This window comes from Streptomyces sp. KPB2, from assembly GCF_003950055.1.
Taxonomy (GTDB): Bacteria; Actinomycetota; Actinomycetes; order Streptomycetales; family Streptomycetaceae; genus Streptomyces; species Streptomyces salinarius.
The window spans coordinates 7,814,535-7,925,618 of the sequence record NZ_CP034353.1 but is presented as its reverse complement, the minus strand read 5'-3'; the positions used below and the strand labels follow the sequence as shown (position 1 = coordinate 7,925,618).

The window sequence follows — 111,084 nt, the reverse complement described above, 5'->3', positions numbered from 1 at the left end:
GCGCATCCACGTTCCGACGCTGTCGGCGCAGTCGCCGGCCGTGCTGCAGATGGAGTCGGGCACGCGACAGGGGCCACGTGTCCGGCAGTGCGGACAGCGCGGAGTCGTAGCGTTCCTCGGCGGTGTCGTCCGGGGCGAGGACTGCCGCACTGTAGGTGCGAGCGACGATCATCATTTCTGAGGGCAGCCGGTCCGCCAGCTCCGGCAGCTCGGCCAGCAGGTCTCGCGCCTGTTCGGTCCGGCCCGCGGCCGCGGCCGCGTCCACCAGGTCCGGGACGAGCAGCCAGCGACTGGTCGAGTGGTAGTGCGGGTCCGACTTGTCGAAGGCACGCGCGAGAGCGTCGTACGCCTCCGCGGCGCGGCTGTCGAACAGGGCGAGGAGACCGTCGACCTGCTGCGCCATGACGCTCGCGAAGGGCATGACGGGGAAGAGGCTGTGCGCTCTCAGCTCCCGAACGCTCCGAGCCGCTGCTTCGCGTTCTCCCCGCAGCACCGCCGCGAGCGCCGACGTGGCCTTGAGCCCGAGCCAGACGATCCACTCCCCGGTCTCCTCGGCGAGCGCGATCCCTTCTGCGGCCTCTTCCCGGGCCTGGGCCAACTGCCCGAGGTACAGACGCGGCCAGGATCCCGCCAGGGATCGCGCGAGCAGCCCGAGGCGGCCCTGCGACCGCCACACGGCAGCCGCCTGGGCCAGATGGCGAGTGGCGCGGCCGATGTCACCGATGACCATCGAACCGCTGCCGAGGTAGTGCAGCAGCCGGCCGTCCTCCCGGTCCGGCTCGAGCTTCTCGAGCCGTGCGATCAGGTCGGCTCCATGGCGGTACGGCTCCGTGTAGGCCCGTACCGTCAGGACGTGGGGGGCGTCCGGGTCTGGCTTCCACCGGTCCAGTTCGGAGGCGGCCTGGGCCCGCACGCGTGCGTCGCCGTCCTGGAAGAAGCATCGGGCGGCCGCACGCCACAGCAGGTTCTCCGCGACGTTCGTACTGCCGACGTCGAACGCCCCCGCTGCGGCGTCGATCATGTCCTGAATACGGCGTTGTGGCTCATCGGGCTCGAAGGCGGCCTTGTCGGAGACCAGCATGAGGCGGGCCCGCTCCGTGGGACCCAACTCCGCCAGGTCGGCTCTGTCCAGCAGGATCTGGGCCTGGACGCGGTCGTTGATCTCGCTGGCAAGCTCGGCCGCACGGACCAGAAGGCCGGTCTGGCGACGTGCGTCGTGCACCAGCTCGCCGGCCTGGCGCAGGGCCGGTACGGCCGCGGCCAGTTGCCCTCGTCTCAGTGCGTCGTCCGCGAAGCGCTCCAGCTGACCGGCCAGTTCGTCGTCCGGCCCGAGCGTGGCCGCGGCGAGGTGGACGAGCCGCCGCCCGGGTGATCCCCCCAGCGTCTCGGCCAGGGCCCGGTGGGTGGACAACCGGTCGGCGACGGTGGCCCGGGTGTAGATCGCGGAGCGCATCAGGGGATGCCGGAACTCGGGTGTGCGGCCGGTCAGAACCACCAGTCCGGCGTCGACGGCCTCCTGCAGGGCGTACACGGAGACTTCCGAGCCCGTGAGACGGCTTGCCACGTCGAGGAGCTGGCTCAGTGGCGCGGTGGGCTCCGCCGACAGGACCAGGAGGAACGTCCTGCACTCACGGGTGAGCGAGTCGGTGCGGGAGGCGAACGCGGTCTCCAGTCGCTGGGTCAGGGGCAGATCGTCGAGCGGGGGCGAGCTGCCCTGAGCCGCCCTCGGCAGTTCGACGAGGGCGAGGGGGTTGCCGGCGGCGCGCTCCAGGATGCGGGCCCGCACCGCGTCCGCCAGGCCCGGGGCGTCGGCGTCCAGCAGTTCGGCCGCCGCCGCCGGGGAGAGGGGTTCCAGAACGAGTTCGGCGTGGGTCCCCAGGCTGTACGTGCCCGGTGACGAGGTTCTTGCCGCACCGATCATGAGGATGGGGAGGTCCCGGGTACGCCGGGCCACGAAACCGAGCACGTCACGGCTTGACGAGTCGACCCACTGGAGATCATCGACGAGCAGCAGGAGGGGCTGGCGGTCGGCGGCGTCGGCGAGCAGCTCGAGCACCGCCATCCCGACCCGGTAGATCTCGGGTTCCCCCTCACTGGCCCCGAAGGCGCCACCGAGGGCCTTCTGGTAGGGGCCCGGCAAGGCGTCGGCTCCGCCGAGAACCGGTTGGAGCAGCAGGTGCAGCGCGGCGAACGGCAGCCACTGTTCGGTCTCGACGCCGGAGGTGCGAAGGACTCTGACCCCCTGGTCAGAGGCATGGGAACCGAACGTGCGCAGCAGAGAGGACTTTCCGACCCCGGGGTCTCCGCGGACCAGCAGAGCGTCGCCCTTGCCTGCCACCGTGCTCGAAAGCAGGCCGTGCAGGACCTCCAGTTCCTCGTCCCGACCGATCATGCCGCGAGCACCGATACCGGTCCGGACGATGCGCCCCTCAGGCGCATCGTGGTCGGCCGTTCAGCCGCCGTGTCTCTTCGTATCGGGCTCAGCGTCTGCTGCACACCTCTGATATCGGCCACGGTTCCGGATTTTACCTGCCTCTGACCTCTTCCGTTGGGACGGGTCCGGCTCGGTCAACAGTCGAATGACTGCCGGATGACTCTCTGTCCACGACTTCCGCGCGCTCCGACAGGGGTCGTACGCGAGGGACGCCGCCGGCCCACCGACCGGGTCGGTGGGCCGACATGCGAAACGGGCAAACCGGGGTCGTTCCTCTGGTAGGCGCCCCCTTCAGGACCCAGAGATGGCACGTGTGCCTTTACCTTTCCTCGACTGCGGCGCCGGTGACATCCGACTGCGCCCACGAACAATTTGTGACACCGTGTTACGTTGGTCATCCGATGACACCGTTGCACGGTGAAACGTAAGAGAGTGACGACAAGTGGATCTCAAACTGGAAGTTCTTGTACTGCCCGTCTCCGACGTCGACCGGGCGAAGGCCTTCTACGAGGCGGTCGGGTTCCGCCTGGACGCCGACCACGTCACGGACGAGACCTACCGTGTCGTCCACATGACACCCCCGGGTTCGCCCTGCTCGGTGCTCTTCGGCACCGGCGTCACCCTGGCCGCCCCCGGGTCGTCCAAGGGCCTCCACCTCATCGTCTCGGACATCTACGAGGCCCGCGACGAGCTGGTCGGCCGGGGTGTGGAGGTGGGCGAGATCTATCACGACACCAGCGACATCTTCCACCGCTGCACGGGCGAGAAGTGGATCGGCGGACCCGACCCTCAGCGCCGCAACTACCGCACGTACGCGGACTTCACCGACCCGGACGGCAATGGCTGGGTCCTTCAGGAGGTCCCGAACCCCTAGGGCTTCGTCGCAGGGCCCCTGTCGCACGGCAGGGGCCCTGGGGCAGCTTGCGGAGCGACCGGCCGCGGGTTGAGCGACCCGTGCACAACACACTGTATTACTGCTGCGTCTGACGCTGAACAGTGTGACCCCGTGAAGGCTCCGTCGCGGGACAGCGTCTTCCGCTCGCCGTGTCACAGACTCGCCGGGTACCCGGTCTCAATGATCACGCGGTCTCGACGACCGCAACGGCCCGTGACATGGGCTCAGTTGCCGTGCGGACACGGTCACCGATCCGGCGGCGAGGACGGTCCGAGCCGGACCCGCGCGGCGAAGATGCTTCAGGACACCTCGGTTACGTCATCAACGGCGCCGTCCGCACAGGGCCCGGTCGTCCCGATCCACGGCCGCCCCCGCGGTCGTACACGGAGAGGAAGAAGCCCATGTTCGAACGCATACTCGTTGCTGTCGACTCCAGCCCCAAGGAGTCATGGTCCACGCGCTCACCACTCAGATTCCCGGCGTGATCTCCGAAACCGCGGCCGATTGGCAAGCGGACCTCCTGGTCCTGACGCCGCACCACCGCGACGTGTTCGGCGCGCTGTTGGACCCTCGGGTGAGCGACGCCGTCGTCCACAAGGGGCGCACGTCAGTGCTCCTGGTGCCGGAGAACGACGAGTGCGATCCGGTCGAGCTGCCGGTGTCGGACCGCTGAGGCCGGTGGATTCCGTCTGGCTGTGACGGCCTTGACGAAGAGGCGGGGACGTTCGCCGGGCCCACGCCTCCCTGCCGCCACCGGCTGGACGCCGTCGGCCGCATCGGCCGCCCGCGTCGTCGCATCCGGGCGGTACGGAAGCGGATTGTGCGTCAGGACCGGTATTCGGGTGCCGCGTACTCGAACGTCGGGCCGGCGGCCTGGCCGTCCTCGTCCTGGAGGGCCATCAGCCCCTGCGCCTGTGCCTTGAGTGCGTACATGGTGCCGACGGACATCCCCAGCATCGCCGGGTTGCCGTTGAACGCCTGCTCCAGCATCTGAAGGATCTTGCAGTAGGTCTGGTTGAACACCTCCTGCGCGGCTCGGATCGCGCTGCCCTCGGGGTGGTCCGCGAGCCGCGGGTTGGGCCGAACGGGACGAATGCCGGCCTCGTCCAGGGTCACCGGCTCGCCGGTGGGGCCGGAGTCGGGCGTGTCACCGGTCCGGTAGCGCCGGCCCAGGGCGATTTCCTGGAAGCGGTAGTAGTGGGAGACCGCCTGGTTCCCCGGGTGGAACATGTCCTTGTCGCCGTCCCAGACCTCAACGCGGGAGGCACCCTCGCCCTGCTCGACGATCTCGTCGAGGGCGGCGAGCGCCGAGCTGAGGTCGGTGACCGGAGCGAGGTGCCCCGCCGTGTGGACGAACGGGCCGCCGGCGACCTGACGGGCCGGGTCCCCGACGAATACCTGGTCCTCGCCCAGTTCGGCGCACAGGTACCGCAGGCCCCTCTCGATCGCGGCGTAGAACTGGCCGATCGTCTCGTAGTGGTCGCCCTCGGCCGGGTCTCCGGGGTGGGCGGGCTGTTCCAGACGCAGAAACAGTCTGAGTGCCTCCTTGCCGAACGGCAGGAGGGACAACTCGATGGACGGGTCGGCGTGCGGCATGGTCCGTGGATGGGGTGGCAGCATGTGGGGCGCGTCCAGGACGGGGCGGCCACCGACCGCGTTGAGCAGGTTGGCTGCCAGCGCGAGGTGGATCATCTCCTCGACGAAGACGCCGCCGATGAGCTGCACGGCGTCCGCGTTCCGCTCCGCGTCCAGGGAATAGAGGGCGGTCAGATACGGAGGCAGCGTGGAGTGTTCGACTTCGATGGCCCACTGCAGGTGCCTGCGCAGGTCGTCCAGCGTCGTGATGCCGGTCGCCGATTCGTTGTCTGGCATGTCGGTCAGGTCCTCAGACATGGGGGGGGGCTCACTTCGGTCTCGTAGCGCAAGGGGACACCGGCCGCCGGGAGTCGCGGAACCGACGGATCGGGCGGCGGGCCCTTGGTGTCATCGCTCTGACCGCCGAAGTCGGGCATCTGTGACACGGACCAGGAACTTCCCAGGTACTTCACACTGTTGGCGAACGTCGCATAGTCACTTCGGCGCACTGAGCACGTGAGATAGTGTCATCTGCGTCGGCCGCCGGTCGGTTGTGCCACGGCTCCCGGCCCCGCTCCGCTGGTCGATTCCATGATCTGGTCCCGTCCGGGCCTGTTCCTCCGTCCCCACTCGGGAAGTTCTCCGAAAGGTATGTCTCATGGCCGAGTTGTTCTACGACACCGACGCCGACCTGTCCATCATCCAGGGCCGCAAGGTCGCGGTCATCGGGTACGGCAGCCAGGGCCACGCCCACGCCCTGTCGCTGCGCGACTCCGGTGTCGACGTGCGCGTCGGTCTGCACGAGGGCTCCAAGTCCAAGGCCAAGGCCCAGGAGCAGGGCCTGCGTGTCGTGTCGGTGGCCGAGGCTGCCGCCGAGGCCGACGTCATCATGGTGCTCATCCCGGATCCCATCCAGGGTGACGTCTACGACAAGGACATCAAGGACAACCTGAAGGACGGCGACGCGCTGTTCTTCGGCCACGGCCTGAACATCCGCTACGGCTTCATCAAGCCCCCGGCCGGCGTGGACGTCTGCATGGTTGCCCCCAAGGGCCCGGGTCACCTGGTGCGCCGTCAGTACGAGGAGGGCCGCGGCGTTCCCTGCCTCGTGGCCGTGGAGCAGGACGCGACCGGCAGGGGTCTGGAGTTGGCCCTGTCGTACGCGAAGGGCATCGGCGGCACCCGCGCCGGCGTCATCAGGACGACCTTCACCGAGGAGACCGAGACCGACCTCTTCGGCGAGCAGGCTGTCCTCGCCGGCGGTGTCACCGCGCTGGTGAAGGCGGGATTCGAGACCCTGACCGAGGCCGGCTACCAGCCGGAGATCGCCTACTTCGAGTGCCTGCACGAGCTGAAGCTGATCGTGGACCTCATGTACGAGGGCGGCCTGGAGAAGATGCGCTGGTCGATCTCCGAGACCGCCGAGTGGGGCGACTACGTCACCGGCCCGCGGATCATCACCGACGCCACCAAGGCCGAGATGAAGAAGGTCCTCGCCGAGATCCAGGACGGCACCTTCGCCAAGAACTGGATGGACGAGTACCACGGCGGCCTGAAGAAGTACAACGAGTACAAGAAGCAGGCCTCCGAGCACCTGCTGGAGACCACCGGCAAGGAGCTGCGCAAGCTCATGAGCTGGGTCGACGAAGAGGCGTGACATGCAGGGAGGCCGGTGGGCGCGCCGCCGTGGCGGGCCCACCGGCCTCCCGGTCAGCCCTTGTCAGCCCATTTCCTCCAGTGCCTTGCCCTTGGTCTCCTTCACGAACTTGAGCACGAAGGGGATGGAGAGGGCGGCGAAGACCGTGTAGATCACGTAGGTGGCGGAGAGGTTCCAGTCGGCCAGCGACGGGAAGCTCGCGGTGATGGCCCAGTTGGCGATCCACTGCGCGGAGGCGGCCACGCCCAGCGCGGCGGCGCGGATGCGGTTGGGGAACATCTCGCCGAGGAAGACCCAGACGACCACACCCCACGACAGGGCGAAGAAGAGGACGAAGACGTGGGCGGCGATCAGCGCGACCCAGCCCTGGGTGGCCGGGAGCTTGCCGTCGACCAGGTCGAAGGAGAAGGCCCACGCCTCCAGCGCCAGGCCGATCACCATGCCGACGGAGCCGATCAGGGCGAGCGGCTTGCGGCCGACGCGGTCCACGAAGATCATCGCGATCACGGTGCCGACGATGTTGATGATCGACGTCGTGAACGAGTAGAAGAACGACTGCGTCGGGTCGACGCCGACCGACTGCCACAGCGTCGAGGAGTAGTAGAACGCGACGTTGATGCCGACGAACTGCTGGAAGACGGAGAGGCCGATGCCGATCCAGACGATGGGCTTGAAGAAGAAGCTGCCGCCCAGCAGGTCCTTGAAGGAGGACTTCTCCTCGCGGTGCATCGCGTGCTCGATCTCGGCGACCCGGGCGTCGAAGTCGACGTCCTTGCCCTCGACCTCCCGCAGGATCTCCTTGGCCCGCTCGCGCTTGCCCACCGAGAGCAGGAAGCGGGGGGACTCGGGGATGGCGAAGGACAGCAGGCCGTAGAGGATGGCCGGGATCACCATGACGCCGAGCATGACCTGCCAGGCCTCCAGGCCCATCAGTTCACCGCGCTGGTCGCCGCCGGCAGCGTTCAGCAGACCCCAGTTGACCAGCTGGGAGACGGCGATGCCGATGACGATCGCGGCCTGCTGGAAGGAGCCGAGCCGGCCGCGGTAGGCGGGCGGGGAGACCTCGGCGATGTAGGCGGGGCCGATCACCGAGGCCATGCCGATGGCGAAACCGCCGATGATGCGCCACATCGCCAGGTCCCACAGCGCGAAGGGCAGCGCGGAGCCGACGGCGCTGACGGTGAAGAGGACCGCCGCGATCTGCATGCAGCGGATACGGCCGATGCGGTCGGCGATCCGGCCCGCCGTCGCGGCGCCGATGGCACAGCCGATCAGGGCGACGGCGATGACCTGGGCCAGTACCGCGGAGCCGACGTCGTAGCGGTCCCGGATGGCCTCGACGGCACCGTTGATCACGGAACTGTCGTAACCGAACAGGAAACCGCCCATCGCAGCCGCCGCCGCGATGAAGATGACGTGCCCGAGATGATCGGGATGAGCCGTCCTGGCTCCTGGACTGGGTGCCTGCGATGTGCTGGCCACGTGTACTCCTCGGGCTACCGGCAACGCTGCCGGGTCACGTATGGGCGAACTCTCGTCCGTAAAGACCGTCTTTACCCGACCGATGTGACACATATATCCCGTTTCAGGCGGAAGTACGCTCCAACTCCGCTCCATGCCTCGGCACTCCATGCCTCGGCAGCGGCTCAGCGCCAGTAGTCGCCCAGTCGGTCGGTGCGGGACAGTTCACGCTGCTCCCGCGGGGTCAACGGGCGTGGGACCGCGGCCGCTTCGACGGCCTTGACCGCGCCCTCGCCCAGTACTCCCCCGGCGCGCAGTTCCTCAAGGAGCCGGGACAGGGCGTCGGTGTGCGCCGCGACCTGTTCCAGGGCCCGGTCCAGCCGCGGCCGGGCTGCGAGGTCCAGCGCGGAGGGTGGCGCTTCGGGGCTGCCCTCGTCGCCGACGAGTTCCAGGAGGTGGCGCCGGCCCCCCTCCTCGGCCCGCTGCCACACGCAGCGTCCGAAGCGCATGCGCACCGGTGTGTCGCTGATGCCCCGGCGTGTGACGTCGTACCAGGCACCGGGCCTCCTGAGGAGTTCCTCCAGGTGCTCGTCGTCCTCGCCGTTCAGCTCCGCGACGACCGTCACCGTGATGGTGTCCTCGTCGGCCCGTTCCCTGTACATGCCCGGGACGATGCGCAATCCCTCGACGTCGAGAGCTTCGGCATACAGGATTTCGACCTCCTGAATCTCGATCCGGTAGACGTAGATCTCGGGCCGGCGGCCCTGGGAGGACGCGGTCCAGCCCTCCGAGACGCGCCAGGCCGCGTCGCTTCCTTGCAGGTGGTCTCCGTCCGGCGTGGCAGCCGCCTTGAGTTCGGCGTCCAGTTCCTGGTGCCGCTCGTCGGGTACGTGCAGTTGCAGGGCGTACCGGCGCAGGAGCCGACCGCTGTGGGCGGAGGTGACGGGAGGCAGTTCGGCGGCCGTGATCTCGCGGAACGCGCCGAGCAGCGTGAGGTTGAGGGTCGTCATCAGCGGTTCTCTCTCGTGCCGTTCGTGTCGTCGGGGTCAGGAGGTGCTGTCCGGCGCGGGCCGGCCGGCGAACCATTCCCGGTAGGTGGTTCGCGCGATGAAGGCGTCGGGGCCCGGCAGCAGGTCCCGGAGCCGCGCGCCGTAGAAGGGGCTGCGGACGTCAGTACGGACCTGCCGGTACTCCGCCTCCGTCAGCAGGGCCGTGCGCACGAACGCGTCCAGCCGGAACTGCTCGGGACCCGCGATCTCACGGACTCCGTTCAGAGGCCGTGTCACGGCGGTGTGCGCCAGCAGCGTCGCCACGTCGGTGAGGGAGACCGGTCGCACCTCGGCGGGTGGAACCCACACGATCCAGTCCTCGGTGGCCGCCGTCGCGATGTCCTCCGCCGCGTCGAAGGTCTGTGTGGCGCGAAGGATGGAGTAGGGGATCCCGGACCGCCGCACCATGGCCTCCCGGTTCCTCAGCGCCCGAAAGACACCCTCACTGCCGATGCGGTCCACGCCGACGACGGAGAGGCACACATGGTGACGGACGCCGGCGGCGGCTCCGGCCCTGAGGATTTCACCGGTGGATCGGGCCCAGGAGTCCACGAGGGCCGCCTCGTCCACGACCAGACCGTGATCCTCCGAGAGGGTGCCTATGTCGGCGGACGGCTGATGGGCGAGGTCGACGACCACGGAACAGCCCCGCAGTGCCTCCGCGACCTCGTCGCAGGTGAGGGCGTGCGGGCCGTCAGGGGCCTGGACGAGAGCGACCTCGTGTCCGTGGTCCCTGACCCAGAGCGCGGTCTCCACGCCCATGAGGCCTTCACCGTCGACCACCACGACCTTCATACGAGTGACCCTCCTGGCCTTGTGCCACCGACCGGACCGTGCGAGCAGCCGCGGGACGGTGTCGGTGCGTCCGCCGGCGATCGGCTGAGCGTTTGACCGGACGGGCGGCCGATGTGTGACACGGAATACGCCCCGGTCGGCGATGACTCACACTGAGTGGGACGACATCACGATGGGAAGGAACCAGTGTCAATGGTGGACTCGACCAGCGCGGCCGGTACGTCGCACGACACCGTGCGGATCCAGGAAGGCGGGGCGGGCTCCCCAGCCATGGGGTCCGTGTTCGCCAACTTCCGCCAGTACCTCATGGGATGGGGCGCCTCGGACCGCCCGGACCTCGGTGTCGACCGGTTTCGCAGCGGTCTGGCGGCCCCGCAGTTCAACGGCGTGGTGCGCGTACGGTCCGCGGCCGGGACGGACGTGGCGGCCGTCCGCAGGGAGCTGGCGGGGGTTCCCTGCTGGTGGTGGGTGGGACCGGACAGTCCCGAGGACACGCCGGATGTCCTGCGGCACCACGGTGGACGGCAGCTCACGGTCATGCCGGTGATGGTGAGGCCCCTCGGCGACCCGGTCGCCGGGAACGACCGGCCGGACGACGCACGTGTCCGGTCCGGCCTGCGCGTGGAGCCGGTGCGGGACGGCAGGCGGCTGCGGGAACTCGTACGGACGTACCGGACGTCCATGGGTATCGGCCCGGGGCCGGAGGCCGGAATGGTACGCGCCGAGTCGCAGCGTGGGGACAACGCGGACGTCGTCCGGCTGGCCGCGGTGCTGGACGGCCGGGTGGTCGGGACGACCGTCCTGATCACCGCGCATTCCGTGGCCGGGATCTTTCTCGTGCACGTGGCCGAGGAGCTTCGTCGACAGGGGATCGCGACTGCGTTGACGGCCGCCGCGCTCCGGGTGGGGCGGGAGCGCGGGATGCGCGTCGCCGCGCTCGTGGCCAGCCCCGCCGGAGAACCGTTGTACCGGCGGTTCGGCTTTGCTTCGGTGTACCGGTACCGCCTCTTCGACTTCCCGGCGTGAAGGTGAGCCCTCTCGTCCGTGCGGCTGACGACGACGTCGAGCCCGTGGACTGGGAACGCGGTGCCGGCCAGTGCCCTGAGCCCACCGGACCGGCCGCTCGTCAGATGAGTTCCAGCCCGCCGTCGACGGTGATCACCTGACCGGTCGCATGGCGTCCGGCCGGGTCCGCCATGCGCAGGATCCAGTGAGCCACCTCGTCCGCGTGCGCGATGTGGTGGGTCGGGATGCGGTCGCGCTCATAGGCGTACATGTCGTTGGCCGCCTCCGGTGTCAGACCGGCGTGCAGCATGACGTCGGTGCGGGTGGGGCCGGGAGCGACCGAGTTGACCCGGACACCTTCGTCGGCCAGTTCCAGTGCCCAGCTCCGCGTCATCTGCTCGATGGCGGCCTTGGTGGCCGAGTAGTGCGCGCCCCCCGCCATCGGGCGGTGCCCGTAGGTGCTGGAGAGGTTGATGATCGACCCCGAGGTCCGGCGCAGGTGCGGCAGGGCTTCGCGAGCCAGCAGACTCGGCGCGACGACGTTGAGCGCCAGCAGATCGACGATCGTCTGCTTGTCGGCCTCCGCCAGCGGCATGACCGCCGTCGCACCGGCGTTGTTGATGAGGTGGTCGAGTCGTCCCCACCGCTCCACGGCGGCGCCCACCACCGTGGCGGGCGCATCGTCGCCGCAGATGTCGATGGCCAGGACGTCGATGTTGGCGTGGGCCGCGGCGGTCTCCTTCAGGAGCGCCTCACGGCGGCCCACTCCGAGGACGTGCGCACCCGACTCGGCGAAGGCCACGGCGGTGGCTCGGCCGATGCCGGTTCCGGCGCCGGTGACGATCACAACGCGACCGGAGAACGTCTCATGGGAGTGATTCGGGGACATCAAGGCTCCTTGTTCGATGTTCGTTGTACATAAAACACTATGTGACAGCGTTGATGAGGTAGTCAAATGAGGAGGCATCGGCGGTCGGACGCGCGGAGGTTGCCATGACGCGATCGGCATCCCAGCCAGTGGCAATCATGCGCATGTCAATTACAAGGTGTGATTCGAACGGCTCCCGTTGGCAGGGAGTGCTCTACGCGGTCACCTCTGCTCGTCCCGCTCGGTCACGTGTCCTCCGACGTGGTCGATGTCGGCCGCGGACAGCAGCGCCGGCAGCAGGCCGGGGAAGCGGGTCTCCAGGGCGTCACCTCGCAGCTTCACGAAGCAGCGCGTGCCCTCCTGGCGAGTCTGCGTCACGCCCGCCTCACGCAGCATCTTGAGGTGATGGCTGAGCGTGGACTTGGCGACGGGAGCACTGAACTGCCCCCACCCTCTCTCGGCGCCGTCGGACAGGATCCGGACGATTCCCAGCCGCGTCGGATCGCTGAGCACCCCGAGGAGGCGGGGCAGGGAGATCTCAGTGTCCGCGGGTGACGCGTGGTGGTCCGGCATACGGCCATGCTACCGAACGTTCGACTCCTGTCGAACATGGGTGCCCGCACCGTCGTTCTCCCCTCCACACAGGTAGCGGAGCAGCTCCTTGTCCGTCTCCTCGACGTGGAGCTGGCGCACGACCTCCTCGACCGCCTGGCTCAGCAGGGGAGATCCCAGCCGCAGCACGTCGTGCGCGACGGCGGTGAGTTCGATCTCGATGCTCCGGCGGTCGTTGGACGCCGTGTGCGTGGTAATCAGGCCGCGTTCCTGCAAGCGTGTGACCAGGCGGCTGGTGGCGGACTGGCTCAGTCCCGTCCCGTTGGCCAGGTCACTCAGATAGAGCAGTCCCGTACCGGCCGCCACTCCCTCGCTCAACGTGCGAAGGGCGTAGAACTCGCTCACACCCAGGCCCAGCTGCCGGTGCAGGTGTCGCTCCATACGGGCTTCGATCCGGCGGTGGACCCGGGTCAGCCTGTTCCACTGTGTGATCAGCCTGGCGTCGTCGCTCATGGATGGTGGCCTCCCTGCTGTCCCCGGCGTCCGACTGCTCGGTGCCGGGCCGGTCTCCCGGCGCGAGGGCACGGCAGGTGAGCCGCACCCGCTTGCCCGCACAAGGGGAGACAGGACAGAGGCCGCGGATGTGACAGCAGGGGTCGCACGGGATCCGGTGGCGCCGTCTCGCCCGCCCCGGCCGGAGCGAGCCCCGCCCGCCGCTCGCCGTCACGCGGCCTGACGGGCCGGGACGTGCGCCGGGCGGGCCGGTCTGCGGGACGGCGGCGCCGTGCGGCGCACCCGCTCCTCGGGGATGAGCAGTCGTACGAGACCGTCGAGGTCGCCGGTGTCGGCGGCGGTCCGGAACGCGGTGACGAGACGACGGTGCGACTCGGTGGGGATCGGCCGCTCGCGCTCGCTGTCGAGACGGGCCTGGGCGCGGTGGACCACCACGCGTGCGTTCGGGGCGCTGATCCGCAGCAGCTTCGCGAGCTCCGTATAGGTGTAGTCGAAACCCTTGCGCAGCACATAGGCGGCCAGCCGGTCCGGCGTCAGCCTGGCCATGAGGAGGGCCAGGGCCGACTCGATCGCCGCGGTCCGCTCGGCGCGGAGCATGGGGTCGTCGGACGAGGCAAGGTCACCGAGGCCGGCGAAACGCGGTTCGGACGGCATCTCGTGCCGGCGCCGCCCCGACTGGATGACGTTGATGGCCAGGCGAGTCGTGGTCGTGGTCAGAAACGCGACCGGGTTCTTGACCTCCGCGCGGTCGGTCAGCTGCCAGCGCACCCACGCCTCCTGGACCACGTCCTCGGCCCCCGCGGCATCCCCGACGATCCGGTAGGCGATACGGAACAGTCGGTTGCGTTGGTCCAGGAAAACGTGGAGGGCGGTGTCCAGGTCGCCCTCGGCAGGCCGGGCGGCCAGGGTGCCGACCGGCGTGGTGGTCTCCGGACTGGGCGCGGACATCGGGACTCCTTCGGGTGAACGGCCGCCCCTTCAGGGGCGATGGGTCCACCCTCCGTCCGGGGCACCCCCCGTCGCGCCCTTGTTGTCCGTAGTCGAGTCCGTGGGGCCCCGGGGGCCAGGGCCTACGGACTCAGCCGGCACGCACCAAGCCCTCGTCGTCGCGGGGCGGGGTGCTCGCCAGGGCCCCGGGCAGCGCGCGGCGGGAATTGATCCCGAGCTTCGTGTACACCTTCCGCAGGTGCCACTCCACGGTGTGCGGGCTGATGAACAGCTCCGCGCCGATCTTCGCGTTCGTCATGCCGTCGGCGGCGAGCGTGGCCACCTGCGACTCCTGGGGGGTGAGCGCGCTGGTCACCGCGGCCTCCCGCACCCTGACGTGCTCCCCGGTGGCGAGCAGCTCGCGGCGGGCCCGCTCCGCGAAGGCCCGCGCCCGCATGCCGTCGAACATCTCGTGTGCCTTACGCAGGTGCTCGCGGGCCAGCGATCGCTGGTGGGTACGGCGCAGCCACTCGCCGTACAGCAGGTGACTGCGGGCCACCTCCACGGTGACGCCGCCGCGCTCGAACTCCACGATCGCCGTACGGTACAGGCGGTCGGCCTCGTCGCCGTCGGCGAGAAGGGCCTGACTACGCGCACCGGCGCCGCGGGCCCAGCCGGAGTCGGTCGCGCGGGTGAGATCCATGAGGCGCTCCAGCGAGGCCCTGGCCTGGTCCGGCTCACCGCACCGGATGGCGGCCTCGACGTGCTCGACCAAGGACAGACCGACGAAGTTGAACCCGTCGTGCTCGATGGCGGTGCGCGCGGCCTCCAGGGCCTCCTCGTACCGTGCCAGACCGTTGTACAGCACTCCCTGGATGTAGCCCATGGCGCCCAGCAGGGACACCTCGCCCCGCTGATCGGCCCGCTGCCTGGCCTCCTCGATGATTCCGGAGGCGACGTCCGCCTCGCCCCGCCAGGCGGCCAGGACCAGCGTCGCGTACTTGTGCGGCGCGTGTCCGGTGGCGGCGGCCAGGGCGTCGGCCTCGTCGATCATCCTGGCCGCCTCGGCGAAGTCGCCGTAGTGGATGTGCACTCCACCGGCGTAGATGAGGGCCGGCGGCAGTGCGCCGAGGGCGCCGATGTCACGGGCCAGGCGCACCGCGCGATTGGACAAGGTGTCCCACGCGTGCAGGTCCCAGGCGCAGTGGATGAACGCTTCCAGTGCCACTGGTACGAGCAGGAGCCAGCGCACGGTGGCCTCCCGTGTGCGCAGTTCTTCGGTGGCCAGCAGTTCCAGGGCGCCCCGCAGCGCCGGCACACCGGTCTCGTAACCGTCCGTCAGGAGCGCGGCCACACCGTCCAGGAGCAGGTCGGCGGCGCCGGAGCCGGAAGGGGGTGCGCCGGACGCACGGGCGGCGACAGCGGCGGCGCGCGCCCCGGCGGGGCCGTGTACGCGGCCCGCGAAGATGGTGGCGCCGATCGCCTCCAGGTACGTCTCCCGGGCCAGCGGCGAACCGGCGGCGGTGAACTGCGCGGCCGCGTCGAGGAGCAGGGGCGCCGCCTCGTCGCTGCGGCTGCGGGCGAAGAGGATCCTGGCCCGCAGCCGTGCCAGGCGAGCGCGGTCCAGCGGGCTCAGGGGGCACAGTTCGGCCACTGTGGCGAGCTCCGTGGCCCGGTCGGGCGCCGCGGCCGAGAAGTGTGCCTCCGCTGCCGCCAGGGCGCGGCGTCCACGTGGCCGGCGGTCCGGTGTCACCTCGGCCGCGCGCTCCAGCAGTACCGCCTCGGCCGCGATTCCGCCGCGCTGCCGGGCCCGGTCAGCCGCGCGTTCCAGTCCCGCGGCGACCTCCTCGTCCGGTCCGTCCGCGGCCTGGGCGGCGTGCCAGGCGCGCCGGTCGGGGTCCAGGACCGGGTCCGTGGCGGCGGCCAGGGCCCGGTGCACCGATCGGCGTGCTTCGGGTGCGGCTTGGTGGTAGGCCGCTGAACGGACCAGTGGGTGCCGGAACCGGATGGACTCGCCCAGTTCGATCAGACCGGCGACCTTGGCCGGAGCGGCGAAGGGGGTGATCTTGAGTATGGCGGCCGCCCGGGCGAGCAGCCCGGCGTCACCGACCGGTTCCGACGCGGCGATCAGCAGCAGCGTCCGCGTCGCCTCCGGCAGCGACCCGAGCCGCTGGGCGAAGTCCCGCTCGATCCGGTTCGCGACCGGGCCCTGGACGATCGGGTGACCGGACGAGTCCAGGCCGTAGGCCAGTTCGGCGGCACTGCGGCCTCGGGAGAACTCCAGCAGAGCGAGCGGATTGCCGTGCATCTCGGCCACGAACCGGTCCCGGATCCGCTTCTCCAGTCGCCCGCCGACGGCGGTTTCCAGGAGTTCCCCCGCGGCGGTGGCGTCGAGGCCGCCGATGCGCAGGGGCGGCAGACCGGTCAGTGCCTCCTGTCCTTCGGGGTCGCGCACCGCGAACACCATCGCGACCGCCTCGGCGAGCAGTCTCCTCGCGACGAACTCCAACGTCTGCAGGGAGACCTGGTCCAGCCACTGAGCGTCGTCGATCAGGACGAGCACCGGTCGCGCCTCCGAGGCCCGGGTGAGGAGCGTGAGCACGGCGAGACCGACCAGGAACCGGTCGGGCGGATCACCTGCTGCCATGCCGAACGCCACGCGCAGGGCTTCCCGTTGGGGTGCCGGCAGGTCGTGCAGCTCGTCGAGGAACGGCGCGCACAGTTGGTGCAGGCTCGCGTAGGGCAGTTCCATGTCCGCCTCGATGCCCTGCGCGCGCGTCACCTTCGTCCATGACGCCTGCGCGGCCAGGTACCGCAGGAGCACCGTCTTCCCGATGCCCGCTTCGCCGCGGATCACCAGCACGCGGGACCCACCTTCGCGCAGGCCTGCCAGGAGATCGTCGAGTGCCTCGCACTCGCGGTGCCGGCCGACCAGGTCCGGAAGCGGGCTGGCGATCATGCGCGTGGCTCCTCATGTGCTCCGGGGACGGCGAACTCCCGCATCGAATGCCGGGGAACAATCCCTTTCACGATACCCGGAGCACAGAGCACACCTTGTGTCTACACCTTGTGACACACTCCACATGTGAGATGGTGCCAAGGTTGTCACACAGGACCCCGCAAGCCGGTCCGTCCTCTCGTACGACCGAGGCGGCGAGGGTCTAGCCTCGGCCACCGCGCCGGGCGGCCGGCGTGTCCGGGAGGTGCCGGGACGCCCATCCGGCCAACTCGCTGAGGATGGGCATCAGAGCCGTCCCGTCCTCAGTGAGGCGGTAGCGCACCGTGACGGGCGGGCCGGGTTCCACCTCGCGATGCGCGAGACCGGCGGCGGACAGCTCGGAAAGCCGTTCCGAGAGGACCGAGTCACTGATGCCCTCCACCGCGCGCCGCAACTCGGCGAAGCCCAGGGGTCCGTGTTGGAGGGTGGCCAGGATGACGCCGTTCCACCGCTTGCCGAGAAAGCCGAACGCCTTGGTCAGCGCACCGTCACAAGCCGCCGGATGGTGCTGCCGCGCCTCCACGCCGTCCGCGTCGGCCGGTCGAGTGCCCTTCGCCTTCTCCATGCCCCCAGGGTAACCGGGTGCTACTCTGCCGAAGGTCGCTCTGTTTTTCCTAGCGACCTGGCTTATCGTAGCTACTCTCCCTTAACGAGCACCGAGCCAGGAGCATCCCCATGCTCACCAGCATCTGGGAGCTCGCCCGCTGGGCACCGACCGCCGCGAACACCCAGCCGCTGCGCGTCCTGTACGTCCGTACGGCCGAGGGCAAGGAGCGTCTGCTGCCGCACCTCGACGAAGGAAACCGGCCGAAGTCGGCCTCGGCGCCCGTCGTCGCGGTCCTCGCCGTGGACCACCGCTTCCACGAGCACCTCCCGCACGTCCTGCCCGTCCGCCCGGAGATGAAGGACTTCTTCGAGGGCGAGCCCGCCCGGCGTGAGGCCATCACCTCGTTCAACGGACCGCTTCAGGCCGGATACTTCATCCTCGCCGTCCGCGCCCTCGGCCTGGCCGCGGGTCCGATGGCGGGCTTCGACCCGGCCGGGATCGACAAGGAGTTCTTCGCCGACGGTGACTGGCACTCGATCCTGGTCGTCAACATCGGCCACCCGGCCGTACCTCCGGCGTTCGACCGCATGCCGCGGCTGGCCCACGAGCACGCCCTCGACTGGGCCTGATCCCCGGCAGACGCGAGAGCCGCACCGTCACAGGACCGGCAGGAGGGACAGCAGCCGGAGGTTGGTGTGGCTCTCCGTGCCGGGTGTCGCGGTGTAGACCACGAGCCGCTGGCCGTGGTCGGGATCGATCAGCGTCTGGCAGTGCAGTTCGAGTGTCCCGACCTGTGGGTGCACGAAGCGCTTGGCGGCGCAGTACGGTCCCAGCACGGGGCGTTGCCGCCACAGGCCCGCGAACTCGGGACTCTCCCGGTTCAGCGCGTCCACGAGCGCGGCGGCGCCGGAGTCGCCCCCGTCGCGGGAGTAGGCGCTGTGGAGGTCGGCCACCATGAGACGGCTCTGCTCGGCGTGATCGCTCTCGGGGTGGACCAGACGGGCGGCAGGGTCGGTGAACCAGCGGTAGTGGGCACTGCGGGCCAGTCCCGTGTGGGCCGTCTGGTCACCCAGCAGGGCCAGCGCGGGACGTGTCTGGCTCAGTGTCTCGCCCAGGTGGTTCATCACCTGGGCGGGAGTGTCCTCCAGCCGGTCCAGGATGCGCATCATCCCGGGGGCGACGTGATCGCCGCGTCGCACCCGGCTCGGCAGGGCGTGACCGGCGAGTTGGAAGAGGAGATCGCGTTCCTCCAGTGACAGGCGCAGGCCGCGGGCCATCGCCGTGAGCATCTGCTCCGAGGGGTGCGGGCCTCGCGGCTGCTCCAGCCGGCCGTAGTAGTCGACCGACATGTCGCACAGCGCCGCGACCTCCTCCCGGCGCAGCCCTCCGGTACGCCTGCGGCGGCCGCGGGGCAACCCGACGTCCTCGGGCTGGAGGGCCTCGCGGCGTGCTCGCAGGAAAGCGGCCAGCGCCGCGCGGTCTGCCATGGTCGTCCTCTCGCACGGGGCCGTGCCGCCCCGTCGGGGTGTTCTGCCGGGGCGGCACGGTGGATCAATGAGGTGAACGTGGTATCCGGGGCGTGCCATTCCCTGCGAACAGTGTGTTGCGCCCGGACACGTTGGTGCGGTGCGTCAGCGTGTGATCGCCTTGGTCTCCAGGAACTCCTCGAGGCCCGCACGGCCCATCTCCCGGCCGTTGCCGGACTGTTTGTAGCCGCCGAAGGGTGCCTGGAAGTTGTGCGGGCCGCCGTTGACGTCGACCTGGCCGACACGCAGGCGCATGGCGATCGCCATGGCCTGGTCCTCTGCTCCGGTCACCGCGGCGTTGAGCCCGTAGACCGTGCCGTTGGCGATCTCTACGGCGTGATTTTCGTCGGTGTAAGGGATGACGACGAGGACGGGGCCGAAGATCTCCTCCTGGGCGATGACCGACTCGGGTGCGACGTCGGAGAAGATCGTGGGCCTGACGTAGGCGCCGGTCTCGAATCCCTCGGGTCGGCCGGGGCCGCCCGTCACGAGGGTGGCGCCGTCGGCGATGCCGCGGCGGATGTAGTCGTCGACGCGTCGGCGCTGGGTCTCCGAGGCCAGGGGTCCGATCCGCGTGGCCTCGTCGGCGGGGTCACCGACCACGTACTCCTGGGCAGCGGTCCGGAGCCTGTCGACCACGGCCGTCTGAAGGTCCTCGGGCACGAGCATGCGTACGTAGGCACCGCAGGCCTGGCCGGCGTTGGACCAGGCGAAGGCGAGTCCGCGGGTGACGGCGGAGTCGAGGTCGGCCCCGGGAAGGATGATGTGGGCCGCCTTGCCCCCCAGTTCGAGTGCGACCCGCTTCACCGTAGCGGAGGCGGCGCTGGAGACGCTCTTGCCGGCACGGGTGGATCCGGTGAAGGAGATCATGTCGATCCTCGGATGGCGGGACAGGGCCTCACCGACGACCGGGCCGGTCCCCTGCACCACGTTGAACACACCGTTCGGCAGCCCGGCCTCCGTGGCGATCTCCGCGAACATCCGGGCGCTGAGGGGTGACATCTCCGAGGGCTTGAGGACGACACTGTTGCCCGCCAGCATCGCCGGGACCACCTTCGTCACCAACTGCTGCAGCGGGAAGTTCCACGGGGTGATGGCGCCCACCACTCCGATGGGCTCGCGGACGACGAGCGAGTTCTCGACCGTCTCGCTCCACTCGAACCGCTCGGCCGCGGCGATCGCGGCCATAGTGGACGCGACCGGGAATCCGACCTGCGCCTGCCGGGAGAAGGCGATGGGGGCGCCCATCTCCAGGGTGATGGTGGCCGCCAGTTCCTCGCTCCGTTTCCGAAGGCCCTCGGCCAGGCGTCGCATGACGTCCGCACGGTACCGCGGGGGCGTCGAGGACCACCCGGGGAAGGCGGCGACCGCGGCGTCGACTGCCGCGTCCACGTCGTCGGCGGTGGCCTCGTGGAGGTGGGCGATGACCGATTCGTCGGCGGGGTTCACCACGTCGATCAACGGTCCGGAACCGGTGACGGCACGGCCGTCGATCCAGTGGGAGGGAGTCGGAAAGGGCATCCTGGGGCTGTCGTTCATGTCGCCCAGCGAACACCGCGCGGTGCGGGACATCCATGCCCTCCCGGGCCCATGATCGGGGTCACAGGACCGTGCGCGCGTGGCACTGCCCCGGGACGACGCGGCTGCGGCGCCGGGCGCCGCCCTCCGCTCCCGGACCTCACCACGAGGGCGCGGCCGACCGGTCGCCGGGGCCGTCCAGACGCGTTTGCCCGAGGGCGTCCAGCGTGATCCTGCGGATCTCCAGGTCCTGGGCCGTGACGGACCCGCCGCCCCGCGCCCGCGTCTCCCGAGCACTGTTGGCGCGCGCCAGGGCGACGCGCACCGCTCGGGAGACGTCACCCGCCTCGCCCACCACGTAGTACATCCAGACCACGTGGGAAGAGGTGGATCGGAAGGGCACGCCGATCAGCCACTTGTCGGGCTGTGCGCACCCGTGGGCCCCTGTCTCCGTGGTGTCCCAAGGGCTGGAACGGTCCATCGCGGTCAGCATGTGAGGTCGTCTCCTCTCGGCTCGCGATGCCGGGCCGGACGGGGCCGGCACCGGAACACCGGCGCGAGCGGGCTGGAAAGCGTTCTGCTCTCTTGATGAGACGGCTCTGCGTTCTGTGACAGCCGCCGAAGACGGCCGCGGCAGCCGCCTCCTGCCCCGGCCGCACGCCGTGTTGTTATGCTCACCGCGTGTGGGGGGCTGCGTGAGCGGGGACGGTTCGGAGCGGCTGCGTGGCCGGGGCCGTGAGTACGAGGTGCTGGACGGGCTGGTCTCGGAGGTGGAGGCAGGTCGCAGCGCGGTACTGGTTCTGCGCGGCGATGCCGGCATCGGAAAGTCCGCCCTCCTGGATCATCTCGCGGCACGCGTCACCACGCACCGGGTCGCCCGGGGAGCGGGCGCCGAGTCGGAGATGGAGCTTCCGTTCGCGGGACTGCACCAGTTGTGCGCGCCCTTCCTCGGGCACGCCGGCTCCCTCCCGCCGCCGCAGGCGAAAGCGCTGGCCACGGCGTTCGGGATGAGCGCGGGGCCGCCCCCGGACAGGTTCCTGGTCGGTCTGGCCGTGCTCGGGCTGCTGACCGACGTGGCCGCCCGGCGACCGCTGTTCTGCCTCGTGGACGACGCCCAGTGGCTCGACCGGGTCTCCGCACAGACGCTGGCGTTCGTGGCGCGAAGGATGCTCGCCGAACCGCTGGCTCTGGTCTTCGCCACCCGTGAGCAGCGGGGGCGCGACGACCTGGCCGGCCTGCCCGAACTGACGCTGCGCGGGCTGGACGACGCCGACGCCCGCGCACTGCTGGACGCGAGCGCCGAAGGTCCGATGGACGAGCGGATCCGCGACCGCGTCCTCGCCGAGGCCCGCGGCAACCCCCTGGCGCTGCTGGAACTCCCCCACGGCCGCGTCGACGCGGAAGCGGTCGAGGGATCCGCTCCGCACAGTCCCGGAAGGGTGACCAGCCGTATCGAGCGGAGCTACCTCGCGCGGGTCCGCTCGCTCCCGGAGCCGACGCAGCGCCTGCTGCTGGCGGCCGCCGCCGAGCCGGTCGGTGACGTGTCGCTGCTCCGCAACGCCGTCGAGCGACTGGGCGTCGACCCGGACGCGGCGGAGCCGGCGGTGACGGCGGGGCTGCTCGACGTCGGCGCGCTGGTGCGTTTCCGGCATCCGCTGGTGCGCTCCGCGATCTACCGGTCGGCCGGGCTGGCGGAGCTGCGGGAGGTGCACCGCGTGCTGGCCGAAGCTACGGATCCGCACCTCGATCCCGACCGCCGTGCCTGGCACCTCGCGAGGGCCACGGTCCGGCCGGACGAGGACATCGCCGCGGAGCTGGAGGCGTCGGCCGGACGGGCGCGGGCGCGGGGCGGCACCGCCGCGGCGGCCGCGTTCCTCGCCCACGCGGCCGTACTGACGCCGCACCCGCGGCGCAAGGCGACGCGTGCCCTCGCCGCGGCTCAGGCGAAGCTGCGCGCCGGTGCGCCCGCCGCGGCCCGCGACCTGCTGGAGCTGGCACGGGCCGGCACGCTCGACGAACTCGGCCGGGCCCGCGCGGATCTCGTCGAGGCCCGGATCTCCTTCGCCTCCAGCCGCGTGGACGAAGTGCTCCCCAGGCTGCTGGCCACCGCGCGACGCCTGGTCCCGCTCGACGTGGGCCTGGCCCGCGAGACGTTCCTGGACGCCCTCTCGGCGGCCATGTTCGCCGGACGCCTCACGCCGGAGGCGCTCGTAGGCGAGGTGGCCGCGGCCGCGCGCGGGACGGCCCCGCCCCGCACAGGACCGCCGCGCAACGCCGATCTGCTGCTGGACGCGCTCACCACCCGTTTCCTCGACGGGTATCGCGACGCGGTCCCCGTCTCGCGCGACGCGGTACGCGCCTTCCGCCGGGAGACCGAGCCCGACGAGGTACTGCGCTGGTCGTGGGTGGCTTCGGCACTGGCGGCCGACATGTGGGACCACGACGCCTGGACGGAACTGGTCACCCGCCATGTGCGCACCGCCCGTGCCGTCGGCGCACTGACCGAGTTGCCACTCGCGCTCAACTCGCGGGTGGTCGTCCACACGACCGCCGGTGAACTGGACGCGGCGGCGCTGCTCATCGCGGAGACCGGCCGGGTCCAGGAGGCGGTCGGAAGCGGTTTCTCGCCGTACGGCACGATGACGCTCGCAGCCTGGCAGGGGCGCGCGAGCGAAGCCGCACCGTTGATCGAGGGCGGCACGGAGGATGCCCTCGGCCGCGGGGAGGGCATCGGGGTGGCCGTCGCGAGCCGGGCGGAGGCCGTGCTCCTCAACGGCCTGGGCCGGTACGAGGAGGCGCTGGAGGCCGCCCGTCGGGCGAGCGCGCACCCGCGGGACCTGGTCGCGGCCGGCTGGGGGCTGGTGGAGGTGGTGGAGGCCGGGGCGCGCAGCGGCCGGCTCGACGTGGCCGAGGCGGCGCTGGTGCGGCTGACCCGGGACACGGACGCCGCCGCCACGGACTGGGCACTGGGCGTCCAGCAGCGCTGCCGCGCCCTGCTCAGTGACGGAACCGCGGCCGACGAGCTGTACCGGGCGGCGATCGAGCGCCTCGGCCGTACCCGGGCCGCCATGGAGACGGCCCGGGCGCGACTGCTGTACGGAGAGTGGCTGCGGCGGGAGGGCCGCCGCGCCGACGCCCGGACGCAGTTGCGGATGGCCCACGCCCTGTTCGCCCGGTTCGGCGCGCAGGCGTTCGCCGAACGCGCCCTCCGCGAACTGCGGGCCACCGGCGAGACGGTGGCCCGCCGCGACGCCGCCACCGTGGCGCTCACGCCTCAGGAGAGCCAGATCGCGCGCCTGGCCCGGGACGGGCTCACCAACTCCGAGATCGGCGCCCAGTTGTTCCTGAGCCCGCACACCGTGGAATGGCATCTGCGGAAGGTGTACGCCAAGTTGGGCATCACCTCCCGGCGCCTCCTGAGCACCGTCCTGTGAGCGGCGCCGCCCGACCCGGTGTCAGGTCGCCCGGAGGGACGCGAGGTGGGCGTCGAAGGTCCGGCGGCCGCGCAGGTACTCCCCGCGTGGCAGCAGACCGCCCGTGGTCATGGCCTTGCCGACCTTGCCCGGGAGCGTCACCGGAACCACCAGGCGGCGTCGGCCCCGCGCCCGCGCGATGCGTCGCGCCATGTCCACCATGTCCAGCTGGTCGGGCCCCGCGATCACGGGTGCCAGGCCCGCCGGCCCCCCGACCGCGTACTCGACCAGCGTCTCGGCGACGTCCTGGGCGGCGACGGGCCGGGTCAGCATCCTGGGCACCATGACCACCGGTGACGCGCCGTTCAGCAGCGGTTCCGGGAACTCGAAGAACTGGGTGGCACGCACCACCGTCCACGGCACGCCTGAGGCGCGGACCAGTTGCTCCTGGGCGCGCTTGCCGAAGTAGTACCCGAAGTCGACCTCGTCACTGCCGACGATCGACAGGGTGACCAGATGCCCGACCCCGCCGGCGCGCGCGGCGGCGATCAGGTGGCCGGTCGTCCGGGAGAAGAAGTCGACGGCGGTCTTCCTTCTCGTGGTGACGATGTTCACCACGTCGATCACCGCGTCGCTGCCGGACAGTTTCTCGGCCAGGCCCGCCCCGGTGGTGAGGTCCACGCCGTGCGAACGGGCGAGGACCACGGGTTCGTGTCCGGTGGCCCGCAACTCCGCGACCACGTACTTGCCCACCAGACCGGTTCCTCCGGCCACGGCCACCCGCATGTGCTGCCTCTTCCCGCCGACATGGTTTGTGCTCCACACCCTGGTGACAGGACACGCGCTGCGGCTGTGACATCCCCTCACCGGCCGGAGTGTCACACACGCCCGTGCCACCCGGTCACTGCGGAAGAGGGACCTGCCGGCCCTCGCCCGGTCCCCGTACCTCGGCCGAGAGGAAGACCCATGATCACGCGCATCGTGACCGTCGCCGAAGGCGCACGGCTCACCCGTTCCGTCTCGATCGGCACGCACCACCTGACCGCCGACGAGCCCGAGCCCGTCGGCGCCGACGAGGGCCCCACCCCGGGCGAGCTGCTGCTGGCCGCCCTGGGGTCCTGCACCTCCATGGCCGTGCGGGCTCTGGCGGACCGTCACGACTGGCCACTGGAGCGGATCGACGTGGCCGTACGGTTCGGTGAGCAGGGTGACATCGTCAAGAACGTCGGGCTGAGCGGCGACCTGGAGCCCGCTCAGCGGGAGCAGTTGCTGGCGGCGGCCGGGCGCTGTCCGGTCCACCGCCTGCTGGCCCGGGAGGCGAAGATCGTCACCGTGCCCGCCCTGCTGGCGGAGCCGGAGGCGTCGCACGTCTGAGCCGGCCTTCGTCGGACGGGTCAGGGCGCGGTCGCCATCGCCTCCAGGCGCACCGAACCGATCTCCTTGCGGGAAGAGACGCCGAGTTTCACGAAGACCTTCCGCAAATGCCATTCGACCGTGTGCGGGCTGAGGAAGAGCCGCGCGCCGATCTCTGGATTGGTGAAGCCGCCCTGCACGAGCCGGGCGATCTCGACCTCCTTCGCGGTGAGGACCGCGTTCTCCGCCGTGGCGCCGACGCGCACCTTGACGCCGACGGCCTTCAACTCACGCCGGGCGCGTTCCGCGAACGCCTCGGCCCCGGCGGCGTCGAGCATCTCGTGTGCCTCGCTCAGCCGGGTTCGCGCCTGCGCCCGTCGCCGTTCCAGGCGCAGCCACTCCCCGTGCCGAAGCCGCGCGCGGGCGCTGTCCATCCGGACCCCGGCCGCGTCGAGCCGCTCGATCGCTTCGCGGTGCAGGGCGTCGGCCGTCTCTCCCTCGCTCACCAGGGCGCGCGCTGCGGCGGAGGTGCCGAGCGCCCAGGGGGTGCCGCTGACCCGGGCCATCTCCTCGATCGTGCGTACGGCCTCGGCGGCCCGCTCGGTTCGCCCGAGGCGCACGGCCGCTTCGACGAGTTCGACCCGGGACTGGAGGGACAGGCCAAGCTCCTGCGGGTTCTCACAGCCCCGCTCCGCCGCGGCGTAGGCCTCCTCGTACCTGCCGAGGCCGTTGCAGAGGACGGCGGCGGCCCATTGGGTGGCCGTCGTCACCTTGCCCTCGCCGCGCAGGAGTCGGTCCTCGGTAAGGGTCTCGATCGCCTGCCGGGTGGCCGACTCCCGCCCTCTGAAGGGCTCCAGGACGAGTGCGCCGTAGTGGGCGAAGAAGCTGCTGCCCGTGGCTTCGCCGATCGCGCTCGCCTCCACGGTCAGGGAGGCGGCGCCGCGCAGGTCACCGGCGAACACCCGGTTCGACAGGCGCAGCAGGAGGGCCGAGGGCAGTACGGCGAGCGCGCCGTTGCCGCGAGCGAGGTCGACCAGCCGCGCCGACAGCTCGGACCAGGCGGCGAAGTCCCAGGTGTTGTGCGCCATGCGGCAGGCAAAGGGCAGCCAGCCCAGGCCGTCCTCCGAAGAGAGTTCCCCCTCCCGGAACGCCGCCACGGCGTCCAGGAGGATCGGCGCGCCCACCGCGTAGCCCTCGGTCACCACCCGGGCGAGACCGGTCAGGAGGCGGGTCTCCCGGCTCTCGGTGCCGGTGTGACCCGGCGTGCTGAGCACCGCCTCGGCGACGTCTCGGACCCCTCCCGTGGCCAGTCGGCCCGCGGTCAGGGCCGCGTAGATCGCGTCCCGGTACGTCTGGTCGGCGAGTGCGGAGTCGAACGGCTGGAGCCGCTTCGCCGCTTCGAGCAGGAGCGGCAGTCCGGCGCCGGCGCTCTTGGCCGCCGACATGATCTGCCCGCGCAGCAAGGTCGCACGTCCCGCTTCGACCTCTTCCAGAGGGCTCAGCTCCGCCGCGTCGACCAGTTCACGCGCGGTGTCGAAGGCGCCCGCCTGGTACTTCGCCCGCGCCGCGGCCAGTGCTCTCGTTCCGCGGCGCACCGGATCGGGGGTCAGCGCGGTGGCTCGGTCCAGGAAGGCCGCCGCCGCGGCGACACCCCCGCGGGCGTGCGCTCGCCCGGCGGAGCCCTCCAGTTCGGCGGCGACGTTCTCGTCCGGGCCCGTCGCGGCACTGGCCAGGTGCCAGACACGGCGTTCCGGATAGAGCGTGGCGTCGATCGACTCGGCCAGGGCCGCGTGCACGCGCCGGCGCTCCTCGAACCCGGCGGCGCGGTACGCCGCGGAGCGCACCAGTGGGTGGCGGAAGCGGACCCAGGTGCCGAGGGTCATCAGACCCGACGCCTCGGCTTCGGTGGTGGCGCGGTCCACGTCGATGCCGAGGCGTTCGGCGGCACTGCGCAGCAGGGACACATCGCCGACCGGTTCGGTGGCGGCGATGAGCAGGAACTGCTGCGTCTGCGCGGAGAGGGACTCGATGCGGCGGAGAAAGCCCGCCTCGATCTGGCTGGACAGCGGACGCGTGTCCGGTACGCCGAATCCGCCGGCCATCTCGAGGAGGGTCAGGCCGCGCGGCAGCTCCACCAGGGCCAGCGGGTTGCCGCGCGTCTCGGCGACGATGCGGTCGCGTACCCGCTGGTCGAGCGGGCCGGTGACGACCGAGTCGAGGAGCCGGCGGGAATCGCGCTCGCCCAGTCCGCGTACGGCGAGCTCCGGGAGGTCGGCGAGCACCTCGCGGGCGCCGGACTCGCGGACGGCCAGGACCAGCAGGACGGGTTCGGCGAGCAGGCGTCGGGCGACGAACTCCAGCGTCTGGGCCGAGACTCGGTCCAGCCACTGTGCGTCGTCGACCAGGCACAGCAACGGCCCGTCGCCGACGGCGGCGGCGAGCAGGCTCAATGCGGCCAGGCCGACCAAAAACCGGTCGGGAGCGTCCCCGACCTGCATTCCGAATGCCGTGCGCAGGGCGTCGCGCTGCGGCTCGGGGATGCCGTCCAGGTGGGACAGCAGGGGCGCGCAGAGCTGGTGCAGCCCGGCGTAGGAGAGCTCCATCTCGGACTGCACGCCGACCGCTCTGACGACGCGGCACCCGGTGGCCCGGTCGAGCAGGTGGTTCAGCAGCTCGGTCTTGCCGATGCCCGCCTCACCGCGTACCACCAGCACGCCGCTGCGGCCCGCTCTGGCCTGTGCGAGGAGGTCGTCGAGGACCTTGCACTCGTCCTGCCGCCCGATGAGCTCGGTCCGTGCGCCGTCCCTCGCCATGGCAGCCTCCCGGCTGTCACGATACCCCGGCGTTTCACTTTCCGTAGACCTGTCTCAAACTGATTGCCAAGGCTCGCGCGCAGACGCTCGGGACCGGGGGCTCTGATGCCCTCGCCTGCGCCCTCTCTGCCTTCTGCCGCGTCCGCGTCTTCCCGGCATCGCGTTCCGACCAGAGCCCAGTGGCCGGAAGCCGCCGCTACGGATCCTGCGGTGACCTGGTACGGTGCCGGTCGATCAGGTCATCGAACCCACCACGACCGCCGTGCACACGAAGATCGCCAGGCCGATCGCGGTCATGGCTATCAGCGTGCCTCGCAGCCAGCGGCCGAACCGGAGGCGGTACGCCGCCTCGGCCGCGCCGATGCGCTCCGCGATGTGCTCGGTCACCATGCGGGCGACGTACTTCTGTTCCTCCAGATACCACCGCTCCAGGTCCATCCTCTGTCCGTGGGTCAGCCCCTCGGCCTTCGCCGTGAAGGCGGACACCCGCCGACGAGCGGCACTGAGGTGCGCCTCGCGGTACAGAAACGCCTGTATGTCGGCCAGCCCGCGAGCGGCCTGTCTGCTCGTGTTCATGAGGTACTCCCGTGTCACTCCGGTCGGGACGTGACGCGGCGCCGCGGTGGGCGCGGCGCCGGTGGGCCGCCGCCGGTCCTCCCGGGAGGGCGGCGGCCCACCCGCCGCTCAACCGGTCGCCTGCGCCGCCTCGTTGATCAGCCGGGCGACCTCGCCCGGACGCGACACGCTGACCGCGTGGGAAGCGGTGACGTGCACCACCGTGGCCTTCGCGCGCTCGGCCATGTACGTCTGTACCTGGGCCGGGATGTTGCGGTCCTCGGAAGCCACGAGGACCCAGGACGGGATGTCCCTCCACGCCGGCGCCGAGGCGCCCTCCGCGAGCGCGGCGTCGGCCACGGGCCGCTGAGTGGCCGCCATGACCGCCGTGGTCTCCTCCGGGACGTCGGCGGCGAACTGCTGGTGGAACCTGCTCTGCTCGATGTAGAGGTCAGCGGCCCGGCCGCCGCCGGGGAGCGTGACCGGCACCGGGCGGAGCGTCTCCCCCAGGGTGCTGCCCGGGAACCTGCCGGACAGGTCGACCGCGCTCTCGCCCTCGTCCGGCAGGAACGCCGCTACGAACACGAGAGCCTTGACGTGGTCGAGTCCCGTCGCGGCGTTGCTGATGACCGAGCCGCCGTAGGAGTGCCCGGCGAGGACCACGGGCCCGTCGATGGACTCCAGGAGTTGTCTGACGTACGCGCTGTCCTCGGTCAGCCCGCGCAGCGGATTGCTCGCGGCCACCACCGGATAGTCGTGCGACCGGAGCCTGGCGACCACTCCGTTCCAGCTGGACGAGTCCGCGAACGCGCCGTGCACGAGGACGATGGTCGGTTTCTGTGCGCTCATGAGAGTGGCCCTTCCGGATCAGTGGGTGCCGAGGGCCTTGCGCAGGACGTGGACCGCCTGCTCGATCGCCGCGGTGGAGGCCTGCGTTCCGCGGACCGGGTTCAGCATCATGAAGTCGTGCAGGCTGGCGTTGTAGCGGACACTCGTGGTCGGCACCCCGGCCTGGATCAGCTTGCGGGCGTACGCCTCGCCCTCGTCGCGCAGCACGTCGTTCTCGTCGACCACGACGAACGCCGGAGGCAGCCCCCGGAGGTCCTCCAGGGTGGCGCGCAACGGCGAGGCCGTGATCTGGCCCCGCTCCGCCGGATCGGGGGCGTAGGCGTTCCAGAACCACTCCATGGCCTTCGCGGTCAGGTGCGGCCCGTGCGCGAAGACGCGGTAGCTCTCCGTGTCCTGCCCGGCGTCGGTGACGGGGTAGTACAGGGACTGGTGCAGGAAGGTCACGTCGCCGCGCCGCTTGGCCATGTGGGTGAGGGCGGCGCTCATGTTGCCGCCGACGGAGTCGCCGGCGACGACCATGCGGGAGCCGTCCAGGCCCTCGTCGACGCCCTTGGTGGTGACCCACTGAGCGGTGGCGTAGGCCTGCTCGATGGCGACGGGGTACTTGGCCTCCGGGGAGCGGTCGTACTCGACGAAGACCACGGCCGCCTCCGCGCCCACGGCCAGCTCCCGCACGAGACGGTCGTGGGTCCCGGCGTTCCCGAGAATCCAGCCGCCGCCGTGCACGTAGAGGATGACGGGCAGCACGCCGGTGGTTCCGGCGGGCTTGAGGATGCGCACCCGCACGTCACCGACCTCGGCGGGCACGGTGATCCACTTCTCGTCCACGTCCGGCTTCTCCACCGGACCGGACTGGACGTCGTCGAGCAGCTTGCGGGCTCCCTCGACACCGAGTTCGTACAGCAACGGCGGCTTGGCGGTGGCGTTGGCGAAGTCCTGCGCGGCGGGCTCGAGAACGATGTCGCTCATGGTCACTCCTTGCGGTGATGAGGCTTTTGGATGCCTTTCCACCTCATGAGACCGTGTGAGGAGTCGATGTGTGACGCGTCGGGCCCGCACCAATGGTCCGGCTAGTCGGAGGCCACCCGGGTGGAGTCCACCGGCCTCGGCAGCAGGGAGCCGTCGACGTACAGGTCGACGTGCTCGTTGTAGAACGCGGTCAGTCCGGCGATGCGGTTGGCGTGGATGGTCGGGAAGTCGTACGTCCAGGCGATGTCCTCGTGGGCGCCGGTGTCGCCGTCGAACGACCAGTAGTCGCTCGTCGTTCCCTTGTAGGGGCACCGGGTCACCGTGTCGGAGTGCCGCAGCCGGGTCCAGTCGATGTTCATGGGGTCGAGGTAGTAGCGGGTCGGCAGACCGGTCTCGAACAGCTTCACGCAGCCGGAGGCTTCCGCCAGTACCACGCCGTCCACCTCGACCCGGACGGTGCTGCGCGAACGCAGCGCGTCCACGCGCGAGTACGGGCTCCGCGGATGGACGAAGACCGGCTCGTCCTCCTCGAACCAGGCGTCCAGCGCCTCCCATTCGAAGCGCACCGTGTCGCGCAGGGCTTCGGGGGAGCCCTCCCCCCAGACCCAGGCCGCTCCCGCACGGACCTCCGGGCCGACCCGCAGGGTGTGGCGGTGAGCGGGCCCGGCACCGAACTGCTCGGTGTGCTTGTCGTCGTCGAGCACGCCCTCCACCAAGTCCTCGATCGGGATGCTGAACTGCGGGTACGCCTGCCACTCCCACACGTACAGCGCGCGGCGGGTGTCGAAGGCGACACGGCCCCCGACCGTCCCCCGGATACGACGGGGAACGGGCTCGACGTGTCCGATCGGGACGATGAGGCTCGGGTGCAGGACGCTCTCGGTAGCCATGATGATCACCTTGGGTTCGCTGGAGGATGGTGCGCTCGCCGTACCCGGGGCCCGGGAGGGCGGCGCCGACTCGGGCCGACGGGCCTGGTCCACTCGTTCGATGCTATCGCCCGCCCCCGGCGACCACACCGATCGCGGCCCGCGATGCGCTCTTCTTCACACGGTGTGCCTTGAGGTGTCATGCGGAGCGGATTCCGTTGTCACAGAACGCGCGGGCGCCCGGTCAATGGTCCGTAACCGTTCCACCCTTGAGGAGATACGTCATGGACGCACGCATCAATTACTTCGGCAACGCCCTCGCGGGCAAGGTCATGAAGCACCTGAACTCGGCCGGAGCGGCGGTCCAGTCTGCTCTGCCGGTCGCCACCCAGGAGCTGGTGAAGATCCGGGCCAGCCAGATCAACGGCTGTGGCTTCTGCACGGACATGCACACCAAGGACGCCGCCGCGGCGGGCGAGGACCAGCAGCGACTGAACCTGGTCGCCGTGTGGCGCGAGGCCACGGTCTTCTCGGACGCCGAGCGCGCGGCCCTGGCGGTGACCGAGCAGGGGACCCGCATCGCGGACGCCTCCGGCGGTGTCTCGGACGAGGTGTGGGCCGAGGCCGCGAAGCACTACGACGAGGACCAGCTCGCCGCGCTGATCTCGCTGATCGCCGTCATCAACGCCTACAACCGCATCAACGTCATCAACCAGCAGCCCGCGGGCGGTTACAAGCCCGGCATGTTCGGCTGACGCGGCCTCTCCGGCCGCGCGGCGGCGCGGCCGGACGCGTGCCGTCCGTCGCCTGCTCACCCCGACCCCCGAGCAGGCGACGGACCGCTCGGGCCACGCCTCCACAGGACTCGACATGAACCCCTCCCCCGCTCCCGAGAGCATCGCTTCCCTTCGCATCGCCGGCGCGCGTGGGCGGTGGACCCTCCTGGCCACCGTCCTTGGCTCCGGCGTCGTGCTGCTCGGCTCGACGGTCACCAACATCGCGCTCCCGCGCATCGGCCAGGATTTCGACGCCGATCTCGGCGTCCTCCAGTGGACGGTGAACGCCTACATGCTGACCCTGGCGGGACTCATCCTGCTGGGCGGTTCCCTGGGCGATCGGTTCGGGCGACGTCGCGTCTTCGTCCTGGGCCTGGTGTGGTTCGCGGTCGCCTCCCTGCTGTGCTCCGTGGCGCCGGACACCACCACGCTCATCGCCGCCCGGGCCCTGCAGGGCGTGGGGGGCGCGCTGCTCACGCCCGGGTCACTGGCGATCATCGAGGCCTCCTTCCATCCGGACGACCGGCCGCGCGCGATCGGCCTGTGGTCGGGGTTCGGCGGCATCGGCGCCGCTCTGGGGCCGTTCGTGGGCGGGTGGTTGGTGGACGGGCCAGGCTGGCGCTGGACCTTCGTGCTGAGTGCCGTCCCGGCGCTGCTGTGCGTCCCCGTCGCCCTGCGCCATGTTCCGGAGTCCGTGGGCGCATCGCGCGCGGAAGCGGTTGCCAAGGCCGGCGCGATTGCCCGGCGCGGGGTCGGCTTCGACGTTCCCGGCGCCGTGCTGGGGGCCCTGGCCCTGGCGCTGGTCACCTACGCGCTGACGGAGGCGCGCGGCGGCGGGACCGTGGCCGTCGCCGCGGCCGTCGGAGGTGTCGTCGCGGGGGCCGTGTTCCTCCGCGTCGAACGACGCAGCGATGACCCCATGATGCCGTTGGCGATCTTCTCCTCCCGGCAGTTCACCGCCGTCAACGTGATCACCCTGTGCGTCTACGCGGGGACGGGCGGGTTCTTCTTCCTGACCGCGCTGCAGTTGCAGATCGCCGTCGGGTACTCGGCGTTGGCCGCCGGGGCGGCGATGCTGCCGAACACCGTGCTGATGCTGCTGTTCTCGTCCCACGCCGGGATGCTCGCCCAGCGGCTGGGGCCGCGGGCCCCGCTCACCGTCGGCCCGCTGGTGTGCGGAGCGGGGATGCTGCTGATGCTGCGGGTCGGTCCGGGTGCGTCCTACGTCCATGACATCCTCCCGGCCCTCCTGGTGATGGGCGCCGGCATGGTCGTCATGGTCGCCCCTCTGACCGTGACCCTGCTCGCCTCGGTGGACGCCTCGAACGCCGGGCTGGCGAGCGGCATCAACAACGCCGCGGCCCGGGCGGCGGGGCTGGTGTCCGTCGCGGCGCTCCCGCTGCTGGTCGGGATGGGTCCGGAGGCCTACCGGTCGGACGCGGCCTTCGATGCCTCGTTCGGCCGGGCCATGCCGCTGTGCGCGCTCCTGCTCGCCGTCGGCGCGGCGGTCGCTTTCGGCACGTTGCGGCGGTCCGCCACCGTCCCTCGTCCGGCGCACGGGCACACCCACGGCTGGCTGACGGAACCGCCGCTGGTGTCCCGCTTCGCCCATCGTCAAGCCGTCGAATGACAGCCGGCGCCGCGCGCGGCGCTTGCCGTACGAAAGGAACCAGACATGTCGTACCCGTACCCGGAGCAGAAGTACTGGGGTGAGGACGGGGAGGTCAGCGCCGTCTTCCGGCCGGCCGCCACGCCGCCGAACCTGGGTGAGAGCGGTGTCGGAAAGGACGCCACCCACCATCTGGCCACCACGGCCACCACACGGGGCGAGTTCGGGCTGTACCGGGTCGAGATGCGGCCCCGGGCGGGCGGCCCCAAAACCCATTTCCACAAGCGGATCTCGGAGTCCTTCTTCATTCTGGACGGCACCGTGCGCGTCTTCGACGGTGTGCAGTGGGTCGACGCCCGCAAAGGTGACTTCCTGCACGTCCCCCAGGGAGGGCTGCACGCCTTCCGCAACGACTCCGACGAACCGGCCGGCATGCTGCTGCTGTTCACCCCGGGCGCCCCGCGCGAGGAGTACTTCGAGCAGGTCTCCCAGCTGGGGCACGCTTCCGAGGAGGAGCGTGCAGCGTTCTTCGACCGGCACGACTCGTACTTCGTGGAGTAGGAGCAGGGGCAGGAGCGGGAGCCGTCGACCGCACGCGCGACAGGGCCCCGCATCCGTGACCTCCCGGCCTGGCCGGTGTCGCGGGTGCGGGGCCCTGTCGTACGTGCCCGACCGAGGGTCAGGCGGTGGGCCGGGGTGCGCGCAGGTGGGCGCGCTCCTTGAGTTCCTTCTCGTCGACCAGCTCCAGCATGGGCTTGCCGGGCGCGCACATCATCGTGACGACGAACTCCGTCTTCTGGTCGCTGAGCGCGTTGCCGTCCTGGTAGTGGATGGCGTCGCCGCCCGGCTCCCAGAACGTGCCGCCGGCCTCGACCACACGCTCGGGCTCACCCTCCAGCTCGAAGCGGACGGCGCCCTTGATGACGTATCCGAACGCCGGGCCGGAGTGGCGGTGCGGCGGGGTGCCGGGGTCGCCCGGCTCCCACTCGACGTGGACGGTCATCGCCGAGGCGCCCTCGGGGACGACGATCGGCGAGGCGTCCTGGATCATCTTCGCCGCACGGGTCCAGCTGGGGCCGTCCGCGTCGCCGGTTCCGTGTCCGTGGTGGGCGTGCTGTGCATTCTCCGACATCGAGTCGCACCTTCCGTGGTTCCGCCGTGACCGGGCGGCACTTCGTCCGCCGTCACGGGTCGTCTCCGGTCGTGATGACCGCTCGCCCTCCTGACCGGGGACCGAGCGGGTCTGTGACACCGCGCCGCGGCGGGGTGCGGCGGCCGCCCCCGCACGGTGTCACACGTAGGAGCCCCGACCTGTCTAGGAGAGACGGGCACGGTGGCACTGCGCATCCGCCACGATCCGCCCACGACACCCACCGGGGCCATCGGCCCCCGACGGAGGAGACGCAGATGAGAGTCGTCGTTGCAGGTGCCACCGGACTGATCGGTTCCCGGACCGTCGCACGGCTCCGGGACCACGGGGTGGAGGTCGTGCCCGTGTCGCGTGGGGAAGGAGTCGACGTCAGCACCGGCCAGGGCCTGGACCGGGCGCTGCGCGGCGCCGAGGTGATCGTGGACGTCACCGACGCGCCCTCCCGGCGGCAGCAGGCCAGCACGGCGTTCTTCACCACCGCGACGGGCAACCTCCTCCAGGCGGCGGCCGCGGCGAACGTCGAGCACTACGTCGCGCTGTCGGTGGTGGGCGCCGACCGGATCGGGTCGGGCTACTTCCGGGCCAAGGCGACGCAGGAGGACCTGGCCCGGCACACCACCGTGCCGTACTCCGTGGTGCGCGCCACGCCGTTCCACGAGTCCGTGGAGGCCGCCGCCGCGGCCGGCGCCCGGCCCGACGGCGTACATGTGCCGCCGCTGCTGCTGCGGCCCGTCTCGGCCGACGACGTCGCCGGGCTCCTCGCCCATGTCGCGGTGGGGCTGCCGGAGTTCGGGGTGGTCGAGACGGCCGGGCCCGAGGAGCTGCGGCTGGAGGACATGACGGCCGACGTACTCGCTCTCCTCGGCCGGTCCGACCCGGTGATCTCCGACGCGCGGGCCCCGTTCTTCGGTGCGGTGCTCGAGGAGCGCGCCCTGCTTCCGGGGCCGGACGCCCGGCTGGGCCACCACACGTTCACCCAGTGGCTCAAGAGCCGCTGACCCCGCCGGGCGGCGCTGCCCGGCGCCCGGATCTCCCCCTCAGACCTGTCGCCATGCGACACCCACCGTGTCCGCGGCCGGCGCCGCCGACACCCACGCCGTGACAAGAAGGCTGCCATGAGTGAACCCTCCCGGCCGACCGAGAACCCTGTGACGAGTGAGCTGGACCAGTTGCCCGACCGCGACCGCGAGGAGACCGCCGAGTGGCGGGCCTCCCTCGACGCCGTCGTGCGCAACGCGGGGCCGGAACGGGCCGTGTACCTGCTGCGACGGGTGCACGAGTTCGCCGCGAGCACGGGCATGTCCCTGCCGGGGCTGCTGCACTCGGACTACATCAACACCGTTCCCGCCGCCGCGCAGCCGGAGTTCGACGGTGACCTGGAGATGGAGTCCAGGATCACCGCGCTCAACCGGTGGAACGCTGCTGCGATGGTCACCCGCGGCGCGCCGCTCGGACTCGGCGGTCACATCTCGACCTACGCCTCGGCGGCCTGGCTCTACGAGATCGGCTTCAACCACTTCTTCCGGGGCAAGGACGGCGACGGCTCCGGCGACCAGCTCTTCGTCCAGGGACACGCTTCCCCCGGGATCTACGCCCGGGTCTTCCTGGAGGGGCGGCTGAGCGAGGACCAACTGGCCGCCTTCCGACGGGAGGCCGGCGGTCACGGCCTGCCGTCCTATCCGCACCCCCGGCGGCTGCCGTGGCTGTGGGAGTTCCCCACGGTGTCCATGGGGCTGGGCCCCATCGGCGCCGTCTACCAGGCCCACTTCAACCGCTATCTGCACGCCCGCGGCATCAAGGACACCTCCGCCTCACGAGTGTGGGCGTTCCTGGGCGACGGGGAGATGGACGAGCCGGAGTCGACGGCCGCCCTGACCCTGGCATCCCGCGAGAACCTGGACAACCTGACCTTCGTCATCAACTGCAATCTCCAGCGCCTCGACGGCCCGGTACGGTCCAACTCGAAGATCGTCCAGGAGCTGGAGGCCCGGTTCCGGGGCGCGGGCTGGAACGTGGTCAAGACGCTCTGGGGCGAGGCCTGGGACCCGCTGCTGGCCCAGGACACCACCGGCGACCTCGTCCGGCGCCTGGGCGAGGTGCCCGACGCCCAGATGCAGACGCTCGCCGCGCGGGACGCGGCCTACATACGCAAGCACTTCTTCACGGGTGACGCCCTTTCGGCGCTCTCCGCCTCCCTGAGCGACGCGCGGGTGGTCGAGCTGTTCGAGAACTCGCGGGGCGGACACGAGCCGTTGAAGGTGCACTCCGCCTACCGGGCCGCCGTGGAGCGCCGGGGCGCCCCGACGGTGGTCCTCGCCCAGACGGTGAAGGGCCACACGCTGGGCCCGGCGTTCGAGTCGCGCAACGCCAACCACCAGATGAAGAAGCTCACGATGGAGCAGTTCCGGGGCATGCGCGACCTGCTGGAGCTGCCCATCCCCGACAGCGCGCTCGCCGGTGACCAGGTGCCGTTCTGGCACCCGGGGGAGGACTCGCCCGAGGTGCGGTACCTGCGCGAGCGCCGGGCCGCGCTGGGCGGGCCCGCACCCGTGCGTCGAGTGGTCGCCAGGCCGCTGCCGGAGCCGCCCGCCAAGCCCTTCGAGGACCTGGAGAAGGGGTCCGGCCACCAGGAGATGGCCACCACGATGGCACTGGTCCGGCTGGTCAAGGACCTGATGCGCGACCCGGGGAGCGGGGCGCGCTGGGTGCCGATCGTCCCCGACGAGGCCCGCACCTTCGGCATGGAGTCGATGTTCCCCACCGCCGGCATCTACTCGCCGCAGGGCCAGACCTACGACCCGGTCGACGCTGACCAACTGCTCCACTACCTGGAGAGCACGACCGGGCAGCTGCTCATCGAGGGCATCACCGAGGCCGGTTCCGTCGCCGAGTTCGCCGCCGCCGCGACGTCGTACGCCACGCACGGCGAACCCATGATCCCCTTCTACATCTTCTACGCCATGTTCGGTTTCCAGCGGACCGGCGACCAGTTCTGGGCGCTCGGCGACCAGATGGGCCGCGGTTTCGTGGTCGGCGGCACGGCCGGGCGCACGACGATGACCGGCGAGGGCCTGCAGCACGGGGACGGCCACTCGCACCTGCTCGCCGCGACCAATCCGGCGGCCGTCAGCTACGACCCGGCGTTCGCCTACGAGATCGCGGTCATCGTCCGGGACGGTCTGCGCCGCATGTACGGCGAGCGGCCCGAGGACGTCTTCTACTACCTGACCGTGTACAACGAGCCCAAGCACCAGCCCGCCATGCCGCCGGTCCCCGGCATCGAGGAGGGCATCGTCCGGGGCATCTACCGGTTCCGGGCCGCCGAGGCACCGGCGGCCGGGCCCCGGCTCCAACTGCTCGCCTCCGGTACGGCGATCCACTGGGCCCTGCGCTCACAGGAACTGCTCGCCTCCGACTGGGGCGTGCACGCCGACGTGTGGTCGGTGACGTCCTGGACGGAACTGCGCCGGGACGCGATGCGTGCCGACGACGCCCGGATGCGGGGCGAGGAAGGCACCCCCTTCGTCACTCGGGCCCTGTCCGGGGCGCCGGGGCCGGTGCTGGCCGTCAGCGACTGGATGCGGCAGGTGCCCGACCAGATCAGCCAGTGGGTCGAGCAGGACTACTACTCCCTGGGCACCGACGGTTTCGGCCTGTCCGACACCCGTGAGGACGTGCGCCGCTACTTCCGGGTGGACGCCGAGTCGATCGTGGTGACCGCGCTGGACCGTCTGGCCCGGGTGGGGCAGGTGCCGCCGGAGACCGTCGCGCAGGCCCGAGCGCGCTACGGCCTCGACCGGTGAACCGCCCCGCCGGGCGCCCCCTACCGTCCGCGTCGCCCGACGCGGGCCCTGCACGACAGGTCCGGCGGGGCGACGCGCCCCGCCGGACCGTGAGGAGTTGAACGTCATCATGACCGTTTCCGTGACCCTGCCGGCTCTCGGCGAGTCCGTCACCGAGGGCACCGTGACCCGCTGGCTGAAGCAGGTCGGTGACCGCGTCGAGGCCGACGAGCCCTTGCTGGAGGTGTCGACCGACAAGGTGGACACCGAGATCCCCTCCCCCGCCGCCGGCGTCCTGCTGGAGATCCTCGCCGCCGAGGACGAGACCGTCGAGGTCGGTGCCGGCCTCGGCGTCATCGGCGCGCCGGACACGACCCCGGCGGCTCCGCCCGCGCCGGCGGCACCGGCACCGGCGGCCGAGTCCGGGCCCACGGCACCCGCTCCGGCACCGGCACCCGCTCCCGGTCCGGAGCCGACACCGGCTCCAGCACCCGCCCCGGCGCCGGCTGAGCCCGTCGTCCCATCTGCCGCGTCCGCCCCTCCGGCTTCCCCCGCGCCGGAGCCCGCGCCCGCGGCCCCGCAGGCCCCGGCGCCCGCGCCGGTGCCGGTGCAAACTGTACCCACGGCGCCCGCCGCCCCGGCGGCCGAGCCGTCCTCGCTCCGCGGCCGCACGGTCGCGGTGACCCGTATCCGCCGGGCCATCGGCAACAACCTCAAGAAGGCGCTGCTGGAGCAGGCGCAGCTCACTTCGACGGTCGAGGCCGACGTCACCCGGCTGATGCGCCTGCGGAACCGGGCGAAGGACGGCTTCCTGGCCCGCGAGGGCCTCAAGCTCTCCCCCATGCCCTTCTTCGTCAAGGCGGCCGCCCAGGCGCTGAAGGCACATCCGGTGGTCAACGCCCGCATCAACGAGGACGAGGGCACCATCACCTACTTCGACACCGAGAACATCGGGATCGCGGTCGACACGGAGGCCGGTCTGATGACCCCGGTCGTCAAGGCGGCCGGTGACCTCACCGTCGCCGGGATCGCCCGGGCCGTCCACGACCTCGCCGACCGGGCCCGCGGTGGTCACCTGACCCCGGACGACGTGTCGGGCGCGACCTTCACGATCTCCAACACCGGTTCGCGCGGCGCGCTGTTCGACACCGTCATCGTGCCGCCGAACCAGGCCGCGATCCTCGGCGTGGGCGCCACGGTCAGGAGGCCGGGGGTCGTGCGCGTCGGTGACGAGGACGTCATCGGCGTCCGGGACCTGGTGCACCTGTCGCTGTCGTACGACCACCGGCTGGTGGACGGGGCGGACGCGGCCCGCTACCTGACTGCGGTCAAGGGACTCCTGGAGGCGGCGGCGTTCGAGGACGACCTGTACCCCGACGCCGCTGCGTGAACGAGGAAAGCCGGTGCGGGCGATGCCCGCACCGGCTTTTCCCTTGGCGGCGGAGACCGCGGACGCGGTGTGTGAGGGTGCCCGCGCGTGTCACTGCCGGGGGACGGACGGGTGGGCCACCAGGTCGTGGACCTGGACCCGTGCGGTGACTGCGCCGCCCTCCTCCGTGCGCCGTACGGGAACGGGCGCGTGGCGCAGCATGGCGTCGATCCGCTCGTCGCCGGCCAGGAAGAGGCCGTAGAGCGTCGTCCAGCCGCCGGTCCGCGCGAGCTCGCCCAGGTGCCGGAGCAGGCGGGTCCCGAGTCCGCGGCCCTGCCAGGCGTCCTCGACCAGCAGCGCCGCCTCGACAGCGGTGTGATCCGGCATCAGGTGGCCCACGGCGACGATGCGGCCGGTGGCGCCCAGGGCCGCCAGGTGCACCGATCCGGGGCGGGACAGCAGAGTGGGCACATACGTCCGGGGGTCGGCCATCGCGCGGTGGTAGCGGCTCCACAGGGTCTGCGGGGAGCATCGGCGGTGCATCGCCACAGTGCGGGCGAGTTGGCCGGGGCCTATCGGGATGATCCGCGGTTCGCGGCGCATGAGTCCGTCCTTGGGCGGCCGGGAACCGTGCGCGACACGCACACGGCGCGGGGTCGGGAAAGGGCCGGTGGCGAACCACCGGCCCTTCGATCACCGGTGCGCTCTCAGCGCACCGAGCGGGCGGCGTCCTCGATGACGCCGGTGACCTTTCCCGGCTGCGAGACGCTGACCGCGTGGGACGACCGCACCTCCGTGGTGTGGGCACCGGCCCGCCGGGCCATGAACTCCTGGGCCGCGGCCGGGATGTTGCGGTCCTGGGTGGCGACCAGGACCCAGGAGGGAATGGTCTTCCAGGCCGGTTCGGCCGCTCCCTCGCCCAGGGCCGCCTCGGTGACCGGTCGCTGGGTGACGCTCATGAGGTCGGTCTTGTTGCGCGGCACGTCGGCCGCGAACTGATGGCGGAACTTGTCGTTCTGGATGTAGAGGTCGGTGCCGGGGGAACCGTCGGCGTTCGTCACCGGCACGGGGCGCAGCGCGTCACCGAGGGTGCTGCCGGGGAACCGTCCGGACAGGTCGACCGCGCTCTCCCCCTTCTCGGGGAGGAAGGCGGCGAGGTACACCAGCGCCCTGACGTTCTTGTTGCCGGTGGCGGCGTTGCTGATGACCGAACCGCCGTACGAGTGACCGGCGAGCACGACGGGGCCGTCGATTCCGGCCAGGACGTCCTTGAGGTAGGCGGAGTCGCCGCTCAGGGAGCGCAGCGGGTTGGCGACGGCGACGACCGGGTAACCGTCGTGCCTGAGCCTGTCGATGACGCCGTTCCAGCTGGTGGAGTCGGCGAACGCACCGTGCACCAGGACGACGGTGGGTTTGTCGCCGCGGTCGGCGGGGCTGCCCTTGCCGGCGGAGGCCGGGGCGATCGTGGTGGCGAGCAGGCCGACGGCGACGCCGGCGCCGGCCAGGACGGTCATCGTCGTGTGGGTCCGGCTTGCGCGGGAGGTGCGGTTCATGTCGCATGCCTTTCGGGCGGGATGGTGATCGGTGTGTGCGGCACGTTGTGTCGCCTTTTCACCTTTGAGACCGGAGACCCACCAAATGCGTGACATGGTGTGAAAATGGTCTCCGCCCGTCTGCGTCGCCTCGCGGTTCAGGACCTGTGCCGACCGGTGATCTCTTCGTGCTCGGTCGCCGTGGGCTTGGGAATCTGCGTGCCGGGGCCGTAGAGGAAGCCGCTGAGCCCGATGCGCAGGCGCTGTGTGCCGCGGGCCACGGGACCGTCCCCGTCGCGCGCGGGTACGGCGGCCAGGGGCCGGTGCTGCTCGTGCGAGGTCAGCGTGTGCAGCCGCGCCGGGTCGAGTGGTTCGTGTACCTCGACGTACTCGCCGTGCGGCAGGCGCTTGATGACGCCGGTCTCGCGGCCGTGCAGCACCAGGTCGCGGTCCCTGCGCTGCAGTGCCAGCGCCACGCGCTTGGTGACGACGAAGGCCAGGACCGGGACGACGAAGAGGCCGACGCGCACGGCCCAGGTCACGTCGTTGACGGACACGTGCAGGCGGGTGGCGATGATGTCGTTGGCGGCACCGATCAGGGCCACCGAGTAGACACTGAGCCAGGCCACGCCGAGGGCGGTGCGCACCGGGCGGTTGCGGGGACGGTCCAGCAGGTGATGTTCGCTGTCGTCGTCCGTCACCCAGGCCTCCAGGAACGGATAGGCCCCCATGGCCAGGAAGAGCAGCACCCCGACCAGCAGCGGCAGCAGGTTGTCCAGGGCCAGGGTGTGGCCCCAGAAGTCGATCTCCCAGCCGGGCATGACGCGCAGCAGTCCGTCGGCGACGCCCATGTACCAGTCGGGCTGGGATCCGGCGGAGACCTGGTCGGGACGGAAGGGACCGTAGTCCCAGACGGGGTTGATCTCGCCGACGGCGGCCATGAAGAAGAGCACGCCGGTCACGAGGAAGAAGTAGCCGGCGGCCTTCACGGCGTACACCTTGGCCGGAAGACCGACGACGTTGTCGCGGGTACGACCGGGTCCGGGGTACTGCGCGGGCCGGTGGCGCAGGGCCAGGACCACGTAGCCGACGACGAGGACGACGATGAGTGCGGGGATGACCAGGACGTGCAGCGTGTTGAAACGGGCGATCAGGTCGTCGCCGGGGAACTCACCGCCGAAGAGGAAGAACGACAGATAGGTCCCGACGACGGGGATCGACAGGATCGTGCCGTTCACGACCTGGAGGCCGGTGCCGGACAGCAGGTCGCCCGGCAGGTCGTAGCCGGTCAGCCCCGCGAACATCGCCAGGACGAGCACGCCGAACCCCAGCACCCAGTTCAGCTCCCGCGGCTTGCGGAACGCGCCGGTGAAGAAGAGCCGCAGCATGTGGGCGAGAACGGCGGCGACGAAGACCAGGGCCGCCCAGTGGTGGGCCTGGCGGACGAGCAGGCCGCCGCGGACGTCGAAGGAGATGTGCAGGGTCGAGTCGAAGGCCTGCGACACCAACTGTCCGCGCAAGGGGGCGTAGTCGCCCTGGTAGACGACGAGGTCGGAGGAGGGGTGGAAGTAGAAGCTCAGATAGACACCGGTGATCAGCAGGATCACGAAACTGTAGAGCGCGATCTCGCCGAGCATGAACGACCAGTGGTCGGGGAAGACCAGGCTCCGGACGGAGCGAGCGACAGGGCGGCGGCCCAGCCGGCTGTCCGCCCATCGGGCGAGCCTCTCCCCCGTGCGCTTCCGCTCCGGCTCCACCGGCCGGCTGTCGTGGCCCATCTCTTCACCCTTCGTTACTGCGTCACCCGCAGCTCACCGGCGCCGCGGTGGCGGGCTCGGCCATGGTTCGGCGGCACCGGCGCGGCGCGAGGGCTTCCGGCCGCGGTGCGGCCGTGGCGGGGGTGGGGGGCGCCCCGCGGATCGCCCGGCCGGGAAGTCCGTCCGGCACACGTGTGGCGCGACGAATCCGACTCGTCCGACACTGTGCTGTTCGATGTGATTCGCGTACTGCTGTCGTCAGCATGACCGGCGAGACGGTGCGCGTGTGACATTCGGCGGCGCCCCCGGGAGGGACAGCGACGGGACGGGCCGGCGCGGCTCCCGTCCCGGGGCCGGGCGTCATCGGGACACGATGTTCTCCAGCTCCTCGCCCGCGGCGAAACGGCTCAACTGGCGTCGGATGAGCTGTTCGAGGCGGGGCCACAGGGACGACGTGAACGCGCCGACGTGCGGCGTGATCAGCACGCCGGGTGTCTCCCGCAACGGATGCCCCGGCGGGAGCGGCTCGGGGTCGGTCACGTCGAGCGCGGCCCGCAGCCGGCCCTCGTGGGTCTCCTTGAGCAGGGCGTCGGTGTCGACCACGGCCCCGCGTGCCACGTTGACGAGCAGGGCGCCGTCCTTCATGCGGGCCAGCATGCCCGCGTCGAAGAGCTGACGGGTCTGCGGGGTGAGCGGCACGGACAGCACGACGACATCGGCGTCGGCCACGAGCCGGGGCAGGTGTGCGGCCGAGCGGACGGGCCCCCGGGGTGCGTCCCGGTCCGTGCCGGCGACACGGGTCACCGCACATCCGAAGGGCACCAGGAGTTCCTCCAGCGCGGAGCCGACGGCGCCGTAGCCGACGACGAGCACGGACCGCCCGTACAGGGACGGGAAGACCTCCGGTCGCCACGCCCCGCCGTCCTGGGCGCGGACCGACTCCGGTATGCCGCGCAGCGAGGCGAGGATGAGGGTCAGGGCGAGTTCGGCCGTGCTCGGAGCGGGGGCCGCACCCGCGTTGCACAGGGTCACCGGTCGAGGGAGCCGGTCCAGCTCCGCGCGCAGTTCGTCCGTGCCGGAACTCAGGGCCTGCACCGCACGCAGACGCGTCATGCGAAGCAGGGGTCTGCCGATGACATCGATGTCCTTGGTCAGCGGCGGGGCGTAGAAGTCCACCTCCGCCGGGTCCGACGGGAAGGCCGAACGACCGTCCCAGCGGGCGTACTCCAGGCCTGGTGGCAGGTCGGTGAGATCGGCGAACTGGGCGGGCAGCCATACCTGCGGGGTTCTCACGGTCATGACGGCGTGTTCTGCTTTCCCTCCGGGTTCCGCGAGGTCGGAACCAGAGAACTGACTGCGTGTACCACGCACTTGTGACAGTCCACCCCCGTGACAGGCATCACCTCGGGCCCTCTCGGGCCGGGCTCTCGCGGGGCACCCGCTGTCACAGGCCCCGCTCACGCGTGGTCTAGCTGGACATGCAACCCGTCATCACCGGAGCACCGGTGTCCCGACCGGACCCGGACTCCTACGCCGTCACCGCCGAGTTCTACGACATCCTTCAGGCCGACCGGGACGCGGCACGCGTCCGCGACCTGTACGGCCGGCACATCGCGCGGGCCCGTCTCGGTGTGCTGGACATCGGTGCCGGGACCGGCCGGGTCGCGCTGATGAGCCTGGCCGAGTCCGCGGTCGACGTGCACGCGGTGGAGCCCGCGCGAGCCATGCGCACGTCCCTGCTCACCCGCCTCGCCACCCTGCCCGCGCGTCAGCGCGAGCGCGTGACCGTGCACCCGTACGCCCTGGACGAGGCGGCGCTGTACGCGGCGGCGGACGTCGCCGTGTGCCACAACACGGTCGCCTGTCTCCCCCCGGCCGCGCGGGACGCGCTGTGGCCCGCGATCCACGTGGCCCTGACCCCGGGGGGCACGCTCCTCCTGGAGCCGCCGCCCGCCCTGCTGCCCTCTCGCGACGTCGTGCGCCGCCTGCCGGAGCAGCGGGTGGGCGCGCACGTGTACGGCGGACGCATGACGATGTCCGCGGCGGGACACCGCATCCGCACACGTGTCGACTACTGGGTGCGCAGCGGACGACACGTGCTGCGGGAGCACACGGAGTCGTTCTGGATGTGGCCGGCCTCGCGCACGCGGATCGTCGACGACCTGGCACGGCACGGCTTCGTCCCGCTGCCGGGGCACGACGATCCGCGTGTTCTGGCCGTGACGCGGCCGGCCCACCGGTGAAGCGGAGTACGGGGCCGGACGGACCCGTGCCACGGTGTCACAACGCGTGTAGTCGCCCGGTCTGAAGGGTGACCGGACCACTCGGTCCGTGTGCGCCTCACAGACTGGGACGGGGATCTCATGCCGCGTGCGAAGACGTTCGTGATCGTCGGGGGCGGCCTGGCCGCCGGCAAGGCCGCGGAGGAACTGCGCGAGCACGGCCACGACGGGCCGCTTCTCGTGATCGGGGACGAGCGGGAACGACCGTACATCCGGCCGCCGCTGTCCAAGGGCTACCTGCTGGGCAAGGAGGACCGCGAGTCCATCCACGTGCACCCCGAGAGCTGGTACCGGGAGCACGACGTCGATCTGCTCCTGGGCACGAGCGTGACGTCCGTCGACACGCGTGGCCGGGCGGTGACGCTGGACGACGGCCGCCGCGTGCCCTACGCGGGTCTGCTGCTGGCCACCGGTTCCTCGCCGCGGCGCCTGTCGGTGCCGGGCGCGGACCTGGAGGGCGTGCTGTACCTGCGGCGCGTGGGCGACAGCGAGCGCCTCAAGGAGGCGTTCACCGAAGGCGCCCGGATCGTGGTGGTCGGCGGTGGCTGGATCGGGCTGGAGACGGCGGCGGCGGCCCGGGCGGCCGGCGCCGAGGTCACCGTGCTGGAGCACGGTGAGCTGCCCCTGCTGAAGGTCCTGGGCCGGGAGGCGGCCGAGGTCTTCGCCGGTCTGCACCGGGACCACGGTGTGAACCTGCGGCCCCGTGCCGAGATCGAGGCCGTCACCGGAACCGGGGGCCGCGTGGACGGGGTCCGGCTCGCCGACGGAACCCGGCTGCCCGCGGACGCCGTGGTCGTGGGGGTGGGCATCACGCCCAACGTCCGCCTGGCCAAGGAGGCGGGCCTCGACGTGCGCAACGGCATCGTGACCGACGCCCACCTGCGGACCTCCGCCGACGGTGTGCACGCCGCCGGTGACGTCGCCAACGCCTACCACCCCCGGCTCGGCCGGCACCTGCGCGTGGAGCACTGGGCCAACGCGCTGCACCAGCCCCGTACCGCCGCGCTGAGCATGCTCGGCCAGGACTCGGTGTACGACCGGCTGCCGTACTTCTACACCGACCAGTACGACCTCGGCATGGAGTACACCGGGTACACCGAACCGGGCGGCTACGACCGCGTCGTCTTCCGCGGGTCGCGCGAGGAGCGGCGGTTCCTGGCGTTCTGGATGTCCGGCAACCGGGTGCTGGCGGGGATGAGCGTCAACCTGTGGGACGTCATCGGGACGATCCGCGCCCTGATCGAGTCGGGCGCGGAGCCGGACGACGCCGCCCTCGCCGACCCCTCGGTCCCGCTGGAGAGCCTGCTTCCCCCGCACGCGCGGCCGACGGGAGACCGGGCGTGACCGGCAGCCCTCCCGCACCACTGCGCCCGATGCCGGACGACTGGCGGCGGGCCCTGGCCGTGGTGGCCCACCCCGACGACCTCGAGTACGGGTGCTCGGCTGCCGTGGCCTCCTGGGTGGCCGACGGCAGACAGGTCACCTACGTGCTCGCCACCCGCGGTGAGGCCGGCATCGACACCCTGGATCCGGGACGGGCCGGCCCGCTGCGTGAGGCGGAACAGCGGGCCGCCGCCGCGGCGGTCGGTGTCCACACGGTGGAGTTCCTCGACCACCGGGACGGTGTCGTCGAATACGGCGTCTCCCTGCGCCGCGACATCGCCGCCGCCGTACGGCGTCACCGGCCGGAGCTGGTGATCACTCTGAACCACCGGGACACGTGGGCCGCCGGGGCCTGGAACACCCCGGACCACGTGGCCGTGGGGCGCGCGGTGCTGGACGCGGCGGCGGACGCGGGCAACCGCTGGATCTTCCCGGAACTGGCCGAACAGGGGCTGTCGCCCTGGAACGGCGTCCGCTGGGTGGCTGTCGCCAACTCACCGACGCCGACCCACGCCGTGTCCGCCGAGCCGGGCTTCGAACAGGGCGTCCAGTCCCTGCTGCGGCACCGGACCTACCTCGAAGCCCTGACCGAGCAGGACCCCGAGACGTACGCGCGCCGCTTCCTGGGCGAGAGCACCGGCGTCCACCGGGCACGGTTCGCCGGGACTCCCGCCGTCGCCTTCGAACTGTTCAGCCGATGACCGGGCGCCCGCGCGCCCTTCGTCGCCATTTCCGCCAGCCGCACGAGCCGCACGAGCCCGTGCCGAGGAAGGACCGATCATGACGTACGACTCCCCCTCCGTCCTGGACGCCGGACCGTCCGACGGCGTCGATCCGGACGAGTTCGTGCGCGCCGCCGTGCGCTGGCACTTCGACCCGGAAACCGGCTCCCGCTACTGGCTGGACCGGTCCGAACGGCTCGCCTTCGATCCGCGGCGGGATGTCAAGGGCGTGGACGACCTGACGCTCTTCCCCGACCTGAGCGACGAACTGCGCCACGTCCCGGTGGCGGACCTGATTCCCCGGGGTTACGGCGGCGACGCCCGGCTGCTCAACGTCTTCGACAGCGGCGGGACGACCGGGGCGCCCAAGCGGGTCGTCCAGCTCGACGACTGGATGAGGCACAGCACCGCACAGGTCGACATGCGTCTGCGGGAGCACGGGCTGCCCGTCGGCGCCCAGTGGCTGACCGTGGCGCCGACAGGGCCACATCTGGTGGGGGACGTGCTGCAACGGGCGGCGGCCTCGCTCGGCGGCCCGGGCCTGAGCATCGACATGGACCCCCGGTGGGTGCGGAAACTGATCGCCACGGGCCGCACCGACGAGGTCGAGTCCTACACCGACCACCTCGTCGAACAGTGCCGGCGGATCCTGCTGACCCAGGACATCGGCGTCCTGGCGGCCACCACACCCCTGCTGGAGCGCTTCGCCCGCGAGGACGACCTCCTGGAACGGATCAACGCTTCGGTCCGGGCGATCGTCTGGGGCGGCACCCACATGGACCCCGACACCCGTCACCTGCTGGCCACGGAGGTCTTCCCCGACGTGCCGCTGATCGGCATGTACGGCAACACCATGATGCTCACCGCGCTGCTCGAACGCGCCGGTCTCGACGCCTCGCAGCCCTGCGTCTTCGACCCGGTGTCGCCGTACGTGTTCCTGTCGGTCGTCGACCCCGCCACCGGGGAACCCGTCGCGGTCGGCGAGCGCGGCCAGGTGATCGTCAGCCACGTCAGCAAGTCGATGCTCATCCCCCACAACGCCGAGCGCGACACGGCCGTGCGCGTCCGGCCCGCGGGCGGTCACGCCGGCGACGCCGTGGCGGACGTGGCGCCGGTGCCCACGGTGAAGGGCGAGACCGTGATCGAGGGCGTGTACTGATGGCCCCCGTCGATGCCGCCGAGCCGGTGTACCTGGACGCCCTCGGCCCCCGCGGCCCCTACCGCACCCGTGTCCCGGACATCGTCACGGATGTGTCCGGTGCCGAGGTGGCGCGGCTGAGTCTGGTGCCGCCGGTGTACGTCGACCGGGCGCTGGCCGCGCTGCGCGGGGCCGGGCCGGTCCCGGCGGCCGACCTGGACACGCTGCTGGCGGCGGCCGCCGAGGAGTTCGCCACCGGCACCGTCGGCGGGCTGGGCGTGCGCGAGTACGAGTACCTGGTCAGCCGGACCTCCGGTACTCCGCTGGCCGTGGTGCGCGACGCGACCCGCGGCACGGCGAGGTTCGTCGGCCGCGCCCGTGCCTCGGCAGAGCAGGGCAGGCCGCGCGGAACGGTCCGGGAGCGCCCGGACCCCTCCCTCGGAGCCGGGCACGCCGTGTGGGCCCGCCGGGGCGAGGTGTTCGCCGTCAACGCGTCCGGCAATCATCCGGGGGTCCACCGGCTCTGGCTGGAGGCGCTGGCTCTCGGCTACCGCGTGGCCGTACGGCCGTCGCGGCGCGAGCCGTTCACCCCGCACCGTCTGGTCGGCGCGCTGCACCGGGCGGGCGTCGGCCAGGACCGGCTGGTGCTGCTCCCCACGGACCACCGGACCGCGCAGACGCTGATCCGCGGCGCCGACCGTGCGGTGGTGTACGGCGGTGACGAGGTCGTCGCCCGGTACGCCCACGACGCCCGCGTGCTGCCCCAGGGCCCCGGCCGGACGAAGATCCTCGTCACGGCGGACACGGACTGGCGGGAGCACCTGGACACGATCGTCGCCTCCGTCGCCGACGAGGCCGGCACCGCGTGCGTCAACGCCACCGCCGTCCTCGTCGAGGGCGACCCGGCACCGCTCGCGGAGGCCCTCGCGGCGCGCCTGTCCCAACTGCCCGGTCTGCCGCCCCAGGACACCCGGGCGGTTCTCCCGGTGTGCCCGCTGGACCGGGCCCTGGCCCTCGACTCCTATCTGAGGTCGGTGGCGGCGGGGACCCGCGCCTGGCTCGGCGGCGACGGCATCGTCGACGACCTCGGGGACGGAAGTGCCGTCCTGCGGCCCGCCGTCCATCAGGTCGCCGACGCCGGTGCCCCGCAGGTGGGGACCGAACTCCCTTTCCCCTGTGTGTGGGTGGCGCCCTGGAGCCGCTCGGACGGCATCGCCCCGTTGCGCGGGACACTCGTCCTCTCGGTCCTCTCCCGTGATCGCGCACTGCTAGACGTGCTGGTGGCGGAACCCTCCATCGCCAACGTGTACGCGGGTGACCAACCGACGTACTGGATGGCTCCGGGAGTGCCCCACGACGGCTACCTGTCGGACTTCCTGATGCGCGGCAAGGCGGTGGTCGGTTTCGGGGTCGGGTGACCACGGTCAGTGGGGCAGCAGCAGCATCACGGCCGTCCCCAGCGACATCGCGCCGTCGCGCACGTACCCGTACGGGTCCGTCGCGGCGGCGCGGTGCGCGGGGTCCGTGGCGGTCCGCAGCGCGGGCATGGGGCGCGTCAACGACCGCAGGGCACAGCCGAGGAGATACACCGTCAGTACGACGGTGACCAGGGTCGCCGTCGTCGAGGCGTCGGTGGCATGGCCGTGGGCCGCGGTGTGATGCGCGGCCGGGGCGCCCGCGGCGGCCACGGTTTCGGAGGCGTCGGCGCCGGGCGGGGTCCGCGACATCCAGGCCATCGCCGCCATGCCGACGGCGGGCGTCAGCCGGTCGGCGAACCCCGGCGCCTTATGGGCGGTCAGCAGGAACCACAGCGCGGCGGCGGTGAAGAACACCGTCGCGGCCCGGCCGGACAGGGGCGGGCCGTAACTCCAGGGCATCGCCGCCATGGCCGCCGCCATGCCACAGTGCAGGACGAGGTCCACGCGGTCACGGCGACCCGCACCCGGTGACCGGACGGCGTGCCACAGCACGTGCAGGGCCGCGACGGCGAACAACAGCGTCAGCATGCCGTGCACGGCGTCGAGAGCCGGCGTCCTGTCCGACACGGTGTGCCCCTTCTGGTCCCTGGCGGTTCGCTGTCCTGACCGGGTGCGCGATCGATCCGTGACAGGGCACGTCCGCGGGGCCGGGCGGGACGGCCGGACACAGGGTCCGCCGACGACGGTGCGTGTCCGGTGGTGACCCGTTGCCACGGTGTGCCACCTGTGGGATCCGTACGTACGCCTGCGCCCCTCCACCGGCGCGCCCGCCCGCGCCCGCTTGTAGCATGGGACGCACGAAGCCAGAAGGGATGTTCCATGCACGCTGGCGCCTCACCCGGCACCCTTGACCAGGCGACGAAGGACTTCCTCTCGGCGCGCCCGCAGCTCTTCGGTATCGCGTACCGGGTCCTGGGCAGTGCTGCGGAGGCCGAGGACATCGTGCAGGAGACCTGGCTGCGGTGGCAGAGCACCGACCGTTCTAAGGTGCACGAACCGGCCGCCTTCCTGACCACGGTCGCCACGAGGCTGGCGATCAACGTGGCCCAGTCCGCGCGGGTGCGCCGGGAGTCCTACGTCGGGCCCTGGCTCCCCGAGCCCGTCGACACCACGCAGGATCCGCACCTGGGCGCGGAGCGTGCCGAGGCTGTGGAGATGGCGGTCCTGCTGCTCCTGGAGAAGCTGAACCCCGTGGAGCGCGCCGCCTACGTGCTTCGGGAGGCGTTCGACTACCCCTACGGCCGGATCGCCGAGATCCTGGAGACCAGCGAGGCCAACACGCGCCAATTGGTGAGCCGCGGCCGCAAGCATCTGGCGGCTGAACGCAAGGAGGCCGTTACCCCGACAGCCCATCGACGGCTGCTGGAGGTCTTCCTCTCCGCGGCGCGGACGGGCGACCTGTCGGTCCTGGAGGACGTGCTCACCGCCGACGTCGTCAGCTACACGGACGGCAACGGTATGCGCGGCGCGTCGAGGATCCCGGTCGTCGGGCTGCCGCACGTCTCGCACTACCTCGTGGCCTTCGCCCCGCGCTTCTGGCCGCAGACGCAGGTCCGGTGGGTCGAGGCGAACGGACGGCCGGCCGTCCTGGTCCTCTCCGGCGAGAAGGCCGTCGCCCTGCTGGCCGCCGACATCTCGGCGGACGGCATCGACCGGCTCATGTGGGTGATGAACCCGGCCAAACTGGAGCCCTACGTGGCCTCCCTGCGGGACTGACCTGAGGTCGGGGGTCCTCCGGCGTCGTCGGGCAGGCGTCACAACAACGGTCGCTCGCCGGTCATCCAGTCGTCCCGGACGTCTGCCGGGACCGCGTACCACGACGACACCGGAGCCCTGCCGTGACCGAGCGGATCAAGTTGCCCACCCTGTCGACCGAGAGGGATTTCGACGGGGAGGAGTTCTCGCCCATCTACACCACCACGGTGACCGTCCACGGTGGTGCGGCCTCGCACGGGCGGGCCTCCGGCCACGCACGCTCGGCCGACGGGGCCTTGGACCTCGATCTGCGGATGCCGGCCGAGCTGGGCGGTGACGGCCGGGGAACCAACCCCGAGCAGCTCTTCGCGGCCGGTTTCGCCGCCTGCTTCCACGGCGCGCTCAGCCTGCTGGCCCGGCAAGAGGCGCTGGACCCCGCGGCGATCTCCGTCGTGGCGACCGTCGCCTTCGGCCGGGACCCGGAGGACGGCGGCTATCTGCTGCGCGTCGATCTGGTGGTGCGGTGGCCCGGTGTCGAGCCCGCGACGGCCGACGAGCTGATCGGGAGGGCCGACGCGTTGTGCCCCTACGCGCGCATGGCGTGGAGAGGGACGCCCACCACCATCACACTCGCCTCCTGACCGGGCACGCTCGGTGGCGGCGGCCGGTCAGGAGGGGAACCACAGATCCGCGTCGGCCGCTTCCTCCTTGCGGACGGTGAAGAAGGAGATCTCCTTCTTGTGCGGCCCGCTCTGCGGGGGCAGTGCCTCGACCGCCGGGTGGTCTCCGACCGTGTCACGTCCTGCGCGCGACGGGGAAGCCGCCTCGTCGAAGTACTCCGCGTTGACGGCGAGGTAGTGCGCCCAGTGCCCCGGCAGATCGTCCTCGTGGAAGATCGCCTCCACGGGGCATACGGGTTCGCACGCATGGCAGTCGACGCACTCCGCCGGGTTGATGTAGAGCGTGCGCGCGCCCTCGTAGATGCAGTCCACGGGGCATTCGGTGACACACGCCCGGTCCTTGATGTCGACGCAGGGCTGTGCGATGACGTACGTCATCCGTCTTCTCCTCTTCGGCCGTCGGACATCCCCCGGCGCCTTGCCGCACGGTCGTCAGGTTCGTGCAGATGACCGGGGACCTCGGCACGGTGTGACACGCGCGCGCTGCCGATGTCACAAACCGCCGCCCGACGTGGTCCTAGTCAGTGACCACCCAGAGCGACGGGAGCAAGCGTGCCTCTCACCGAACAACGTCTTTCCACCACGGTGCTGGTGATCGGTACCGGCGGTTCCGGCCTGCGGGCGGCGATCGAGCTGGCCGAGGCCGGCGTCGACGTCATCGCCGTCGGCAAGCGTCCCAAGGAGGACACCCACACGTCCCTGGCGGCCGGCGGCATCAACGCGGCCCTGGCCACGATGGACCCCGAGGACTCCTGGCAGCAGCACGCCGCGGACACCCTCAAGGAGAGCTATCTGCTCGGCGACCCCCGTACGGCGGAGATCGTCACCCAGGGCGCGGCCCTGGGCATCGACGACCTGGAGCGGTACGGCATGGCCTTCGCCCGTGAAGGGGACGGCCGCATCTCGCAGCGCTTCTTCGGCGCCCACAAGTACCGCCGTACCGCCTTCGCCGGCGACTACACCGGCCTGGAGATCCAGCGCACCCTGATCCGGCGCGCGGTCCAGCTGGACATCCCGATACTCGACAGCGTCTACATCACGCGTCTGCTGGTCCACGACGGTGCCGTCTTCGGGGCCTACGGTTTCGACCTGACCAACGGCACCCGCCACCTCGTCCACGCGGACGCCGTGATCCTCGCGGCCGGCGGGCACACGCGCATCTGGCGGCGCACCTCGTCACGCCGGGACGAGAACACCGGCGACTCCTTCCGCCTCGCCGTCGAGGCCGGGGCCCGCCTGCGCGACCCCGAGCTGGTGCAGTTCCACCCGTCCGGCATCATCGAACCGGAGAACGCCGCGGGCACGCTGGTCAGTGAGGCCGCGCGTGGTGAGGGCGGCATCCTGCGCAACGCCCTCGGCGAGCGGTACATGAGCCGCTACGACCCCGAGCGCATGGAACTGTCCACGCGCGACCGAGTGGCCCTCGCCTCGTACACCGAGATCAAGGAGGGCCGGGGCACCGCGAAGGGCGGGGTCTGGCTCGACGTCTCGCACCTGCCCCGCCGGACGATCATGAACCGGCTGCCCCGGGTCTACCAGACGCTCCTCGACCTGCAGATGCTCGACATCACCCGTGAACCCATCGAGGTGGCCCCGACGGCCCACTACTCGATGGGCGGCGTCTGGGTCCGTCCCGAGGACCACAGCACCGACGTCCGCGGTCTGTACGCCATCGGCGAGGCCGCCAGCGGTCTGCACGGCGCCAACCGCCTCGGCGGCAACAGCCTGATCGAACTCCTCGTCTACGGCCGTATCACCGGCCGGGCCGCGGCGGCCTACTCGGAGTCCCTCACCGCGCAGCCCCGGTCCGCGACCGCCGTGGCCGAGGCGCGAGCCGAGGTCGACGAGATGCTGGCCGCCGACGGACCCGAGAACGTCCGGGCACTGCAGCGCGCGATCCGCAACACCATGACCGAGCACGCCGGTGTCGTCCGGGACGAACAGGGTCTGCGCACCGGCCTGGAGGAGCTGGACGCCGTCGAGAAGCGCATGCAGAACGTCGGCGTCCATCCCGACATCGCCGGTTTCCAGGACCTGGCCCACGCCTTCGATCTCAAGTCGGCCGCCCTGGCGGCCCGCGCCACCCTCGAAGCGGCACTGGAACGCCGGGAGACCCGGGGTTGTCACAACCGCAGCGACTTCCCCGACATGGACCCCGCCTTCCGCGTGAACCTGGTCTGGTCTCCGGCGACGGGAATCACCCACGAGCACATTCCCGACGTCCCGGACGAGGTCGCCGCCCTCATGGCGGACGTGTCCACCGACGGAAAGCTCGTCGAGTAACAGGCTTCCGATCACCGGAATAGCCAGAGCACCTGAACTCCGGAAGCGCCGGATACGCCAGAACACCGAAAAGACAGTTCGCCCTGTCACAGAGCGGGTGAGCATTCGGTCTTGTCTGGTGCAGGCGACAACGCACATCTCGAAAGGACATTCACATGAAGGTCGTAGTCATCGGCGGTACCGGACTGATCGGTTCCAAGCTGGTCGCCAAGCTCAACGAGCACGGTCACGAGGCGGTGCCGGCCGCTCCCAACACCGGGGTCAACACGCTCACGGGCGAGGGCCTTGCCGAGGTCCTGACCGGGGCCTCCGTCGTGATCGACGTCTCCAACTCGCCCTCCTTCGAGGACGACGCCGTCATGGAGTTCTTCCGCACCTCCACCACCAACCTCCTCAAGGCGGAGGCGAACGCCGGGGTGAGCCACCACGTGGCGCTCTCCGTGGTCGGCACGGAACGACTCCAGGAGAGCGGCTACTTCCGCGCCAAGCAGGCGCAGGAGGCTCTGATCAAGGACTCGGGCATCCCGTACTCGATCGTGCACGCCACGCAGTTCTTCGAGTTCATGAAGGGCATCGCCGAGGCGGCGACCGACGGCGACACCGTCCGGCTGGCCCCGGTCAAGATCCGGCCCATCTTCTCCGACGACGTGGCCGCCGCCGTCGGCCGTACCGCGGTCGGCACTCCCGTCGGCGGGGTCGTGGAGGTCGCCGGCCCCGAGGAATTCCAGCTCGACGAGCTGATCCGCAAGGGGCTGGCCGCCAAGAAGGACCCGCGCCAGGTCGTGACCGACGTGCACGCCCCGTACTTCGGCGCGGAGCTGCAGGAGACCACGCTGCTCCCCGGTCCGGACGCGCACATCGCCGAGACCCGGTTCGCCGACTGGCTCGCGCAGCAGCGCTGAGTCGTCGGGTGGCGGGTCCCGTGCAAGGGGTCCGCACCCACCACAGGGGGCCTGTCGTCCGCACCGCGGCGCGGCAGGCCCCTCTCGTCCCAGAAAGCCGACCCACCATCATGATGCAACGCGACAACGCCGCCTCCCCGGCCCTCGGTGCGCACCCGGCCGTGACCGGCGTCTACACCATCGACCCGGTCCACAGCACGATCGGCTTCTCCGTCCGGCACGCCATGATCACCAATGTGCGCGGCCGGTTCGACCGCTTCGAAGGCCTGCTCGTGCTCGACGGCTCCGCCCCGGCCCGTTCCAAGGCTTACGTGAGCGTCCAGACCGACAGCATGGACACGGGCGCGGCGGACCGCGACGCCCACCTCGCGGGGCCCGACTTCTTCGACTCCGCGACGTTTCCCCTGATGACCTTCCACTCCACCGGCATCGTCCCGCTCGGCGACGACGAGTTCCGCCTCACGGGCAGCCTGCGCATCAAGGACATCGAACTGCCCCTGGACATCGACGTCGTCTTCGGCGGGGCCGGTGACGACGCCTTCGGCAACCACCGAGTCGGCTTCGCGGGCTCCGCCACGCTGCGACGTTCGGACTGGGGGCTGGCCTGGAACACACCGCTCGACACCGGGGGTGTGCTCATCAGCGACAAGGTGACGCTGACCCTGGACATCTCGGCCATCCGGACGGAGCAGGAGGCGGCGGCCTGACGGACACCGCATCGGAGTCCGGCCGCCGACCGCGCGTCGTCCTGCCGCTCAGGCGGCGCTCTGCGACGCGCGCGTCGCGCGCGACGCGCGCACCTCGCGCCGTCGCAGGGCGCGGCGCTCCCCTTCCGTGGTGCCTCCCCAGATCCCCTCGACCGGCCCGACATCGACGGCCCAGGCCAGGCACTGCCGGGTGACGGGGCAATGGCGGCAGACCGCCTTCGCCTCGTCCGTCTGAATCGCCGCCGGCCCGCTGTTGAGACCGCCGATCGGGAAGAAGAGATCCGGGTCCTCGGTCAGGCAGAGGCCCCTTGCACGCCAGTCCATGAATTGTCTCCTGTATGAGAAACGGATACCGGTTCGGGGGGTGGCTCGTCGAACAAGGTATTGCGGGATTGATTCGGTGTGCGCAGCGTCGCTTTTCCCTGGAAGACCGGGCGGTCGGCGCGAATGTGACATCCCGCCGTGCCGTGTGTCAGCGCGGCGAGACCGCCTCCGGGCAGGGCCGTGCGCCGGTCCGCAAGATCCGCAAAAGAGTCCACGCAAAGGTGTAACGAAACGCCTGCACCGCCGGTCGTCCGGAGCAAAGGTGAGCACCGCGCCCTGCCGATCCCTCAGTACGCCGGGCCAGCGCTCCGGCGGTCATGGCGAAGAGTCGTCCGACCGCCTCCGCACACACCGGCAACAGAGAACGGAGACCCGGGACCATGCATCCAGAGGCGACCCCCGTGGCAGGCGACCTGAGCGAGGCCGTTTCCGTCTTCGTCGAACTCCGGCCCCGCCTCTTCGGCATCGCCTACCGCGTGCTGGGCAGTGCGGTGGAGGCCGAGGACGTCGTCCAGGAAGTGTGGCTGCGCTGGCAGCGCACCGACCGCACCGTCGTGATCAGCCCCGTGGCGTTCCTGTCGAGCACCACCACCCGATTGGCCATCAACGTGGCCCAGTCCGCCCGCGTCCGCCGCGAGACCTACATCGGTCCGTGGCTGCCGGAGCCCGTCGACACCAGCAACGACCCGGAGGTCGGTGCCGAGCGGGCGGAGGCACTGGAGCTCGCCCTGCTCCTGGTGCTGCAGAGGCTTTCCCCGACCGAGCGCGCCGCCTACGTTCTGAGGGAGGCCTTCGACTACGCCTACCCCGACATCGCGCGCATCCTGGGTCTCAGCCCCGTCAACGTCCGCAAGATCGTGAGTCGGGCCCGCAAGCACCTCACCGAAGACCAGCGGGACAGCGTCGACGCCGCCGAACACCGGACGCTGCTCCAGACGTTCGTCGCCGCCGCCCGGCAGGGTGACGTCGCCGGCCTGGAGGCACTGCTCACCCCGGACGCGGTCAGTCTGTCCGACGGCAACGGAATCCGGGGAGCGGCGCGGGTGCCCGTCCTGGGCCGTGCCCGCGTGGCGAACCTGTCCACCGCGCACCCGCGGTTCTGGCCCACCGTCGAGGCCGAACCGGTCGAGGCCAACGGACGCGGCGGCATCCTGATCCACAGGGACGGCCGCCCCGCCACCTTCATGACGGTCGCGGCCACGTCCCGCGGCATTCACCAGGTGATGTGGGTCTTCAACCCGGCCAAGATCGCCGCCTTCCTGGACTCCCGCACCCGTCACCGCTCCGCGCCCGCCCTCTGCGTCTGAGCGGGCCACGGACGCGCTGTGTCAGGCGCGGGACGGGTAGGTCAGGCGCGAGGGCTGTTCCAGGAGCGCAACTTGTCGGGATTGAGGACGGCCCATACCTGTACGACGCGTGTGCCGGCCAGGTCGAGGCAGACCACGGCGGCGACCTGGCCGTCGTAGCGTGCGACGAGACCCGTGCGCCCGTTGACGGGACGGGTGTGCACAGTGGTGCGCGGGTGCCGGGCCAGCAGGGTCAGGAGACTCCGGGCGACCCGTGGGCCGCCGACGACGGGCCGTGTCAGTGTACGGACCTTGCCTCCGCCGTCGTAGAACGCGACGGCGTCGGGGTCCAGAAGACCGGCCAGACGGTCCACGTCCTCGTCGGCGCACGCCTGCCGTACGGCGTCGACCAGTGCGTCCTCGACGTGCGACGGCGTGGGCCGTGCGGCCCTGACCCGCAGGCTGTGCCGGGCTCTGTCCAACGGTTCGGTGTCCACCGGTCGCGGCCGGTCCGGGCCTGCCGGTCCCACGGTGCTCACGCGGTCTCCGGCCGCGCCGCCGAGGGCCTCGTTGAGTACGAGAGCCGCTCGCTCGGCGGGGGTGAGGGCGTCCAGCGCCCCGGCCCACAGCACGTCGAGATCGTCTTCCAGAGCCGGACCGGACCCTCCACTGCTCCCCACGGGACCCCGGTGGCCCCGGTCACCATCCGACAGGGCCAGCCGCGCCAGGGAGATGCTGCCCACGACGCGGGTCAGCCAGGCCCGCGGGGCGCCTATGCGGTCCCGCTGGTGCTCGGAGAGCGCGTACCACTCCCGGTACGCCTCGTCGGTGACGTGCTCGGCGACACTGCCGCTGCCCAGCATCCAGTGCGCGACGTCCAGCAGGTGTCGCCGCTCGTCGAGCAGCTCCCCGATCGGCATGGTGTCAACCACCGGCTCCATACCGACTCCTCCTCCTGAACGACCCGTCCTTGTGACGACTCGCCTCCCGCATGCGGTTCCCGCGTCGCGCGCATCGCCACGTTACCCGCGGCACCGCAACGACCGCATCCATGTCCCCGGCTGCCCGGACGACGCCACACACCTTCACACGGTCACACTCTGTCGGATGCTACGTCGGAGGGCGGTACCGCGTGCTGTGTCGTACGGGCAAGCCGTCGCGGTCCTCCTACCCGTGGCGGCCACTCACACACCCCTTTCCCGGACGGAATCAGCGTGCCTCACATGACGCGTCGCACAGCGCTGTCACAGCGCTCGTCACTGTCCGGTCAATGCGATGTCGACGGTTCACGAGCCGACGGCCCGAGCTGAGGAAGGACGAGGGATGTCCCGAAGCACTGACCGGCAGACCGATCCCGCCGCCACCGCGTCGCTGGCGGCGGAGGCCGCCCTGCTCGAAGGGCGGTTGAGCCTGCTCCGAGAGGCGATCGACTCGGTGGACGCACGCATCGACGCGGTCTCCGAGACCCTGCGGCGACTGCAGCGCCCGGCGACCGGGCCCACCGACGGCAAGACGCCCGAGGAACGGAAGAGCGGCACCGGGCCCGACCTCCCGAAGCGGGGCCGTGCCTGACACGGCGGACGGGTGGGCCCGGTGCCGCGTTGCGACGGACATTGTGATCGTCGCGCCGTCGGTACGCCGCGCTCGCCGCCCGACGTGGGCCGTTTCCCGGCAGTACGGGTATCCTGCCCCCGGTGCCGGGCCGAGTGACGGAGCCCGCATCGGGCGGCCCCGCCGGAACGAGGGGTGAGAACGAGAGGAACGCATGGTCTCCGTGACCCCCAAGGCTCGCAACATCGAGATCACCGCCGAGGGCCTCCAGGAGGACCTGGCGCGGCTGGAGATCCAGAAGCAGGCACTGGAGCGGGAACTGGCCGCGGTCACCGCTCACCTCGGCTCCGTGCAACGGGCCCTCAGTGCCCTGCAGGCCCTCATGCCGGAGTCCGTTCCTTCCGCCTCGGCGACCCGGCCGGAGGACGTGGTCGCGGAGGTGCCGGCGCCAGTGGCACCCGCACCCATGCCGTCCGCAGTCCAGGCGGAGGGAAGCGCCGGTGCCGGGGACCGTGCGGAGGACGCCTCCAGCGCCGGTGACTCCGACGGCTCGAAGTCGTACGGCAAGCTGACCGAACAGATCCTGGCCTACTTCGCGGAGGCCGGAAACACCGACGTCCGTGCCAGGGATGTGGCGTCCGCGCTGGGCCGCGACACCGACAGTGGCAGCATCAACGCGGTCCGGAGCACGCTCGACCGTCTGGTCGGCCAGTCCCGTGTCCGCCGGGTGGGCCGCGGTCTGTACCGCGCCGCCAAGCGCTGATCCACCCTGCCGTGTCCCCGGAGTTCACGGATCCCGCGGGTCATCCGGCGACGGCGTCCGTGTCCGCGGGCTTCTCGCCTCGCCGTGGGTCACCGCTGGAGACGAAGGCCTGTCTCGGGTGCTGGACCGAGGCGAGGGAGATGACGTCGCGGCCGAAGAAGGCGGCAGTCACCCAGACGGCGAACACCCGTGCCTTGCGCTCCCAGCTCGGTACGGCCAGTACGTGGTAGCCACGGTGCATCAGCCACGCCGGGAATCCCTTGATGACCAGACGCCGATACTGGAAGATGCCACGGCCCAGCCCGAGGGTCGCCACCACACCGAGGCTGTGGTGCACATAGTCCTTGGCGGGCCGACCGCGCAGTGACGCCAGGATGTTCTTCGCCAGCAGCTTGCCCTGACGGACTGCGTGCTGGGCGTTGGGCACCGTGCGGGCGTCCGGCCGGCCGACGGCGAGATCGGGCACGGAGGCGTCATCACCCGCCGCCCAGACGTCCGCCACGACCTCGCTCTCCGTCCCGACGCGGAGATCCGCGCGCACCATCAGCAGTCCTCGTGCGTCGACGGGGAGGTCGGTGTGGTTGTGCACGATCGGGTTGGCGGCGTTGCCCGCCGTCCACACGAGCAGCTCCGAGTCGTACTCCGATCCGTCCGACAGCACCACGCGACCGTCCTTCGCTGAGACGAGCTGGGTGTTCAGATGCACCCGCGCACCCCGCTTCTCCAGCGAGCGCACCACCCACTCCCCCGGCCCGTCGGTGACCTCGGGCAGGATGCGCCCGCGTGCCTCGACCAGGTGGAAGGCGAGTTCCTCCGCCCCGATCTCGGGATAGTGCTTGAGCAACGCGGAGGCCAGGCTCAGCAGTTCGCCGAAGCCCTCGACCCCGGAGAACCCGCCACCGACAACGGTGGCGGTGAGCAGCCGACGGCGTTCGGACCCGTGGGGCAGGGTCGCCGCGCGGTCGAAGGAGGTGAGCAGCCGGTCGCGGATCGCCACGGCCTCCTCGACGTGCTTGAGCCCGTACGCCTGGTCACTCAGCCCCGGGATCGGGAAGGTGCGTGTGACGGCGCCCGCGGTCATCACCAGGATGTCGTAGTGCAGGTCGAACTCCGGCCCGGACGGCGGCCGGACCGTCGCCGTGTGCGCGCTGTTGCGGATCTCGGTGACCGAACCGGCGATCAGGCGGGTGCGGTGCAGGTGCCGCCGGAGCGAGACCGCGGCATGACGGGCCTCCACCGACCCGGCGACCACCTCGGGCAGGAACGGCTGGTACGTCATGTAGGGGCGCGGGTCGACGACGGTGACCCGGGCCTCGTCCCGCCGCAACTTCTTCTCCAGGCCCCACGCGGTGTAGAAGCCCGCGTAACCGCCGCCCACGATCAGGATCTCACGCACGGTGTCCTCAGTTTCTGTTGGTTTCACCCTTCAAGACCGGCCGGCACCGCACCGTGTGACAGCACCGGCCCGGTCCTGGTGGGCCCGCCCACCCCTCAGGCGGCGGCGTGCGCGCTCCAGTGCTTCTCCAGGATCTCCGCGACCTCCGCCGGGCGCTGGAGCACCGGCCAGTGGTTGCAGTCCATCTCGATCACCTCACCGTGCAGGGAGTCACCCAGCCTGCGCCCGAACTCGATCTGGCAGGCCGGATCCCGGGCGCCCCAGAAGACGACGCACGGCGCGGACACCGCGGACAGCTCCGGCTCCCACTCCGCTCCCACGGTGAGCGCCGACCTGTACAGCCTGAGCACCGCGTCCTTCATCGGCTCGTCCACGCGGCTCGCCATCTCCCTGGCCAGGTGGAGGGGTACGTCGAAGCCGGCCGCCACCTCCTCCGCGAAGGGCTCGGCACGCAGTTCGGCCATGTACCGGTCGCCCTGGACCCGGTCCTGCCAGATCTTGGCCAGTGGGTGCCAGACGTACTCGGCGTTGACCGGACCGTTGCCTCCGGCCCAGGTTCGGACGAGGTCAGGGCGCAGGGAGGCGACGCGGAGGGTGAGGATGCAACCCCAGTCGTGCCCGACCAGGTCCACCGGCTCACCGACCCGCTCCAGTCGCCGCACGAGCCAGTCGACGTACTCCTCCTTGGTCGAACCGAAGCCGGCGGGGCGCCCGGCGCCGAAGCCGGGCAAGTCCCAGGCTTCCACGTCGGAGCTGGTCAGATGACGGCGCACCCCGTCCCACACATGGTGGGTGTCGGGAACGCCGTGGATCAGGATCGCGGGCATGGTGAACCCTTTCGTCGGTGGGACGAGGTCGCGTACGGTCGGCGACATCTCATGGTGTCACACGGTTGTATCGTCCTTTCGTCTCCGCCGCCATCGCCACCTCCGCCTCCACCTCTCCTCCGCCTCAGTTTCCGACTCTCGCGTGGTCGCCTGTTGTCACACGATCCGCGCTTGCGCGGTCTGCTCTGCCGAGGGCACGGCCAGCCGACCGCGGTGGTGGCGTTGTGGTGCCGGTAGAGGAAGGACCCCTCATGGGTGGGACCGGTGACACGACACCGCTAGCGGACCTGCTGGACGAGCGACAGCATCTGATCGACGTCGCTCGCTGGATGCTGGGCGCCGGACCGACGGCCGAAGAAGCCGTCACCGAGACGTACCGGCGGTGGTACGGCCTGAGTGACGACGAGCGGTCGGGCATCAGCGATCCGCGTGTCTGGCTGACCAAGAGCACGGGCACCGTCTGTCTGGCGCGCCTGTCCGCACCCGCACGCCGGGTGCCCGGCCCGGGCGAAGCGGGCGGCGGCATCCGCATCGAGCCCGACCGGACTCTTTCGGAGGAGGTCGGCGACGTCCTGCTCAACGCCCTGGACGCCCTCTCCCCGTCCGAACGGGCGGTTTTCGTGCTCAACGACGTCTTCGCCATGCCCCCTCGGACGGTCGCCGACATCGTCGGGCGGACCCCGCACGAGTGCGCCGAGCTGGCCGAGAACGCACGCCGCAGCCTGCGTGCCGGCCGCGCGCATCCCACTCCGGCGGACCACCACGACAGGATCGTCCGCGCCGTCCGGCAGGCCTGCGTGCTCAACGACCCGCGGCATCTGGTGCCCCTGCTGTCCCGGCACGCCATCGCGTTCTTCGACGGCGGAGGCAAGATCCGTGCTCTGACCAGGCCGGTGCACGGCGACCAGCACGTCGCCCGGACCCTCCTCACGCTCCTCGCCCCCCGCCCCCGCACCGTCCTCCACCTCCAGGCGGCCAACGGTCGTACCGCGATCGTCGTGCGCCACCACGACCAGGTCGCTGCCGTCATCAGCTTCGACATCACCGACCAGCGCGTCACACACGTCTGGGCCGTCCTCAATCCCGACAAGCTGCGCGGGTGGAACCGCCCCCGGCCGCCCGCCGACGGACACGGAGCGGTCCGGCACGTCTGAGAAGGCGGCCGGAAGGTGCCACCGGCCGGGGGACACGGTGCCCCAGGTGTGCTCACCCGTTGCGCTTTCCACGTGTCAGTGGCAAGAATTGCAGGGTGGGCTTCCACCGAACCGCCATCACATCTTCATCACGGTGACAACGCGATCCATCCGACGACGATGTTCCAGCACACCTTGAAGGAAAACATGGTTCCGGCATCTCGCTCGACACGCGACATCGAAGTCACGGCTGAGAGCCTCCAGGCCGATCTCAGCCGTCTGGAGCTGCAGAGGCGGGCGCTGGAGAGGGAGCTGGCCGCCGTCGTCGCTCATCTCGACACCGTGCAACGGGCGCTGAGGGCTCTGGAAGTCGTCATGGCGTCCCCCGCGGCGGCACCGGCCTCCGAGGCCGCACCCGAGACCGCCGGCGGCGCTGCTCGGCGCCGTGTCACAGGTCCGGCGCAGCCGGCGACCCGACCGAGAGCCGGCACAGAGCGCACGTACGGCAGACTGACCGAACAGATCCTGGAGTACTTCGCGCAGGTCGGCGACGCCGACGTACGCGCCCGGGACGTGGCGGTGGCCTTGGGCCGGGCCACCGACAGCGGCAGCATCAACGCCGTCCGCAGCACGCTCGACCGGCTCGTCGGCACCTCGCGGGTCCGGCGCAGCGGTCGAGGTCTCTACCGCGCCGGATGATCCCGGGCGGTCCCTCCGGCCCACGAGACTGGCCCCGGACGCCGACTCGCGGGGGATCGGTGGGCGCCCGGGGCACAGTACCCCCGCCAGGCTCTAAGTGGCAGGGGAGCATTCCCGGCGCCGTGTGGGGTGTCCAACCCAGCGCCGTGAACACTGTGAACAGTGTAGCCCACTTTCACACGCTCTGCAGACACGGTCGTTGCCGCCTCCGTCGTCCTCCATAACGGTGTGAGCGCGAATGGCTCGCCGGCTGGACCAAAGGCCACTCCCGGCGCTCCATACTGGTAGTCGTGAACGACCCGTGCGTGTCTCCGAACCTCTCCCCCTCGGCGGATGAGCCCGCGCCGCGGCCCGCGGTCGAACCGTGCCCGGAGCGTGGGGACAGTGTGGATGCCATGCTGCGGCAGTGGGCGGAACGCCGACCGGGCGTGGACGTCTCCTCCAGCGAGGTACTCGCCCGGCTGGAGCAGGACGGCTGGATCGTCCGGACCGCGTCACCCGACGATCGGCGGCGCTCGCTGGTCAGCCTGACGGCGCGGGGGCGGGAGGAGTTCGACCGCCGACTGGAGGATCACCTGGCTGTGGAGCGTGAGCTGCTGTCCGTGCTCGATTCGCGGGAGCGGCTCGTCGTCGTCGGGGCGTTGCGCAAACTGCTGCTCGTCCTGGAGGCGTCGGAGTGAGCCGCGGGTGCGGCGGGCCGAGCCGCTCAGCCCGCCGCCACCAAGACGAGGGAGACGAGCAGAACGATCACGGTCGCCGCGAGGGCGGCCAGCGCCACGCCGGACGTCCGGCGCAGCCGGGCATAGCGTCTGGTGTGCCGCGCTTCCACCATCGCGATCTGATCGGTGAGGTGATGGGCGATGGCGCGGGAGACCCTGATCTGTTCCTCGACGTACCACCACTCCAGGTCGGTCTTCTGTCCTTCGCTGAGTCCGGGCACGTGTGCGGCGAACTCCGCCGCGCGGCGGTGAGCGGCCCGGCGGTGCGAGCCCCAGTACAGGTAGTCCTGAATGACCGTCAGGCCGCGCTCGGCCTCGTCCTTCGCATCCATGGTGTGCTCCAGCCATAGGTGTGCCGCCTCATGCCCGCGACGCCGCGGCCACCGCCGCGTGGGAGGCCACCGCCTAGCGGAAGGCCACCGTGGCGGTGCCCGGGCGTGCGGCAGATCGTGTCACACCATCGTATCCCTCGCTCGCGAGAGAGGGGGCGGCGAGACGTCCGTTCAGCCGTGATGTAGTGCATAACAGTGTGAAGGCTCGTTGTGTTCGCCTTGTGATCTCGCTGCCCGTCGCGGATCATGGGACGACGTGAAGCACACGCACCGGCCGGGGATTCTCCCGCGCACACCCCAAGATCCCTCCGCCCCCCTGTCTCCCGGCACACACACGATCACCGTTCCACACGGTCCCGCCCGTGTCGAACTGCGCTACCACGTCGCCGGCTCGGGCCCGGTATGCCTCGCTCATCCGGGCGGACCCGGCATCGGCTGGGAGTACCTGCGCATGCGTGGTCTCGAGGACTCCTTGACCATGGTCTACGTCGAACCGGTCGGCACGGGCGACTCCGGTCGGCTCCCTGATCCGCGTGACTACACCGTGGCCACGTACGCGCACTTCCTGCACGCGGTGGTCCAACACCTGAACGTGCCGCGGTTCGCCCTGCTCGGTCACTCCCACGGTGGTTTCGTGGCCCAGCGGTACGTCCTCGACCATCCCGCACAGGTCACTGCCCTCGTTCTCTACGACACTCACCGGTCGCGGACGAGGAGTTCTGGTCGGCGGCAGTCACCGCCATGGAGCGGTTCGTGAAGGACCACGTCGAGGACCATCCAGAGGTCGCGGACTACGCCGCCACCCTCACCACGCGTCTCGGTCTGCTGGACGACGACGGCGCCACCGCCGTCCTGCGCACACTGATGCCGGCCTATCTCCACGACTACTGGGGCAGAGAGACGGAGTTCGCGCCCGCTCGTCGGACGCTGCGCATGTACGCGGCTCCCTCCCTGGGGGAGGAGCCCCCCTTCGACGTCCGGGACGAACTGCCCCTCCTCACCCCACCGGCCCTGGTCCTGGCGGGCCGTCACGACTTCATCTGCGGGCCACGATGGGCCGCTCTGCTGCACGAGGGCCTGGACAACGCCGCGTTGACGGTCCTGGAGGAGGCGGGTCACCTCGCGCACCTCGAACAGCCGACACGGTTCGACGCCTCCGTCCTCGCGTTCCTCCATGCCCAGGGGGTCGTCCGCGGACCTCGGAACTCATAGCTCCGGCCGCCCCGTCTCCGGCTTTCGCATCGTCCGTCAGCGGCCGATTTCTGACATGCCGTCATAAATTCGGCCGCTGTCCGGTCTCTCACTGAGAAGACGGGCCGCACAGGCGGTCCGTGGCACGCCGGATAACAAGCATCACAGATTCCAGTTTGGAGTAGGCATGCTCTCCAGTCAGTCGGCCCTGATCGTCCGCGACACGCTCCCCGCCGTCGGAGCCTCTCTCGGCACGATCACCGACCTGTTCTACCGCCGCATGTTCGAGGAGCGTCCCGAGCTCCTGCGCGACCTGTTCAACCGCGCGAACCAGGCCAGCGGCGTCCAGCGCGAGGCGCTGGCCGGTGCCGTCGCGGCCTTCGCGACCACGCTCGTGAAACACCCGGACGAGCGGCCCGACGCCGTCCTCGGCCGCATCGCGAACAAGCACGCGTCACTGGGCATCACGTCCGACCAGTACACCCTGGTCGGCCGTCACCTCCTCGCGGCCGTCGCGGAGGTGCTCGGCGACGCCGTGACCCCGACGGTGGCGGCCGCCTGGGACGAGGTGTACTGGCTCATGGCGAACGCCCTCATCGCCATGGAGGCGCGCCTGTACACCCGGGCCGACGTCGAGGACGGCTCCGTCTGGCAGAGCATGGAGATCGTCGAACGTCACGAGGAGACCCCTGACACGGCCTCCTTCGTCCTGCGCCCCGCCGACGGCTCACCCACTCGCCCCTTCGTCCCCGGCCAGTACGTCAGCGTGCAGGCCGAACTGCCGGACGGGGCACACCAGATACGGCAGTACAGCCTCTCCAGCGCCCCTGGCGGCGGGACCTGGCGCTTCACCGTGAAGCGCGAGCGGTCCCTCGACGGGCAGGTGCCGGACGGGGAGGTCTCCACGTGGCTGCACACCCACGCCCGCCCCGGTGACGTCCTGCGGGTGTCCCTGCCCTTCGGTGACCTCCTGCTGCCCGAGGGCGACAGTCCGCTCCTGCTGGCCTCCGCGGGCATCGGTGTCACCCCCATGTTGGCCATGCTGGAGCATCTGGCCATCGCGGCGCCCGACCGTCCGGTGACCGTCGTCCACGCCGACCGCTCCCCCGCTCACCACGCGCACCGGCTCGAACTGACCGCGCTCGTCGAGCGGCTGCCCCATGCCTCACTACACCTGTGGTACGAGGACATCGCGAACCACCCGGACGCCGCGGCGGACCACGTCAACGAGGGCTGGGCCGACCTCACCGGCCTGTCCCCTGTCCCCGGCACCACCGCGTTCCTGTGCGGACCGCTGTCCTTCATGAAGGCCGTGCGCACCGACCTGCTCGCCCACGGGCTGAGCCCCAGGGCCATCCACTACGAGGTGTTCGGCCCCGACCTGTGGCTCAGCAAGTAGCAGCGCCGGCCGCCGGGCAGTGAGCGGGCGGGCGTTCGGTCGGCTGCGCGGGGCGCCGGCCGTCGCCCGCGTACTGAAGCGGGAGAGGAGTCCGGCGCCCGCCTCCGGGAGTTCATGCGCTCGACGCGGTCGCGGTGAGTCCGGCGAGGGCGGGCTTCAGCTCGGTGCGCCGCTTGATGCCGAGCTTCACGAAGACCTTGCGCAGGTGGTACTCGACGGTGTGCGCGCTGATGAACAGGCGGGCGCCGATCTCCCGGTTCGTCAGCCCCTCGCGGGCCAGGCGCGCCACGTTCAGCTCCTGCTCGGTAAGCCGCGCCGCCGCCTCTCGTGTGTGGACCCGCAAGGTTTCGCCGCTTGCGCGCAGTTCGTCCGCGGCGCGCTGAGCGAATCCGTTCAATCCGCGGGCTGACAGCATCCGGTGCGCGGTGCGGAGCTGTTCGCGCGCTTCGGCGGACCGCCCCTGACGGTTGAGTGCCTCGCCGTACAGCAGGCGGCAACGCCCCACCCAGATCGGGATCCGCTCGTGCTCGAAGCGCTTGATCGCGTCCAGGAAGAGCCGCTCGGCTTCGTCCCCCGCCCGCAGTTGCGCCTCGGCCATCGCCAGGACGGCCAGCGCGTAGCTGGTGCCCACCGGCCGTGTGACGCCGGCCAACTGCTCCAGTGCCTGCTCGGCGAGCGCGCGCTCACCGGTGTGCGCGGCCGCTTCCACCAGTTCGAGCAGTGTGCGCATCGCGAGGTTCAGTTCGTGGGTGTACGGCAGTTCGCGCCGACCGCTGGCCACCGCCTCGGCGAAGCGGCCCAGGCCGTTGTAGAGGACCGCCTCGGAGAAGTTGGCCGCGCTCAGCGCGTGTCCCTCCCCGCGGGCGAGCCCGTCGGCCCGGACCCGCTCGGCCAGGCGCTCCGCCTCGTCGGCCTGCCCCCGGTACGCGGCGAGCAGGAGCCGCCCGTACGGCGGCAGCGGATTGCCGGTGACCTCCTTGATGGCGTCGATCTCGTCGCAGGAGGCTTCCGCCCCGTCCACGTCGCCGTCGGTCATCTGCACGAGCATCAGCAGGCTGAGGGCGATCGGCAGTACGGTGACGACGCCCTCGGCACGGGCGAGCTCGACCTGCCGGTCGGCGAGCGCACGCAGCCGGGCGGGGTCCCACAGGTCCTGGGCGGCGCGGGAGGCGAACCACATCCAGTGCAGTTCGAGGGAGTCCGGCGCCTGCTCGAGGAAGGCGCGCTGCGCCCGTCGCAGGGTGGGGAGCGCCGCCGTCTGCCCTTCGGTGGCGAGCAGCGCCTGCCCGCGCAGGATCAGGTCCCGCGCCCGGTCGGTCTCGTCGGCGGCGGACGTGGCGCCGAGGATCGCGCGCGCGACGGCGGTCACCTGCTCGGCGTCACCGAGCCTGCCGCCGTAGGTCGCCGCCGCGAGGGCTTCGATGTAGGTGTCGCGTGCGAGGACCGGGTCGAGTCCTTCGAGTCCCCGTGCCGCGTCGAGCAGGTGCTGGGCCCCGCTGCGGTCACGCCGCAGCGCGTATCCGGCCCGCGCGCGCAGCCGCACCACGAGCGCCTCCTGGAGCGCGGTGAGGGGGAGGACGCGGGCGGACCCGAGCAGGCGCAGGGCCGCGTCCGACGCGCCCGCGTCGTGCTTGGCCTCGGCGGCCGCGATGAGCCGCTGCCCGCGGTGGAACGGCGAGGGCGTGAGCTCCGCCGCCCGCTCCAGGAACGCGCCGGCGGCCGCCGCTCCGCCGCGGGTGCGCGCACGCACGGCGGACTTCTCCAGATCGGCGGCGACCTCCTCGTCCGGTTGCAGGGTCGCGCTGGCCCGGTGCCAGGCCCGGCGGTCCGGGTCGTGCTCGGCGCTGGTGACGTCCGCGAGAGCGGCGTGGACGCGACGCCGGTCCGCCGGTGACGCCGCCCGGTACACGGCCGACCGCACCAGCGGATGGCGGAAGCCGACACGGGTGCCGACGACGAACGCCTCGGCGTCCTTGGCCGCGTCGAAGGCCTCCGGCCCCAGTCCCAGCACGGCGCTCGCACGCCACAGCAGCCCCGGGTCACCGGTGGGCTCGGCGGCCGCCAGCAGCAGGAGCAGGCGTGCCGGTGCGGGCAGCGGGGCGAGCTGGACGACCAGGCTCTGCTCGATGCGACTTTCCAGCGGCAGGGAACTTGTCAGGGTGAAACCGCCGGCGATCTGGGCCGGACTCAGGGCCCGGGGGAGTTCGCGCAGGGCGAGGGGATTGCCGCGGGCCTCCGCGATCAACTGGTCGCGTACCCGCAGGTCGAGACCACCGGGCACGGCAAGGCGCAGCAGTGCGCACGCATCCTCGTGGCCGAGCCCTTCGACGATCATGTGGGGCAGGCCCGCGAACACCGGGTCGACCTGCCGCATGGCAAGCACCAAGGCGATGCCCTCCGCGTCCAGGCGCCGGGCAGCGAAGGCGAGGGCTCGTGCGGACGCCTGGTCGAGCCACTGTGCGTCGTCGACGACGCACAGCAGCGCCTGCTCCTCGGCAGCCTCCGTGAGCAGCCCCAGCAGGGCCAGCCCCACGAGGAACGGGCTCGGGGCAGCCGCGCTGCGCAGGCCGAACGCCACCTCGATCGCTTCCTGCTGCGGGACCGGCAATCGGGCGGCGGAACCCATCATGTGTCCGCAGAGCTGCTGGAGGCCCGCATAGGCCAGTTCCATCTCGGACTGGGAGGCGACGACGCGCTCGGTGCGGACGTGTGCCGCAGCCCGTGCTGTGAGGTGGTCGAGGAGCGCGGTCTTGCCGACACCGGCCTCACCGGAGACGACCAGTGCACCGGCGCGTCCGCCTCGGGCACGGCTCACCAGCGCTTCCAGTTCCGCCAGCTCGCCGTGTCGTCCCCGCAAGGGCGCGATGTCAGGCACCATGTCCGCCTTCGCCGGGAAGTACCGCTCCGCCATGTCTTTCGACCGCGCATTCTATCGGAGCGTCGACCTGATCCGCCGAGCGTCGCGGTGCCGAGCACGGTGAGCATCGACCGTCCGTCTCGGCGTCGGGGTGTCACCGGAGAGAGGGCAGTCGACAGCTCGGTCACCATGATGAAGAGCTGAGATCGGGGGAGGTGCCCGAAGCTGACCAAAGAGATAGGCCCTAGGCCGAAGCGCATACGGCTGCACCAGATCGTGCGGGGCACAACGAGCCTCCAGGACAGCCCCCAGCAGGGCTCTCTGAGCACGGATCGTGGTGAGCTATCCTCCGCGCATGCGTGGACGATTCACCGGCTGGCCGGAGCAGGCCCTGGATGTGTTGTGGCAGCTCCAGGGTGAACCGACCCATGCGATCCGGGAGCGCCACCGCGCGGACCGCGAACGTCTGGTCCGGCAGCCGATGATCGCCCTGCTCAACGAGGTCGCGGACACCGACCCCCGGTACGAGGACTTCTCCGTCTGGCACTACCGGACCAACTCCTGGTGGTGGCAGCACCAGGGCGCGGTGATCCGACTCGGCCGCAAGATCGAGATCGGCCTCCGGTTCGACCTGGACGGCCTGCGGATCCAGGGCGCCTGGTGGTACCCCGATCCCGGCCAGGTGGACATGTTCCGCAAGGCCGTGGCCGCCGAGGGGAGCGGCCGCGAACTGTCCGCCATCGTCGAGGACCTGCGGAACAGGGGCTACGACATCTCCGGGGACGTGATGAAACGCCCCCCGCGCGGCTATCCGACGGACCACTCCCGCATGGACCTGCTGCGCCACCGTTCGCTGATCGCCGCCCGGCCCCTCGGCTGCGAGGAGTGGCTGCACACTCCCGAGGCGGTCGACCGGGTGCTCTCGGCCGCCGCCGACCTGGACGCCCTTCTGATGTGGCTGGTCCGCCATGTGAAAGGCGCCGCCTGACATCACCTTCAGCCGCAACCAGGGACTATGTTCTGCCCGGCCCGATCTTGGATTGTGGGAGGATGCCCTCCATGACTTGCATCCGAAGGGGCCGTGCCTCGTAGAACACCGGCTTCACTTCGGCCGCGGGAGCGCCGCTGGGGCGGACCGTGGGTGCGGTATCGCGATGTCCCAGGTCTGTCGGGAGCGGCGAATGCCGCTGTCCGTGTGCTCGAACGGGAGCGATTGTCTCCGGGCATCGTGGCGGTGGCGCTGAGTGTGTGGTCCGTACGCGTCCACGGCACGAGGCGCCGGTGGAGGCAATGTGAGACGGAGTTCACCTGCCCCTGCTGCGGCGAGGGTTGGGCCCGGGACAAGCTGCAAGACGCACTGTTCATGCTTCCGCCACATGCTGCCGGCGAACTTCGAGTGCAGGTCGAGCGCCTGGACGCGGTACTCCTCGGGCGAACCCATCACGAGCCGATGGAGGACCCGGAGTTGGCGTGGTGGCATCGCAGGTGCTGAGCGTGCCGGTGTCGCCCCCTGGTTCGTTGGCTCTCGCGTGACTGGTCGGAGACGTCCGACAGAGGCGGCATGCGGCCGGCGCGCGGAAAGTCCCGCCGTCCGCCGCGTCATAGGGGGCGGCCGCGAATGGACGAGGCATCCGCCATGCGATCCCCGAGGCCAGGTGCTCCTCGGGTTCTCCCGGTGAGGTGATCGCCGTAATGTGCGCGCCGCCGGCAACGGCGAGTTGGATAAGGAACTGGCCCACTCCTCCGCCCGGCATCAAACCCATGATCGCCCGATGGGGCATCGCCCACGGCTCCGGACTGGGCAAGGTCCACTGGGTGTTCGAGCGCACGTTTGCCTGGCTGCATCAGTTCAAACGGCTCCGCACCGCTACGAACGCCGCGCCCACCTCCACCAGGGGTTTCTCGACCTAGCCTGCAGCCACATATGCCTCCGCCACCTTCGATTGCACCACACTCATGGTCAGGTCGGTGGCAGAGGCGAGAACGCTGCCGTGCTAGGAAGCTCGTGCGTCGTGGTTCTCGCGATTGGCGAGGACTTGTTCCATGTGGGTCTGGGCCCACTGCCTGAGCCCGCGTGTCAGGTGATGGAGTGAGAGGCCGAGGTCGGTCAGCTCGTAGGTGACGGTGACAGGGACCGTGGGTTTCACGGTGCGGACGAGCAAGCCGTCGCGTTCGAGGGCCCGTAGGGTCTGAGTCAACATCTTCTGGCTGACGCCAGCCAGTAGCCGGGCCAGCTCGGAGTATCGCATCGCCTTCGGGGCGTGCGATGCGCCGGACTGTTCGGGTGTGTCACCGCCCAGTGCACACAGGATCAGGACGACCCACTTGTCTGAGATCCGGTCGAGGAGCTGACGGCTGGGGCACACCGCCAGGAACGCGTTGTACTCCGCCTTGGCCTGCGCCTTCTTGTCGGCCTTCGTCGTCACTGATCTCGCCTCTCACCTTCTGGGCTGTTACGCACTTCAGAGTGCCTACTTCCCGGCAGGAAGTTTCTCTCCAACACTGGTGCAAGGGAGCTGGAGACACCACCCCCTGGCATGAAGTGAAAGGCACCATGATGAACACACCCTCCGCACTTCTTCCCGGCGGAACCTGGACTCTGGGTGACTCGTCCGTCACCCGGTTCGGCTACGGCGCGATGCAGCTCGCCGGCCCGTGGGTCATGGGGCCGCCCGCCGATCACGACGGTGCTCTGGCCGTGCTGCGCGAGGCGGTCAGCCTCGGGATCACCCACATCGACACCAGCGACGCCTACGGACCACGCTTCACCAATGAGCTGATCCGTGAAGCGCTGCATCCTTACCCGGAGCAGCTGTTCATCGCCACCAAGGTGGGTGCGACGCGCGACGCGCAGGGCGGCTGGCCCACGGCCCGGCGTCCCGAGGACCTGCGCAAGCAGGTCCATGAGAATCTCGGATCCCTCGGCGTCAGCAATGTCACCGGGGAGCAGGTCGCCGAGGCCCGCAGCATTGCCCCGATCGTGTGCGTGCAGAACATGTACAACCTCGCCCACCGCCACGACGACGACCTCGTAGATCACCTCGCCGCCGATGGCCTCGCCTACGTGCCGTTCTTCCCCCTGGGAGGCTTCACGCCGCTACAGTCCGAGGCCCTCTCACAGGTCGCGAACCGACTGGAGGCGACGCCCATGTCGGTAGCGCTGGCATGGCTGATGCACCGCTCGCCGAACATCCTGCTCATCCCCGGTACTTCCTCTACCGCTCACCTACGCGAGAACATCGCAGGCGCCGGCCTCGCCCTCTCAGACGACGATGTGGCCGAACTGGACAACATAGGCCACTGAACAACACGCGGGTCGGTGGCCGAGCCCTGGTTATCGGGCGGACCAAAGGAAGATGCCCGCGATGTGAAGTCCGGCGAGGTAGATGGTGGCGGTCTTCTCGACGGTGTTGCGTTGCTTGTATGCCTCGCGGTCGAAGGTGGGCGGTCGGCCACCGGCCGGTCCGCGCCGCCGCCTGTTGGCTTGCTGGTCGGCCCGCTCCGGGATCACCGCGCGGATGCCGCGTCTGCGCAGGTGGTCGCGGATCCCGCGGGAGGAGTACGCCTTGTCGGCCAGGACCACCTCCGGTGGAAGGCCAGCGGTCGTCGGCGGCGAGGTCGATCTTCGTGGTCAGTCCGCCCCCGGACCGACCGATGGCGTGGTCGTCCGGTTCGCCGGCCGGGGCCCTTTTTGCGGGCCCCGGCCGCGTGCTGGTGAGCGCGCACGATGGTGGAGTCCACGGACACGGCCCAGCTGACGTCCTCGTCCGCGTCGGCCTGGGCCACCAGGGCGGTGAACACCCGCTCCCAGGTGCCGTCGACGGCCCACGTCCGCAGCCGGTTGTAGACGCCTCGCCAGTTGCCGTACTCTCCGGCAGGTGCACCACTGCGTTCCGGTCTGGAACTTGAAGGCGATCGCGTCGATCACCTCACGATGATCCCGCCGGCGGCCGCCCCGCTTCGGCGTCCGGTCCCGGAGCAACGGCTCGATCCGCGCCCACCGCGCATCAGTCAACGGCACACCCGGACCACCGACCGACTGATCCAAACGAAACGGCCTAGTCGAACGGGCCCTGGCAGAACAGCTGAAGGTCTCGCGCTCACCGATCCGCCAAGATGCCTCCGCGTGGGCCGGGACCCGGTCTGTCCCGGCCGCCGGCGTCATGGGGCGAGGACGGAGTGTACGTGTTCGACCTGCGGCGGAGCCGCGAAGTGGGGTCCGGCCAGAGCCCGCCACTTGGCAAAGCCCTCGGAGTCGCGGAAGGTGAAGGTGTGGTGTTCGACGGTCTCCCAGCGGACCATCAGCCGGTAGCGCGAGGGGTGTTCGACGCTGCGGTACAGGTCGACCCCGTCGCAGCCGTCGGCCGCGAGGAAGTGGGGAAGGGCCTTGGCGACGGCCGCCTCGAACTCCCGTTCCTGGCCGGGGTGAATCTCGATCCGGGCGATCTCGGTGATCACGGGTGGCTTCCCTCCTGGTGTCAGTCGTTCTCGCGAGGCGTGGCCTTGGCGTGCTCGGCGTCCACCCGTGCGGTGACGCCGGTCTCGACGATGGTGCGGGTGGCGTCGACCGTGGCGTAGATCCACAGGATGCGCATCGGCTCGGTGGCGGAGGCGTTGCGGAAGCGGTGGGACATGCCGGCGGGGACGTAGGTGGTGTCGAAGCGGGTGACGTGGTGTTCGGTGCCGTCGATCTCCACGAGGGCGTCGCCTTCGAGGATGGTGACGCTCTCCGGGCAGTTGTGGGTGTGCAGGGCGATGCCGGCGCCGCCGTCGAAAAGGGCCTGGCCGGTGACGAAGACCTCGGCGCCGGTCGCCCTGGTGACCAGCGGGATGGTGCGGGCGCCGCCGCCGCGGCTGAAGGCGGTCAGCTCGGCCGGGCGCAGGACCGCGGGCTCGAAGGAGGCGAAGCAGGGCTGGTCCGTGGGGCGGTGGTGCACGGTGTTTCTCCAGGTGGGGGTGGTCAGACGGCCGGGCCGATCCAGACGGTCTTCGTGTTGACGAACTCGCGGATGCCCTCCCCGCCGAGCTCCCGGCCGTAGCCGGACCTTTTGATGCCGCCGAAGGGCAGCCGCGGGTCGGAGGCGACCATGCGGCGCCGGCGTCGAGGAGGCAGGTCAGACGGCGGGCTCGGTCGAGGTCACTGGTCCACAGGGCGGCGCCGAGGCCGTACTCCGTCCGGTTGGCCGGGGCGATGGCCTCGTCGGCGTCGGCGACACGGGTGATGGCGGCGACGGGGCCGAAGGTCTCCTCGTCGAAGGCGGCCGTCCCGGGGGGGCGTGGTCGAGGACGGTGGGCGGGTAGTAGCAACCCGGCCCGTCGGGGATCTCGCCGCCGAGGAGCAGGTGGGCTCCGGCGTCGACGATACGGCGGACCTGGTCGTGCAGTGTGTCGCGGAGGTTCGCGCGGGCCATGGGGCCGATCGTGGTTTCGGGGTCGGTCGGGTCACCGACCTTCAGCTTCGCGGCGGCGGCCGTGAAGGCGGGGACGAACGCGTCGGCCACGGCCTCCTCGACGATGAACCGCTTGGCGTTGACGCAGGACTGGCCGACGTTGACGTGACGGGCCTTGACGGCGGTGACGGCGGCGGCCTCTACGTCGGCGTCGGCAAGGACGACGAAGGGGTCCGAGCCGCCGAGTTCCAGGACCTGCTTCGCCGTGTTCGGCATGCGCCTGGTGTTCCCGGTCGTGATCGTGGCGATCAGCGCCCAGCTCGGTCCGATCGAGGCCGTCGACCTCGCGCTCACCGACAAGGACCGCTATCAGGAGCTGGTGACGGACGCCCATCCGTCGATCGCCGCCTTCGGTGGCATGTTCCTCCTCATGATCTTCCTCGACTTCATCTTCGAGGACCGGGACATCAAGTGGCTGGCCTGGCTGGAGCGCCCGCTGGCCAAGCTCGGCAAGGTCGACATGCTGTCGGTCTGCATCGCCCTGATCGTGCTGCTCGTCTCCGCCATCACCTTCGGCGCCCACGCCCACCAGCACGGCGGCGCCCATGCTGACAAGGCGGAGACGGTCCTGCTCGCCGGTATCGCGGGTCTGATCACCTACATGATCGTCGGCGGTCTCTCCGGCTACTTCGAGGACAAACTCGAAGAGGAGGAGGAACGCGAGCACGAGGAGGAAGAGGCGGCCGCGCGCACCGGCAAGCCCAGGTCGGCCGTCAAACTGGCCGGCAAGGCCGCGTTCTTCATGTTCCTCTACCTCGAGGTCCTGGACGCGTCGTTCTCCTTCGACGGCGTCATCGGCGCCTTCGCCATCACCAACGACATCGTCCTGATGGCCCTCGGCCTGGGCATCGGCGCCATGTACGTCCGGTCCCTCACGGTCTACCTGGTCCGCCAGGGCACCCTCGACGACTACGTCTACCTGGAGCACGGCGCCCACTACGCCATCGGCGCCCTCTCGATCATCCTGCTGGTCACCATCCAGTACGAGATCCACGAGGTCATCACCGGCCTCGTCGGCGTCGCCCTCATCGCCTGGTCCTTCTGGTCCTCGGTGCGCCGCAACCGCGCACTGGCAGCGGCAGAGGGTGAGAGCAAAGACAACGAGACTGGAGCGGTCCGCACCCCGTAACCCAGGACGCGCAGGCCCGGCGCCGTCTTGCGGGTGTCCAGAATGCGCGCCTCGGTCCCGGTCACGGCCTGGACGTAGCGGTCAGTCGGTGCCTTCGACGATGCGGAAGTCGCGCTCGACGCCGTCGGAGAGGGCGTCCAACGCCTGCTGGTAGGCCGCACTGTCGCGCGCCGCGACGGCCTGCTCGAAGCTGTCGAACTCGACCACGACGGTGCGCTCGGCGATTCCGGCGTCATGCGCCACGACCCGACCGCCACGGACGAGGGTCCGGCCGCCCCTCGGCTCGACAGCCAGAGGCGCCAACTCGTTGTAAGCAGCCAGCTTTTCGGGGTCGGAAATGGTGCGGTAGACGCTGACCCAGTAGCCCTTGGGCATGGGAACCTCCAGTGTTGGGATGAGTGCATCTGACAACCCAGGCCGACTGCGGCATCCTCATCGGCGCCAGCGACCAGTTCGCCCGGGTGTCGCCGGACGGATCAAAGGTTCGCGTGGAGCTCGTCGACCGCTTGGAGCGCGGCGTGATCGTCGGTGTGCCGACAGTCGTCCGTCGGCCTTCCCCCTGCGAGGGACGCGAGCTGTACCGCGTCCAGCCCCATGGAGCGGGCGAGTTGGGGCCGGCGGGCCTACACCCGGAACGGCTGGATGGGTGAATGCCCGAGGAGCCCGAGGGCCTCACCAGCTCCCTCACCACAGGGCGACGACAGCGGTTCGATGCGCGGCCGACCGCTTCGATTTCAGAGGCATAGTGAGACGCTAACATTGACGCTTTGGAAAGGGAAGCGGATGACACGACCAACACCACTCCCCGGCCGCCGGGTTCGCGGCTCGCAGACGGGGCGCCCGATCATGGCGCTCCTGGACCTCTTGGGCCGACGCTGGGCGCTGCGGGTCCTGTGGGAGCTGCGAGACGGCTCCTCTCCGACTTTCCGCCAGCTCCAGCAACGATGCGGCGGCATCTCATCAAGCGTCCTGGCCGACAGGCTTCGCGAGCTTGGACAGGCCGGCCTCGTCGAGAACGCCGGGGGCGGGTACCTGCTCACCGAACAGGGCAGGACCCTTCGAGAATCTCTCGCCCCGCTCGATGATTGGGCCTCCGGTTGGCAGCCCAAGGCGTCCGACTGACGGCAATGACGGCATGACGGGCACACACTCTCCAGCGGTCACAGTGGTCCCAGTGGCCACAGAGTGCCGCGACTCCATGTTCATCTGGGCCGCTCCCGCCTTGCTGCAGACGCTCGTCACACCACCTGTGTGCGCGAGTTCTTACGGGTTGGCCTCGGACGGGCGTCGGCGGGCGAGGGCGAGGCTTGTCAGCGTCGTGATCGCCATGGCGCCGATGCCGAACAGTGCCGCGGTGGTGTAGGCGCTGTCGTCGGGAAAGAGGTGGCCGGGACCGGTGCCCGCGGCGAGGATCAGGCCGCCGACGGCGCTGCCCAGGGAGTAACCGACGCTGCGGACAACGTAGTTGAAACTCATGGCGCTGGACGTCTCGCTCTTCGGGGTGACGGCCAGGATGACGCCGGGCATCGCGGCCGAGAAGCCGCCGACGCCGAAGCCGAGCACGCCCATCGCCACGAACAGTTCGGCCAGGTCCGACCGGGCCGCCGCGAACAGGGCGAACCCGCCACCGACCACGACGGCGCTTCCGGCCAGGAGCAGAGGGTCGGCAATCCGCGTCCGGACCCGCGGCGTGAGCTTGCCGCCGACGAACCCGAGCACCGAGAACGGGATGAGGACCAGCCCGGCGACGAAGGTCGTCAGCCCGAAGCCGTAGCCGGCGCCGTGCGGCGTCTGCGCGTACCGGGTGATGAGCGTGAGCAGGAGGTACATGCCGATCCCGCCGACGAACATGGCGAGGTTCGCCCCAGCGACCGCCGGGTGCCGCACCGCCCGCACATCGACCAGGGGCGTCGTGCTGCGCAGCTCGATGACGACCCAGACGCAGAGCAGCACCGCCGCGACGACGGCGAGGCCCACCGCCACGGCGAGGTACCGGCTCCACAGACTCGGTTCACCGGCGAGGAACAGCACCAGGACCAGCGCAGCGGCCAGGACGACCGCGCCTTTCACGTTCACGCGGGCGGAGCGGCCTTCGGGGGCTTCGGGTATGGAGCGCCACGCGGTCAGGAGAGCGGCAGCGGTGACGACCAGGCCGAGCCCGTAGGCGGCCCGTACCCCGCCGAGCTCGACGAGCAGTGCGGCCAGCGGGTAGCCGACGCCGGCCCCGATGATCGAGACCACGGAGATCAGGGCGATCACGGCCGCGCTGCGCTCCTCGGGCAGGTGGTCCCTGGCCACGCCCATCATCAGCGCCGTCAGCCCGAGCCCGACGCCCTGGGCCGCCCTGCCGGCCAGCAGCCACGCGAACGGCAACGGCAGCACGGTGAGCGCGCTGCCGGCGACGACGACCGCCAGCGTGACGAGGATCGTGGCTCGCCGGTGCGGGCCGGCTCCGAGCCGGCCCAGGACCGGTGTGGCGACGGCGCCGCTGAGCAGCGCGACGGTCAGCGTCCACTGCGCGCTGTCGAGCGAGACGTGGAACGAGGTCGCCACGCTGGTGATGAGCGGCGTCCCGAGGCTGGCGACCGCCGCCACGGTCAGCGCGATGAACGTCAGGGCGGGGACCAGCAGCCGCGCCTCGGAACGCACCGCCGGGAACGCCTTGACGGCCTCCCCGCCGACCGCCTCCCCGCCGACTGGCTGCCCGGTCACCGCTTCGGCCCTTCGCGGTCCTGGCTTTCGAGCTCTGCCAGATGCTTCAGCGCCGGAAGGGCCGCCACCAGCGACTCGATCTCGTCGTCGGCGAGCTTGCCGATCAATCGCTCGAAGGCATGGACGCCCGCCTGGTGCCGCGTCCGGACGTAGGAGGCGCCGGCCTCGGTCAGGCACACCAGCGTGACCCTCTTGTCGGACGGGTCGCCCCGTCGCTCGACCAGGCCGGACTCCTCCATGACCCGGACCAGGGTGGTCATCGCGGGTTGAGTGACGCCCTCGACCGCGGCCAGATCGGTGATGCGCCGCGGACCGGTCCGGTCCAGGGTGGCCAGCGTGGCGGCGGACGTCAGGCTCATGTCCCGGGGCAGGCGCCTCGCGGCCCTGGTGGCCAGGCCGTAGAGGGCCGCACCGACGGCGGCGGACGCGCTGGGAGCGGTGTCTTGACGACTCATGAGCAAAGCATAGCAATTTTATATTCATAGCTTATATAGTTGATTTCCTGCAGCGAACTGGCACCGCCGCACTCGTCGGACGTGACACTCACCCCGTCCGCCGGTGCACCCTCCGCAGTCGGCGGGCAACACGCATCGGCCCGAAGCGAGTCATCGGGATCTTCGAGGTAAAGGGCCTTCGGGACTCACGTAAGGAAGCGCGAGCGCTGGAGGAGCTGGCCGGACAGGGGCATATGCACTTAACCCGTGTGCACTCCCTGCCGGAGCTCGACAACGCGCTCGCCAACGGTTCCTACGACGTGCTCACCATCAGCTTGCATGGCCCCGCGGAGGACGGTGTCGAGTACCGCATGCTCCTACCCGACAGGCCCTCCTCCCTCGCGGCCCTGCTCCACCTCGCTCTGCCCCAACCGTTGTTCTCGGCTGCTGCTGGTCGGCCAAGTCTCCGGACACACCCGACACCACCGCCGTGGCACTGTCCTGTCTGGCCGCGGGCACGTCCCAGGTCATCGGCGGACTGTGGGCCATCGACGACGAAAGGCCGGCGAACTGCTCACCCGCACCTACGACGGCCACCTGCCTCACGGGCTACCTCTCGCCCAGGCGTTCCGCGCGCGGCTCACCTGGCACTCCCCCGGGACGATCGCCCAGCGGCTGCGGGCCTCGCGCTCATGAACCCCTGACGCCTCACACGACTCCAGGTCGCCGAACAGTGCCACGGTCCCGCCCCAGCCACTCACCGGCCAAGTCGTGCGGCTCGGTGCCGGGGTGGCCGTACCACGGCGGAGTGGCCAGCTGGCCCGGCCTGCCGAGGCCAAGACCTGGGCCATCGCATGCATCATCGCAGCCTCGACCGCGCTGGAATGCCGCAGGGCCGGCTCGTCCAGCTGCTTCAGCCGAAACGCGTGGCTCGCGCAGGCCTGCAGGCGCGGACTTGCCTTCCAGGCCAGGAACACACCACCCGCCGCGTCGACACCGTAGTCGATGTCCACCACGGCGCCACCGGCCAGGACCGGGTTCAGCCCCGACGGACCACGAACAGGCCCACAGCCGCCAGCTGGCTGCGGACCTTCCGCGCGAGTGCCTCAAGGGCTGTGGATTCTTCAGCACCCACTCGTTCGAACACCCGCTCAATCTGGCCAACGCAGAGAACGCCGCGCCGATCAGCGAATGGCTCTCCGGCAGCGCCTCTGCCTGGGAACGCGTCATGCGCGGTCTCGACCCCGCGGAACGCGCCACGGTCGTCACCGCCCTGCACGCCTACGAGACCGCCTTGGAGCAGGCGGGCGATCGGCATCCGAACGTGCTTTGAAAGTCGGCCGTCAGCCAGTGGTTGGTGATGGTGACGAGGTGCGTGGGCGATGGGCTCGAACGTCCACTGGGCGTCCATCGGGATCGCGAGCTGTCATAGTCCACTGCGTGGGCAGCGTCTCGATCTGTCCGACCGGCCACCCGGCCCTCAGAATTCGTTCGCGGACCTCACATAGTTGCGCGTGTGTCGCCACGCGCAGCCCCCAGCCGGCATTGCCGAGGGGATCGAGGTCAGTGCTGGGGGCGGTAGCGGTCTCGACGATCATCAGGTGGTCATCGCCGCCGACATCGATGACTGCGATCCGAGGATCCGAAGCGGTTGCAGCGCGCTCGAAAGCAAGCCTTGCTCCGAGCAACTCCGTGTAGTACGTCACGAGTCGGTCGAGGTCGGTCGTGGACAGAGTCAGATGATTGATTCCGAAGAGTTCGGACATGGTGGGCCAACTGTAGTGCAGGTGCTGGAGGACACCTGGGTCGCGCTTGAGGTGTGGTCACAGCGCCTGGCGTATCAAGGTGAGTTGGATGGTGGCTTCGTAGCGGGCGGCGAGTCTCTCGGAGCGTGCCACGACACGGTCAGCGGCGCGCGCCTGGGTCAGGAGTTGCGCGGGGCTACCAGGCCGGACTCGTAGGCGAGGACCACGAGTTGGGCGCGGTCGCGGGCGTGGAGCTTGGCCATGGCACGGTTGATGTGGGTCTTGGCGGTCAACGGGCTGATGACCAGGCGGTCGGCGATCTCATCGTTGGACAGGCCCTGTGCAGCCAGGGCGACGGCCTCGCGTTCGCGGCTGGTCAGCTCCTCCAGGCCGCTGCGGGTGCGGGTGGACGGCGGCTGGGTGACGTACCGGTCGATGAGCTTGCGGGTGATCGCGGGCGCGAGCAGGGCGTCGCCGCGGGCGGCAACACGTACGGCGTGCAGGAAGTCCTCCGGCACGATGTCTTTGACCAGGAACCCGGCGGCGCCGGCGCGCAGCGCGTCGAAGACGTACTCGTCCATGCCGTAGTTGGTCAGCACGACGACATGTACGCCGGCCAGGGCCGGATCCGCGGCGATGCGCCGGGTCGCTTCGATGCCGTCCATGACGGGCATCTGGATGTCGATGAGCACGACGTCGGGCAACTGCTCCTTGACGAGCGCCAGGCCCTCGTGGCCGTCGGCGGCCTCGGCCACGACCTCGATGTCGTCGTCGAGTTCGAGCAGCGCGCGGAAGCCACTGCGGATGAGCGGCTGGTCGTCGACCAGCAGGACCCGGATCACGACGCTCCATTCGTGGGGAGTTCGGCCTGGACGGTGAAGCCGCCGGCGCTGCGCGGCCCGGTGCGCAATCGGCCGCCCAGCGCCGTGACGCGTTCGCGCATGCCGATCAGCCCGAGGCCGGGCGTCGGCCCGGAGGGCGGGGTGGCCCTTCCGTTGTCGTCGACGCGGATGGCGAGAGCGTCCGGCCGATAGTCGATGAGCACCGAGACGGTGGTTGCGGCGGCGTGCCGGGCGACGTTGGTGAGCGACTCCTGAACGATGCGGTGAGCGGTACGGCCCACTGCGGCCGGCACGGCGTGCGGACGTCCTTCGATCGTCAGCGTCGTCTCCAGGCCGGTTCTTCTGAACCCCTCCACCAGACTGGAGATGTGGCCCAGTCCGTGCGGCGGGGCCGTGTCGTCGTCGCGCAGCGCCTCAAGGGTCACGCGCAGTTCCCGGCTCGCCTCCCGGCCGGCTTCCTGGATCGCCAGCAGGGCCTCTGACACCTGCTCGCCGCGGTGCCGGGCCACGTGGACGGCGACCTCGGACTGCACCTTGATCACCGAGATCTGGTGGGTGAGCGAGTCGTGCAGCTCCCGCGCGATGCGCAGCCGCTCGTCGTCGGCCCGGCGCCGGGCGGCCTCCTCGCGGGTGCGCTCGGCTTCGTCCGCCCGCCGTTCGGCCTGCCGAACCGCCTCCCCCGCGGCGAAGGCGGCGATCAGCCAGGCGATCTCAAGGGTGTTCCGGGCCTGCGCCACGACCTCGCGCGCGGGCCCGTCGTGGGCGACCAGGGCGGTGATGTGGAGCACGGCCACCAGGCCCACGGACGCCACCACCGCGACGGCCCGGTGTCCGGCCCGCACCGCGCCGTAGACAGCGACCAGGTAGGAGACGGCGAGCACCTCGAAACCGGCCGCCAGACAGCCCACCGCAGACAGCCCCGTGACGGCCAGGACCACGAGCGGCGCCCGGCGGCGCGCGGCCAGCGCCAGCCCGCCGACCGCCAGCAGCACGGAACCGGACAACTCGTGGCCCCCGGACAGGGGCGGCCCGGACAGCCCGGTCCCCAGCAGCAGCGCCGCCACGCCCACGGCGAGCGCCCAGTCGGTGACCGGAGCCGGGAGAGCGAACCGTCCTTTGTTCATGGGGGCACCGTAACCGGGTGCGGTTGTGGGCGAGTCCGGCTCTTGGACGAGCGATCGGCTACCGCGTGTGCGGTACCCCGCGCGTCGTCTGCCGCATCCGCGGTATCCGGATGCCGCGGATGCGGCAGCGGAAAGTGCCTGCGCCTGCCGGACGCTCCGCGGGGGTCCGGCTCGCATGCTCAGGATGCGTCGAACCTCGCAGTCAGCGACGTAGACGGATACGGATACGGAGGAGAACGGGATGAGTGCTTCAACAGCGCTGATGGTGGCCGCCGAGGGCGGGATCATCGGCGACGGGCGGACCGGGGCCAACCTGGCCCTGGGGGTGGGGCTGCTCGGCCTGGCCGTCGGCTGGCTGGCCCTGGCCCGCGCCGGCGGCCGGATCAGCATCGCCAACGCGCGCGCCGGCGGGAAGTCGGCCATCGCGGTGGGCCTGACGGGCACGGCCCTCGCCGTGCTGCACCTGGCCACCTCCAGCGGCGGTCCCGGCACCGGCAACGGGCTGGTCGGCGCCATCGTCGCCGCCCCGCTCGGGCTGGGCGCCGTACTCCTCGGCCGCCGGGCGTTGGCCCGCTCGCGCGGGGGCGATCGGCAGCCGGTCGATCGGATGGGCGTCTGATCACCACCGGTCACGGAGTGCGTGCGGCCACGGCGCGCCGGGCCCCGTCGGCACAGGCACCGACGGTCGGACCGCTGCCCCGGAGAGCACCGGGGCCCGCGGCGGTGCGATGAGGCAGGGGCAGCAGCCGGCAGGCCCGGCTGCGGGGACGATCCGCGTGAGCAGGCCCTCCTGCGGCTGCGGAGTCCAGGCGCAGGAGTTGGCGCGAGCGTAGTACGCCGGCGCGCGCGTGGGTGCCCGACGGGCCGGCTGCGCGCGGCGGTGGGTGCGCCGGCTCCGGGGCGGCGGGCCGGGCGCTGCGGCAACCGTTGGAACGCCGGCCGTTCGTCCTCCCGCACCGTCGGTCACCGGGCACGGCTCTCACTCCGGCCAGTCGGAATCGTTGATGACGTCCACGAAGTCGACGCGGCGGAAGCCGGGCACGAAGTGCGCGAGGACGTCCGCGTTCACCGTGCCGAACGTGGTGGCCGGGCGGTGCCGGAACCCTTCCGTGAACGCCCGCAGGATCTGCCGCTTGAAGTCCGGGCGCGGGTGGGCCGCGGTGACTTCGTCGATCTGGGCCCGGGTGAGGTTGCCCAGGTTCAGTCCGAGCACGTCCGTCTCCACGCCCGCGGTGGTGGCCGCGATCTCCGGCGCCAGCTTGTAGGGCACCTCGGGGGTGGTGTGCAGTGCGACGGCCGTCCAGACCGTCTGCGCATCGGACTCGGACAGCCCGTGGGTGAGCGCGAACGCCCGGGCCTGGTCGGCGCCGTCCATCTCGAAGCGCTGGTCCTCACTGCGGTAGGGGTCGACCAGGCCGGTGTCGTGGAACAGTGCGGCCACGTAGAGCAGCTCGGGGTCGGGCCGCAGGCCCAGCGCCTCGGCCTGCAGGCTGCCGAAGAGGAACACTCTCCGGGAGTGGTGGAAGATCAGCGGCGGGGTGGTGCTGCGGATCAGATCCGTGGCCTCGCGGACGAGCGTGCTGTCCGGGACGACGACTCCGGCGATCTTCTCGCTCATGACGGTTCTCCTTGGCAGAGGTGGTCTGTGTCTCCACTCTCTGTCCGCCGGGCCCCCGCGTCCGCTACCGGATGGCCGACAACCCCTCGCAAACGGCCACGTCCGCCGGAGGCGGTCGCGACCGCGCCGCGCCTCAGCGGGAACCCTGCGGGGCGCGAGACCCGGCGCCGGTCGTGGTGAAGCGGCGCTGGTACTTCGTCGGGGAGATGCCCAGGTGCCGTGCGAACGCCCGCCGCAGGCTCTCGTAACTGGGGAAACCCGAACGCGCCGCCGCCTCCGTCGCGTTGTGCCCCGAGTCCAGCAGGGCCTTGGCCATGTCGAAGCGGATCAGTTCCACGTACCGCATGGGGGTCGTGTCCAGCTCCGTGCGAAACATACGGGTGAGGTGGCGGGGGCTGACCCGCACGCGCGCGGCGAGGGCCTCCAGGGTGTGATCGGCGGTGGGATCGGCCTGGACGGCGTCCTGGACCTGCCGCAGCACCGGTGTCTGCGGGGCCGGCCCCTGCAGGGAGGCGGAGAACTGCGACTGACCGCCGGCCCGCTGCATGTACACCACCAGCGACCGGGCGACGCTGCGGGCCAGGTCGGCGCCGTGATCCTGCTCGACCAGAGCGAGGGCCAGGTCGATGCCCGCCGTCACCCCGGCCGAGGTGTAGAGGCAGCCGTCCCGGACGAAGAGCGCGTCGGGCTCGACGCGGGCCGTGGGGCAGCGCCGGGCCAGCAGCTCGGTGTGCTGCCAGTGCGTCGTGGCCCGCTTGTCGTCGAGCAGGCCCGCCGCGCCGAGGATGAACGCGCCGGTGCAGATCGAGGCGACCCGGCCGGCCTGGGAGGCCAGGTTCCGCGCGGCGGCGGCGAGGTCGGGGGCGACGTGGCCCTGCGGGAGCCGGTCGCCCCCGACCACCAGCAGGGTGTCGAAGGCGGGGGCCGCGCTGACGTCGGTGTCGACGGGCACCTGGACGCCGATGGAGGAGGAGACCGGACCGCCGTCGACCGAGACGATGGTCAGGCGGTAGTGGCCGCCGAACCGATTGGCCTCGCTGAAGACCTCGGCGGGACCGGACAGATCGAGCATCTTCATGCCGTCGAACACGAGTACGCCGATGCTGTGCTCGCTCCGCTTCATCGTCATCACCCTCGGACTCCCGGCTCCCCGGTGGAAGCACGTGCCGCACATTCTCCCCGCTCCGCGGGCCCCGGCTCGGGCCGTCGGGGCCGGCTTCGCCCGCGACGGAACACGGTACGGCTGGATTGTCAGGGATAGCCTGACGGCATGACGGATGCGCCCGATCCCGACGCCGACCGCTACGCGTACAGCCGCACCGCTCCAGCCCGCCTCGTCCAGTCCGCGGAGCTGTCCGCGGAGCCGCGTGAACTCGCCGACCGGGAAGGCCGCGCCGAAGCGGCGCAGCAGGCCGATGAGCCCCGGGCTCTCGCCGTTCAGATCCGTGTCGAGGCCGGAGAGTCCGGTGAAGGGACGTCATGACCGTACGAAGGATGCCCGGTGGGACACCGCCGGATGCCCTGGTGCCGCCCTGTGCGCTGGCCGGACTGTGGGCCGTGCGGCACGGGCAGAGCACGGCCAACGTCGCGTTCGCCGCGGCCGAGGAGTCCGGGTCCACCGTGCCGGTGCCCGGCCGCGACCGGGACGTTCCGCTGTCCGAGCGGGGAGCCGCGCAGGCGGTCGCGCTGGGCGACTGGCTGGCCAGGCAGGCGCCGGAGGCCGGGCCGGACCTGGTGGTGTGCTCGCCCTTCACACGCGCGCTGGAGACGTGGGAGGGGATGGCGACCCGCGTTGCCGGGCTCGGCGGGCCGCAGCTGGAGGTGCTGGTCGACGAGCGGCTGCGGGACCGGGAGATGGGTGTGTTCGAGTTGCACCCTCCGGCCGCGTTGCGGGCCCGGGCTCCGCAGGAGGCGGACCGCCGGGAGCTGCTGGGCGAGTGGTGCTATCGGCCGCCGGGCGGGGAGGCCTTCACGGACGTCGCCGTGCGTGTGGGCCAGTTCGTCTCCGACCTGGGGCGGGCCGCCCCGGGGCGCCGGGTCCTGGTCGTCGCGCACGACGGCGTGGTCATCGCGCTGCGCTACGTCCTCGCAGGAATCGGCGCCGTCGCGCCCGAGGAATTGCCGCCGGTCCCGAACGCCTCGGTGTCCCACTGGAACGGCGACGGCCACCGGCTGCGTCTGGTCTCCTGGGGCGACACCGCTCACCTGAGTTCGCTGGACGACATGGAAGGAATGACTCGCGCATGACCGACCACTCCCCCACCGACCCGATCCTCGCGCACGTCGAACCGGTTCCCGGCGGTCTGTACGGGGACCAGCCCTACGAGGCCGCACTCGCCGACCTGCGGTCGGCCGTGGCGGAGGTCTCCGCCGCGCTGCGCGACGACGACGGCACGCGCGCGGAGCAGCTCACCCGCTACCAGCAGGACCTGGGCCGTGCCCAGCTCCGGCTGCGCCCGGACGACACGGCCGCACTGGAGCGTGCCCACGCACTGTCCCGGACGGTGCGCCGCTACCTCGCCGGCGGGGCCGCGTGAGCCCCACCACCGAGGGCCGGCTGCCGCCGGAGGAGAATCGGCGCATCTTCCGCGAGCAGATCGCACCCGTCTACCTGGACGACTGCACCCCGCAGCAGGCGCCGGTCGTCGTGATCGTGGCCGGGCAGACCGGGGCGGGCAAGACGGCCGTCACCCGCATGGTCAAGGACACCCTGGAGCGCAGCGGGGAGGTGGCCTGGATCAACATGGACTTCTACAACCCCCACCACCCCGACTACGCGCGCTGGCAGGCCGAACGGCCGCAGGAGGCGGACGCGTTGGTCCGGCCGGACGGAGACGCGTGGTGGGAACAGGCCCAGCAATACGCGCTGGAGCGCGGCTTCCACATCCTGCTGGAGTCCGCGATGGTCACCCCGGACGAGTACGAGAACATCTGCCGCCGCATCCAGTCGGCGCCGCTGCCGCCCGGCGTCGCCCCGTACCGGATCGAGACGGCCTTCGTCGCCGTGCCGGGCCCGGTCAGCCGACTGGGCATCATGTCCCGCTACCTGGAGGAACTCCAGGAGCGCGGGCACGGCCGCCTGGTCGACCCGGCCATCCATGACGCCGCGCTGGCCGGAGTGGTCCGCGGCGCTGCGGCCTTCGAGGCGGAGGGCCTGGGGGACTACGCGGCCGTGCTGCGCCGCAACGGCTCCACCGTCCACTCCCAGCCCATCACCGCCGGCCAGAGCACGCCGGAGGACCAGCTGGCCCTCGTCGCCGCGATCAGGAGCGAGCACGCCCGTGTGCAGTCGCCCGCCGAGGCCGCCCAGTTCGCCGCCCGGCACGCGGCCGCGACGCTGATCGCCCCGGACTTCGCGATGCCGGAGCTGGAGTACATCGCCCAGGCAGCCGCGCCGCTTCTCCCCCCGCCCACCGCGCCGTGGCGGGAGGTCTCCGCACGTGCTGCCCAGTTGCGCGGCGCCGCTCCGGCCGGGCCCGACCCGACGCTGGCCGCCCACACCGACGCCGACGTCGTGCAGCTCCTCGCGCACACCCTCGTCGACCGGCATGCGGCCCTGTCCGCAGGCACCGCGCAGACCGCCGGACGACGAGAGGCGGCCACCGAACGGCTGCTCGGGGAACTCGCCCGACGCGCGACACTCACGCCCGACCAACGGGCTCAGGAGCAGCAGCAGCGCCAGGTCCTGCACACCGCCGCGCACCGTGCTGTGAGCGAACCGGGTTCGGCTCTGCCTGCCCGGCCGAGCGCCGCGGCGGCACGCAGCCGGTCGACGACCGTCACCCGATCCCCCGGCGACGGTCCGGCCACGCGGCCGAGTCCGGCGGTTGTACCCCGACCCGGCCGCAGCCCCGAGCAGGGCCGCGGCCGCGGCAGGTAGGGAACGACTGAAGATGACCGACGTTGTGTTGAGGCTTTCAGCCCGTGATTTGGTGCACGCGGATCTGGCGTCGTGCGGGTGGGCAGGGTCTGAGCGCCACCTGGCCGGCGTCGCCGAGCAGTTGGAACGTGTTCGAACCGGCGAGGTCGACTACCTCGCGGTCTGCCCCGCAACGGACATCCCTGTGGCGAAGGGCGGCGTGGACTACCAGGTCAAGAAGGGGGTCGGCACTTTGTGGCAGCTGGCAGTCCACCCCGCGTTGCAGTCGTGCGGGATCGGCACGTTCCTCGTCGAAGCCGCAGAACTGCGGATCAGGAACCGCGGTCTGCGGCAGGCCGAACTCGGTGTGGAGGAAAGCAACCCTCGGGCACGTGCGCTGTACGAAAGGCTGGGTTATGTCGCGTACGACCGTCAGCCCGACTCGTGGGACGAGCAAGCCCCTGATGGGTCGCTGCGCCGCTACGAGACGATGTGCACGTTGATGCGTAAGGAACTCACGTAGGCCGGGCCAAGCCCTGTACAGCCAGGCCGGGACAAGCGCGGTACGGCCTGTCGAGAAGGTGCTCGTCAGCGCACGAGCAGGTCGATCACGCCGGTCAGATCCTCCTCGCCGCTGCCCTCGGCCAGGCGGCGGCTCATCAGCTCGAAGTAAGGATTGAGCAGTTCCGGGCTGACCCCCTGCTGCTCGGCGGTGCTCAGGAAGGTCGGTGTGCCGGCCACCTGCATGGCGAGGTTGGAGACGACGCCCTTGGTGTAGTCACCGCTGCGCAGTTGGTCGGCGGTCTGGTGAACCGCCGGGGCCATCGCGACGAGCCAGTCGGCGAGCAGCGGGGCGAGTGCCGCGGGGTCGATGTCCTCCTTGCGGATCAGGGCGAAGGCGTGCGCGGCCCCGGCGAACATCCCGTACATGGCACTGAGCAGGGCCACGTCGTGCAGGGCCGCGAAGCCCGCGTCATCGCCGACGTACGTGGTGCCGGCCGGGACGCCCAGGGTCCCGCGGTGCCGCTCGAACAGCTCCCGCGAGCCGCTGTAGAAGACGTAGCCACCGGCTTCCGGGACGCCGATCATCGGGGGGACGGCCATGATCCCGCCGTCCAGGTACCGGGCGCCGCGCTCGCGGGCCCACTCGGCGCGAGTCCGGGCCTGGGCAGGGGTGCTGGTGGTCAGGTTGACCAGGTCCCGGCCGGCCAGATCGGCGTCGACCAGCACCTCGTCGACCGAGGCGTCGTCCAGGAGACACATGACGATCAGGGTGTTCGCCGCGACCGCCTCGGCGGCACTGTCCGCGACCCGTGCGCCCTCGGCGGCGAGTGCCGCGGCGCGGGCCGGGGTGCGGTTCCAGACGGTGAGCGGGTGGCCGGCGGAGAGCCAGGTGCGGGCCAGCGCGGTGCCCATCGCGCCGAGGCCCAACAGCGTGAGGGAAGTCTTCTCAACAGTGTTCTGTGTCATGCCGATTAGGCTGGTCACCGGCCCGGAGAACATCAAGTACGCACTTCATGGTGGGTGGTTACCCCGGGGTGAGCGAACACGTCAGAGGGGTGGGCATGACGACACTGAACCGGCCGGGCGCGCCGGACGGACACGTCTGCGGTATCGACACCGCGATGGAGGTGATCGGCGGCAAGTGGAAGGTGCTGATCCTCTGGGCGCTCCACGAGCACCCCTGTCGCCGCTTCGGCGAGCTGCGCCGACTGCTTCCCGGCATCACCGAGAAGGTGCTCGCCTCTCACCTACGGGAGCTGGAGGCGGACGGCGTCGTGCACCGCGTCTCCTACGACGAAGTGCCGCCCCGCGTCGAGTACTCGCTGACCGAGGACGGCAAGCGCCTCAACGACGCACTCCAGCCGCTGGCCGCCTGGGGGCGCGAACGGCCGACCACCCGGGAGGCGGAGAAGCCGGCGGGCCAGGGCCGGTCGTGAACGTGCTGGTCACAGACGTTCGTCCACCTGGCACGGTGTGATCGCCCTCCAGGGCGATCGGCCTCGCGCCGATGAGATCGATCGGCTCGGTGCAACTCTGGCGACACTCGGCCGAGCGAGTGCGGGAATCAGCAGATTTCGAACCCGGCCGAACGCAGGGCGTCCAGTGCCAGGCTCCGGCTTCCCTCGGGGACCAGCACGAGGTCGGCGTGGTAGGTCGAGGCAGTGAACACCGGAACCGCGGCGCGGGCCAGCGGTGTGAGGACGGCGGCCAGCAAGCCCGGTTCGTCGAGACCGTGGTCCGGGTCGGTGTCGTACAGCGCGACCCAGCGGTCTTGGACGGCAACGGAGGAATCGGCGGTGCGGATCACCGTCAACCCTTCTGGAGCACGGACCAGGGCCAGCCAGTGGTCGTCGTCCGGCTCGCGCGGCTCCAGATGGTGTTCGAGGGAAAGGGCCCCGTCCAGCAACCGGAGCCGTCGCGAAGGGCGGGTCGGCTCGTCGGTCAGGCTGATGCTGAAGGCCACGCGGGCGAGGCCAGGCCCGTCGTAGTCCGGGAGGGGGTCGGAGGCGGCGAAGCCCAGACGGGCGTGGAAGTTGCGCGAGACGGTGTTCTCGGGACTGGTGACACAGTGCACATACCGGCGGCCTCGCGCCCGGACGAGCGCGAAGAACGCCCGGTAGAGGGCTCCTCCGATGCCCTGTCCGTGCAGTGCGGGGTCCACGCCGACGAAGTGGATGTAGGCGGTGTCCGACTCCGTCTGTGACAGAAAGCCGACGAGGAACGCGGCGAGTTCTCCGTCGGGGTACTCGACCAGGAAACTGGTCGAGCCGAAATGCTGGAAGTACAGCCGGGGCAGCAGCAACGCCCGCTCCAGTGCTCCCGCCTCGCCCTTCATGCCGCCCCACCACTGGTCGAGTACGGCAAGCACCCGGGGGTGGTCTTCGAGGGTCGGGTGTCGGGCGGCGAGGGGAGCTGGAAGGTCGTCGATCATCCGCGCAGTCTGACATCGGCGCAACGGCGCCCGCCACCGACATTGTCCCGCGGTTTCATCCTCTGCCCCGACTTCAACTTCCAGCGATAACCCCTGGGTTATCGGACCATGTGAAACCGAGGATTGTTGGCACGTCACCTCGCACCGGATCCTGAGTCACGTCCGCCGCCTTCCACCGGCATCCGTTGACGCCCAGCGCAGGCGCTGCCGCCCGCGCCCGAAGCGGCGAGGCACGGGCGTACCCGGCAGGGAGCCGGGGAGCACAACCGCCGATGCGGTGCGGCAAGGAGAACGAATGCGATTGCGGAGCATGGTCGCGGCAGGTGTGGCAGTTCTGGCGCTGACGGCGGTCAGTGGCTGCGGCGATGACGGGGGTGGCGACGAGGGCGGGGCGGCCGACGGCTGGGGCTACGGACAGTCCGCCGGCAGTGGGGGCGGGGGACGGCTCATGGACACCGAGACGGAGGGCCGTCCGAGCGCCGCCACGACGGCGGAGATCGAGACGTTCGTCAGCGGGCGCACCACGTGTACCGATCTGCACATGCAGGCCAGGGACTACGACGACGAGGACAATCCGGAGGCGGAGGCGGCCGGCGAGCTCTGGGGTATCAGCGAGCGTGCCATCTGCTATGACGAGACGCGCAATGGTGTCACGCTCATGTCCGTCAACGACATGAAGAGTTTCCAGACCCAGGCGAAGAAGCGGGCCTCCGACGGGTACTACCTCCTCGGTGAGGACTTCGCCGTCACGGGTGGTCCCACGACCCGGGCCAATCTCAGGCAGTCCGGGCTGCTCGCCCTCGTCTGCGACCCGGAGGTCCAGATCCCCAGTGGTTATACGAAGGAGAAGGCGCTCGTGGACGGTTGCACCCTGACCGATTTCATCTCCTGACGCCGGCGTCGCGGTGGCGGCCGACAGGTCGTGTTGATGCCGGGCGCCGAACGGCCCGGGGAGGATACTGAGCGCATGCCCGGCACACTCCGCGCGAAGATCCTGCCGGACCGACAACGCCGCTCCATCGACGAACTTCAGCAGGACCTCGATCTTTCCTCCGGGGACAGCCGGTCGAAGCAGTCGGCCTTCTGGACCATGCTCACGTTGTCCGCGGTCATCGCGGCGTGCGGCATCCTCACGGACTCCACCGCCACGGTCATCGGCGCGATGATCATCGCCCCGCTCTCCACCCCCATCATGGGCATCGCCCTCGGTGCGGTGCAGCGCCGCCGCACCACAGCCGCAGCGTTCGTGGCCCTCGGATGCCTGCTGGTGATGCTGATCGGGGCAGTGGCCTCCGTCGTCGTGCCCCAGTCCTACGACCTGCTGACCAACGGCCAGATCTCCGGCCGGACCTCTCCGGGACTGCTCGACCTGATCTCCGCCCTGGCTACCGGCTTCGCCGGCGCCGTGGCACTGGCACGCAAAGACGTCGCCGCCGTACTGCCGGGGGTGGCCATCGCCATCTCACTCGTGCCACCTCTCGTGGTCACCGGTGTCTGCGCCGGCCAGACGGCGTGGTGGCTCGCGCTGGGCGCCCTGGTCCTCTTCCTGTCCAACCTCTTCGCCCTCGTCTTCGCCGGCATGGTCGTCTTCACCGTCCTCGCCTACACCTCCCGGACCACCGGCCGCCGCACCCACCGCCGACCGCGCCGCGCCTACGTCATGCTCGGACTGCTCTTCACGGCCGTCCTGCTCCCCCTGGGCGCCAACACCCTCGCCACCGTCCTGCTCAACACCTGGACCCTCCGGGCCAAGAGCGCCGCCGAGCGGTGGCTCACGGACAGCCCCGGCGCCGCGGTCACCAGCGTCGACACAAGCTCTCGCACGCTGTACATCCACGTGCGCAGTCCCAGTGACCTGCCCCCGATCGATGGGCTGCTCAGCAGGCTGAAGGGGAACATTCCCGACGGCATCCCCGTCGTGGTGGACACCACACGCGGCCGGCAGATCAGCGTCGGCCAGGTCGGTGAATAGCCGGGGTCCGTTCGTCGCGGAACCCCAGGAATTCGTAGGACACCGGGTCGAAGATCAGGTACTTGCTCTTGTAGGCCCCTCGCCCGGTATGGGCGATCCCCACCCCGGTCCGCCCGGCGGAGTCCCAGACCGGAGTTGGTACTCTCCGGAGCCACGGCGAGGCGGCGGGGAGGGTCATGGGAGCACACCTGTCGGGTCCACCGAACCGCCGGTTCCCGGGAATTGGCCCCGGTGTCCTCTTCGGTGGGCTGACTACGGTGGTGTCCCTTGCCGCGATCGAGCGGGCATGGGCTGCTTGCGACACGGGCGTCAACGCGGCGGCCAACGGTACGACTCTGCTGTTCCTCGCGCCTCTGATATGGATCGCCGCGTACGCCGATACCGCCGGAGACCGTGAGGTTGTCGCCGGTGATGTAGGTGTCTGGGAAGCCCTGCGCGCGGGATTTGCCGCCGTACTGTCCCTGCACGACGACCGCGAGCAGGCCCTGCAGCGGTTCCGTCTTCTGCACAACACCGCCTCGCTGCGCGCCGGCTGGCTCGAGAAGTCGGCTCCGTTTCCAGGAGGAGCTGCTGCCGCTCGTCGAGGCGCGCATGGACGCCACTGCCGGTACGGCCGGCGCGAAGGCCCGTGCGGTGCTCGCGACGGCGTTCGCGTGCCTCGACGCCGCGTCGATGACGTGGGTCGCCGGCGACGGCCAGAGCACCATCATGGACCTGTACGACGAGTGCCTGACCGCGGTACGCGGCTGACGCGAAGCGACCGGGCCGCGGCGTTCGATCCGTTCACGGGTTGCGGCACACCGGTTGCCGGCCTTCAGTGACGGTACGCGGCTGTCGCGATCTGGACGAAGGACCGGATCAACGGGTTGGTGTCGCCTTCGTTCCACACCGCCACCACTCGGCTCGGCGCCATGTCGACCAGCGGTACCACGACGAGCTCTGCGGGCAGGTCGTCCCCGAGGGGGGCCAGGCCGACCGTGCCGTTCCACAGCACGGCCTGCAGGCATTCCTGAACGGCGCGCACCACCGGCCCCTCTCGCGGCCTGCCTCCGTTCCAGTACGACTGCCAGACGGGGTCGGTGCCCGGCGGGAACTGGAACCAGCGGCGGTCGTCCAGTTCGGCCAGCCACAACCGGTCGCGGCGGGCCAGCGGATCGTCGGCGCGCAGGACCACGCCGACCGGATCGGTGCGCAGCGCGCACACCGCCAGACCCGTCTCGTCGAAGGGCGCCCGCGTGAGCGCCACGTCGACCAGTCCGGCGCGCAACCCGCACGTCGGATCGGTCAGGTCGGTGTCGCGGATGCGGATGTCGATGCCGGGGTGGTCCCGGCGGTAGGCGGCGGCCAGTCTGGACGCCCCCGGGTCGCCGCCGTTGCCCAGGATGCCCACGGTGATGGTGGCGGCGCCCGCCGCCGCGCCGACGCGCACCCGGACGCGGTCGGCATGGTCGAGCAGGGCCCGCGCCTCGTCGAGCAGCACCGTGCCCACCGGCGTGAGCGCGACGCCGGTGGGCGAGCGGACGAAGAGCGGGGCCCCGACCTCGGCCTCCAACTGCTTGATCGCCCGGCTCAGCGGCGGCTGGCTCATGTGCAGTCGGGCGGCGGCCCGGCCGAAGTGGAGTTCCTCGGCGACCGCCACGAAGTAGCGCAAGGTCCGTAGCTCCACGCTGCAACGATACCCGTGGGGTATCGGCGCTGCGGGATGGGTCTTGGACAGGGACGGGGCCCCGGCGGTGCACTCGTGGGCATGACCGAAGAAGCAAGGAACAGCGAGCCGCAGGTCGGCCCCGCGATATCGGTGGTGGGTCCCGGCGACGGCGAGACGATCGTGCTGGGCACCACGCGCATGCGCGTCCTGGAGGACGGCAGCCACACCGGGCACCGCCTCGCAATCGCCGAGTCCGTCCTCGCCCCGCGCACCCAGGGACCGCCGCAGCACCGTCACGCCCAGCACGACGAGGGCTTCTACGTCCTCTCCGGCACCGTGCGGTTCACCGTCGGAAACGACGATTACGACGCCACCGCGGGCACGCTCGTGATGGTGCCGCCGGGCGCACCGCACACCTTCGCCAACCCGACCGACCAGCCCGCCGTCATGCTCAGCACCTTCACCCCCGACCTGTACGTGCAGTACTTCCGCGATCTCCAGGCCGTGTTCGCCGACGGCCGGCCGCTCACGCCACAAGCCAACATCGACGCGATGAGCCGCTACGCGACCGAGCCCGCCACCGACCTCGCCTGAAGCGGACGGGAGGGAAACGCCCTCCCGCTACCGACGCAATCGACAGGGCCGCGCGAACCCGTGGCCCGTGAACGGGAACGATGAACATCGCCTACTGGATCGTCGCGGGACTCCTCGCCCTCTTCTACTGCTACGCGGGCACGCTGAAGGTGACCCGAAGCCGCGATCGGCTCCGCCCGATGATGGCCTGGGTCGACCGCATGCCCTTGCCCGCCGTCAGGGCGCTGGGGACGGTCGAAATACTCGGCGCCATCGGCCTGGTCCTGCCACCGCTGACCGGCATCGCGCCCTCGCTGGCGACGGCCGCGGCCGTCGGCTTCGTCCTCCTGCAGACCGGTGCGATCGCCGTGCACCTCACTGGTGCGGACCGCCGGATCACACTCAACGTCGGACTCACCGCCACGGCGGCCGTGACCGTCTGGCTGGCCACCGGAGTGTGACAACGCACGTCCCTCACCCGGCTGTTCACCAAGGTGAGGCACCGTCAGAGGGCGGGGTCCCTCGAGGCAGGGTCCTCCGAGACGCGCTCGTCGGGGGCCCTCTCCCCGGGCCCGGGCGGCTACCCGCAGGGCTGGCCCGAGCAGTTGGCGCAGCTCACCGTCGAGGTGGGCACGAGCACCTACCTGCTGCCCTCGGGGCGTCCGGAGCTGATCCGGACGTTCGCCGAGGAGGTGGCCCCCGCCACCCGGGAACTCGTCTCCGCGGCCCGCGCCCGGGGCGACGAACCGCGCACGTCCCGGACGACGGCGGCGGAGTACGCGCTCCGTCGGCGGCGGCCGGGCACTGGTTCTGGCGCGGACCGGCCGGACACAGCCTGACGGCCCACCGACACCCCCGGCACTGATACGCCCCGGAGCGTTGCGCGTCGGCGGTCGGCGGTCGGAGGTGTCAGCCGTGGCGGCCGGGCAGCATGGCCAGGGCCTGGGATCGCCGGGCGACGAGGTCGTCGTAGGTGCCGTCGCGCTCGGCCCAGCGGTGCCCAAGGACGCCCTTCACGAGGATCTCGTGGGGGGTGGGGTCTTGCGACAGCAGGTGCATGACCTCGGTGGCGAAGTCGTCGAGCGGCAGCGCGTGCGGGTTCACCTTCTCCTGTCCTGCCGTGGCGACGGCCGGGGGAACGAGTTCGACGACGCCGACACCGGTGCCGTCGAGTTGCGCGCGCAGTGCCTCGGAGTAGGCGTGCACCGCGGCCTTCGAGGCGGCGTAGGAGGGCATCGGCGGGAACGGCAGGAAGGCGATGCCGGAGGTGACGGTGACGAAGGTGCCGGTGCCCCGCCGGACCAGGTGCGGGGTGAAGGCGTCGACGACCCGGATGGTGCCGAGCAAGTTGGTGTCGATCGTCGTTGCCGCCGTCTCGAAGTGCGCGGGGTCGCGCAGGTCCTCGAGGAGCATGACGCCCGACATCGTGACCACGGTGTCCAGCTCGGGGTACCGGGCGAGCACGGCATCACGGAGGGAGGCGACGGAGGAACCGTCGGTGACGTCGACGGGGAACGTGCCGAACCCTTCGTCGGCGAGTTCCGAGAGTGCCTGCGGGCTGCGTCCGCCGACGGCCACGGTGCTGCCCGCCGCGGCGAACCGCCGGGCCAGCTCCCGCCCGATGCCCGAGGTTCCGCCGACGATCAGAACGGTGCGGTTGGAGAGATCCACGAGATCTTCCCTTCAGTACAGGGCGCCGCCGGCGTGGGGGCCGCGGCACAGACAGTGACGCTCTCTGTCTCTTCCGAAACAGTGCTCTCGCAGTCTTGACGGCATCCGCCGGGTGTGGCAGGTCCCTCGTCTTCCCTGGTCCTGTCAGGGCCCCTCTGGGACCGGCGCACCGCATTACGGTGTCGGTATGAAGGACGAGGAATCCGGCAACCGGCTCGGCAGCTACCTCCGTGCCCGACGCGGACTGGTCACCCCGGCACAGGCAGGACTCCCGCCCGGGGGCAACCGCCGCGTGCCCGGCCTGCGCCGCGAGGAAGTCGCCCTGCTCGCCGGGATCAGTCCCGACTACTATCTGCGCCTGGAACGGGGCCGTGACAAGAACCCCTCACCGCAGGTACTCGAGTCACTCGCGCGGGTTCTGCGACTCGACGACGTCGAGCGGACGTATCTGCTCGGCCTCGCGGCGGCACGCCCCAGGGCGCCCCGACGCAAGCGCCCCGAGCACGTACCGGCGCGCGTGCACGAGCTGCTGGCCCACCTGCAGATTCCCGCGTTCGTCGAGGGCCGCGCGTTCGACGTACTGGCCGCCAACCCCATGGCGGTGGCGCTCTCCCCCCGGCTGCGGCCCGGCCAGAACCGGCTGCGTTCTCTTCTCCTCGATCCCGAGGAACGAGCCTTCCACCAGGACTGGCCGAAGGCCACCGCCGATTTCGTCGCCGCCCTTCGCACCACCATCGGGGACGACACCGACAACCCCCGGTTCGTCGAACTCGTCGGTGAACTCGCCCTGTCCAGTCAGCGGTTCCGTACCCTGTGGGCCCGCCACGACGTGCGCAGTCTCGACGGGGGCACGACCACCGTCCACCACCCCGTCGTCGGTGAGCTGCGCCTCCACCGCGACAAACTGGCCATCGACGACGTCATCCTCGTCGTCTACTACCCCGACAAGGACAGCGACAGCGACGAGAAGCTGCGTCTCCTCGCCGCACTCTCGCACACCGAGTCCGCCAGTACGGCACACGACGAACCGGCGGACGCCCCGCACCGGCAGACACCCTGACGAGCACGCACCGCTCCGGCGTCGAACCGAGCGCCGTCAGTCTTCACGTACGAGAGGACCGCGCGCCGAGTCACGGAAGTGGGCGACGAGCGGATTGGTGTCCGCGCGGCGACCGCAACACCACTGCTTCGAGTCGCGACGTGACCGACATCGGCATCTGGGACCGCGCGACCAACATCCTGGCCGTACGGGTCCGCCCCGGCCCAGTGGACGTCGGCGACGGCATGGTGGTGCCGTTGTCAGCCGACGAGGGCTTGGGTGATCTGCCGGGTCGTCTGCGCGGCGACCCGGGGATCGACGGCGGCGTAGGAGGTGTAGGCGTTCAGGCCGGTGGCCAAGGCCCAACCGCGTCCCCGCAGCCAGGTGGCATCGTCCACGCCGAGCGCCTCACGGAAGGCGGCTCGGCTGTGGGCCGACATCAGGGTGAAGGCGATCATCAGGTCGCAGGCCGGGTCACCCGTACCGAGCCCGCCGAAGTCGATGACGGCGCTGAGGCAGCCGTCGGAGGTCAGCAGGTTGCCGGTGTGGAAGTCGCCGTGGAACCACACCGGGGAGCGGTCCCATCCGGGCGCGCTCAGTGCCGCGTTCCACAGTTCCGTCATCGCCGCGGTGTCGAACACGCCGTCGACCTCGGCGATGGCGGCCCGCGTCGCGCGGTCCCGGTCGGACAAGGGGCGGCCGGTGAGGGCTTCCGTGGTGTCCCCGGCGGGGGTGTCGTCGGGTGCGAACCGCTGCAAGGCGGCCAGGAAGTGGGCCAGTTCGATGGCCGCCTCCGAGGAGTCGCCCAGTGCGGCAGCGCTCGCCGTCTCGCCGTCCAGCCACCGGGACACCCCCCACGGCCACGGATAGCCGAAGCCCGGGCCGCCCACTGCCACGGGTACCGGGATGGCCAGGGGGAGGTGCGGGTCGAGTCGTGGCAGCCACTGGAGTTCCTTCGCGGCCTGTCCGACGGCTCCGGGATGGCGCGGGAGCCGCACGGACAGCTCCTCGCCCAACCGGTAGATCACATGATCGGAGCCGGCGGGGCTGAACAGCTTCAGGGCCAGCTCCGCCCACTGCGGGAACTGCGTGTCGACCAGGCGCCTGACCAGCGCCTCGTCGATCCGAGGGCGCATGTCCGCAGTGCGAAGGGCTGCCAAGGACAACTCCCGTGGCCGGCCCGCCCCGTGCGGCGGGCAGTCGTAGCCATCACAGTGGTTCACGGATGCGTTTGTCGACCGATTTGGTCACGCACGGCAGACGCATCGAGGTGGGGGCTTCCTCAGTGAGCGTCGACGTGGAATTCGCTCGCCGGTCAGGCGCCTCCGGCTCTACTCTCGCGAGGATCGGGAGCATCGGAAGGGGCCGCATGGCCAGTCACCGCACAGTCAAGGCCATCAACGCACTGACCGCGCGCTGGGCCGCGACCCTGCCCCACGACGGCACAGTCTTCGCCGCAGCCGGGGTGTGGCCGTTGCTCGGCCTTCTCGCCGACGGTGCTGCAGGTCCCGCCCGGCAGGAGCTGTCGGACGCACTCGGCGTCCCGGCCGCCGGCGCCGCGACGGCAGCACGAGACGTGCTCTCCACGCTCGGGGCGACGCGCGGCCTGGCCGCGGCCCTGGGACTGTGGACCCGCGGCACCCTGCCCCTCGAACCGGCCTGGCTGGACCGACTGCCCGCCGACGTGCACGGGCGGCTCACCGGTGACCCCGACAGCGATCAGTCGCGCCTCGACGCTTGGGCAGCCGCATGCACCCAGGGGCAGATCGAGGCGATGCCGGTCACCGTGGACGAAGACACCCTGCTGGTGCTGGCCGGCGCCCTGACCCTCCGCACCGACTGGATCCGGCCCTTCACCCCGGGCGAGATGGCAGCCGAAACCGGGCCCTGGCGGGGCATGCACCTGGCCGCCCTGCACCGCACCACGAGTCTCCCGCACCGGGTCGGCGTCGCGGACACGACAGCCGGCCCCCTCACCGAACTCCGGATCATCGGCACCCAGGGCATCGACGTCCATCTGTACCTCGGGCCGCCCGAAGCAACCGCGGGCCAGGTCCTGACTGCCGCCGTGGACGCACTCCACCACCGCCGGGCCATGGTCCCCGGCAGCCAACTCCCTTACGGCGCGCCGGGCCCGGGTCTGTCGGTGAGTCGCGTTCCCAGTGTCGACGGCGAACCCACGCTCCACGTGTCCACCGTGCCGTTCACCGTCAAAGCCCGCCACGACCTGCTCAATGACCCCGACCTGTTCGGGCTGCGCACGGCGACGGACGCCTCGCGAGGCCACTTCCCCGGCATCAGTGCCAAGCCACTTGCCGTCCAGGCCGCCGCACAGACGATGACGGCGACGTTCGGCGCACGCGGCTTCCGCTCCGCGGCCGTCACCGCTTTCGGCATGGTGGCCGGCGGCATCCCGCGCCACCCGTTCCGAGCCCGCGAGGTCAGCGTCCGCTTCGACCGTCCCTTCGGGTTCCTCGCACTGCACAGCGCGTCCCGACTCGTCCTCAACGCGGGGTGGGTCACCAGCCCTGACACGCTCGAGGAAGACTTCTGATCCTACGATCGCCCGGTACCACTGCTGGAGGGGCGGGACACATGACCGGTGCGGACGCCTCTTCAGCGGCCATGTGCTGCGCCGGCGCAAGTGGCAGGCCGGAGTGGGGGGCTCCTGACGCGTAATGAACGTGTGGACGTCGTCGCGTCCTGCTAACGTCTGCGGCATGAAGCGCGCTGCCATGACGACGACGCCGGAGAGTGTCCCGGCGCGCTGACAGACGACCTGATCCGAAGCCCCGGGGCCAAGTGCCCCGGGGCTTCGTCGTAGGCCCGGTCACTTGCCCCGCGACCAGCAGGGAGACCGCGATGACCACCGCGCACGACCACCGCAGGCTCGGCCGTGAACTGGGCCTGTTCGACACCGATCCGCTGATCGGCGCGGGTCTGCCGTACTGGCTGCCCGACGGCGCGGCCGTGAGGCACACCCTGGAGGAGTACATCCGTGCCGCCGAGCGGCGGGCGGGCTACCAGCATGTGTACTCACCTGTCCTCGGCAAGCGGGAGCTGTACGAGATCTCCGGGCACTGGGCGCACTACAGCGACGACATGTTCCCGCCGATGGACCTCGGCGGGGAGCAGGTCGTCCTTCGGCCCAGCCTGTGCCCGCACCACGCGGTGATCTACCGTTCCCGCTCCCACAGCTACCGCGAACTGCCCCTGCGCATGGCTGAACTGGGCGGCATGTACCGTTCCGAACTCTCCGGCGTGCTCGGCGGACTGACCCGGGTGCGGGCCATCCAGCTCAATGACGCGCACATCTTCTGCACCCTCGACCAGGTCGCCGAGGAGGCGCGGGCGGCGCTGGAGATGATCCGTCAGGCGTACGAGGCGCTCGGCATCGGCGCCACTCGCTACCGGCTCTCCCTCCCGGGCCCTGGCGGCAAGTACGTCGCCGCGCCCGAGAAGTGGCAGCGGTCCACCGCCCTGCTGACCGGCGTCCTCGACCGCTCCGGTCTGCCCTACGAGGCGGCCGAGGGAGAGGCCGCGTTCTACGGCCCCAAGATCGACGTCCAGGTCACCGACGGCGCCGGCCGGGAGTCCACCCTGTCCACCGTCCAGGTCGACTTCCACCAGCCCGAGCAGTTCGACCTGCACTACATCGGCGGGGACGGCGCCAAGCACCGGCCGGTCATGGTCCACCGCAGCATCATCGGCAGTGTGGAACGAGCCGTCGCCCACCTCCTCGAACAGCACGGCGGGGCCTTCCCCGCCTGGCTCGCCCCGACCCAGCTGGTGATCCTCCCGATCTCCGACACCGAACTGCCGAACGCCGTCGACCTCGCCCGGCGCTGCACCCGACTGGGCCTGCGAGCCCAGGTCGTGGGGCCGGACCGCGGAAGCCTGGGTGCCCGTGTCCGAGAGTTCCGCCTGGTTCCCTACCAAGCTGTCATCGGCGCCAAGGAGGCCGCCGGCGATCACGTCGCACTGCGCCTGCGTGACGGCCGCCGACTCGATCCGCGGCCGGCCGGTGAGGTCGTGAACCGCATCAGCACTCTCGTCGAGGCCCACAGCACCGACCTGTGGGCCGACGCCACCTCGTAGCAGGTGACGCGATCGGGCTGTGGGCCCGGGCGGCCACGGCGGATGACCGTGCGGATGGCAATGCTCTGGGAGATTCCTCGCCGGACGATGGCACTCCCTCCCCACAAAGACGTCATTCTGTACATTTCGACCGTTTGAGGGCTTGTGATTCCCATCGAACTCACATGAACGGTCATCACGCTCCCATCGGCTCCGTCGAGCCTGGGTCTCGCCGCACCGTGACGGTACGGCGAGACCCAGCGAGCAAGTCGGGAGAGCCAATGGGAGAGCCAATGATCGAGGTTCGCGGACTCACCAAACGCTATGGCGAGGTTCTGGCCGTCGACGATCTGAGCTTCGGTGTGCGTCCCGGCGAGGTGACCGGCTTCCTCGGCCCGAACGGCGCCGGGAAGTCCAGCACCATGCGCATGATCCTGGGCCTGGACGCTCCCACCTCCGGCACCGCCACCGTCGGTGGCCGCCCCGTCGCCGAGCACCCCGTTCCGCTCCGCGCTGTCGGGGCCCTGCTGGACGCGAGCGCCGTGCTGTCCGGCCGGAGCGCGTATCACCACCTGCTGGCACTCGCGGCGAGCAACGGGTTGTCGCGCGGGAGGGTCGAGACCGTGCTGGAGGAAGTGGGGCTGTCGGGCGTGGCCCGCCGGGCGGCCGGCACCTACTCCCTCGGCATGCGGCAGAGGCTGGGCATCGCGGCCGCCCTGCTCGGTGATCCACCGGTCCTGGTACTCGACGAGCCCCTCAACGGGCTCGACCCCGAGGGCATCGTCTGGATCCGCCGGCTGATGCGGCGGATGGCCGCCGAGGGGCGGGCCGTGATGATGTCCAGCCACCTGATGAGCGAGGTGGAACTCACCGTCGACCGTCTGGTCGTCGTCGGCCGGGGCCGGCTGATCGCGGACACCGCAATGTCGGACTTCATCGGCTCGGTGGCGAGTCGGGAGGTCGTCGTCCGTACGCCCCGGGCGGTCCCCTTCGCCGGCCGGCTGGCCGCGGCCGGCGCCGCCGTACGCACGATCGCCGATGAGGAGGGAGGGGGCGGTCCCGGGCTGGTCGTCACCGGGCTCGACGCCGCCAGGATCGGTGCGCTGGCCGCGGCCACGGGCGTCGAACTGCACGAACTCGCCCCGCGCCGGACGTCGCTCGAAGAGGCGTTCATGGAGCTGACCCGGGACAGCGTCGAGTACACCACCGAGGCGGAGGCCGCCTGATGAGTCAAGGCACCGTGGAGAATCGCAGGGCACGACTGAAGCGGCCGCCGCAGCGGTCGACGAGGATGCGGCGGGACCGGCGCGAGGCCCCCGGGGCCGGCGCCACGGGCCGGGCGGGTCTCTCCCAGAGCCTGCGTGCCGAGTGGATCAGGTTGCGCACGATGCGCGCCACCCTGTACGTGGTCGTGGCCACCCTCGTCGCCGGAGCGGGTCTCGCCTCCCTCAACGGCTCCTCGGCGGGGGACGAGTACGCGGCCATGCCGGCCGCGGACAGGCTCACCTTCGACCCGCTCGCCATCAGCCTCAAGGGCGTCATCCTGGCGCAGCTCACCCTGGCGCTGCTGGGAGGGCTGGCCATCACCTCCGAATACGGCAGCCGTACGATCGTCAGCACCCTCACCGCGGTCCCCCGCCGCGGCCGGGTGCTCACCGCCAAGGCCGTCGTACTCACGGCGATCGCGCTGCCGACCGGAATGCTGACGACGTTCGGCGGATTCCTGTCGGGCCGGGCGGCACTCGACTCCTCGGGGGCGCCGTACGTCGCGCTCGGCGACCCCGGGACGTGGCGAGCCGTGCTCGGCGGCGGACTGTTCCTGACCCTCGCCGCGCTCCTCGGGCTGGCTGCCGGCGTCCTGATCCGCAGTACCACGGCCACGGTGACGACCCTCTTCGCGACCACGCTGATCGTACCCGCCCTGGCACCGGCCCTGCCCGGGCCGCCGGCGGACTGGGCGGCGAAGTTCTGGCCGCCGTCGGCCGGCGGGCAGATCGTGACCGGGTACCGGGACCCCGATCTGCTGGACCCGTGGCCGGGTCTCGCCGTGATGGCAGGCTGCGTCGTGGTGCTGCTGGTCGCGGCGTTCCTCACCTTCCGCCGACGGGACGCGTAGCAGGATCGGTGCGCGACGCCGATCGCGACGAGCGGCCGGTGCGGCGATCGGCACGCACGAGCAGAACGGACCAAGCATGGCGGAACGGCTTCTGGTGGTCGAGGACGACACCACGCTGCGCGAGCTTCTCTCGGCCAGCCTGCGGCTGGCCGGCTTCGAGGTGCGGGCGGTCACGACCGGTGCCGAGGCAATGGAGGCGGTGCTCCACGACCGGCCCGACCTCGTCGTCCTCGACGTGATGCTGCCGGACTTCGACGGCTTCGAGGTCGTACGCCGCCTGGGCGGGAGCGGAAGCGGAAGCCGGGGTGGGGCTCCGGCAGCGGCCGGGCCCCCGCCCGTGCTCTTCCTCACCGCCCGGGACGCGGCCGAGGACCGGATCAGCGGCCTGTCCGCGGGCGGCGACGACTACGTCACCAAGCCGTTCAATCTGGAGGAGCTGATCCTGCGCATCCGGGCCATCCTCCGGCGCACCACCGGCCGGCAGCCGGACGCCCACCTGTCCGTCGGTGACCTCACCCTGGACCCGGAGGGCCATCACGTGACCCGCGGCGGACGGCCGCTCCTGCTCTCCCCCACCGAGTTCAGCCTGCTGCGCGTACTGATGGAGCACGTCGGCCAGGTGCTGACCAGGCGACAACTGCTCGAAGCCGTGTGGCACTACGACTTCGGCGGCGACGACAGCATCGTCGCCTCGTACATCAGCTACCTGCGGCGCAAGGTGGACACCTGCGAGCCCAAGCTGATCCACACGGTGCGCGGCACCGGCTACGTGCTGCGCAGGCCCTCGCGGTGAACACCGGGACGTGCCGGACGCGATCGACGAAGACGGTGGCCGGCCGGATCAGGGGTCTCTCGCTGCGCGGCCGGTTGCTCGTGATCACCCTGCTGCTGTTGACGGCCGCGTTGTTCGGCAGCACCGGACTCGTCGTCGACCAGCTCCGGCGGGGCCTCGTGGAGCAACTGGACGACCGGGTCCGGGGCGTGGCCGAGGTGTCGGCGCGGCTCCCCACGTTGCCGGACACGGTCGGCGAGGACGAAGCGCCGCAGGTGCGCGAAGCGGTGGAAGTGCAGTGGATGCGGGACGTCTACGTCGCCCACCTTGCCCCGGACGGCCGCGTCGAGCGCGTGGTCCGGTCCGCCACCCGGAAACCGCCCGCGCTTCCGCGTCTCGACACCGCGACGGTCGCCGAACGTTCGGGTGCCCCGTTCACCGTCGAGAGTGAGGGCGGCGCGGACGACTGGCGGGTGATCGCCGTACCACGCGTCGCCGAAGGCGGTGGCCCGGGCGGCAGTGTGGTCACGGCCGGCTCGCTGGGCGGGGTCGACACCTCCGTACGGCACCTCGCCGGCCGGGTCCTGGTTCTGGACACGGCTGTCCTGGCGTTCCTGGGGTTCGCCGGCTGGTTCGCGGTACGCGCGGGTCTGCGTCCGTTGCGCCGCATCGAGACCACCGCGGCAGCGATCGCGTCCGGGGACCTCTCCCGTCGCGTGCCACAGCTCGCCGCCCCGCGCACCGAACTGGACCGGCTGTCCACGGCGCTCAACGGCATGCTCGACCGGATCGAGGCGGGCGACGCCGCCCGCGCCGACTCCGAGCAGCGCATGCGCCGGTTCATCGCCGACGCGAGCCACGAGTTGCGTACCCCGCTGGCCGGCATCAAGGGTTTCACCGAGCTGTACCGAATGGGCGGCATGCCCGAGCGTGCCGACGTCGACGCCTCGATGGGCCGGATCGAGCGCGAGGCGGCCCGTCTGGCCGGCATGGTGGAGGAACTCCTGCTCCTGGCCCGTCTCGACGAGCAGGGCGCCGCCGCCCTGCCGCTGCACCGCACGCCGATGGACCTGCGCACCCTGGCCGTCGACGCGCTGCACGACCTGCGTGCCCTCGACCCACTGCGGCCCGTCGACCTCACCGGCCCCGGTGGCGGACGGCCCGGTGCCGCCCCCGTCCTGGGCGACGAGGCCCGGCTGCGCCGGGTCACCTCCAACCTCGTCGGCAACGCCGTCACCCACACCCCGCCCGGCACACCGGTCCGTATCGGCGTCGGGACGCGGGACGGGTACGCCGTCCTGGAGTTCGCGGACGACGGGCCCGGGATGACCGGTGAGCAGGCCGAACGGGTCTTCGGCCGCTTCTACCGGGCCGACCGGGCCCGCACCCGCTCCGGGGAGGGCGGCGCCGGACTGGGGCTGGCCATCGTCGAATCGCTGGTGCGCGCGCACGACGGCCGGGTCGAACTGCGGACGGCTCCGGGTGCCGGTGCGACCTTCCGCGTCCTGCTGCCCCGCGACGTGTCGGAGTAGCCGGGGACGCCGCCACCCACGGAGTCGACCAGTGCCCGGTTGCCCCGGCCGCGGCGCCCCGCGGGCACTGCGGACGCCTCGTACTCCCGGTGCTCGCCCTCCGCAGAGTGCCGGGGCCGTGGGCCCCGTTTGGCGTACGGCCGCGCGCGGGACTCGGTGCGGTCGTCATTGGATGGTGCTCATGGCCGCAGAGAAGCGCAGGGGTGCCGAGCGGGTCCGGTGGGGCCGGGTGATGGCGCGGTCCCTGCGGGTTCGGCCGTCGGCGTCCGCGCGGGCCGAAGGGTGGCCCCGGCGGCCGGCCGCGGAAGGGGAGCCCGGGGTGGTGACCCCGCTGTGGCGGACTGCCGGTCCGCCGCGCGTCTGGCGGGCGCACGGCGCGGGCCGGTGACGGGCTCGGTGAGAGCCCTCGACGTGCGGCTCTTCGACGAGACGGTGGCGGCGGTCGCGCTGTTCGCGGGCTCCGAGCACCGGCTGGTCTACCAGAACGACGCGTGTGCCAGGCTGCTCGGAGCCCGGCCGGTCGGGCTGCCCGCGAGGGAGGCGTTTCCCGAACCGGACGCGGAGGAGTTCCTGACCGTGCTGGACGAGGTGGTCGCCACCGGGCGGCCCCGCCGGCTCCCCGAAACGCGCGAGCCCGACCCCGGGGCCCCGGAACAGGCCCGGTACTTCGTGTACTCCTGTACGCCCGTCTCCCTCGCGGAGGGCCACGGCGTGATGGTCGTCGCGCTGGACACCACCGCCGAGACGATGGCACTCGAACGGTACGAGGCGGTGGTGACGGCCGTCTCCCAGATGGTCTGGGTGCTGCGTGCGGACGGATCCGCGCAGGAGCTCGTCCCCGGCTGGCAGAAGCTGACCGGGAGCCCGTGGCACGACCGGATGGATGAACGGTGGGGCGCGTTCATCCACCCCCGTGACCTGGCCCGTCTTCGGCAGGAATGGCGTGCCGCGCTCGACCGGGAGCCACCGAGGCTGTTCGAAACCACGTTCAGGGTGCGCGCCGCCGACGGCTCGTACCGTCATGTGTGGTCCCGGTGTGTGCCGATCCTGCGCAACGGCCGCGCCGAGGAATGGATCGCCGCGACCGACGACATCGAGGACACCTGGAACGCCGCGCTGCGCGAGCACCTTCTCGCCCAGATCGCACAGGTGTCCGGAGGAGGGCTGGACGAGTCCTTCGCGGCAGTGGTGAACGCGATCGTTCCGGAACTCGCCGACGCTTGCGTGATCATGCTGTTGGCCCAGGAGGAGTGGCCGCTGCCCGGGCACGTACCCGTCACGGCCAGACGGGCCGCCTCCTCGACCCGTCACGGCCTGCCGGCACGGCCCCCGCTGCGGGACCAGACGATCGTCGTCAGTGACACGGTCCGGGACATGCTGGAGCGACGCACCCCGCGCACCTTGCGTCTGCCGCCGGGCGAAAGCGTGCCACCGGGCGTCGTCCCCGCGGTCACGGAGCAATGGCTCAGGACCGCGAACGCCACCAGCGTGACCCTGTATCCGCTGGTGGCCGAAGACATCGTCCTCGGCTACGCCGTGATCAGCGCCAACGAGGACTCCCCCGCTCCCGGCCCGGCCGACACCGAGCGACTGCAGAGGATCTTCCAGTTCGCGGAGCGGCCCATCCGCAAGGCGCTCGATCTCCAGCGGGCACGCCGCACCGCCCTGCGCCTCCAGCATGCGCATCTCACCAGCCCGCCGACCGTTTCCGGCGCGAGTCTGGCCGCCTGCTACGAGCCGGCCAGCTCGGCGAACGAGATCGGTGGCGACTGGTACGACGCCGTCGTCCACACCGACGGCACCCTCGTTCTCGATATCGGAGACGTCGCCGGGCACGACCTCACGGCGGCCACCGCCATGGGACAACTGAGGAGCATGCTCCGGGGCCTGGCCTGGAACAACGGTCCGGAATTCCTGCCCTCGGCCGTCCTGACCATGCTGGAGAACGCCGCCGAAGGGCTGGACATCGCCTCCTTCGCCACGGCCGTCCACTCCCGCCTGCAACGTCTGCCCGACGGCACCTGGCGCATGACCTGGGCCAACGCCGGGCATCCGCCGCCGCTGCTGGTCCCCGCCAGGGCCGAGCCGTACTTCCTCACCGGCACCGACGAGGATCCCCCGCTGTGCGTCGACCCCGGCCTCCCGCGTACCTGCCACGCCCACACCCTGGCCCCCGGGGACACCCTCCTGCTCTACACCGACGGCCTCATCGAGACCCCCACCTCCTCCCTGGACGAAGGCCAGCACAGACTTCTGACCGCGGCGGCGCGACAACGGGACGAAGAGCTGTCCGCACTTCTCGTCTCGCTGCAGAACAGCCTGTCCGACAACCGCGACGACATCGCCCTGATCGCCTTTCGAGTCGATCCGCCGGGTTGACGCCGGAGGTCCACCGGGCTGACGCCGGAGATCCGCCGCGCGCCCCGCCGATCGCCCGGGAGCCCGAGGAGCAGCAGGCCGGGCGCAGTCCGGACTGCCGGTGCCGGAGGGCCGGTGCCGGTCACAAGGCTCCGGCGTCCCGGGCCGTCCACACGCTGGGGTAGATCGGCCGGAAGCCCAGCTCCCGGCGGATCCGCTGGTTGGAGATGATCCCGAACCACGGATCGGGGTCCGTGAGCTCGTGGAGCCCGGCGGGCACCTCGATGCCGTTGAGCGCGTACAGCTCCACCGTCGTGACGGGGGCGTCGTCGGCGATGTTGTAGATGCGGCCGGCGATGCCCGGCGCGTACAGCAGACGCATCAGGCCCTGGGCGACGTCCGCGTGGTGGGCCATCTGCAGGCGCTGGTGCGGCGCCCAGCGGGCCGCCCAGTGCATGACGTTGGCGAGGTGCGGGTCGCCCTCGCCGTACACGAAGGGGAGCCGTCCGATGCGTACGTCCAGACCCTTGAGCGCGAGCAGTTCCCGCTCGGCCTCGGCCTTGGACTCGGGGTAGGCGCCCCACAGCGCGCCGCCCGGCCTGCTCTCGTCCTCCT

The 111,084-nt window shown here is 71.1% G+C and carries 107 protein-coding genes and 6 pseudogenes (2 of these 113 running past the window's edge); 58 read left to right on the top strand and 55 right to left on the bottom strand.

The genetic code is table 11. The features are described 5' to 3' along the window. A protein-coding gene (locus D1J63_RS35930; RefSeq protein WP_125634877.1) for a helix-turn-helix transcriptional regulator crosses the window boundary here: on the bottom strand, nt 1-2,392 show its 5' portion. 332 nt of this gene lie to the left of the window's left edge; the window shows 2,392 of its 2,724 coding nt (coding positions 1-2,392); it begins with the start codon at nt 2,390-2,392; its stop codon lies off the left edge, out of view. A 484-nt stretch (nt 2,393-2,876) separates the two neighbouring features. Between D1J63_RS35930 and D1J63_RS35925 the strand changes: the two genes are divergently transcribed. Continuing rightward, nucleotides 2,877-3,308, top strand: a complete 432-nt coding sequence (locus tag D1J63_RS35925) for a VOC family protein (protein ID WP_125634875.1) — start codon at nt 2,877-2,879, stop codon at nt 3,306-3,308. Between the two features lie 391 nt (nt 3,309-3,699). Next, nucleotides 3,700-4,002, top strand: a pseudogene (locus D1J63_RS35920) (universal stress protein); the annotation flags it as partial. Between the two features lie 152 nt (nt 4,003-4,154). Here the strand turns inward: D1J63_RS35920 and D1J63_RS35915 are convergent. Next, nucleotides 4,155-5,201 (bottom strand): ferritin-like protein, encoded by a 1,047-nt coding sequence (locus D1J63_RS35915; RefSeq protein ID WP_241235656.1) that lies wholly within the window; start codon nt 5,199-5,201, stop codon nt 4,155-4,157. A gap of 361 nt (nt 5,202-5,562) precedes the next feature. On the opposite strand from D1J63_RS35915, the gene ilvC reads away from it, so the two are divergent. Then, a complete protein-coding gene (ilvC, locus tag D1J63_RS35910; protein ID WP_125634871.1) occupies nt 5,563-6,561 on the top strand; it encodes a ketol-acid reductoisomerase in 999 nt (332 codons plus the stop codon). A gap of 63 nt (nt 6,562-6,624) precedes the next feature. Here ilvC and D1J63_RS35905 read toward each other — a convergent pair whose 3' ends face one another. From D1J63_RS35905 to D1J63_RS35895, 3 genes are all read right to left on the bottom strand, one after another. After that, complete coding sequence (locus tag D1J63_RS35905) at nt 6,625-8,043, bottom strand: sugar porter family MFS transporter (RefSeq protein ID WP_125628644.1); 1,419 nt, start codon at nt 8,041-8,043, stop codon at nt 6,625-6,627. Nucleotides 8,044-8,207: 164 nt separating this feature from the next. Further along, nucleotides 8,208-9,032, bottom strand: a complete 825-nt coding sequence (locus tag D1J63_RS35900; protein ID WP_125634869.1) for a hypothetical protein — start codon at nt 9,030-9,032, stop codon at nt 8,208-8,210. 36 nt (nt 9,033-9,068) lie between these two features. Further along, on the bottom strand, nt 9,069-9,866 hold the full coding sequence (locus D1J63_RS35895) for an NAD(P)H-binding protein (protein ID WP_125634867.1): 798 nt from the start codon (nt 9,864-9,866) through the stop codon (nt 9,069-9,071). Between the two features lie 192 nt (nt 9,867-10,058). On the opposite strand from D1J63_RS35895, the gene D1J63_RS35890 reads away from it, so the two are divergent. After that, nucleotides 10,059-10,892, top strand: a complete 834-nt coding sequence (locus D1J63_RS35890) for a GNAT family N-acetyltransferase (protein ID WP_125634865.1) — start codon at nt 10,059-10,061, stop codon at nt 10,890-10,892. 100 nt (nt 10,893-10,992) lie between these two features. Here D1J63_RS35890 and D1J63_RS35885 read toward each other — a convergent pair whose 3' ends face one another. The 6 genes from D1J63_RS35885 to D1J63_RS35860 all read right to left on the bottom strand — a co-directional run bounded on the left by D1J63_RS35885 (nt 10,993) and on the right by D1J63_RS35860 (nt 17,294). Further along, nucleotides 10,993-11,760, bottom strand: coding sequence for an SDR family oxidoreductase (locus D1J63_RS35885; protein WP_125634864.1), 768 nt, complete (start codon nt 11,758-11,760; stop codon nt 10,993-10,995). 201 nt (nt 11,761-11,961) lie between these two features. Next, complete coding sequence (locus D1J63_RS35880; RefSeq protein WP_125634862.1) at nt 11,962-12,312, bottom strand: ArsR family transcriptional regulator; 351 nt, start codon at nt 12,310-12,312, stop codon at nt 11,962-11,964. 9 nt (nt 12,313-12,321) lie between these two features. Continuing rightward, a complete protein-coding gene (locus D1J63_RS35875; RefSeq protein ID WP_125634860.1) occupies nt 12,322-12,804 on the bottom strand; it encodes a MarR family winged helix-turn-helix transcriptional regulator in 483 nt (160 codons plus the stop codon). 210 nt (nt 12,805-13,014) lie between these two features. Then, nucleotides 13,015-13,752, bottom strand: a complete 738-nt coding sequence (locus D1J63_RS35870; protein ID WP_125634858.1) for a sigma-70 family RNA polymerase sigma factor — start codon at nt 13,750-13,752, stop codon at nt 13,015-13,017. 130 nt (nt 13,753-13,882) lie between these two features. Beyond that, complete coding sequence (locus D1J63_RS35865) at nt 13,883-16,690, bottom strand: LuxR family transcriptional regulator (RefSeq protein ID WP_125634856.1); 2,808 nt, start codon at nt 16,688-16,690, stop codon at nt 13,883-13,885. A gap of 202 nt (nt 16,691-16,892) precedes the next feature. After that, nucleotides 16,893-17,294 carry a helix-turn-helix domain-containing protein gene (locus D1J63_RS35860; protein WP_125634854.1) on the bottom strand — a complete coding sequence of 134 codons (402 nt, stop codon included), beginning with the start codon at nt 17,292-17,294 and terminating at the stop codon, nt 16,893-16,895. Nucleotides 17,295-17,404: 110 nt separating this feature from the next. Here D1J63_RS35860 and D1J63_RS35855 point away from each other — a divergent pair, with 110 nt between their 5' ends. Then, nucleotides 17,405-17,905: a malonic semialdehyde reductase gene (locus D1J63_RS35855; protein ID WP_232249398.1), complete on the top strand. Its 501-nt coding sequence runs from the start codon at nt 17,405-17,407 to the stop codon at nt 17,903-17,905. Nucleotides 17,906-17,932: 27 nt separating this feature from the next. Here D1J63_RS35855 and D1J63_RS35850 read toward each other — a convergent pair whose 3' ends face one another. The 3 genes from D1J63_RS35850 to D1J63_RS35840 all read right to left on the bottom strand — a co-directional run bounded on the left by D1J63_RS35850 (nt 17,933) and on the right by D1J63_RS35840 (nt 20,813). Next, nucleotides 17,933-18,763, bottom strand: a complete 831-nt coding sequence (locus tag D1J63_RS35850; RefSeq protein ID WP_125634852.1) for a helix-turn-helix transcriptional regulator — start codon at nt 18,761-18,763, stop codon at nt 17,933-17,935. A 144-nt stretch (nt 18,764-18,907) separates the two neighbouring features. Next, entirely contained in the window at nt 18,908-20,341 is a 1,434-nt protein-coding gene (locus D1J63_RS35845; RefSeq protein WP_232249397.1) for an aldehyde dehydrogenase family protein, read from the bottom strand. Between the two features lie 139 nt (nt 20,342-20,480). Continuing rightward, on the bottom strand, nt 20,481-20,813 hold the full coding sequence (locus tag D1J63_RS35840; RefSeq protein ID WP_125634849.1) for a hypothetical protein: 333 nt from the start codon (nt 20,811-20,813) through the stop codon (nt 20,481-20,483). A 202-nt stretch (nt 20,814-21,015) separates the two neighbouring features. Between D1J63_RS35840 and D1J63_RS35835 the strand changes: the two genes are divergently transcribed. Continuing rightward, complete coding sequence (locus D1J63_RS35835; RefSeq protein WP_164713125.1) at nt 21,016-23,754, top strand: LuxR family transcriptional regulator; 2,739 nt, start codon at nt 21,016-21,018, stop codon at nt 23,752-23,754. A gap of 21 nt (nt 23,755-23,775) precedes the next feature. Here D1J63_RS35835 and D1J63_RS35830 read toward each other — a convergent pair whose 3' ends face one another. Then, entirely contained in the window at nt 23,776-24,519 is a 744-nt protein-coding gene (locus D1J63_RS35830; RefSeq protein WP_125634845.1) for an NAD(P)H-binding protein, read from the bottom strand. 180 nt (nt 24,520-24,699) lie between these two features. Between D1J63_RS35830 and D1J63_RS35825 the strand changes: the two genes are divergently transcribed. Further along, nucleotides 24,700-25,107, top strand: a complete 408-nt coding sequence (locus D1J63_RS35825; protein WP_125634843.1) for an OsmC family protein — start codon at nt 24,700-24,702, stop codon at nt 25,105-25,107. A gap of 20 nt (nt 25,108-25,127) precedes the next feature. On the opposite strand, the gene D1J63_RS35820 is transcribed toward D1J63_RS35825, so the two are convergent. The 5 genes from D1J63_RS35820 to D1J63_RS35800 form a co-directional block, all read right to left on the bottom strand. After that, the gene (locus D1J63_RS35820; protein ID WP_125634841.1) at nt 25,128-27,899 is read right to left on the bottom strand and encodes a LuxR family transcriptional regulator; all 2,772 of its coding nucleotides are present in this window, start codon (nt 27,897-27,899) and stop codon (nt 25,128-25,130) included. A 234-nt stretch (nt 27,900-28,133) separates the two neighbouring features. Beyond that, the gene (locus D1J63_RS35815; RefSeq protein WP_125634839.1) at nt 28,134-28,475 is read right to left on the bottom strand and encodes a hypothetical protein; all 342 of its coding nucleotides are present in this window, start codon (nt 28,473-28,475) and stop codon (nt 28,134-28,136) included. A 108-nt stretch (nt 28,476-28,583) separates the two neighbouring features. Further along, on the bottom strand, nt 28,584-29,303 hold the full coding sequence (locus D1J63_RS35810; RefSeq protein ID WP_125634838.1) for an alpha/beta hydrolase: 720 nt from the start codon (nt 29,301-29,303) through the stop codon (nt 28,584-28,586). Nucleotides 29,304-29,321: 18 nt separating this feature from the next. Beyond that, nucleotides 29,322-30,272 (bottom strand): alpha/beta hydrolase, encoded by a 951-nt coding sequence (locus D1J63_RS35805; RefSeq protein WP_125634836.1) that lies wholly within the window; start codon nt 30,270-30,272, stop codon nt 29,322-29,324. Nucleotides 30,273-30,373: 101 nt separating this feature from the next. After that, nucleotides 30,374-31,162, bottom strand: coding sequence for a DUF427 domain-containing protein (locus D1J63_RS35800; RefSeq protein ID WP_125634834.1), 789 nt, complete (start codon nt 31,160-31,162; stop codon nt 30,374-30,376). Nucleotides 31,163-31,425: 263 nt separating this feature from the next. On the opposite strand from D1J63_RS35800, the gene D1J63_RS35795 reads away from it, so the two are divergent. From D1J63_RS35795 to D1J63_RS35785, 3 genes are all read left to right on the top strand, one after another. Then, the gene (locus D1J63_RS35795; protein WP_006131870.1) at nt 31,426-31,896 is read left to right on the top strand and encodes a carboxymuconolactone decarboxylase family protein; all 471 of its coding nucleotides are present in this window, start codon (nt 31,426-31,428) and stop codon (nt 31,894-31,896) included. A gap of 115 nt (nt 31,897-32,011) precedes the next feature. Continuing rightward, entirely contained in the window at nt 32,012-33,547 is a 1,536-nt protein-coding gene (locus tag D1J63_RS35790) for an MFS transporter (RefSeq protein WP_125634832.1), read from the top strand. A gap of 45 nt (nt 33,548-33,592) precedes the next feature. Beyond that, complete coding sequence (locus tag D1J63_RS35785) at nt 33,593-34,087, top strand: cupin domain-containing protein (RefSeq protein WP_125634830.1); 495 nt, start codon at nt 33,593-33,595, stop codon at nt 34,085-34,087. Between the two features lie 118 nt (nt 34,088-34,205). On the opposite strand, the gene D1J63_RS35780 is transcribed toward D1J63_RS35785, so the two are convergent. Further along, complete coding sequence (locus D1J63_RS35780) at nt 34,206-34,658, bottom strand: cupin domain-containing protein (RefSeq protein ID WP_125634828.1); 453 nt, start codon at nt 34,656-34,658, stop codon at nt 34,206-34,208. A gap of 275 nt (nt 34,659-34,933) precedes the next feature. Here D1J63_RS35780 and D1J63_RS35775 point away from each other — a divergent pair, with 275 nt between their 5' ends. The 3 genes from D1J63_RS35775 (at nt 34,934) to D1J63_RS35765 (ending at nt 39,848) form a co-directional block, all read left to right on the top strand. Then, complete coding sequence (locus tag D1J63_RS35775; protein ID WP_125634826.1) at nt 34,934-35,674, top strand: SDR family oxidoreductase; 741 nt, start codon at nt 34,934-34,936, stop codon at nt 35,672-35,674. Nucleotides 35,675-35,791: 117 nt separating this feature from the next. After that, the gene (gene aceE, locus D1J63_RS35770; RefSeq protein ID WP_125634824.1) at nt 35,792-38,479 is read left to right on the top strand and encodes a pyruvate dehydrogenase (acetyl-transferring), homodimeric type; all 2,688 of its coding nucleotides are present in this window, start codon (nt 35,792-35,794) and stop codon (nt 38,477-38,479) included. Nucleotides 38,480-38,588: 109 nt separating this feature from the next. Beyond that, nucleotides 38,589-39,848, top strand: a complete 1,260-nt coding sequence (locus D1J63_RS35765) for a 2-oxo acid dehydrogenase subunit E2 (protein WP_125634822.1) — start codon at nt 38,589-38,591, stop codon at nt 39,846-39,848. 90 nt (nt 39,849-39,938) lie between these two features. On the opposite strand, the gene D1J63_RS35760 is transcribed toward D1J63_RS35765, so the two are convergent. From D1J63_RS35760 to D1J63_RS35745, 4 genes are all read right to left on the bottom strand, one after another. Further along, the gene (locus D1J63_RS35760) at nt 39,939-40,430 is read right to left on the bottom strand and encodes a GNAT family N-acetyltransferase (protein ID WP_125634820.1); all 492 of its coding nucleotides are present in this window, start codon (nt 40,428-40,430) and stop codon (nt 39,939-39,941) included. A gap of 104 nt (nt 40,431-40,534) precedes the next feature. Next, nucleotides 40,535-41,380 carry an alpha/beta hydrolase gene (locus D1J63_RS35755; protein ID WP_125634818.1) on the bottom strand — a complete coding sequence of 282 codons (846 nt, stop codon included), beginning with the start codon at nt 41,378-41,380 and terminating at the stop codon, nt 40,535-40,537. Nucleotides 41,381-41,517: 137 nt separating this feature from the next. Beyond that, nucleotides 41,518-43,137 carry a cytochrome bc complex cytochrome b subunit gene (locus tag D1J63_RS35750; protein ID WP_125634816.1) on the bottom strand — a complete coding sequence of 540 codons (1,620 nt, stop codon included), beginning with the start codon at nt 43,135-43,137 and terminating at the stop codon, nt 41,518-41,520. Nucleotides 43,138-43,476: 339 nt separating this feature from the next. Continuing rightward, nucleotides 43,477-44,415, bottom strand: a complete 939-nt coding sequence (locus D1J63_RS35745) for a 2-hydroxyacid dehydrogenase (RefSeq protein ID WP_125634814.1) — start codon at nt 44,413-44,415, stop codon at nt 43,477-43,479. Between the two features lie 206 nt (nt 44,416-44,621). Between D1J63_RS35745 and D1J63_RS35740 the strand changes: the two genes are divergently transcribed. The 5 genes from D1J63_RS35740 (at nt 44,622) to D1J63_RS35720 (ending at nt 50,059) form a co-directional block, all read left to right on the top strand. Then, complete coding sequence (locus D1J63_RS35740) at nt 44,622-45,359, top strand: class I SAM-dependent methyltransferase (RefSeq protein ID WP_240798866.1); 738 nt, start codon at nt 44,622-44,624, stop codon at nt 45,357-45,359. A gap of 120 nt (nt 45,360-45,479) precedes the next feature. After that, complete coding sequence (locus D1J63_RS35735) at nt 45,480-46,742, top strand: FAD-dependent oxidoreductase (protein WP_125634810.1); 1,263 nt, start codon at nt 45,480-45,482, stop codon at nt 46,740-46,742. Beyond that, nucleotides 46,739-47,482 (top strand): PIG-L deacetylase family protein, encoded by a 744-nt coding sequence (locus D1J63_RS35730; RefSeq protein ID WP_125634808.1) that lies wholly within the window; start codon nt 46,739-46,741, stop codon nt 47,480-47,482. The genes D1J63_RS35735 and D1J63_RS35730 overlap by 4 nt, the downstream gene beginning before the upstream one ends. A gap of 79 nt (nt 47,483-47,561) precedes the next feature. Further along, entirely contained in the window at nt 47,562-48,662 is a 1,101-nt protein-coding gene (locus D1J63_RS35725) for an AMP-binding protein (protein ID WP_125634806.1), read from the top strand. Then, nucleotides 48,662-50,059: an aldehyde dehydrogenase family protein gene (locus D1J63_RS35720; protein WP_125634804.1), complete on the top strand. Its 1,398-nt coding sequence runs from the start codon at nt 48,662-48,664 to the stop codon at nt 50,057-50,059. The genes D1J63_RS35725 and D1J63_RS35720 overlap by 1 nt, the downstream gene beginning before the upstream one ends. Before the next feature lie 6 nt (nt 50,060-50,065). Here D1J63_RS35720 and D1J63_RS35715 read toward each other — a convergent pair whose 3' ends face one another. Beyond that, complete coding sequence (locus D1J63_RS35715; protein WP_125634802.1) at nt 50,066-50,686, bottom strand: DUF5134 domain-containing protein; 621 nt, start codon at nt 50,684-50,686, stop codon at nt 50,066-50,068. A gap of 252 nt (nt 50,687-50,938) precedes the next feature. Between D1J63_RS35715 and D1J63_RS35710 the strand changes: the two genes are divergently transcribed. Continuing rightward, entirely contained in the window at nt 50,939-51,835 is an 897-nt protein-coding gene (locus tag D1J63_RS35710) for an RNA polymerase sigma-70 factor (protein WP_125634800.1), read from the top strand. A 122-nt stretch (nt 51,836-51,957) separates the two neighbouring features. Next, complete coding sequence (locus D1J63_RS35705) at nt 51,958-52,455, top strand: Ohr family peroxiredoxin (RefSeq protein WP_125634798.1); 498 nt, start codon at nt 51,958-51,960, stop codon at nt 52,453-52,455. A gap of 27 nt (nt 52,456-52,482) precedes the next feature. Here D1J63_RS35705 and fdxA read toward each other — a convergent pair whose 3' ends face one another. After that, the gene (gene fdxA, locus D1J63_RS35700) at nt 52,483-52,872 is read right to left on the bottom strand and encodes a ferredoxin (RefSeq protein ID WP_125634796.1); all 390 of its coding nucleotides are present in this window, start codon (nt 52,870-52,872) and stop codon (nt 52,483-52,485) included. Between the two features lie 174 nt (nt 52,873-53,046). Here fdxA and D1J63_RS35695 point away from each other — a divergent pair, with 174 nt between their 5' ends. The 3 genes from D1J63_RS35695 (at nt 53,047) to D1J63_RS35685 (ending at nt 56,386) form a co-directional block, all read left to right on the top strand. After that, nucleotides 53,047-54,777 (top strand): FAD-dependent oxidoreductase, encoded by a 1,731-nt coding sequence (locus tag D1J63_RS35695; RefSeq protein WP_125634794.1) that lies wholly within the window; start codon nt 53,047-53,049, stop codon nt 54,775-54,777. A 155-nt stretch (nt 54,778-54,932) separates the two neighbouring features. Beyond that, nucleotides 54,933-55,679 (top strand): SDR family oxidoreductase, encoded by a 747-nt coding sequence (locus D1J63_RS35690; RefSeq protein ID WP_125634792.1) that lies wholly within the window; start codon nt 54,933-54,935, stop codon nt 55,677-55,679. Nucleotides 55,680-55,789: 110 nt separating this feature from the next. Then, nucleotides 55,790-56,386, top strand: a complete 597-nt coding sequence (locus D1J63_RS35685) for a YceI family protein (protein WP_125634790.1) — start codon at nt 55,790-55,792, stop codon at nt 56,384-56,386. A 48-nt stretch (nt 56,387-56,434) separates the two neighbouring features. On the opposite strand, the gene D1J63_RS35680 is transcribed toward D1J63_RS35685, so the two are convergent. Then, nucleotides 56,435-56,710, bottom strand: a complete 276-nt coding sequence (locus D1J63_RS35680) for a WhiB family transcriptional regulator (protein WP_125634788.1) — start codon at nt 56,708-56,710, stop codon at nt 56,435-56,437. Between the two features lie 401 nt (nt 56,711-57,111). Here D1J63_RS35680 and D1J63_RS35675 point away from each other — a divergent pair, with 401 nt between their 5' ends. Then, nucleotides 57,112-58,017 carry an RNA polymerase sigma-70 factor gene (locus D1J63_RS35675; protein ID WP_125634786.1) on the top strand — a complete coding sequence of 302 codons (906 nt, stop codon included), beginning with the start codon at nt 57,112-57,114 and terminating at the stop codon, nt 58,015-58,017. Between the two features lie 41 nt (nt 58,018-58,058). Here the strand turns inward: D1J63_RS35675 and D1J63_RS35670 are convergent, their stop codons facing one another. Further along, nucleotides 58,059-58,937: an RNA polymerase subunit sigma gene (locus D1J63_RS35670; protein ID WP_125634784.1), complete on the bottom strand. Its 879-nt coding sequence runs from the start codon at nt 58,935-58,937 to the stop codon at nt 58,059-58,061. Nucleotides 58,938-59,319: 382 nt separating this feature from the next. On the opposite strand from D1J63_RS35670, the gene D1J63_RS35665 reads away from it, so the two are divergent. Both D1J63_RS35665 and D1J63_RS35660 read left to right on the top strand, forming a co-directional pair. Continuing rightward, on the top strand, nt 59,320-59,568 hold the full coding sequence (locus tag D1J63_RS35665) for a hypothetical protein (RefSeq protein WP_164713124.1): 249 nt from the start codon (nt 59,320-59,322) through the stop codon (nt 59,566-59,568). Between the two features lie 193 nt (nt 59,569-59,761). Further along, nucleotides 59,762-60,310, top strand: coding sequence for a hypothetical protein (locus D1J63_RS35660; RefSeq protein ID WP_125634780.1), 549 nt, complete (start codon nt 59,762-59,764; stop codon nt 60,308-60,310). A gap of 40 nt (nt 60,311-60,350) precedes the next feature. Here the strand turns inward: D1J63_RS35660 and D1J63_RS35655 are convergent, their stop codons facing one another. After that, nucleotides 60,351-61,706 carry an FAD-dependent oxidoreductase gene (locus D1J63_RS35655; RefSeq protein WP_125634778.1) on the bottom strand — a complete coding sequence of 452 codons (1,356 nt, stop codon included), beginning with the start codon at nt 61,704-61,706 and terminating at the stop codon, nt 60,351-60,353. A 95-nt stretch (nt 61,707-61,801) separates the two neighbouring features. Beyond that, entirely contained in the window at nt 61,802-62,581 is a 780-nt protein-coding gene (locus tag D1J63_RS35650) for an alpha/beta hydrolase (protein WP_125634777.1), read from the bottom strand. 203 nt (nt 62,582-62,784) lie between these two features. On the opposite strand from D1J63_RS35650, the gene D1J63_RS35640 reads away from it, so the two are divergent. The 3 genes from D1J63_RS35640 to D1J63_RS35630 all read left to right on the top strand — a co-directional run bounded on the left by D1J63_RS35640 (nt 62,785) and on the right by D1J63_RS35630 (nt 65,045). Then, nucleotides 62,785-63,687 (top strand): RNA polymerase subunit sigma, encoded by a 903-nt coding sequence (locus D1J63_RS35640; RefSeq protein ID WP_125634773.1) that lies wholly within the window; start codon nt 62,785-62,787, stop codon nt 63,685-63,687. Between the two features lie 186 nt (nt 63,688-63,873). Next, nucleotides 63,874-64,365, top strand: a complete 492-nt coding sequence (locus tag D1J63_RS35635) for a hypothetical protein (RefSeq protein ID WP_164713270.1) — start codon at nt 63,874-63,876, stop codon at nt 64,363-64,365. A gap of 395 nt (nt 64,366-64,760) precedes the next feature. Beyond that, nucleotides 64,761-65,045, top strand: coding sequence for a winged helix DNA-binding protein (locus D1J63_RS35630; RefSeq protein ID WP_164713123.1), 285 nt, complete (start codon nt 64,761-64,763; stop codon nt 65,043-65,045). Nucleotides 65,046-65,071: 26 nt separating this feature from the next. Here D1J63_RS35630 and D1J63_RS35625 read toward each other — a convergent pair whose 3' ends face one another. Beyond that, nucleotides 65,072-65,416 carry a hypothetical protein gene (locus D1J63_RS35625; protein ID WP_125634767.1) on the bottom strand — a complete coding sequence of 115 codons (345 nt, stop codon included), beginning with the start codon at nt 65,414-65,416 and terminating at the stop codon, nt 65,072-65,074. A 451-nt stretch (nt 65,417-65,867) separates the two neighbouring features. Between D1J63_RS35625 and D1J63_RS37435 the strand changes: the two genes are divergently transcribed. The 3 genes from D1J63_RS37435 (at nt 65,868) to D1J63_RS35615 (ending at nt 68,006) form a co-directional block, all read left to right on the top strand. Further along, the gene (locus D1J63_RS37435; protein ID WP_232249396.1) at nt 65,868-66,173 is read left to right on the top strand and encodes an alpha/beta fold hydrolase; all 306 of its coding nucleotides are present in this window, start codon (nt 65,868-65,870) and stop codon (nt 66,171-66,173) included. Further along, nucleotides 66,170-66,628, top strand: a complete 459-nt coding sequence (locus D1J63_RS37430) for an alpha/beta hydrolase (RefSeq protein WP_241235655.1) — start codon at nt 66,170-66,172, stop codon at nt 66,626-66,628. Before D1J63_RS37435 ends, D1J63_RS37430 begins: the two co-directional genes overlap by 4 nt. A 166-nt stretch (nt 66,629-66,794) precedes the next feature. Beyond that, the gene (locus tag D1J63_RS35615; protein WP_125634765.1) at nt 66,795-68,006 is read left to right on the top strand and encodes a globin domain-containing protein; all 1,212 of its coding nucleotides are present in this window, start codon (nt 66,795-66,797) and stop codon (nt 68,004-68,006) included. Nucleotides 68,007-68,118: 112 nt separating this feature from the next. On the opposite strand, the gene D1J63_RS35610 is transcribed toward D1J63_RS35615, so the two are convergent. Further along, nucleotides 68,119-70,863 carry a LuxR family transcriptional regulator gene (locus D1J63_RS35610; protein WP_241235654.1) on the bottom strand — a complete coding sequence of 915 codons (2,745 nt, stop codon included), beginning with the start codon at nt 70,861-70,863 and terminating at the stop codon, nt 68,119-68,121. Between the two features lie 355 nt (nt 70,864-71,218). Here D1J63_RS35610 and D1J63_RS35605 point away from each other — a divergent pair, with 355 nt between their 5' ends. Both D1J63_RS35605 and D1J63_RS36960 read left to right on the top strand, forming a co-directional pair. Continuing rightward, the gene (locus D1J63_RS35605; protein WP_240798869.1) at nt 71,219-71,851 is read left to right on the top strand and encodes a DUF2461 family protein; all 633 of its coding nucleotides are present in this window, start codon (nt 71,219-71,221) and stop codon (nt 71,849-71,851) included. A gap of 761 nt (nt 71,852-72,612) precedes the next feature. Further along, nucleotides 72,613-72,791: pseudogene (locus D1J63_RS36960) on the top strand (transposase); the annotation flags it as partial. A gap of 66 nt (nt 72,792-72,857) precedes the next feature. On the opposite strand, the gene D1J63_RS35595 reads toward D1J63_RS36960, so the two are convergent. Continuing rightward, the gene (locus D1J63_RS35595) at nt 72,858-73,289 is read right to left on the bottom strand and encodes a helix-turn-helix domain-containing protein (RefSeq protein WP_102927346.1); all 432 of its coding nucleotides are present in this window, start codon (nt 73,287-73,289) and stop codon (nt 72,858-72,860) included. 131 nt (nt 73,290-73,420) lie between these two features. Here D1J63_RS35595 and D1J63_RS35590 point away from each other — a divergent pair, with 131 nt between their 5' ends. Further along, nucleotides 73,421-74,167 (top strand): aldo/keto reductase, encoded by a 747-nt coding sequence (locus tag D1J63_RS35590; RefSeq protein ID WP_125636059.1) that lies wholly within the window; start codon nt 73,421-73,423, stop codon nt 74,165-74,167. Nucleotides 74,168-74,263: 96 nt separating this feature from the next. Here D1J63_RS35590 and D1J63_RS37425 read toward each other — a convergent pair. The 6 genes and pseudogenes from D1J63_RS37425 to D1J63_RS37620 form a co-directional block, all read right to left on the bottom strand. Beyond that, nucleotides 74,264-74,884: pseudogene (locus D1J63_RS37425) on the bottom strand (IS5 family transposase); the annotation flags it as partial. A 140-nt stretch (nt 74,885-75,024) separates the two neighbouring features. Beyond that, nucleotides 75,025-75,321, bottom strand: coding sequence for an antibiotic biosynthesis monooxygenase family protein (locus tag D1J63_RS35580; protein ID WP_125634761.1), 297 nt, complete (start codon nt 75,319-75,321; stop codon nt 75,025-75,027). A 20-nt stretch (nt 75,322-75,341) separates the two neighbouring features. After that, on the bottom strand, nt 75,342-75,800 hold the full coding sequence (locus tag D1J63_RS35575; RefSeq protein WP_125634759.1) for a cupin domain-containing protein: 459 nt from the start codon (nt 75,798-75,800) through the stop codon (nt 75,342-75,344). Between the two features lie 23 nt (nt 75,801-75,823). Continuing rightward, nucleotides 75,824-75,952, bottom strand: a complete 129-nt coding sequence (locus tag D1J63_RS37630; protein WP_269671202.1) for an aldehyde dehydrogenase family protein — start codon at nt 75,950-75,952, stop codon at nt 75,824-75,826. Between the two features lie 56 nt (nt 75,953-76,008). Further along, nucleotides 76,009-76,170, bottom strand: a pseudogene (locus D1J63_RS37625) (aldehyde dehydrogenase family protein); the annotation flags it as partial. A 20-nt stretch (nt 76,171-76,190) separates the two neighbouring features. Continuing rightward, a pseudogene (locus D1J63_RS37620) lies at nt 76,191-76,529 on the bottom strand (aldehyde dehydrogenase family protein); the annotation flags it as partial. Here D1J63_RS37620 and D1J63_RS35565 point away from each other — a divergent pair. Beyond that, nucleotides 76,516-77,442, top strand: a pseudogene (locus D1J63_RS35565) (DUF475 domain-containing protein); the annotation flags it as partial. The pseudogenes D1J63_RS37620 and D1J63_RS35565 overlap by 14 nt on opposite strands. An 81-nt stretch (nt 77,443-77,523) precedes the next feature. Here the strand turns inward: D1J63_RS35565 and D1J63_RS35555 are convergent. After that, nucleotides 77,524-77,817: a DUF1330 domain-containing protein gene (locus D1J63_RS35555; protein WP_125634757.1), complete on the bottom strand. Its 294-nt coding sequence runs from the start codon at nt 77,815-77,817 to the stop codon at nt 77,524-77,526. A gap of 471 nt (nt 77,818-78,288) precedes the next feature. On the opposite strand from D1J63_RS35555, the gene D1J63_RS35550 reads away from it, so the two are divergent. Next, nucleotides 78,289-78,564: a helix-turn-helix domain-containing protein gene (locus tag D1J63_RS35550; protein WP_125634755.1), complete on the top strand. Its 276-nt coding sequence runs from the start codon at nt 78,289-78,291 to the stop codon at nt 78,562-78,564. Nucleotides 78,565-78,705: 141 nt separating this feature from the next. Here D1J63_RS35550 and D1J63_RS35545 read toward each other — a convergent pair whose 3' ends face one another. From D1J63_RS35545 to D1J63_RS35520, 6 genes are all read right to left on the bottom strand, one after another. Beyond that, nucleotides 78,706-80,154, bottom strand: a complete 1,449-nt coding sequence (locus tag D1J63_RS35545) for an MFS transporter (RefSeq protein ID WP_125634753.1) — start codon at nt 80,152-80,154, stop codon at nt 78,706-78,708. Further along, a complete protein-coding gene (locus D1J63_RS35540; RefSeq protein ID WP_241235653.1) occupies nt 80,151-80,609 on the bottom strand; it encodes a MarR family transcriptional regulator in 459 nt (152 codons plus the stop codon). Before D1J63_RS35540 ends, D1J63_RS35545 begins: the two co-directional genes overlap by 4 nt. Before the next feature lie 581 nt (nt 80,610-81,190). After that, nucleotides 81,191-81,604 (bottom strand): hypothetical protein, encoded by a 414-nt coding sequence (locus D1J63_RS36845; protein WP_164712659.1) that lies wholly within the window; start codon nt 81,602-81,604, stop codon nt 81,191-81,193. Between the two features lie 327 nt (nt 81,605-81,931). Then, nucleotides 81,932-82,354: a VOC family protein gene (locus D1J63_RS35530; protein ID WP_125634751.1), complete on the bottom strand. Its 423-nt coding sequence runs from the start codon at nt 82,352-82,354 to the stop codon at nt 81,932-81,934. Between the two features lie 158 nt (nt 82,355-82,512). Further along, a complete protein-coding gene (locus D1J63_RS35525) occupies nt 82,513-83,175 on the bottom strand; it encodes a response regulator transcription factor (RefSeq protein WP_125634748.1) in 663 nt (220 codons plus the stop codon). After that, nucleotides 83,172-84,299, bottom strand: a complete 1,128-nt coding sequence (locus D1J63_RS35520) for a histidine kinase (protein ID WP_125634746.1) — start codon at nt 84,297-84,299, stop codon at nt 83,172-83,174. Before D1J63_RS35520 ends, D1J63_RS35525 begins: the two co-directional genes overlap by 4 nt. Nucleotides 84,300-84,540: 241 nt before the next feature. Between D1J63_RS35520 and D1J63_RS35515 the strand changes: the two genes are divergently transcribed. Then, entirely contained in the window at nt 84,541-84,918 is a 378-nt protein-coding gene (locus tag D1J63_RS35515) for a DUF6223 family protein (RefSeq protein WP_125634744.1), read from the top strand. A 360-nt stretch (nt 84,919-85,278) separates the two neighbouring features. Here the strand turns inward: D1J63_RS35515 and D1J63_RS35510 are convergent, their stop codons facing one another. Continuing rightward, nucleotides 85,279-85,917, bottom strand: coding sequence for an HD domain-containing protein (locus D1J63_RS35510; protein ID WP_125634742.1), 639 nt, complete (start codon nt 85,915-85,917; stop codon nt 85,279-85,281). A 133-nt stretch (nt 85,918-86,050) separates the two neighbouring features. Continuing rightward, entirely contained in the window at nt 86,051-87,040 is a 990-nt protein-coding gene (locus tag D1J63_RS35505) for a GlxA family transcriptional regulator (protein WP_176156302.1), read from the bottom strand. Between the two features lie 147 nt (nt 87,041-87,187). Between D1J63_RS35505 and D1J63_RS35500 the strand changes: the two genes are divergently transcribed. Genes D1J63_RS35500 through D1J63_RS35480 form a run of 5 tightly spaced genes read left to right on the top strand, consistent with a single transcriptional unit; the run spans nt 87,188 to nt 90,299 of the window. Further along, a complete protein-coding gene (locus D1J63_RS35500) occupies nt 87,188-87,400 on the top strand; it encodes a hypothetical protein (protein ID WP_125634738.1) in 213 nt (70 codons plus the stop codon). After that, a complete protein-coding gene (locus D1J63_RS35495) occupies nt 87,397-88,164 on the top strand; it encodes a histidine phosphatase family protein (RefSeq protein ID WP_241235652.1) in 768 nt (255 codons plus the stop codon). The genes D1J63_RS35500 and D1J63_RS35495 overlap by 4 nt, the downstream gene beginning before the upstream one ends. Then, nucleotides 88,161-88,454: a hypothetical protein gene (locus tag D1J63_RS35490; RefSeq protein WP_125634736.1), complete on the top strand. Its 294-nt coding sequence runs from the start codon at nt 88,161-88,163 to the stop codon at nt 88,452-88,454. The genes D1J63_RS35495 and D1J63_RS35490 overlap by 4 nt, the downstream gene beginning before the upstream one ends. Then, the gene (locus D1J63_RS35485; RefSeq protein WP_125634734.1) at nt 88,451-89,797 is read left to right on the top strand and encodes a zeta toxin family protein; all 1,347 of its coding nucleotides are present in this window, start codon (nt 88,451-88,453) and stop codon (nt 89,795-89,797) included. Before D1J63_RS35490 ends, D1J63_RS35485 begins: the two co-directional genes overlap by 4 nt. 13 nt (nt 89,798-89,810) lie before the next feature. Continuing rightward, nucleotides 89,811-90,299 (top strand): N-acetyltransferase, encoded by a 489-nt coding sequence (locus D1J63_RS35480; RefSeq protein ID WP_125634732.1) that lies wholly within the window; start codon nt 89,811-89,813, stop codon nt 90,297-90,299. Between the two features lie 65 nt (nt 90,300-90,364). On the opposite strand, the gene D1J63_RS35475 is transcribed toward D1J63_RS35480, so the two are convergent. After that, a complete protein-coding gene (locus D1J63_RS35475; protein WP_125634729.1) occupies nt 90,365-91,246 on the bottom strand; it encodes an NAD(P)-binding domain-containing protein in 882 nt (293 codons plus the stop codon). A 95-nt stretch (nt 91,247-91,341) separates the two neighbouring features. On the opposite strand from D1J63_RS35475, the gene D1J63_RS35470 reads away from it, so the two are divergent. Next, entirely contained in the window at nt 91,342-91,716 is a 375-nt protein-coding gene (locus D1J63_RS35470) for a helix-turn-helix domain-containing protein (RefSeq protein ID WP_125634727.1), read from the top strand. A 128-nt stretch (nt 91,717-91,844) separates the two neighbouring features. Here the strand turns inward: D1J63_RS35470 and D1J63_RS37420 are convergent, their stop codons facing one another. Next, nucleotides 91,845-92,711, bottom strand: coding sequence for a GNAT family N-acetyltransferase (locus D1J63_RS37420; protein ID WP_164713121.1), 867 nt, complete (start codon nt 92,709-92,711; stop codon nt 91,845-91,847). 295 nt (nt 92,712-93,006) lie between these two features. Between D1J63_RS37420 and D1J63_RS35460 the strand changes: the two genes are divergently transcribed. The 3 genes from D1J63_RS35460 (at nt 93,007) to D1J63_RS36935 (ending at nt 95,433) form a co-directional block, all read left to right on the top strand. Next, nucleotides 93,007-93,603, top strand: coding sequence for a hypothetical protein (locus D1J63_RS35460; protein ID WP_125634725.1), 597 nt, complete (start codon nt 93,007-93,009; stop codon nt 93,601-93,603). A gap of 75 nt (nt 93,604-93,678) precedes the next feature. Beyond that, complete coding sequence (locus tag D1J63_RS35455) at nt 93,679-94,683, top strand: DUF389 domain-containing protein (protein ID WP_125634723.1); 1,005 nt, start codon at nt 93,679-93,681, stop codon at nt 94,681-94,683. A gap of 591 nt (nt 94,684-95,274) precedes the next feature. Further along, nucleotides 95,275-95,433 (top strand): hypothetical protein, encoded by a 159-nt coding sequence (locus tag D1J63_RS36935; protein WP_206436802.1) that lies wholly within the window; start codon nt 95,275-95,277, stop codon nt 95,431-95,433. 64 nt (nt 95,434-95,497) lie between these two features. Here D1J63_RS36935 and D1J63_RS35440 read toward each other — a convergent pair whose 3' ends face one another. Next, a complete protein-coding gene (locus D1J63_RS35440; RefSeq protein ID WP_241235651.1) occupies nt 95,498-96,349 on the bottom strand; it encodes a LysR family transcriptional regulator in 852 nt (283 codons plus the stop codon). A gap of 81 nt (nt 96,350-96,430) precedes the next feature. On the opposite strand from D1J63_RS35440, the gene D1J63_RS35435 reads away from it, so the two are divergent. The 3 genes from D1J63_RS35435 to D1J63_RS37415 all read left to right on the top strand — a co-directional run bounded on the left by D1J63_RS35435 (nt 96,431) and on the right by D1J63_RS37415 (nt 97,743). Then, the gene (locus tag D1J63_RS35435) at nt 96,431-96,925 is read left to right on the top strand and encodes a cupin domain-containing protein (protein ID WP_176156010.1); all 495 of its coding nucleotides are present in this window, start codon (nt 96,431-96,433) and stop codon (nt 96,923-96,925) included. Nucleotides 96,926-97,005: 80 nt separating this feature from the next. Next, nucleotides 97,006-97,365, top strand: a complete 360-nt coding sequence (locus tag D1J63_RS35430; RefSeq protein ID WP_125634719.1) for a DoxX family protein — start codon at nt 97,006-97,008, stop codon at nt 97,363-97,365. Between the two features lie 33 nt (nt 97,366-97,398). After that, nucleotides 97,399-97,743, top strand: coding sequence for a hypothetical protein (locus tag D1J63_RS37415; protein WP_241235650.1), 345 nt, complete (start codon nt 97,399-97,401; stop codon nt 97,741-97,743). Nucleotides 97,744-97,813: 70 nt separating this feature from the next. Here the strand turns inward: D1J63_RS37415 and D1J63_RS35420 are convergent, their stop codons facing one another. Next, nucleotides 97,814-98,575, bottom strand: a complete 762-nt coding sequence (locus tag D1J63_RS35420) for an SDR family NAD(P)-dependent oxidoreductase (protein ID WP_125634717.1) — start codon at nt 98,573-98,575, stop codon at nt 97,814-97,816. 187 nt (nt 98,576-98,762) lie between these two features. On the opposite strand from D1J63_RS35420, the gene D1J63_RS35415 reads away from it, so the two are divergent. Further along, a complete protein-coding gene (locus D1J63_RS35415; RefSeq protein ID WP_125634715.1) occupies nt 98,763-99,635 on the top strand; it encodes a helix-turn-helix transcriptional regulator in 873 nt (290 codons plus the stop codon). 239 nt (nt 99,636-99,874) lie between these two features. On the opposite strand, the gene D1J63_RS35410 is transcribed toward D1J63_RS35415, so the two are convergent. Then, nucleotides 99,875-100,774 (bottom strand): aminoglycoside phosphotransferase family protein, encoded by a 900-nt coding sequence (locus D1J63_RS35410; RefSeq protein WP_125634713.1) that lies wholly within the window; start codon nt 100,772-100,774, stop codon nt 99,875-99,877. A gap of 209 nt (nt 100,775-100,983) precedes the next feature. On the opposite strand from D1J63_RS35410, the gene D1J63_RS35405 reads away from it, so the two are divergent. The 7 genes from D1J63_RS35405 to D1J63_RS35375 all read left to right on the top strand — a co-directional run bounded on the left by D1J63_RS35405 (nt 100,984) and on the right by D1J63_RS35375 (nt 110,490). After that, entirely contained in the window at nt 100,984-102,168 is a 1,185-nt protein-coding gene (locus tag D1J63_RS35405; RefSeq protein WP_125634711.1) for a serpin family protein, read from the top strand. Nucleotides 102,169-102,476: 308 nt separating this feature from the next. Next, complete coding sequence (gene thrS / locus D1J63_RS35400) at nt 102,477-103,712, top strand: threonine--tRNA ligase (RefSeq protein ID WP_125634709.1); 1,236 nt, start codon at nt 102,477-102,479, stop codon at nt 103,710-103,712. A gap of 272 nt (nt 103,713-103,984) precedes the next feature. Then, nucleotides 103,985-104,917 carry an ATP-binding cassette domain-containing protein gene (locus tag D1J63_RS35395; RefSeq protein WP_125634707.1) on the top strand — a complete coding sequence of 311 codons (933 nt, stop codon included), beginning with the start codon at nt 103,985-103,987 and terminating at the stop codon, nt 104,915-104,917. Continuing rightward, nucleotides 104,917-105,807 (top strand): ABC transporter permease, encoded by an 891-nt coding sequence (locus D1J63_RS35390; RefSeq protein WP_241235649.1) that lies wholly within the window; start codon nt 104,917-104,919, stop codon nt 105,805-105,807. Before D1J63_RS35395 ends, D1J63_RS35390 begins: the two co-directional genes overlap by 1 nt. Nucleotides 105,808-105,883: 76 nt before the next feature. After that, a complete protein-coding gene (locus tag D1J63_RS35385) occupies nt 105,884-106,600 on the top strand; it encodes a response regulator transcription factor (RefSeq protein ID WP_125634705.1) in 717 nt (238 codons plus the stop codon). Continuing rightward, nucleotides 106,597-108,111, top strand: a complete 1,515-nt coding sequence (locus tag D1J63_RS35380; RefSeq protein ID WP_241235648.1) for a HAMP domain-containing sensor histidine kinase — start codon at nt 106,597-106,599, stop codon at nt 108,109-108,111. Before D1J63_RS35385 ends, D1J63_RS35380 begins: the two co-directional genes overlap by 4 nt. 396 nt (nt 108,112-108,507) lie before the next feature. Continuing rightward, nucleotides 108,508-110,490, top strand: coding sequence for a SpoIIE family protein phosphatase (locus tag D1J63_RS35375; RefSeq protein ID WP_164713120.1), 1,983 nt, complete (start codon nt 108,508-108,510; stop codon nt 110,488-110,490). Between the two features lie 121 nt (nt 110,491-110,611). On the opposite strand, the gene D1J63_RS35370 is transcribed toward D1J63_RS35375, so the two are convergent. After that, nucleotides 110,612-111,084, bottom strand: the 3' portion of a protein-coding gene (locus tag D1J63_RS35370; RefSeq protein WP_125634702.1) for an NAD-dependent epimerase/dehydratase family protein. 382 nt of this gene lie beyond the right edge of the window; only the last 473 of its 855 coding nucleotides appear in the window; its start codon lies off the right edge, out of view; it ends in the stop codon at nt 110,612-110,614.

What these genes read in the sequence shown, in the direction of transcription:
- D1J63_RS35865 (WP_125634856.1), bottom strand. Translation starts at nt 16,690, where the DNA reads ATGATCGCCAGCCCGCTTCCGGACCTGGTCGGCCGGCACCGCGAGTGC.
- D1J63_RS37630 (WP_269671202.1), bottom strand. Translation starts at nt 75,952, where the DNA reads ATGGTCGCCTCCGACCCGCGGCTGCCCTTCGGCGGCATCAAAAGGTCC.
- D1J63_RS35855 (WP_232249398.1), top strand. Translation starts at nt 17,405, where the DNA reads ATGCTCACCAGCATCTGGGAGCTCGCCCGCTGGGCACCGACCGCCGCG.
- D1J63_RS35790 (WP_125634832.1), top strand. Translation starts at nt 32,012, where the DNA reads ATGAACCCCTCCCCCGCTCCCGAGAGCATCGCTTCCCTTCGCATCGCC.
- D1J63_RS35505 (WP_176156302.1), bottom strand. Translation starts at nt 87,040, where the DNA reads ATGAAGCGGAGCGAGCACAGCATCGGCGTACTCGTGTTCGACGGCATG.
- D1J63_RS35720 (WP_125634804.1), top strand. Translation starts at nt 48,662, where the DNA reads ATGGCCCCCGTCGATGCCGCCGAGCCGGTGTACCTGGACGCCCTCGGC.
- D1J63_RS35860 (WP_125634854.1), bottom strand. Translation starts at nt 17,294, where the DNA reads ATGGAGAAGGCGAAGGGCACTCGACCGGCCGACGCGGACGGCGTGGAG.
- D1J63_RS35745 (WP_125634814.1), bottom strand. Translation starts at nt 44,415, where the DNA reads ATGACCGTGAGAACCCCGCAGGTATGGCTGCCCGCCCAGTTCGCCGAT.
- D1J63_RS35690 (WP_125634792.1), top strand. Translation starts at nt 54,933, where the DNA reads ATGAAGGTCGTAGTCATCGGCGGTACCGGACTGATCGGTTCCAAGCTG.
- D1J63_RS35820 (WP_125634841.1), bottom strand. Translation starts at nt 27,899, where the DNA reads ATGGCGAGGGACGGCGCACGGACCGAGCTCATCGGGCGGCAGGACGAG.
- D1J63_RS35775 (WP_125634826.1), top strand. Translation starts at nt 34,934, where the DNA reads ATGAGAGTCGTCGTTGCAGGTGCCACCGGACTGATCGGTTCCCGGACC.
- D1J63_RS35890 (WP_125634865.1), top strand. Translation starts at nt 10,059, where the DNA reads ATGGTGGACTCGACCAGCGCGGCCGGTACGTCGCACGACACCGTGCGG.
- D1J63_RS35430 (WP_125634719.1), top strand. Translation starts at nt 97,006, where the DNA reads ATGAACATCGCCTACTGGATCGTCGCGGGACTCCTCGCCCTCTTCTAC.
- D1J63_RS35510 (WP_125634742.1), bottom strand. Translation starts at nt 85,917, where the DNA reads ATGAGCGAGAAGATCGCCGGAGTCGTCGTCCCGGACAGCACGCTCGTC.
- D1J63_RS35880 (WP_125634862.1), bottom strand. Translation starts at nt 12,312, where the DNA reads ATGCCGGACCACCACGCGTCACCCGCGGACACTGAGATCTCCCTGCCC.
- D1J63_RS35605 (WP_240798869.1), top strand. Translation starts at nt 71,219, where the DNA reads ATGCGTGGACGATTCACCGGCTGGCCGGAGCAGGCCCTGGATGTGTTG.
- fdxA (WP_125634796.1), bottom strand. Translation starts at nt 52,872, where the DNA reads ATGACGTACGTCATCGCACAGCCCTGCGTCGACATCAAGGACCGGGCG.
- thrS (WP_125634709.1), top strand. Translation starts at nt 102,477, where the DNA reads ATGACCACCGCGCACGACCACCGCAGGCTCGGCCGTGAACTGGGCCTG.
- D1J63_RS35480 (WP_125634732.1), top strand. Translation starts at nt 89,811, where the DNA reads ATGACCGACGTTGTGTTGAGGCTTTCAGCCCGTGATTTGGTGCACGCG.
- aceE (WP_125634824.1), top strand. Translation starts at nt 35,792, where the DNA reads ATGAGTGAACCCTCCCGGCCGACCGAGAACCCTGTGACGAGTGAGCTG.
- D1J63_RS35550 (WP_125634755.1), top strand. Translation starts at nt 78,289, where the DNA reads ATGGCGCTCCTGGACCTCTTGGGCCGACGCTGGGCGCTGCGGGTCCTG.
- D1J63_RS35780 (WP_125634828.1), bottom strand. Translation starts at nt 34,658, where the DNA reads ATGTCGGAGAATGCACAGCACGCCCACCACGGACACGGAACCGGCGAC.
- D1J63_RS35760 (WP_125634820.1), bottom strand. Translation starts at nt 40,430, where the DNA reads ATGCGCCGCGAACCGCGGATCATCCCGATAGGCCCCGGCCAACTCGCC.
- D1J63_RS35805 (WP_125634836.1), bottom strand. Translation starts at nt 30,272, where the DNA reads ATGAGCGACATCGTTCTCGAGCCCGCCGCGCAGGACTTCGCCAACGCC.
- D1J63_RS35455 (WP_125634723.1), top strand. Translation starts at nt 93,679, where the DNA reads ATGCCCGGCACACTCCGCGCGAAGATCCTGCCGGACCGACAACGCCGC.
- D1J63_RS35650 (WP_125634777.1), bottom strand. Translation starts at nt 62,581, where the DNA reads ATGTCGCCGACCGTACGCGACCTCGTCCCACCGACGAAAGGGTTCACC.
- D1J63_RS35800 (WP_125634834.1), bottom strand. Translation starts at nt 31,162, where the DNA reads ATGGCTACCGAGAGCGTCCTGCACCCGAGCCTCATCGTCCCGATCGGA.
- D1J63_RS35390 (WP_241235649.1), top strand. Translation starts at nt 104,917, where the DNA reads ATGAGTCAAGGCACCGTGGAGAATCGCAGGGCACGACTGAAGCGGCCG.
- D1J63_RS35845 (WP_232249397.1), bottom strand. Translation starts at nt 20,341, where the DNA reads ATGAACGACAGCCCCAGGATGCCCTTTCCGACTCCCTCCCACTGGATC.
- D1J63_RS35630 (WP_164713123.1), top strand. Translation starts at nt 64,761, where the DNA reads ATGCTGCGGCAGTGGGCGGAACGCCGACCGGGCGTGGACGTCTCCTCC.
- D1J63_RS35555 (WP_125634757.1), bottom strand. Translation starts at nt 77,817, where the DNA reads ATGCCCAAGGGCTACTGGGTCAGCGTCTACCGCACCATTTCCGACCCC.
- D1J63_RS37435 (WP_232249396.1), top strand. Translation starts at nt 65,868, where the DNA reads ATGCGTGGTCTCGAGGACTCCTTGACCATGGTCTACGTCGAACCGGTC.
- D1J63_RS35825 (WP_125634843.1), top strand. Translation starts at nt 24,700, where the DNA reads ATGATCACGCGCATCGTGACCGTCGCCGAAGGCGCACGGCTCACCCGT.
- D1J63_RS35685 (WP_125634790.1), top strand. Translation starts at nt 55,790, where the DNA reads ATGATGCAACGCGACAACGCCGCCTCCCCGGCCCTCGGTGCGCACCCG.
- D1J63_RS35495 (WP_241235652.1), top strand. Translation starts at nt 87,397, where the DNA reads ATGACCGTACGAAGGATGCCCGGTGGGACACCGCCGGATGCCCTGGTG.
- D1J63_RS35895 (WP_125634867.1), bottom strand. Translation starts at nt 9,866, where the DNA reads ATGAAGGTCGTGGTGGTCGACGGTGAAGGCCTCATGGGCGTGGAGACC.
- D1J63_RS35840 (WP_125634849.1), bottom strand. Translation starts at nt 20,813, where the DNA reads ATGCTGACCGCGATGGACCGTTCCAGCCCTTGGGACACCACGGAGACA.
- D1J63_RS35725 (WP_125634806.1), top strand. Translation starts at nt 47,562, where the DNA reads ATGACGTACGACTCCCCCTCCGTCCTGGACGCCGGACCGTCCGACGGC.
- D1J63_RS35710 (WP_125634800.1), top strand. Translation starts at nt 50,939, where the DNA reads ATGCACGCTGGCGCCTCACCCGGCACCCTTGACCAGGCGACGAAGGAC.
- D1J63_RS35590 (WP_125636059.1), top strand. Translation starts at nt 73,421, where the DNA reads ATGAACACACCCTCCGCACTTCTTCCCGGCGGAACCTGGACTCTGGGT.
- D1J63_RS35515 (WP_125634744.1), top strand. Translation starts at nt 84,541, where the DNA reads ATGAGTGCTTCAACAGCGCTGATGGTGGCCGCCGAGGGCGGGATCATC.
- D1J63_RS35875 (WP_125634860.1), bottom strand. Translation starts at nt 12,804, where the DNA reads ATGAGCGACGACGCCAGGCTGATCACACAGTGGAACAGGCTGACCCGG.
- D1J63_RS35670 (WP_125634784.1), bottom strand. Translation starts at nt 58,937, where the DNA reads ATGGAGCCGGTGGTTGACACCATGCCGATCGGGGAGCTGCTCGACGAG.
- D1J63_RS35490 (WP_125634736.1), top strand. Translation starts at nt 88,161, where the DNA reads ATGACCGACCACTCCCCCACCGACCCGATCCTCGCGCACGTCGAACCG.
- D1J63_RS35795 (WP_006131870.1), top strand. Translation starts at nt 31,426, where the DNA reads ATGGACGCACGCATCAATTACTTCGGCAACGCCCTCGCGGGCAAGGTC.
- D1J63_RS35810 (WP_125634838.1), bottom strand. Translation starts at nt 29,303, where the DNA reads ATGAGCGCACAGAAACCGACCATCGTCCTCGTGCACGGCGCGTTCGCG.
- D1J63_RS35520 (WP_125634746.1), bottom strand. Translation starts at nt 84,299, where the DNA reads ATGAACAAAGGACGGTTCGCTCTCCCGGCTCCGGTCACCGACTGGGCG.
- D1J63_RS35435 (WP_176156010.1), top strand. Translation starts at nt 96,431, where the DNA reads ATGACCGAAGAAGCAAGGAACAGCGAGCCGCAGGTCGGCCCCGCGATA.
- D1J63_RS35785 (WP_125634830.1), top strand. Translation starts at nt 33,593, where the DNA reads ATGTCGTACCCGTACCCGGAGCAGAAGTACTGGGGTGAGGACGGGGAG.
- D1J63_RS35540 (WP_241235653.1), bottom strand. Translation starts at nt 80,609, where the DNA reads ATGAGTCGTCAAGACACCGCTCCCAGCGCGTCCGCCGCCGTCGGTGCG.
- D1J63_RS35635 (WP_164713270.1), top strand. Translation starts at nt 63,874, where the DNA reads ATGGTTCCGGCATCTCGCTCGACACGCGACATCGAAGTCACGGCTGAG.
- D1J63_RS36935 (WP_206436802.1), top strand. Translation starts at nt 95,275, where the DNA reads ATGGACGCCACTGCCGGTACGGCCGGCGCGAAGGCCCGTGCGGTGCTC.
- D1J63_RS35660 (WP_125634780.1), top strand. Translation starts at nt 59,762, where the DNA reads ATGGTCTCCGTGACCCCCAAGGCTCGCAACATCGAGATCACCGCCGAG.
- D1J63_RS35530 (WP_125634751.1), bottom strand. Translation starts at nt 82,354, where the DNA reads ATGTCCGAACTCTTCGGAATCAATCATCTGACTCTGTCCACGACCGAC.
- D1J63_RS35765 (WP_125634822.1), top strand. Translation starts at nt 38,589, where the DNA reads ATGACCGTTTCCGTGACCCTGCCGGCTCTCGGCGAGTCCGTCACCGAG.
- D1J63_RS35625 (WP_125634767.1), bottom strand. Translation starts at nt 65,416, where the DNA reads ATGGATGCGAAGGACGAGGCCGAGCGCGGCCTGACGGTCATTCAGGAC.
- D1J63_RS35405 (WP_125634711.1), top strand. Translation starts at nt 100,984, where the DNA reads ATGGCCAGTCACCGCACAGTCAAGGCCATCAACGCACTGACCGCGCGC.
- ilvC (WP_125634871.1), top strand. Translation starts at nt 5,563, where the DNA reads ATGGCCGAGTTGTTCTACGACACCGACGCCGACCTGTCCATCATCCAG.
- D1J63_RS35870 (WP_125634858.1), bottom strand. Translation starts at nt 13,752, where the DNA reads ATGTCCGCGCCCAGTCCGGAGACCACCACGCCGGTCGGCACCCTGGCC.
- D1J63_RS35755 (WP_125634818.1), bottom strand. Translation starts at nt 41,380, where the DNA reads ATGAACCGCACCTCCCGCGCAAGCCGGACCCACACGACGATGACCGTC.
- D1J63_RS35900 (WP_125634869.1), bottom strand. Translation starts at nt 9,032, where the DNA reads ATGACGACCCTCAACCTCACGCTGCTCGGCGCGTTCCGCGAGATCACG.
- D1J63_RS35915 (WP_241235656.1), bottom strand. Translation starts at nt 5,201, where the DNA reads ATGCCAGACAACGAATCGGCGACCGGCATCACGACGCTGGACGACCTG.
- D1J63_RS35385 (WP_125634705.1), top strand. Translation starts at nt 105,884, where the DNA reads ATGGCGGAACGGCTTCTGGTGGTCGAGGACGACACCACGCTGCGCGAG.
- D1J63_RS35750 (WP_125634816.1), bottom strand. Translation starts at nt 43,137, where the DNA reads ATGGGCCACGACAGCCGGCCGGTGGAGCCGGAGCGGAAGCGCACGGGG.
- D1J63_RS35640 (WP_125634773.1), top strand. Translation starts at nt 62,785, where the DNA reads ATGGGTGGGACCGGTGACACGACACCGCTAGCGGACCTGCTGGACGAG.
- D1J63_RS35850 (WP_125634852.1), bottom strand. Translation starts at nt 18,763, where the DNA reads ATGGCAGACCGCGCGGCGCTGGCCGCTTTCCTGCGAGCACGCCGCGAG.
- D1J63_RS35830 (WP_125634845.1), bottom strand. Translation starts at nt 24,519, where the DNA reads ATGCGGGTGGCCGTGGCCGGAGGAACCGGTCTGGTGGGCAAGTACGTG.
- D1J63_RS35395 (WP_125634707.1), top strand. Translation starts at nt 103,985, where the DNA reads ATGATCGAGGTTCGCGGACTCACCAAACGCTATGGCGAGGTTCTGGCC.
- D1J63_RS35885 (WP_125634864.1), bottom strand. Translation starts at nt 11,760, where the DNA reads ATGTCCCCGAATCACTCCCATGAGACGTTCTCCGGTCGCGTTGTGATC.
- D1J63_RS35415 (WP_125634715.1), top strand. Translation starts at nt 98,763, where the DNA reads ATGAAGGACGAGGAATCCGGCAACCGGCTCGGCAGCTACCTCCGTGCC.
- D1J63_RS35460 (WP_125634725.1), top strand. Translation starts at nt 93,007, where the DNA reads ATGCGATTGCGGAGCATGGTCGCGGCAGGTGTGGCAGTTCTGGCGCTG.
- D1J63_RS35815 (WP_125634839.1), bottom strand. Translation starts at nt 28,475, where the DNA reads ATGAACACGAGCAGACAGGCCGCTCGCGGGCTGGCCGACATACAGGCG.
- D1J63_RS35680 (WP_125634788.1), bottom strand. Translation starts at nt 56,710, where the DNA reads ATGGACTGGCGTGCAAGGGGCCTCTGCCTGACCGAGGACCCGGATCTC.
- D1J63_RS35615 (WP_125634765.1), top strand. Translation starts at nt 66,795, where the DNA reads ATGCTCTCCAGTCAGTCGGCCCTGATCGTCCGCGACACGCTCCCCGCC.
- D1J63_RS35470 (WP_125634727.1), top strand. Translation starts at nt 91,342, where the DNA reads ATGACGACACTGAACCGGCCGGGCGCGCCGGACGGACACGTCTGCGGT.
- D1J63_RS35665 (WP_164713124.1), top strand. Translation starts at nt 59,320, where the DNA reads ATGTCCCGAAGCACTGACCGGCAGACCGATCCCGCCGCCACCGCGTCG.
- D1J63_RS35735 (WP_125634810.1), top strand. Translation starts at nt 45,480, where the DNA reads ATGCCGCGTGCGAAGACGTTCGTGATCGTCGGGGGCGGCCTGGCCGCC.
- D1J63_RS35475 (WP_125634729.1), bottom strand. Translation starts at nt 91,246, where the DNA reads ATGACACAGAACACTGTTGAGAAGACTTCCCTCACGCTGTTGGGCCTC.
- D1J63_RS35500 (WP_125634738.1), top strand. Translation starts at nt 87,188, where the DNA reads ATGACGGATGCGCCCGATCCCGACGCCGACCGCTACGCGTACAGCCGC.
- D1J63_RS37420 (WP_164713121.1), bottom strand. Translation starts at nt 92,711, where the DNA reads ATGATCGACGACCTTCCAGCTCCCCTCGCCGCCCGACACCCGACCCTC.